Raw genomic sequence first — 115,343 nt, 5'->3', positions numbered from 1 at the left:
ACGCTGCGCGTGCATCAATTGCGTCTGAAGCCGTTCGCGTTCGACTTCTTCCTGCTTGCGCGCAGTGATGTCGAAGAAAATGGTTGCAAACTGATCCGGTCCCAGCGGCGATACCGAAATGAAGAAATGCTTTCGCATCGGCTCGAAAAAGACTTCAAACTGCGCCGGCTGACCGGTGGCGACGACTGCGCTGAACTCTGCGAGATACGGCGGCTCAGGCGTGCCATAGACATCGGTCGCAAGGCGATCGATCACCTCTTCGCGATGAAGACCAATGATCCGTTCGTACTGTTGGTTGACATCGAAGATTTCATAATTGATTGCTCTGCCGCTGTCATCATAGATCAGACGATGAAGCGCGACACCTTCGACCATATTGTTGAACAACGAACGGAAGATCTGTTCACGCTGATGGAGCGTCGCTTCGGTGCGCTGACGATGAATGGCGCTGGCGATCAACTGACCGGTCAGTTGAAACGCCTCAATCACTGCATCGGACGGCTGGTATTCGCGGGTCACCACATCAAAGCCGATCCATCCAATGAGCTGCGCGCCGACGAACAACGGGATGCCAACAGCCGTTTGGATGCCAAGCCGAACCATCTCCCGCCGTATCACCTCATATTCAGAGGACTCCGGCACATCCCGCCGCTGTACTATGACGACCTCGCCACGCCGCATCGGTTCAATCACCGGCGCAAAATCCCGAAGATCAATCCGATTGCGTCTTCTCCCATCCGACACGACATCGGGACGCGCCCACTCGTGGGTTCTAATCGCCTGATCACCGGCGGGCGTTATCAGGAAGATGTAACTGCGCTCGATACCGGTGAGTCGGACGACCTGTTCGAGCACACCGGTGATCTGCGCATCGATCTGCGCTACCTCACAGCGCACAACATCGTTGGCCGCCTGCTGGATCAACTTAATGAAACGGAGCCGGTTGTGGAGCAATGCCTGTTTGCGCTTGCGCTGCGTAATATTGCGCCAGATCAGGAGACGCCCGTTGATCCGGCCTTCCTGGCTGACGAGCGGACTGATCTTAACCTCGAAGAACTGGTGCTGCCACTGACTTTCCAGCACCTGCTCGCCCGGCTCGCGACATGCCTGAACCAGCGCAGGACAGTCCGCCAGCACCGTCTCGATTGGATGCCCAAAGAGCGACCTGCCGTCGGGCGCGAACAGGCGCTGCGCCGCCGGATTCATGTCAATAATCCGATTGCGGTCGTTGAGCACAATTACCGCATCGCTCATCACCTCGACCACATACTCGCGCGCAATTGGCGCCAGCGTAAAGAGCCGGTAGCGAAACATGCTCCAGAGAATTGCCAGACCAGAGAATGCCAGCGCTATTGGGGTCAGGTCGAGCGGCATAAAGGGATGCAACCCGAAGAGTTGCAACAGGTTCGCAAGCCATGGCACAAGTGCACTCAAGGCAATCATTGTTGCACGACTGCGATACAGCGACGACGCCCGGCGCGCGGCGCGCCAGAATATCACCATACCCAGGACAATCAATGCGTAGCTGTACACTACGAACACCCACACCCACGGACCAGGGATGACGTTCAACAGGACGAACGAACCTTGCTGAACCAGCGCAGCGTGTGCATAGTACAGACCGTGCGCACTGTTTGTCCAGTTCAGCGCAACCGTTGCAATCGGGATGACGTACCACGGCGCGCCACGCCAACGCCACAGCCACATCGCGTACCTGGTGTAGGCGATGACAAAGCGCAGATACAGCACCGGAAGGAATGCAATGCCGAGGTGGGCGACGCCAAGCCAGAGCAGTTTGGTCGGAAGCGACGTGCTAACCAACGTCAGCCCGTATGCCAGCGTCCAGACCACGGCTGCCGCCATGAGCATGACCAGTTGCGTGGCGCCGGCCGTCATCCGCTGGCGCCAGGCATACAGCGCGACCGCTGTTTCAATGAGCGCTGCGGTCAGGAGCAACGAGGTAAAGACGGGCAACAACCACATGGTCAGCGACTCCCTGCAACGCATTCGGGGTCAAAATGCGCGTTGCGCAGAGCAACGAACATCCTGACCCCGGGGTCTCTGCGCCAATCGGAAGATCTGGCCGATTGACACTATTGTACCGATTGTACTACCACTTCGTAACGAATTCGTTGTGTTTCTAAACCACCTCCAGCGCCTGCGCCAGATCGGCGATCAAATCTTCGGGATGTTCGACACCAATTGAGAGCCGGATCATCGCCGGGGTAATCCCCAGTTCTATCCGTTCTTCGGGATCGACGTCTGCATGGGTCATGGTTGCGGGGTGTTCGGCAAGCGATTCAGTGCCTCCCAGGCTGACTGCCAGGTGGATCAGTTGCAACGCATTCAGCAGACGAAACGCCTCGGCCTCGCCGCCGACGACCTCGAATGAAATCATGCCCCCTGGCGCGCTGCACTGACGCTGAAACACCTCGTATTGCGGGTCGTCTTCGGTCAGGTTGCCCAGGTAGTGCACGCGCGCCACCTTTGGGTGCGCATCCAGAAATGCGGCAACGTGCCGCGCGGTTTTCATCTGGGCGGTCATGCGCAATTTGAGCGTTTCCAGGCTGCGCAGCAGCAACCAGCCGGTGTGCGGTCCCGCCATCGTGCCGAAGATCGTGCGCAAAATCTTGACCTGATCCAGCAATTCGCGGCTTCCCAGGCAGACCCCCGCGATGACATCGCTGTGCCCGCCGATGTATTTAGTGGCTGAATAGAGCACCAGGTCGGCGCCGTGTCTGAGCGGTTGCTGCCAGAGCGGTCCCAAAAACGTGTTGTCCACCGCCACCAGAATGCGGCGCGTGCCGCTCAACCGTTCTGCCAGCGCAGCATATGCCGCAATGTCAACCAGGTCGTTCGTCGGGTTGGCGGGCGTCTCAATGAACACGAACGCCAGACGTTCGATCAGCCCAAGGCGGGCAAGATGACGTTCCGCCTGTTCCGGCGGCGTCCCGGCGCGAAACCCGACCACGCGGACGCCGAATTGCGGCAGAATGTGCTTAAGCAGGAAATCGGTGCCGCCATATACCGGTTCGCTGTGGAGCAATACATCGCCAGGACGCAGAAATGTCAACAGTGTGGTGGTGATCGCTGCCATGCCGCTCGCAAAGACCGCCGCCGCTTCGGCTTCGTCCCACAGCGTCAACCGGTCTTCGAGGATTTCGAGGTCGGGATTGTTGAGACGGCTGTAGATCAACCCCATCTGCTCACCGTCACGACGCGACCGCAGACCATACGCCAGTTCAAAGAATGCCTTGCCCTCTTCGGCCGATTTGAAAATGAACGTCGAGGTCTGGAAGATCGGGATTTTGGCGGCGCCCTCCGACCATTCGGGGCGGTAGCCGTAACTCATCATCAGGCTTTCCGGATGGAGAGGACGACCGTTGAGGTATCCTTCCGGTTTGCGCTCTGCCATACCTGCCTCCTTGCACGTGAGCGGAACGCCGCTGTTCCGCCGCTGCTAATCACGCGGGCCGAAAAACCACTGCATTACGCGCAGTTCGTCGACCGCCAGCCGTTGTTGCATGACTTCATGATAGACGACGCTGCAATCATATGGAACGCTGCGCAGCGAGATGATCCCGTCTTCGATGACGATGTAGTGCGCCTCTTGATCCGGATCATCCATTCGGCGGTAGGACGCGCTGCCGGGATTGAGCCAGACCTCGCGTTCGCCAAGCGTCATAATCCCCTGGCGATGGGTATGCCCCAGGATCAACCGATCGATCTCGCGATCGGGAAAGCGCGTCTGACAGAATGAACGATAGGCGTGGCGGCTCAAAATGAGTTCGTAATTGCGGTAGAGATGGGTCATGCCATAACGAACGCCGTCGAGATCAAAGGTCACCGCTTCCGGCAACGACATCAAGAAATCGGCGTCTGCCGCCGTCAACCGCCGGGCATTGTGGTGGCGCCACTGGAGTGCGCTGTCGGTGATGTGCCAGAGCGCCGGTTCGTGGAACGTTTCCGCCACCTGCCGGTCGTGGTTGCCCTGCACGCACACGACGTTACGGGCGCGTATCCAGTCGAGCACTTCACGCGGGTATGCGCCATAATCGACCAGATCGCCGGCGCAGTAGACGGCGTCGGCGCCGCGCTCACGCGCCCAGATCGCTTCTAAGGCGATGAAATTGCTGTGGATGTCGGAAAGGATCAATGCTTTCATTACTTTTACAAGATACCAGATGTCAGGGTAGTGCTTGAATAAAGAACTGAGAACCAGGAATCGAGAACCGAGAACCGGAGGTTAGGGGTTGAATAAGCGCACACAAAGGCGCAAAGGCGCAAAGATACCGCATATGAAGCCGTTGGTGATGGCTCGTTTTTTAGAGCAATCATGACTTCACTGCAAAAAGATGTAACCACGAAGGTCACAAAGGGACACAAACGATTCACTTTCGTGCGCTTCGTGTCCTTGGTGGTTAGCCTTTGTGCAGTGGACTCAATCATGATGACCCTATGACCCTGGAGATCAGGACCGCACCTGTGGCGCGGATGGCAATGGTTTCGCCAGGCTCAACTGGCGTTGGCTGAGCCGGCGTTGGCTGAGCCGGCGTTGGCTGCGCCTGTCGAAGCCAACGCCAGTTCCACGACACACACTGCGGGCAACAGGACGCATCATCTGGTTGCTCACTCTACGATAACAGAACTGCCCAGGCGTGGCAATCGCGCCATCGGCGGCGCGCCCCTTGCAGGCGCCCCCAACCGACATCCGCATCGCCATCGGCGCGCCCCTTGCGGGCGCCCCCAACCGACATCCGCATCCAATCAGGTGTATGATAGACACACACTGCATGACAGAAATCGGAGTTCACCATGATCCGCGGACAGGTCACATCGGAAGAGTGGCAGACACTCTGCGCCGCGCCGTGGGCTGTGGGGTTGTACGTTGCCACAGCGGTCGGCGGTAAGGTGCAGGAGGTGCGTGAACGTTTGGCGCTCGGCGCGGCGCTGCACCGGGCATTGGAACGCGACCACGAACACGACCTGATCGGCGCAGTGGCGGCAGACATTCTGCGCGAAGCGCCGCCGGGCGCACGCTGGACCTGGCAGCCCGGCGATCGCCCGGCAATGTTGCGCGCGGTCACCGCTGCCGGGACCATTGCCTCCCGGCTTCCATCCGGTCTCGCCTTCCGCCGCTGGTTGATGGACCTGGCGCTTGAAATGGCGGCTTCTGAGATCGATGGCGGCTGGCTGGGCATCGGCGCCGAGACGATCCACCAGATGGAACAAGCCGTGCTGATCGATCTGGCGAACGCACTGGAACTGCCAAGCCGAGCATAATATCAGCCGCGCTCCCGGTTTCTGAGCGCCGGCTTCCGCCGCGCCCGACGCAACCGCTGCGGGATGATCGTCACCGGCGCCGGCCCGCCACGTTCACGCAGGAGTTCCAGGCGTCCCGGCGGATCGACTCCGAGGCTCAGCGACAGGCTGCCGTCAGGACAGGCATTGATGCACGCCTGGCACAAGATGCACTCGCTGGAGAGCACCCGCACGCCGTGATGCGTGTAATCGGTAATGCGAATATCCATCGGACAGGCGGCAACGCATTCGCCAAGCGCATTGCAGCGCTGCGGGTCGCCGCGCACCTTGAGGAGCGAGAGGCGCGCGGTAGGCAGCGCAAGCACGCCCGCCGGACACAGATACTTGCAGAAGGCGCGATTGTCGCGCAGAACGAACGCCAGAGTCACGCCGAGCACATAGTACAGGGCAACTCCGCCAATAAACCAGATCAGGGCATCGACGCGATCCGGCAGATACCGGAAGCCAAACCAGAGCAGCGCAATAAGCGCCATGCTCACAACCAGGTGCAGATAGCGCAGGTAGCGCCAGACTCCGCCACGACGCCCGTCGCTATGACGAAACGGCAGCAGATCGAGCAGCGCGCCCGTCCAGCACGCCCATCCGCAGTAGACGCGCCCGAAGATCAGCGGACCAAACAGTTTGGCAATGGCGAAGTGGAGCAACGCCGCTCCGAAAACACCGCTGAACAACTCGAAGAAGAACCCCTCGACTGCAACGATCGATTGTTGAGCCAGAACGCGCGCCAGCGCCGCAGCGAGCATCCCGATCCCAATTGCGGCGACCAGCGGACGACGACCGGCGATGCGTTTCGCCGGCGGCAGACTCAGGTAGAACAGAATTCCCGGAGCGATGATCGTTCCCAGATACCCGAAAAAGATCAGGGGCGCGAGTGACTGACTGATGACCCAGGCGCCTGCCCCAATTCCCCACAGCGTAGCAGCAGCGCAGCCTGCGGCTATCAGCCGCGTGCGCAACGTCAGCGCTTGCATCCGGCGCCCCTTTCGCTATGCGGTGTAACAGGGGTAAGACGCTCCCGTTGTCTCCAGAGTTTCATTGTTCAATCTTCATCAGCCGCCGGGCGGATGGGCTGCCAGACGCGCATCGGCGACGGCGCCGCGATGAGCGTTCCGCCACAATGTGCGTGCCGGCGCTCCCAGCCACGGCTGCGGTCAGCAGTTCAGGCGACGTGATGATGACTTCTCGCCCTCCGTGTGCCAGAAATCGCAATGCCGCCTCGATTTTCGGTCCCATATTGCCGGGCGGAAAATGCCCTTCGGCGGCGTATCGCCGCAATGCTGCGGCGCGCACACGCTGCAACGGCATCTCGTCCCGTCGGCGATAATGAAGATAGACACACTCGACATCGGTCGAAATGATGAGCAACCGGGCGTGCAGCAAGCGGGCAAGCAGCGCCGCCGCCAGGTCTTTGTCGATCACCGCCTCGACGCCAACCAGCTCACCGCCGCGGCGCACCACGGGAATGCCGCCGCCGCCCGCAGCGATGACCACATAACCAGATGCCGCCAGGTCGCGGATGGCGTCGATCTCAACGATCTCACGCGGTTCGGGCGAAGGCACAACCCGCCGCCAACCGCGTGCTGCATCCTCGACGACCGTCCACCTCTTGTCGCGGGCGCGCTGCTGTGCCTGTTCAGCCGTGTAGAATGGTCCCACCGGCTTCGTCGGGTGCTGGAAGGCGGGATCAGCGGGATTGACGACCACCTGAGTCAGCACAGTTGCCACCGGCGCCTGCACACCGGCATCGGCGAAGGCATGGATCAGCGCCTGTTCGAGCATATAGCCAATGGCGCCCTGTGTGCTGGCGCCGCATACGTCGAGCGGTTCGGGATACACATGATCGGCGGCGATCTCTGAGCGCAGCAGTTGCGCGCCAACCTGCGGTCCATTGCCGTGGGTGATGATGATCGCGTGCCCACGCTGCACCAGCCCGGCAATCGCGCGCGCGGTTGTGAGCGCATTCGCACGCTGTTCTTCGGTGCTGCCACGCTGACCGGAGCGAATGAGCGAGTTGCCGCCAATGGCAACAACAGTTGGTCTACGCACGGTCTGCTCCTGGCTGACTCATCAGATCGATCATGATCGCCTTCTGAACGTGGAGCCGGTTCTCTGCCTGATCGTACACCACCGACTGCGACGACTCGATCACCTCATCGGTAACTTCCTCGCCCCGGTGACACGGCAGGCAATGCATGAAGATCGCGTCGGGGCGGGCATACGCCATGAGACGCGCATTGACCTGATAGGCGGCAAACGCTTCACGTCGCACAGCCGCTTCCGACTCGCGCCCCATACTGACCCACGTATCGGTATAGACGACATCGGAGCCCATCACCGCTTCACGCGGATCGTCGGTCACTTCGATCACCGCACCAGAGACGCGCGCATCTTCACGCGCCATCTGGACGATCCGTCGATCCGGTTCATACCCGTGCGGCGTGGCGACAACCAGGTGAGCGCCGCATTGGGCAGCGCCAAACATGAGCGAATGCGCAACATTGTTGCCATCCCCCACATAGGCGATGCGGAGACCTGCCAGCCGGCCCTTGCGCTCCAGCATCGTCAGGTAGTCCGCCATCGCCTGGCAAGGGTGCAACAGGTCGGTCAGACCGTTGATGACCGGTACAGTTGCGTGCCTGGCTAACTCCACCACAGTGTTATGCTCGAATGTGCGCGCCATGATCCCATGAACCCAACGCGACAGATTGCGCGCCACATCGATCACGGCTTCGCGCTTCCCCAGTCCAATCTCCTGCGGTCCCAAATAGACGGCGAAGCCGCCGAGTTGCTGGACGCCGATCTCGAACGTGACGCGCGTGCGCAGCGACGGCTTCTCGAAGATCATCGCCAGCGCTCGGCCCTTGAGTGCATGCGCATATGCCATTGGCAACGCCTTGACATGGCGCGATAGGTCGAGCAAGCGCCAGAATGCCCCTTGCGGCAGATCATGGATCGAAAGGAAATGTCGGACGTGCATAGCGCTTCTCCCTTTGTCTCCAGGTAACGCTTTACCGTCTCAGCCGCGACTGCCGCGCTCACGCCGGAAGCGTGCCAGCGCCGTGTCGATCGCCTCAGCCAGACCCGGCATAGTGCGCTCTTCGAGTTCGTAGCGCACCCGCACAACGGGGCGCTCCAGCGCCATCAGGCGTCGCAGGTCCACCGGCGTTCCCAGAATCACCAGATCGCACGGTGTGCGCCGGATGGTCTCCGCCAGATCACGGATCTGATCCGCGCCATAACCGACGGCGGGCAGCACGGCATCGAGATGAGGATAGTCGTGAAACGCCTGAGCAATCAGGCCCACCGCATAGGGACGCGGATCGACAATCTCGGACACTCCGTAGCGCTGCGCAGCGATCATGGCAGCGCCAAAGCGCATCCCGCCGTGGGTGACGGTCGGTCCATCCTCAACCGCCAGAACGCGGCGTCCACGGATCGCAGCCGGATCATCGACGCTGATCGGCAGCGCCGCTTCGACAATGGCGGCGCGCGGATTGATGCGGGCGATGCTTTCGCGCACAGCGGCGACGTTTTCGGCAGGCGCGGTATCCACCTTAGAGATCAGCGCCACATCAGCACAGCGCAGATTCACCGCCCCTGGATAGGCCGTCGCTTCATCACCAGGGCGATGCGGATCAACCAGGGTGATCGTCAGGTCGGGACGGAAGAAGGGCGCATCGTTGTTGCCGCCGTCCCAGACGATCACGTCCGCCTCGTCCTCCGCAGCCTCGAGAATGGCGGCATAGTCGACCCCGGCGAACACTGGCGTTCCGGCGAGGATATGCGGTTCGTACTCTTCCTGTTCCTCAATGGTACAATCGGCATGCCGGAGATCGTCAATGGTTGCAAAACGCTGCACCTGCTGGCGTTCGAGCACACCATACGGCATCGGATGGCGCACAACGACCACCCGCAACCCACTATCACGCAGGAGGCGACAGACAAAGCGCGAGGTCGGACTTTTGCCGCAGCCGGTGCGCACCGCTACGACCGCAATCACCGGCGTGCGCGCCGCCAGCATGGTGTGCGCCGGAGCGATCAGGCGGAAATCGGCGCCTGCCGCCGCAACTCGTGCAGCGCGTTCCATCACATAGTTGAACGACACGTCCGAATAGGCGAAAATGACCTCATCCGCCTCCAACTGACGGATCGCATCCTCGAGGGCGCTTTCCGGCAGGATCGGGATGCCGTCGGGGTAGAACGGACCGGCGAGTTGCGGCGGGTAACGCCGGTCGGCGATGTTCGGGACCTGCGCAGCGGTGAACGCAATGACCCGGCTGGACGGATCATCGCGGAAGAGGACGTTGAACGTGTGAAAATCGCGTCCCGCCGCCCCCATGATGATGACTCGACGGTGAGCCATTGGCTGATCCTTTCTCAACGCTGAGATAGGCGCTCTCAATGCCGCGCGCCCTCCATGATAAGTCATGTAACCAGGAGTGGCGAAAAGATTCGGGGACGTGGAGGGAATGATTGACTACGGGCAAGGGGCGAGAGGGGAGAGGCGAGAGGCGAGAGAGGAGAGGAGGAACATCCTTCGTGCTGCTTCGCGTCCTTCGTGGATGATCCAGCATGCATCCAGGCAGAGGCAAGAGGCGAGAGGGGAGAGGCAAGAGGCGAGAGGCGAGAGGCGAGAGGGGAGAGGCGAGAGGCGAGAGGCGAGAGGCAAGAGGCGAGAGGCGAGAGGCGAGAGGCGAGAGGCGAGAGGCGAGAGGCGAGAGGCGAGAGGCGAGAGGCGAGAGGCGAGAGGCGATCTCGTTCCTCGCGCCCCTTGCCTCATACATGTCGCACCGGCGCTTGCGGCGTGGCTCGCGCCTCGCTCCTCGCGCCCCTTGCCTCATACCTATGCTATAATCCGTACTGTTTCCTGTGAAGCGCAAGGCACGGGTTTGAACGCGCAAAGGAGGGCGGCTCATGGAGATCACGCACAAACGACTCAATCGCGTCGATCTACTGGCGATCAAAGGGCGGCTCGATGCGATGAACGCACCGCAACTCAAACAGAAGTTCGATGAATTATTCGACCAGAACCGCTACCGAATCGTTCTCGATCTGTCTGAACTCGAATACGTGGCCAGCCCTGGGTTGCGTGTCCTGATCGAGGCGCGTAAGCGTGCGCGCGACTGGAAACTGACCGACTTGGAAGGCGGCGATGTGCGTATCGCCAACCTCCCGCCGCGGATCAAAGAAGTGTTCGATTTAACCGGCTTTACATCACTTTTTGAGATCTATTCCGATACGGTCGAGGCAGTCGGTTCCTTCTGATAGAGCGATTAACCAGATGTTGTACCATCATTGTCTATGTTGACCATCTTTGGGCGGACGTTGGCTGAGCCTGTCGAAGCCAACGTCCGCCGCTCCACGTCCTTGATGGTCCAGGTTTGGGTGATCGCTCTATGAGCATATGAGGTGCGTCCGTCGGCGCTGTCGCAAGCCAGGCTGATGGATGTATCGAGTTCGACGGTGAAGCCTCGCTGCAGCGGCATCTGTGCGCATTGCCCGCGCTCATTGCCTGATGACTGGCATCCATGGAATCGTTGACAGTTCCCGCCAAGCTCGAATCACTGGCGTCGATCAGCGCCTTCATTAACGAGGCGACGCGTCGCGCCGGGCTGGACGAGCACGCCGCGTGGCAGGTCGAACTGGCGGCCGATGAAGCGGCGACGAATATCATTCAGCACGGGTACGAGCCTGGCAACCCTGGCACGATTGAACTGACGTGGCGGATTGAGGACGACCGCCTGATCATTACATTGCGGGACTATGGACGACGCTTCAATCCCGATGATGTGCCGCCGCCCGATCTGTTGTCGCCGTTGGAGGAACGTCAACCTGGCGGACTGGGACTCTATCTGATGAATCGGTTGATGGATCAGGTGCGCTTCGATTTCGACGACACCGACGGCAACCTCCTGACGATGGTCAAACACATCCCGCCACGCATCCAGGCGCACGAGTTCCGACTGAGCGGCAGGCTCGACGCGGTCGGAACCGAACCGGCGCTGGCGCCGGTGCATCAGGCGATTGCTGATGGGGCGGAGTATGTCCTGCTCGATTTTGATAACGTGACATTTCTCAGCAGCACGGCGCTGCGTTCGCTGTTGCTGGCGCGCAAAGAACTGTTGGCGCGCAACGGTGAACTGCGCCTCTGCAATCTGCGTCCACAGGTGCGCGAGGTGTTCGAGTTGACCGGCTTTACTCAGCTATTTGCCATTCACTCCTCGCGCCACGAGGCGCTGGCGGCATTCGGTCAGGAACACGCGTGAATCGCGAGCGGCGGCTCATCCTCTATGGTCTGGTTGTGGGGGCAGTCGGCTGGACTGCCCTCATCCTCAGCAGCCCCGGCGCTGCACCCTGGGGCGTGTTGGCGTTGTTCATCGTTCTGGCGCTGCTGGTGGAAGCCGCCGCCTTTCGTGTGCCGCCAGCCGATCCGCACAGTCTCACCGGCATTGTCATTCTGGCAGCAGCGCTGGCGCTCGGTCCCGCCGATGGCGCGCTGGTCGCCGGGGTCTCCGGGTTGATCTTCGGCGTGTTGCTGCCGTTGATCTACCGTCGTCCGCGCACGTTCTATCTGCTGGCAGCCCGTCCGCTTCTGCGCAGTGGCGTGCGCGCCGGGGCGGTGCTGGCAAGCGGCGCGCTGGCGCGTCTGCTGGCTGATGATGCGCCGGGTGAAGCGCTCTCGCTGATGACGTTGATCCTTTGCTACCCACTGCTTATTCAACTGAATCGTGCGATGCGCGAGTACATCCAGGGTGGAATGACCGGCGTGCTGACGTGGTGGCAATCATCCTGGATGCCGGTTGTGACTGCCGAAATTGCGCCCCTGCCGCTTGCGGCGTTGTTCGCCGCCATCTACACGCGCCTGGGAAGCGGGTATTTTGTGTTTGCGGCAGTCGGCTTGCTCGCCGCCAGCCTGGCCGTGCGTCAGGCGGCGATGAACCTGCGCAATCAGGGCGCCTCCATCCGTGAGCTGGGGCTGCTGAACGAAGCCAGCCGCGAAATTATTCGCGCCGAACTCGATGTCGAGGCGTTGAGCGAATTGATCTACCGCGCGGCAAGTAAAGTCGTCGATACCTCATCGTTTCACCTGGGCTTGTTCGACCCGGAGAGTGACCGGTACACCCTGGTGGTGCGCGTTCAGGATCGGGTGCGCCTGCCGCCGTTGACCGTTGAACTGCCAGGCGGCGATGGGCTGGTCGGCTGGATGCGGCAGACGGGACGCTCGCTGCTGGTCGAGGATTTTGTCACCGAGATGGATCGCCTGCCGGCGCGCCCGCGCTATCAGAGCGATCGCCCGCCTCGCTCCGGGATCTATGTGCCGCTTCTCGATGGCGGAAAAGTGATCGGCACGATCTCGATCCAGAGTTATCAACCGTATGCGTTCGACGCCGATGATCTGCGCATGCTCTCGCTCCTGGCGGATCAGGCGGCAGTGGCAATCGCAAAAGCGCGCGCCTTCGCCGCTGCCAATGAGCGTGCCGTACAACTCCAGGCGATCCAGGACGTCAGCGAGCGTATCACAGCGATTCTCGACCTGGATCAACTGCTGCCTTCGGTTGTCCGGTTGATCCGCGAACGATTCGGCTACCATACGGTCCATATCTTTCTGATGGAAGAAGATGGACGACTGCACTTCAGCGCCAGCACCGTCGAAGGCGAGGCGCTCGAACGTTTGCGCGAGATGACTCTGAACCCCGGCGAGGGGATCGTCGGCAATGCAGCGCTGACCGGGCAACCGTTGCTGGTCAATGATGTCCGCGCCGACCCACGCTATATCAGTGACGACTCGAACACGCGCGCCGAACTCGCAGTCCCGCTGCGCTATGCTGAGCATGTCATCGGCGTGCTCGACATTCAGAGCACAGAGGCTGGTCGCTTTCAGCGCAGCGACCTGTTCGTCACCCGCACCCTTGCCGATCAAGTTGCCGTTGCCGTCAAGAGTGCGCGCGCGTTTCAGGCGCAGCGCGAAGAAGCGTGGACGCTCAATGCGCTCCTGCAGGTTGCCGAGAACCTCTCACGGGCGACATCGCTCGATGCGCTCCTGCCTGCCGTGGTGCGCCTGCCGCCGCTCCTGCTGGGGTGCGACCGCTGCTACTGCCTGATCTGGGATCGCGCCGCCGCCGCCTTTACGCCGCTGGCAGCCTATGGGTTGCGCCCGGATGATCGCGCCACGTTCATCGGGCGCCCGATTGCCGAGCAGGACGCGCCGCTGTTGACCGAAGTCGTGCGCACGGTGGCGCCGCTGACGCTCGACTCTGTCGGCGAGTATCGTCATCGCTGCGCTCCGATCATCGAACGTTTCGGCAGCGCTTCGCTCCTGGCGACGCCGCTCTGGACGCGCGGGGCTGCGTTGGGTATGCTGGTGCTCGATTATGGACCATCACCGCATCACTTCACCGTCCGTGACCTGACTCTTGCGAACGGCTTCGCCGCACAGATCGCCGGGGCGCTCGAAAGTGCTCTGCTGGCGCAGGAAGCGGCGCAGGCAGCGCGACTGGAGGAAGAACTGCGGGTGGCACGCGACATTCAGCGGACCCTGTTGCCAGCACACGCGCCGGATCTGCCAGGCTGGGACACGGCTGCCGACTGGCGGTCGGCAAGGATGGTCGGCGGGGATTTTTTTGATTACTGGCGCCTTCCGGGGCAGTCGACGCCTGATCGACGCCCCAGAGGTGATGGGCGGTCGGATGACGGGTCCGCTATGCAGCCGATGGGGTTCGTTATCGCCGATGTGAGTGACAAAGGTGTGCCTGCGGCGTTGTTTATGGCGCTGGCGCGTAGCCTGGTGCGTGCAGCGGCGCTCGACGGGTCGGCGCCGGCAGCGGCGTTGACCCGCGCCAATCGCTGGATTACCCGCGACACGGAAGCCGGCATGTTTGTCACCGTCTTCTACGGGATCATCGAACCGCACACCGGGCGTATGCGCTACTGCTGCGCCGGGCACAACCCGCCGATCCTGTTTCGCGCCAACGGCGCAGTCGAAATGCTGCACACGCCGGGCATTGCGTTGGGCGTGCTGGAAGAGATAACATTAGAAGAACGTGAGGTATGCCTCGCCCACGGTGATGTGGTCGTCTGCTATACCGATGGCGTAACCGAAGCGATCAATGCCGCAGAAGAGCCGTTTGGCGTCGAACGATTGATTGAGATGGTTGCGGCGACGCGCACCGGCAGCGCACAGTCCATTCTCGAATCTATCACCAGGGCGCTCGGTCGTTATGCCGAAGGACCGCTCTATGACGATGTAACACTGGTGATCATCAAACGAGAGGGATGTAACTGACATGGACACCGCGTCCCTGACGCAGTGTGTTATAATAGAAACGTGTGATCCGGAGAGTGCCCATGCAAACCATCAAAAAGTACGCCAACCGCAAACTGTACCACATTGACCGCAAACAGTACATCACGCTCGAAGGCATTGCGGCGCTGGTGCAGGCGGGAGAGCAGGTCCGGGTGATCGACAATGAGACGGGGGAGGATATTACGGCGCAGATTCTGGCGCAGGTCGCGCTGCAAACCCGTGGTGACCAGGGGCGATTGCCGACATCGCTGTTGACCAGCCTGATCCGCGCCGGTGAAGGGACATTGAGCGGGCTGCAACGTTCGCTCCTCGGAGCGTTGGGAGGCACAGGGCTTGTCAATGCTGAAATTGAACGTCGTCTGGCGCATCTCCGTGAAACCGGCAGGCTCAACGACGATGAAGTGCAACGGTTGCGCGCCTTGCTGGTAGATTCATACGATCTGGCGGTGTCGCCCAGTCTGCCAAGCAAAAGCGACGTCGACCGACTGCACGAGCAGGTCGATGCGTTGATGCAACTCGTTGAGCAACTCCTCGCGCAACAGAAGAAATAACGAATCGGTCGAGAACGCTTCAGCAGATGATTTGGTCTGCGAAGGAAGGAAGCGCATTCCTGTATTCTGGAACAGCGCTACAGTGTTCGCGTTGGAATTGATGTCTGCGTATCCGATTATCACGCTGCGGTCGTTGCCGCCGCATGCATAGGAGAGGCTATGAGCGACAGTGGCGTCACGACGCGACGGAGCAAAGCCGCGTTAGTTCTGGCTGGCGGCGGAGTGACCGGCGCCGCCTACGAAATTGGCGCACTCCGTGCGCTCGACGACCTCCTTCACGGCTTCAGCGTGAATGATTTCGATGTGTTCATCGGCACCAGCGCCGGCGCACTGGTGGCCGCCTGCCTGGTTAATGGACTGACGCCGCGCGAGTTGATGCGCCATCTCGAAGTGCCGCTCGACGGCATCGCGCCGCTCAACATGGGCGATCTGTTCACGCTCAACGGGCGTGATATTCTGGCGCAAGGGCTGCATCTGCCGAACGTGGCGCTGCGTGCGATCCAGGCGCTCATCTTTTCGCGGAAGCACCTGTCGCTGCTCGACCTGATCGAGGCGTTTGCCCTGGCGCTGCCCGGCGGGCTGTACGATATCGGCTCGCTTGACCGTTACCTCAGTGCGGTGCTGTCGCGTGATGGCAGAACCAACGACTTCCGCAAGTTATCCCGTGAGCTGGTCATTATTGCAACCGACCTGGATACCGGCGCGCGGGTGGTGTTCGGTGCTCCGCCCTATGATGATGTCCCAATTTCACAGGCAGTCGCGGCGTCGTCGGCTATGCCGATGGTCTATCGCCCGGTGCGAATTGGCGACCGCGATTATGTCGATGGCGGGGTGCGCGGCAATGCCAGCCTCGATCTGGCGATTGAACGCGGCGCGCGCCTGATCGTGTGCGTCAATCCGCTGGTTCCCTATGACCTCGAAGAAGCAAATGACGAATCGATTCACATTCGTGATATGGGGGCGCCGGGCATTGTCAATCAGGTCTTTCGCACGCTGTTCCACTCAGCGCTGCACTACCACCTGAAGCAGATCCATCGTCGCCACCCCGATGTGGACATTATTCTGATCGAGCCGGCGCGCGACGATGTGCGCATGTTCTCGGAGATGCCCATGCGCTACTCCAGCCGCACCGAGGTGGCGCGGCACGGGTTCGAGACGGTGGCTGCCTTCTTGAGCGAGCGGTACGAGAGTTACCGCAATATCTTCGCCCGCCACGGCATCACCCTTCAGCGCCAGCATGTCGCCGAGCGCCTGGCAACCGTCGCCCATAATGTGAATGTCGCTCATGTGCGTCGCGGTCCGCGCGATCTGCGCAATACGCTTGCCTCTCTGGAACAGTTGCTCGAACAACGCGGCGGGACGGCGCCCCGGTAGCGACGCTGGATTGCGATGGGGCGACGTTGCATGTGCAACGTCGCTACCTGGTTTTGTATTGCACTGCAACGTATCCCACCACCAGAATGACGGCGAACGCGAACCACTGGATGGCATACCCCAGGTGTGGACCCTGATCCGGTTCAGGCGGCGGGATCGGCTGCGGCAGGGTGAAGGGTGCATCAGCGACCGGCTGCATCTCGATGAACACCGGCAGCAGCGGATACGGCGTTTGCTCTTGAATGCGCGCTACATCGACGCGAAACCAGGCATCGAGGCGCGGTCGTGCCGACGTCAGCGGCGGGTCCTTGGGTCCGCCAACATAGGTCTCAGGCTGACGGGCAATGCCGGTCACCAGGATTTCGCCAGCAGCGGGAGCGAATCTGCGCCGTGCGTCCGGTGACGCTTCCGTCAGCGGAATCCAGCCGCGATCAACGAGCACCGCTTCGTTTCGTCCACTCAGGCGCAGCGGTGTAATCATATGGTAGCCAGTGACGCCGTTGAACGAACGATTGCGCAGCAACACCTCATGCGTCGGGTCGAAGACGCCGCGCACCGTCACGGGACGATAGTCGAGCAACTGGAGATCACCAACCGCTTCCAGCGGTATCGGAGGCTGAGCCAAACCGGCAGCGATGCGCGCATTCAGCGCTGCGCGTTGGGCGTGGCGGTCGAGTTGCCACATCCCCAATCCGCAGAGTGCAATGGCGCCGACCAGGACGAGCAGAGTTGCAACCACGCGCCTGCCGCTCTGTAGAAGGCGGGTGTGAGACCCGCCCTCCAGGTGGGGTTGAGACCCGCCCTGACGTGGCCCTCCCTTGTCAGTCGGGGTCGCCATGATACTCCTTCGCATTCAGTCGGGGTCGCCATGGCGCTCCTTGGCATCTGGCGTGGTCTGATTGAACGAATAACCAAATGTCGCACAATCATTGCCTGTGGCGACCGTTTTGCGGCTGAGGTTGGCTGAGCCTGTCGAAGCAAACCTCTGCCGCTCCACGTTCTTGATTGTCTCGATTTCGGTCGATCGCTCTATGAGGCCTGCCCTGACGTTGCACTCCCTTGTCAGTCGGGGGCGCCATAGCGCTCCTGTGCATCGTGCGCGGTCTCAGCCCGCCCGCACAGCGCCTTGCCAGTCTGAATCGAATGCGGCAAGACACGAAGAGTATGGAAGTCTCAGACCCGTCTCTACGCTGTACTGCCGTGTCAGACGGTCGTCGCAGCAGCGTCAGCCACTCACCGGCTCAACCGGTTTCTTGACTTCCAGATCGAGCGTCTCGCGGCGGGTGAAGGTCAACTCGCCGGTTTGCGGATCGACATCGACAATGATCGTGTCACCCGCTTTGAACGTTCCATGCAACAGGCTACGCGACAGCGGCGTTTCGACCATGCGTTGCACGGTGCGGCGCAGCGGACGTGCGCCATACGCCGGATTGTACCCCTCGCGCACCAACAGTTTCTTCGCCGCCGGCGTCAGTTCGAGCGTCAACCCCTGCTCACGCAGTCGCTCATCGACCTCGCGCGCCAGCAGATCGACGATCTGCAGCAACTCCTGCTCTGTGAGCGCATGGAAGACGATAATCTCGTCGATGCGGTTGAGAAATTCGGGACGGAACGCCTGGCGCAGCGCTTCGAATACCCGCTCACGCGCGGCTTCCTCGGCATTCCTGTCGTGCGCGCGCACCAGACCCAGGCTCTGCTGCCGCACATGCTCCGTGCCAACGTTCGAAGTCATAATGATCACGGTGTTGCGGAAGTCGACCGTATGCCCCTGTGCATCGGTAAGGCGTCCATCGTCGAGCAGTTGCAGCAGCGTGTTGAACACATCCGGGTGCGCCTTCTCGATTTCATCGAACAGCACCACCTGATACGGACGGCGGCGGATGCTCTCGGTCAATTGTCCCGCTTCCTCATACCCCACGTAGCCAGGCGGCGCGCCGATCAGGCGCGACACGGTATGCCGCTCCTGAAACTCCGACATATCGACGCGGGTCATCGCATCTTCGCTGTCGAAGAGGAACTCAGCGAGCGCCTTGGCGAGTTCCGTCTTACCGACGCCGGTAGGACCAACGAAGATGAAACTGCCGATAGGGCGGCGCGGGTCCTTCAAGCCGCTGCGCGCGCGGCGGATCGCATCGGAGAGCGCCACAATCGCCTCGTGCTGGCCGATCACCCGTTCGTGCAGGCGATCTTCCATATCGACAAGTTTCTCGCGCTCGGTTTCCAGCATGCGATTGATCGGAATGCCCGTCCAATTCGAGACGATGGCGGCAATGTCCTCCTCATCGACGACCTCATCGAGGTCGGAACTCTTGAGCCACTCACTGCGTGCGCGCTCGAAATCGGTCTCGAGTTGCAGATAGCGGGCGCGCAGGGTCGCAGCGCGCTCATAGTCACGGCGCGCACCGGCTTCTTCCTCCTCGCGACGCAGGCGGTTCAATTCGGCTTCCTGATCGCGCAACGCCTTCGGCATCGAATAGATGTCGATGCGCAGTTTGGCGGACGCCTCATCGATCAGATCGATTGCCTTATCGGGAAGGAAGCGATCGGTGATATACCGGCTCGACAGGCGCGCAGCCGCTTGCAATGCCTCATCGCTGATCGTCAACTGATGATGCTCTTCATAGCGCTTACGCAGACCACGCAGCATTTCGACCGTCGTTTCGACATCCGGTTCTTCGACGAACACCGGACTGAAGCGCCGTTCAAGCGCCGCGTCCTTCTCGACATGCTTGCGATACTCATCAATGGTCGTGGCGCCGATCACCTGTATTTCGCCGCGCGAAAGGGCTGGCTTGAGCATATTCGACGCATCAATCGAGCCGACAGCGGCGCCGGCGCCGACAACGGTATGCAGTTCATCGATAAAGAGAATGATCTGCCCCTCACTGCTGCGCACCTCGTCCATCACTGCTTTCAAGCGCTCCTCGAACTCGCCGCGGAACTTCGACCCGGCGACCATGCCGGCCAGATCGAGCGCCAGCAGGCGTCGATTTCTGAGCGGCAGCGGCACATCGCCGCTGGCGATACGTTGCGCCAACCCTTCGGCGATCGCGGTTTTGCCGACGCCGGTTTCGCCGACGAGTACGGGGTTATTCTTTGTGCGGCGGCAGAGAATGCGAATAACACGGGTAATCTCCGCCTCGCGCCCGATGACGGGGTCGAGTTTCCCCTGCGCCGCCAGGTCGGTCAGGTCGATGGAATATTTCGAGAGCGCCTCATAGCGCGCCTCGGCGCTCGGATTATCGGCGTGCTGGTGGCCGCGAATATCCATCAGCGCCTGATAGATACGCTCCTGATCGATGCCGAAGCTATTCAGAATGCGCGACGACGCGCCTTCGCGCTCACCGCTGATCGCAATCAACAGGTGCTCGATGCCGACGTACTGATCATTCAGGCGATTGGCTTCTTCCTCGGCGCGTTTGACCAGACGCTGCGTGCGCGGCGTGATGTAGACCTGATTGCCGTATCCATACTGACCATAGACCTTTGGCGACTTTTCGAGTTCGTGCTCGACGCGCCGCGCCACCATCTCGGCATCGACGCCCAGCCGTGCAATCGCACGCACTGTCAGACCGTCGCGCTGCCGCAGCATCGCCAGGAAAATATGCTCGACGTCCAGCTGCGTGTGGTGCTGGTCGTGCATGATCTCCTGAGCGTCCTGAAACGCTTCCTGGGCTTTCTCGGTAAACCGTTCGAGTCTCATGTGCTCTGTCCTTGAGGCATGCTTCCTCTGGCAAATGCCATCGCGTGTTATAAAGTATAGCACAGAGGCTCACTATCTGCTGATTGGGATGCACACGAATGGGGGACCCTCACAAGGAGATCTTTCTGGCAAGCCCTTCGATGGCATCGCTTGCTTCAGGCATGAGGAAGCCGCCCGATTGTTCATGCCCGGACCCCGGCGCTGTACCTTTGCGCGAGCCCGGATCGGTTCATATCACGCCTGTTGTTGTCGCACACTCTCGCCATTTGACAGGCTCAGGGCGCGGGCAGCGCCTTCATTCTTCGGTCGCCGACCGGAGCGCATTGCGGCAAGACCGCGCTTCCCTGCCGTCTGACACATCATGCCTGTACCCTCTGTGCGCAAAAGACTTGACGGAACAAAGGAGAAACATTTGCCCACATTGTCCTCATGTACCAATTGGTACAATGAATCATTGATGAATAACGGCGATGTGTTGAACGGACTGATTTTGATGATGATTGGCGGCGTGATCACCATAGGACTTATGTCCTACACGATCTGGAAAACGAATCTGATCTACGCTATTCTGATAACCTTGCTTCAGCTTGGCATCTCGCCCCTGCTCATCGTTTTTTTTTAATGGCGGGTCTGAAAGTATTAAGTGCTCTTCTTTCTCCGGTCGCCGAACCTGTCTCCATTGTCGATAGAGACTAAAGCGTTACATTGCTCACAATGCATGATCGGACGTGGGCTTCGGCAGGCTCAGCCTGCGCAGACGATCAGACGGTCAACGGACGCTTCAGGCATGATGGGGATCGCTCCAGATACAAAGGCGACGCCTCTGGCGTCAGAGGCGTCGCTCGATTGCCGCTCTGAGCGCGAGACGCCTACGACGAACTGGTGACAATGTACGGCGCAATCGCCTTCGCCAGGTTCGTCGTTGGCATTGTCTGCAACCAGACGCGCCCCGGTCCGCGCAGCGTCGTCAGGAACAATCCCTCGCCGCCGAGCAGGATGTTCTTGAACCCCTTCACTATCTCGATGTCGAACTCCACCGTCGGCTCATACATCGCCACATGCCCGGTGTCCACCTTCAACACCTGCCCCGGATCGAGCGTGTACTCGACAATTTCGCCGTCCAGACAGACGAACGCTATTCCCGGACCGGTCAACTTCTGCATGATGAACCCTTCGCCGCCGAAGAACCCTGCGCCCATGCGCTTGTGGAAGTGAATGTCGAGCGTCACAGTCTTTTCGGCGCAGAGGAATGCCTGCTTCTGGACGATCATCATCTGCCCTTCGGCAAGCGCTACCGGCACAATTTTGCCGGGGAAGTCGGACGCGAAGGCGATGATCCCTTTGCCGCCAACGGAGGTGAACTCATTGAGGAACAGGCTTTCGCCGGAGATGGCGCGCTTGAACATGCCGCCAAGCCCGCCGCCGCGCGTATTGGTCGCCATCTGGATATTGCCCGACATCCACGACATCGCGCCCGATTCGGAGTAGACCGTCTCGCCGGGATCGAGTTCGAGGATCACTGCCTGCATGGTCGTCCCGATGATCTGGTACTCCATCCCGGTCACGCCGCGCCCGCGCGCAGTCACAACGGGATCGGGCAGGTCCAGGCGATTGCTGCCATAATCGGTCATGAGGGAAGCGCTCCTTTCCTGGTATTGTTCTGTTGCCGCGGCATACGCTTATAGCCCTCGACAAGGTAAGTGTATGCCAGGATGCACAGGTACGTCAAGAGGCGTTTTCAGGTTGATCTGCGCCTCTCTGTCGTTACCGCGTGCGTGGCGGTCCGGTGAAGAAGGTGAAGCGCTGATCGACGCCTTCGACATAGACGCATGCCTGCGGATCGAGACCGCTGAGGATTTCGATCGCCTGGTCGTTGCTCAACCCGACGGTCACGTCCCGTGCCTCAAGTTCGGGGTGCGCTGGACGCTGCTCCGGCGGCGCCGCACATAACCCCGGATCACGCACCACATCGACGATCAGGCGCCCGCGGTCGCTGCGCACGGCGCGGCGCGGTACAAGCAGCGCATTCTCGCGCTCCGCGACCACGATGTCGGCGCCAACCGACATACCGGCGCGCACCCGCGGGTCGGTGTTGGGGATGCCGATCCGCACCTGGTATGATGTGACCGCAGCCTGCGGCAACGCCAGCGGGCTGATTGTCTCGACCGTCGCCGCCAGCGTCACCTCCGGCAGCGCATCGAGCGTCAGCGTCACCGGTTGGCCGATGCTCACCCGTGTGATATCGATCTCATCCACGGTCACATCGACGTAGAAACGCTCCAGATTAGCGAGGACAATTGCCGGACGACCCGGCGTCGGCGCTTCGCCGATTTTCAGGTTGACCTCGGCAACAACGCCGTTGAACGGCGCCTTGAGCACTGCTTCGTCGAGCGTCAGTCGCGCCAGATCGCGTGCAGCGCGCGCGCCATCGACCTGCGCCTGGGTTGCCGCCAGGTCAACAGAGCGCGGATCGGCGCGCAGGCGCTCAAGGTTGGCCTTTGCCGCTTCGTAGGCGGCGCGCGCCGCTTCGAGTTGACCGCCGCGCTGATCGCCGCGCATCCGGTCGAGCGCCGCACGGGCGCTTGCGACCTGCGCGCGCGCCGCTGCCAGTACATCCGGCTCAGGGGTGGCAAAGAGGAGATCGCGGTTGGCGCGCGCGACTGCCAGTTGTCCTTCGGCGAGTTCGACGCCGTTCGCCTCCGCCAAGCGTGCATTGTCGTAATTCACCTGCGCCTGGGCAACCGCGTTTTCCGCGCTGCGCAATGTCGCTTCCGCCTGGACGAACGCATCGTAGTACTGCTGGCGTTGCGAGTCGTTCAGGATGTTCGGGCGCGTCTGCCCTGGACGGTTCGGGTCCGCCACCGTGCGCACAATCGGGTCGGCACCGGTTTCGCGCACATACTCCCAGTTCTGTTTCGCCGTCGAGTAGCGCGATTGCGCCTGTGTCAACTGGTTGACCGCCTGCTCCAGTTGAATCTGGGCGTTGGTCTTGGCGGTGGAGAGTTGAGAGCGCTGGCGTTCCAGGTTCAGTTCCGCCTCGCGGATGCGCGCTTCGGCTGTCTGAACGTCCGATTCGCGCGGGCCATTGAGCAGTTGGTTGAGGCGCGCCTCCGCCTGCCGGAGTTGCTCCTCGGCGGCGCGCATATCCGCTGTTGTCACACTCCCTTCCACCTGCCGCAACTGTCCGGCGGCCTGTGCGAGTTGCGCTTCGGCGGCGGCGATCTCGGCAGGCGATGGACCGGCAAGCAGACGGTCGAGGTTCGCCTGCGCCTGGGCAAGTTGCGCCTCCGCCTGAGCGAGACGCAGTTCCAGTTCGCGCGTGTCGAGCCGCGCCAGCGGCTGACCTTTCTCCACCGTATCGCCGGGGCGCGCCAGCACCTCAGCGACTCGCCCGGTCACGGCAAAACTGAGATTGACCGTCTGAACAGGGGCGATCTGTCCGGTCGCATTGACTGTTGCAATCAGGGTATCAACCCGCGGGTTGACCAGTCCGTAGCTACGCACCGGCGTCTGTTGCCCGCCGCGAAAGAAGAAGACTGCGGCAGCGCACGCTGCCACGATAAGCACAAGTCCAATTGCAGTGATAAGGGCGCGCCGGGTGATTCCGCGACGCGCAGAGGTTGCAGACATGATGTTCCTCGACAATCCTGGCGCAATGCATGATAGGAATCCGATCGGTAGCGCCTTCATCGGCGCTGCCCATGAGCGGGCGGCTATGCGAGAAATCGCCGTGTGACGTGTGTTTGGAGAGGGGAGGGCATTGCCTTCGCCTCCCCGACGATCTTTTCCAAGACAGGCTCTTAAGGATAGGAAGATAAACCGAATATGAGACAATCTCGTGATTGGCGTTGGCTGAGCCTGTCGAAGCCAACGCCAACCGCGTCACAGGTGCAAGCGTGTTTGTCCGGGTTTCGACTGATTTTCCTGCTATTCGTATTGCCGGCATCAGACCTGATCAAAGACCGACGCCGTTTCAGCCACAAGGGTTGCCAGATCGGCAATGAGCGCAGGCGCGGCGTTGGGGATGGCAGCGCGCGCATAGTTCAACCCAAGCGCCGCAGCGCGCTCCGCCATGCGCACATCGAGTTCGTAGCACACTTCGACATTATCGTAGACGCTATTGATCGGCACTGCCAGCACATGCCCGAATCCGGCGCGGGCGATTTCTTCCAGCGCTGTCAACGTATCAGGACCCAGCCACTGTCCCGGGCCTTCCGCGCCGTAGTACGCCAGATACCCGGCAGCACAGCCGAGTGTGGCGACCAATCGTTGCATCATCCGGCGCAGTCGCCATTGATAGTCGGTTTCGGGCTTGCGTGCGCTTTCGGCAACACTGTGGGCAATAGCGAGCAGCGCCACGTGGCCGCGTTCATTCCCGACAAGACGATCCAGCGCAATAACGGCATTTGTCGTCAGCACCGACAAATACCCTGGCAGATCGGGCCATTCCGCAATCAGGCGCAGATGTACCGGGCGCTCCAGGCTCTCCTGAGCGCGGTCGAGCGTGTTCTGGCAACTGTGCAGGCTCATCTGCGAGGCGACCGGGCTGAGCGGCAGCGCCACAACACGCTGCACGCCCGCCCGAACGAGGTGCGCAAGCGCATCTGCAACGGTTGGATGCCAGTGGCGCGCGCCGACGACGACCTGAAAACGCGAAGCATAGCGTTGTGTTAGTTCGTCGGCGAGCGCCGCCGCCAGATGTCTGGCGGCGGAGTCGCCGCTTGTGCCGCTCCACACACGCTGGCAGCGCTCGCGCATAGAAGCGACGTCCTCCGGCGAAGGCGGATAACCGTGGTAGTGGGCCGTCAGGTATGGGACAACATCGGCGAGCGTCGCCGGTTCTCCGTACTCCATCACCAGCACGCCGATCGGCGGCAATCTATCAGGCGTCATGGTTGACCTCGTTGCTTTGGAGGTCATTATAGCAGGTTTGCGACGGCAATCGCTACTCAACCGTCACACTTTTCGCCAGGTTGCGTGGCTGATCCACGTCGCACCCGCGATGGACGGCCATGTGATAGGCGATCAGTTGCATCGGGATGCTGGTGAGCACCGGCGTCAGCAGCGGCAGCGTGTGTGGAACCTCGATGATGTAGTCCGCTTTCGACGCGATCAGTTCGTCGCCCTCGGTTGCAATGGCGATAACATGCCCGCCGCGTGCGCGCACCTGCTCGATGTTCGAGATCATTTTCTCATAGACGCCGTCGCGCATGGCGATGCACACCACCGGCAGATCGCGGTCGATCAATGCAATCGGGCCGTGCTTCATTTCACCTGCCGGATATCCTTCGGCGTGAATGTAACTGATCTCTTTCAGTTTCAGCGCGCCTTCCAATGCGACCGGATAATTCACCTGCCTGCCCAGGTAGAGCGCATCATGGGCGCTATGGTACCGCTCCGCCAGTTCTTCGTAGATGGCCTGGCGTTCCAGAATACGTTCAACCTTGCCGGGCAGTTCGATGAGCGCCTGGATGTACCGGCGCACCTCATCGGCAGAGAGCACGCCGCGTACCGCGCCCAACCGCAGCGCCAGCAAAAACGACGCTATCAGCATTGTGGTGAACGCCTTGGTCGAAGCGACGCCGATTTCAGGACCGGCGTGCAGGTAGATCGCCCCGCCGTCTGCCAGCCGCGCCGCCTGGCTCCCGACGGCGTTGACGATGGCGATGCTCTTTGCCTGCTGCTGTCGCGCCGCTTCCATTGCTGCCAATGTATCGACCGTCTCACCGCTCTGGGTAATCGCCAGCACTGCGGTGCGCTCGCCGATCAGCGGGTTGCGGTAGCGGAACTCAGAGCCGTAATCAACCTCCACGCGCAATCGCGCCAGTGCTTCGATAGCAAATTTCGCAATCAGCGCTGCGTGCCATGCGGTGCCGCAGCCAACGGCATAGATCCGATCAAGCCGACGCAACTGCTGCTCATCGAAGGTCAATTCATCGAGCAGCACGGCGCCGTGGTCGAGATCGATCCGTCCGCGCAGCACATCGGTCAGCGCGCGCGGCTGCTCGAAGATTTCCTTTTGCATGAAATGCTTGTAGTCGCCTTTGGCAGCGGAAACCGGGTCCCATGGGATGCTCATCAGAGTGCGGACAACCGGCGTTCCATCGAGCCGCGAGATCGTTGCGCCGCCAGCGTCGATCACTGCAATCTCGCGGTCGTCGAGGAACACCACGCGGCGAGTGTAATCGAGGATCGCCGGCACATCGGAGGCAACGAACATCTCATCATCGCCCGCACCGATCACAATGCCTCCGGCATGCCCCAGGCGCGCGGCAACGATCCTCCCTGGCTCACGGCGCGTCATCGCCACAATCGCATTGCCGCCGCGCAGTTCGGCAAGGGTGCGGCGCATCGCCTGTTCGAGCGATCCGGTCTCATCGTAGTATTCGCCCAGCAATCGGGCGATGACTTCGGTATCGGTTTGCGAAGCGAACTGATGCCCGTGGGCAATCAGTCGTTCTTTCAACTCGAGATAGTTCTCAACGATTCCGTTCTGAATGACGACGATCTCGCCCGATGCGTCGCGATGCGGATGGGCATTCTCCTCAGTGACGCCGCCGTGCGTCGCCCAGCGGGTATGACCAATGCCGCAACGCCCGTTGACCGGATGCTCGCGCAACTGCGCTGCCAGATTCATGAGTTTGCCAACACTGCGCCGCAATTGCAGACGCTGTCCATCGTCAACTGCAATGCCAGCCGAGTCGTAGCCGCGATATTCGAGCCGTCCCAGACCGTGCAGCAGCACCTCGCTGGCGTCGCGCGGTCCGATATATCCAACGATTCCGCACATGAGTGGTTTCCTTTCACAATAAGAAGTGCAGTCATCTCGCCTGCCGCAGTGCCGTTCCTGCCCTGGGCGCGCAGGCGACCCGCCTGCATCGCAAACCTGGAAGCGCAGGCGTCCCGCCCGCACGGGCGCGCGGTCGTCTGGCTCGCCGCAGCGCCGCCTCCGGGAGCGCAGGCGTCCGGCTCGCTGCAGCGTCGTCCCGGAAGCGCAGCATCTCGCCCGCACGGATCGCAGGCGACCCGCCTGCATGGATTGCGGGCAGCTCGCCGACCACAGCGCTACCCTGGCAGCGCAGGCGTCTCGCCTGCATCGCACGCGCCCCACCTGGACGCGCAGGCGTCTGGCTCGCTGCAGCGCCGCTTTCGGGAGCGCAGGCGTCTCGCCTGCATGGAATCGCAGGCATTGTGCCCGCCGCATTGCTGAGTCTTCGCCGAACCCCGTCCTGAGCAACCGGCGAAGTCACTTAACCCGCGTGTGGACAGTTAGCAAGCCGGGCAGGTTCACGCCTCGCGCCAACCCTCCGCAGACTTGACGGATGTTAACGGCGCCCGCCTGTGTGGGGCGTACACAGGGCAAGGTGCCGCATAGTAGGAAGGTGCTCGCTACGCTCCATTTGCGCCACCCGTCGCCGGATGGGTTTGCTGGAGCGCTCACAGGCGGCTGCACGCCTGGGAGGCATCCGCTGATCTCTCGATGTTCCGCCGATAGCATCGGCGTTAGCCCTGTCGCGCGACAGGGAACCTCCGCCTCGTCAACTGCGGGGTATCCATCCCGCAGCCCATGCGCTGCTCAACGACCGTTGACGTCCTCATCACCTCCTGAAGCCCCTGCACGACTTTCCTGCCGAAAGCATACGCCAGACTGCGCCTTGCGTCAAGATGCGGCAGATTTACAGTTCTTTCAGATACAGATCATCACGGCGTTCATAAAATACCACCCCTGTACGCCGGATTTCTTCGCGCACCTCTGAATCGCTAATCAGATTGAAGAGCGACAGATCAAATGTATACGGCAGCAGCAGATCATCAAGTTCATCCTTGAGTCCACGGCACAAAGGCTTAACCACCAAGGACACGAAGCGCACGAAGGTGAATACACATGAAGTGCATTTCCTTGGCGTCCCTTTGTGACCTTCGTGGTTACCTTCGTGTTTAACAGCTTTTTGCAGTGAAGTCATCCATGATTTTCCCCAAAACAGAAAGATCCAGCTCATCGCCGCCAATCAGCGTCAGGATCGATATCGGCCCCGATTTTGCAGTTCCCACGTGCGCGTGAGCCGTAGAGCACCGCTTTTTGCACCTGTGGATAATGGGCAAGAACACTGCCAGCACATGCCATGCCAGTTCGTGGGTGAACTCGAATGCCTGGATCAGCCCCTGCTCTTCGAGCCTGGAAAGAGGACGCTCGGCGGCGAGATCCACCGCTTCGCGCAGCCGCGATAAGGCTTTCCTGAAACGACTCAGCCGCTGTCTCAGGCGAGCATCCGGCGCACTCATAACCGATCCCCCGAACCGGTAGCAAGAACATGCTGGCGCTCTATAGATATGCTGGCGTAGTACCATACCGGACGATGCGTTTCAATCTGCACGTATCTGGACTCGCACAGATCGACGGCTTTGCCTTACCGCTTCTGACGCCGACTCTCCGCGCGTGTACTGCGATATGGTACGATACGGTGTAAAGGAAACCGTCCAACCCACTCGAACTGAATTCAGGGAGCGAATGCATGTCCGGCAGGCTTGCCCGCCGTGTGGCGGATTTTGGCACGACGATTTTCACCGAAATGAGTGCGCTGGCGCTCGAGCGCAGCGCGATCAATCTGGGCCAGGGCTTCCCCGATTTTCCGGGCCCGGCTTTTGTGAAAGACGCAGCCGCCGCAGCGATCAGCGCCGACATTAACCAATACGCACCGATGCCCGGCCTCCCCCGCCTGCGGCAGGCGGTTGCCGCACAGTGGGAACGCGACTATGGGCGCGCGGTGGACTGGCAGCGCGAAGTGACGATCACCAGCGGCGCGACGGAGGCGCTCTGTGATGCAATGCTGGCGCTTCTTGATCCGGGAGACGGCGTCATCATTTTCGAGCCGGCATACGACGCCTATGTGCCCGACATTACGCTGGCAGGCGGTACGCCGCTGCCGGTGCGCCTCTATCCGCCGGATGCCGATCACATGGCCTGGTGGTTCGATCCGGCGGAACTGCGCGCCGCCTTCGCACGTAAACCGGCGCTCGTTATTCTCAACACGCCGCACAATCCAACCGGCAAAGTCTTTACCCGCGCCGAACTTGAACTCATCGCCGGTCTCTGCCAGGAGCACAACACCATCGCCGTCACCGACGAAGTGTACGACCGGCTGGTGTTCGATGGCGCGACGCATATTCCACTGGCGACGCTTCCCGGCATGTGGGAGCGCACGTTAACGCTGAACAGCGCCGGCAAGACCTTCAGCGTCACCGGCTGGAAGATCGGATATGCGGTAGGACCGGCGCACCTGAACCAGGCCCTGCGCCAGGCGCACCAATGGGTCACTTTCGCCACATCGTCGCCGTTGCAGGAAGCGATTGCGACGGCGCTCGAACAGGCGCCGGTCAATGGCTACTACCGCGATCTCTTGCGCGAATACGGCGAACGGCGAGAGCGGCTGGCACAGGCGCTTGCAATGGCTGGATTGCCAGTGCTGCCAGTTGAGGGCGCCTATTTCATTTCTGCCGACATCAGCGCCATCGGCTGGACCGATGACCGCGCTTTTTGCCGCTGGCTGACGACCGACATCGGCGTGGCCGCGATCCCCACGTCGGCGTTCTACCGTGATCCGGCGGGCGCGCCGTGCCTGGCGCGTTTCTGCTTCGCCAAGCGTCTGGAGACCATCGATGCCGCCGCAGAGCGCCTGGCGCGGCTAGGCGCCCATCTATGACAGGGTGATACACCGGCAACGTATGTGGATGTTGAAACAGTAAAACAATCATGAACGTCTAACCAATGCCAGGAGCAAAATGAGGAGGGACATGCTTATGCGCGTTGTGCGCATCCTGATACTGACAACCGATGCAGGGAGCGGACATCGCAGCGCTGCGCAAGCGATCGAAGCGGCACTGCTCCATACCTATCGTCATAGCGTGCAGGTCGCTATTGCCAACCCGCTGCACGAGCCGTCAAGTCCATCGCTGTTCCGTCATGCAGAAGCATTCTATTTATCGACGATGCACCACGCGCCAGAGCGGTATGATCGAGCGCACACGCTGACCGATGCTGCGGCATATGCTGCATTGCTGCGCCACGCGATGCGTCTGGCGATTGGCGATGCGTTGCACCGCCTGCTGGTGCGTCACGCGCCCGATATTGTCATCAGTGTGTATCCGCTCTTTACGGCACTGGTTGCCGACGCCTATCGGAGCGCACGCGGGTGTCCCGGTCTGGTCACGGTTGTTACCGATCTGGGGCATGTGCATCATGCGTGGTTCTCTCCGGTGGATGATCTGTGTATCGTTCCAAATGCACAGGTACGCACTCGCGCGTTGAGTTGCGGGTTGAACCCGGAGCAGGTGCATATTGTCGGGATTCCGGTGCATCCCCGATTTGCAGCACAGCGCAATCCACCCAATCATGTGCGGCGCGATCTGGGATGGCGCACCGATCTGGTGACGGTGCTGATCTCCGGCGGCGGCGCGGGGGTCGGTCCGCTGGCAGAACTGGCAATCGCCGCCGATGAAGCGTGCCAGAACCTTCAGATTGTGGTGATCGCCGGTCGCAATAGTGATCTTGTCGCCAGGTTGCGCGCGCGCGACTGGAAAAATCCGACGCACATCTACGGTTTTGTGCCGCTGGCGGATATGATGTACGCGGCAGACATCATTGCGACCAAAGCGGGCGGTTTGAGCGTCAGTGAGGCGCTGGCAGTCGGGCGTCCGCTTTTGATCTACGGTGCAGCGCCAGGTCAGGAAGCGGGCAACCTGGAGTATGTCGTGCGACGTGGCGCCGCGCAGTACACGCCGGATGCTCGACACTTCGTCGCTGCCCTTCAGCGCTGGATTGATCGTCCGGAAACGCGGCGGGCGGCAGCAGACGCTGCTCGCGCGGCAGGGCGTCCGCTGGCGGCGTTCGAGATCGCCGATATGGTGTGGGACCTTGCGACATCGCGCACTGCGGCGCCGCGTCTGACGCCACGCCTGTCGTTGAGTGAGTGGTTGAGTTCGTGGCGGTAAGAGTAAAGGCGTTGCATTGCAACGCCTTTACCCGTGGAACCGACTCCTTAGAAGTCCATCCCACCGCCGCCAGGCATTGGCGCTGCTGGCTTCTCCTCTGGAATATCGGCAATCAATGCCTCGGTGGTCAGCAACAGACCGGCGATTGACACTGCGTTCTGCACTGCCGAGCGCGTCACCTTCACCGGGTCGATAATACCCATCTCGATCATGCTGCCAAACTCACCGGTGAGCACATTGTAGCCGATATTCTTATCGTTCTTCTCCTTCTGGAGGCGGCGCACGGTATCGATGATCACCGCGCCATCTTCACCGGCGTTGCGCGCCAGCTGACGCATTGGTTCCTCGAGCGCACGGCGCAGGATCTGCACGCCATACTTCTCATCCTCATACGTCACCTGAACGCGATCGAGCGCCGGGATTGCCGTGAGCAGCGCCACGCCGCCGCCCGGCACGATGCCCTCTTCGACCGCCGAGCGCGCCGTTGAGAGCGCATCCTCGACGCGGTGCTTCTTCTCTTTCAACTCCGGCTCGGTTGCGGCGCCGACCTTCAGCACAGCCACGCCACCCGCCAGCTTCGCCAGACGCTCCTGCAACTTCTCACGATCGAAGTCGCTGGTCGTCGTCTCGATCTGCGCGCGAATCTGCTCGATGCGAGCGCGGATCGCACGCTCATCGCCACGCCCTTCGATGAACGTGGTGTTGTCCTTGTCCGACACGACACGGCGCGCGCGGCCCAGGTCTTCGATCGTGGCGCTGTCGAGCTTGCGACCGATCTCTTCCGAAATGAGCGTACCACCGGTCAGAATGGCGATGTCCTGCAGCATCGCCTTGCGGCGATCGCCAAACCCGGGCGCCTTCACCGCCAGTGCGTTGATCGTGCCGCGCAGTTTGTTGACGACCAGAGTCGCCAGCGCCTCGCCATCGACATCCTCAGCAATGATCACCAGGTTCTTGGTGACCTGCAACGCCTTCTCGAGCACCGGCAGAATGTCCTGGATGCTGCTGATCTTCTTGTCGGTAATCAGGATGTAGGGGTCTTCGAGTTCGGCTTCCATTCGCTCGGGGTTGGTGACGAAGTAGGGCGAGATGTAGCCGCGGTCGATCTGCATGCCTTCGGTATATTCCTTCTCGAAGGCGATGCCCTTGCTCTCCTCGACGGTAATCACGCCATCTTTGCCGACCTTCTCCATCACCTCGGCGATCAGATCGCCAATCTCGCTATCGGCGGCGGAAATAGCCGCAACGTGCGCAATGTCGGCGCGGTCGCGCACCGGAATGGCGGCGCTCTTCAACTCGGCGACGACCGCCTCGACCGCCTTGTCAAGACCGCGCTTGATCAGCATGGGATTGGCGCCGGCAGCAACCATCTTCAAGCCCTCATTGACGATCGACTGCGCCAGCACGGTCGCTGTCGTCGTTCCGTCACCGACGACATCGTTGGTCTTGGTGGCGACTTCGACCAGCAGGCGTGCGCCCATATTCTCGAAGGGGTCCTTCAGTTCGATCTCTTTGGCGACGGTCACCCCGTCATGGGTCACCGTTGGTGCGCCGAACTTCTTATCGATCGATACGTTGCGCCCGCGTGGTCCGAGCGTCGTCTTGACGGCGTCGGCAACAATATCGACGCCACGCTTGAGCGCGCGGCGCGCTTCTTCGTTGAAATACAACTGCTTTGGCATGGGAGTCCTGTCCTCCTGATCAGACGGAATACAGTGTGACGACTATGCGATAGAAACAGCATCACTCCTGGATAATGCCCAGGATATCCTTTTCCGACAGAATGAGATACTCGACGTCGTCAACCTTGAATTCGGTGCCGCTGTACTTGGCGAAAATGACGCGGTCGCCCGGCTTGACGTTCATCGGGATGCGCTTGCCGTTGTCATCAATGCGCCCCTCGCCAACCGCCAGAACCGTGCCTTCCATGGGGCGCTCTTTGCTCGCCGTATCCGGCAAGTAGATGCCGCCCTTGGTCTTCTCCTCACGCTCGACCGGCTTGACAACTACACGATCGGCGAGCGGCCGGATGCGGAAATCCGTACCCATATCCGTGTAACCTCCTTCAACAGTGTGCCGTATGCAGAGAATTGAAGCGGTTAGCACTCTTTTGTTGAGAGTGCTAGCCGCTTTCTATACTAACGAAATCGGTTGTGTTTGTCAAGTCCTATTTTAGCACTCACCGGGCGAGAGTGCCAGTAGACATAACATGCCTCGAATGCGCTGCGTCATACTGTACTATGCAGAAAGACACACTCATGCTACAATCGTAGTGAACCCCGTTTCGACATGTGCGGTTATGCGGGATGTCACTGCAAAGGAGGCTGCGGATGCGTCTCGAACGAAATCTGGGAATGGACCTGGTGCGCTGCACTGAAGCGGCGGCGTTACGCGCCGCCCGCCTCATGGGTCGTGGCGACAAGAATGCCGCCGATCAGGCGGCGGTCGATGCAATGCGCTTTGCGCTCGACGCGGTGCCGATGGATGGCGTGGTGGTGATCGGCGAAGGAGAAAAGGACGAAGCGCCGATGCTCTATATCGGCGAGAAGGTGGGTACCGGCGATCCGCCCGAAGTTGATATCGCCGTCGACCCTGTCGAGGGTACCACGCTGCTCGCCGAGGGCATGCCAGGTGCGATTGCCGTGGTTGCGGTTGCCGAGCGCGGTTCGCTCTATCACTGGTCAGGCATTGCCTATATGGACAAACTGGCGGTCGGACCGCAGGTGCGCGGCGCTATCGACATCAATGCGCCGGTTGCCGAGAACATTCAGAATGTTGCGCGGGCGCTCAAAAAGGAAGTCGAGGATATTACGGTCGTTGTGCTCGACCGGCCGCGCCACAAAGACCTGATCCGTCAGATCCGCGAGACGGGAGCGCGCATTAAGCTCATCCTGCACGGTGATGTATCCGCCGGCATTATGACCGCCATCGAGGACCCGCCTGCGGACATCCTCATGGGGATCGGGGGCGCGCCGGAAGCGGTGATTACCGCGTGCGCAATGAAGTGTATGGGTGGCGAGATCCAGTGCAAACTCTGGCCCCGAAACGACGACGAACGCGCCCTGGCGGTCGCCAACGGGATCGATCTGGAGCGTGTCTACCGCACGTCGGATCTCGTGCGCGGCGAGAATGTCTTCTTTGCCGCCACCGGCATCACCGACGGCGAGTTCCTGCGCGGGGTGCGCTATTTCAGCGGCGGCGCCCGCACCTACTCGGTTATCATGCGCGCCGTTTCGGGCACGGTGCGCTATATGGAGTCGCGCCACGACTGGGCGAAACTCATGCGTATTTCCGGCGTTGATTACGTCCATGCCCGGTAGCCGGCATTGAGCGTTGAATGGCGAACGTTCAACGCTCAACCCTCTCTCACAGTACTCCCACGTTCGAGTGATCTCCCAGCACCAGGCGGTACGCTTTCGGCTTGCGCGGTGAGCGGGTCACCTCGACGTGCCGCCCGATCAGGCTATCCTCCAGGCGATGCGGCAGATCACGGATGGTGCAGTGCTCCAGCACGATTGAATGTTCGATCTCGGCGCTCTCGATGAGGCAATGGTGATAGATCGAGGTGAAGGGCCCGATGTAGGCGTTGATAATGCGCGTATGTTCGCCAATGATCGCCGGTCCGCGAATGGTGCTGTTCACAACTTCCGCGCCTTTTTCGATGATGACCTTGCCGATCAGGTGCGAGTCGCGATCAACGAACCCTTCGACCGACGCTGGCATCTCCTCCAGGATTAAACGATTCGCTTCCAGCATGTCATCTTTTTTGCCGGTGTCGATCCACCAACCGTGGTGAATATAGGGGAAAACGCGCTGTCCGTGCTCCACCAGCCACTGGATCGCGTCGGTGATCTCCAATTCGCCGCGCCATGATGGCCGGATCGCTTCCACGGCATCCCAGATGCTCTCGTCGAACATATAGATGCCGACCAGCGCCAGGTCCGATGGCGGCTGACGCGGTTTTTCGATCAGCCGCACGATCTGCCCTCGTTCGTCGAGGACGGCAACGCCGTACTGTTCGGGTGAGGCGACTTGCTTGAGGACGATCTGCGCGTTAAAGTCGCTTGCGCCGAACTGCTGAAGCAATGGTGCAATCCCTCCCTGGATGCAGTTATCGCCTAGGAACATGACAAATCGATCCGATCCCAGAAATCCGCGCGAGATCTTGACGGCGTGAGCCAGACCGAGCGGTTCGTCCTGTTCGATGTAGGTGATCCGCACCCCCCACCGACTGCCATCGCCGACGGCAGCGCGCACTTCGGGTCCGGTGCTGCCGATGACCACGCCAATTTCTTCGACGCCGGCATCGCGGATCGTCTCGATCACGCGGAAGAGTACCGGTTTGTTGGCGACCGGCACCAGTTGCTTGGCGCTGGTATAGGTGATGGGGCGCAGGCGGGTTCCTTTGCCGCCGCTGAGAACCAGTCCTTTCATACGCCTTTCCTCACGTATCTGAACGTCTTTGACGGTTGGCGTTATGCCGCAGCAACCTGCCGATGGCGTTCTGTTCTTTTCCACTCCTATTGTACCGGCGCCGGATGATCGACTGATGACAGACCACGGCAATCATCCGCCAACACACAGAGACGCCCGTGCCGCAGATGCACGGGCGTTTGCTACACTTATGCGGGCGGAGCGGCGCTTACCGACGCACCCGGATAGCGCCATAGTAGCGCGATGTCCAGTACGATTCCCAAATGCTCGACACCTGTACGCCGTAGCGTGGCGTCATCGCGTGAACCATGCGCCCGCCGCCGATATAGAGGGCCACATGACTGATCCCGCGCCGCCCGCCGGTATTACGGAAGAACACCAGGTCGCCGGGCGCCAGATTTTCCATTGAACCGACCGACGCGCCGTATGCGGTATTGAACTGCGCCGCCGCGCTGCGCGGCAGGCTCACGCTAAACTGACGGTACACATAACTGGTGAACCCGCTGCAATCGAAGCCGGTTGCCGGGCTTGAACCGCCCCAGCGATAGCGCGAGCCGACGAACTGAACCGCAAAACTGGCGACATCGCCGCTGGCTGGAATATTCGCCAGACCGGGGCTTGCGCCGGGACGACCACCGCTCACCGGCAACGCCGGGAAATCGCGGCTGACCGGCACGCGCCGCAGCACATGCGCCGTGGTGCTGATCAGATCACGAAACACCCAGGCTTTCGTGCCATCGGGCAATCGCACCCGCAGCCAGTCCTTGTGCTTGCCAATCAGATCGACCTGCACACCCGCGTCGATCCGGCCAATGCGATCATAACGCGAGTCGGGTCCTTTGCGCAGATTGACGCTGTTTTCCGCGATCACGCCCACCAGCGCCGGGTTCGGATCGGGAATGGTTTCAGCGACCAGCAACCGCTTGACCACAGAGGGATCGACATTCAGAAACTCCGCCTTCACCCATCCATCGAGACCGCCGGGCGCGCCGACGTGGAACCAGTCCTGATAGATTTCGTACAGTTCGATCTGCATACCCTGTTTCAGGGTCGTCATCGGCATATAATTCGTCCCGGGACCGTCGCGCAGTTGCAGGCCGCTTTCGCGCACCAGGGCAATCTTCGGCGGCGGCGGCGGCGGGATGGCGCTCTCCTGCACCTCGAACAATGTGTACGAGGCGGCTTCGGAAATGTCGAGCACTTCACCCGACATCCAGTAGATCGGGCCGCCGGCCTGCTCGCGGATCTGGAACCAGTCGCCATAGCGACCGATGACCTGCACCGGTGTAGCGCCGGAAATGCGCCCGACCGCGTCATACTCTGTGCCGGGTCCATTCCGCAGGTAGGCGCGCTCCACTGCCACCGTTGCAGGGACGATGATCGGCGCCAGCGCTTCGCTCCGCGAAATGAGCGAGAGCGGCACCGGCAGGTCGCCGGTATCGTCGAGCGGTGCATCGCCAATCGTCGCGTCGAGGTCGATTGGCGCCAGCGGCACAGTGAATTCGCTCCCTTCCGTCGATGCGGCTGGCGCTGAGGCGGCTGGCGCCAGCACGCCCGGGCGCAGCTGTGAGAGCAGCATAGCGACAGGGAGAAGCAGAACGACCAGCGCATGGAGAATAATGCGAGCCGGAAGACGTGAGAAAAGCGCAGAGGGAGAGCCAAACCGGGTGGACCGAACCGTTTGCCATTGAGTGACGAGAGCGCCTGTGAGTGATAATCGTTGTTGCCTTCGGGCAAGTGCACGGCGCTGAAGCGACTCGAGGCTGTAAGGGTCCGACGCCATACCTCGATGACTTTGCTCAATCATGGAGCATCTCCTGACGGTATACCCTGCGCCATGTACAACGCCCTGCCCGGTTCTACCAAACCGAACCGCCATACACGGAAACAGGGAATATCGTTAACGGATGACACGATGGCGCGAGTGTACCATAGGGTATTAAAAAACGCAAACGAATAGTGCGACATTGGTTGCTATGGTATTACAGACCCCGCGACCACCAGGCAGATAAACGCCTGCTATTAACCGAATATAAACCATAACCTTCATTACGTCAAGTTTTTATGTGGCAACCGAAACCATCCGTCGTAGTACATCAGGCGTATCGGTTATGATGCCATCCACGCCGAGCCTGAGGAAACGCCGCATCTCATCAGGGTCATTGACTGTCCAGACATGGACGCGATACCCGGCGCGTTGCACAATCGGCGCCACGTGATCAAGCAGTGGAATCTGCCAGGCGGGGTGCCAGGCGACGGCGCCAACCCGTTTGAGATCCAGAAAGGGCCAGCTTTCACGCAGGCGCACATCGGGGCGGAATGTCGGAATGCCCATCAGAAAGGCGCGCGGCATATCGGGTGCAACTGCCGCGATTTCTGCAAGTGCTTCGTCCCAGAATGAGGAGACGAGCACCTGATCGACCACCCGTTCATGGCGCAGCAGGCGTACCACGTCGGCGCCGATGCCGCGCATTTTGAGTTCAACATTCAACCGCATGCCCCGTTCGCGGGCAAAGGCGCACACCTCTGCCAGGGTGGCGATCCGCTCGCCGCCAATGTCGAGTTGGTGCAGATCGGCGAGCGTGCAGTGCTCCACGTGCTGTCCTTGCGCTTCCCATCGCGCCGTTGTCTCGTCGTGAAACACTACCAGCACGCCATTGGCGGTGCGTTGCACATCGAGTTCGCACATATCGGCGCCCTGACGGGCGGCAAGTTCGAATGCGCGCATCGTATTCTCCGGCGCATACGCTGATGCGCCGCGATGAGCGATCACCAGAGTCATAGCATCATTCCTCGTGACAATAAAATCCCCGCTCCTGGCGGAGCGGGGAGCGGTGGCGGCGATCGGGATTCAGCTCAGAACGCTGACGAGATGCTCCTCGACGGAAACCATACCCGGCTCACGGGCAATAGCAGGCAACATCGGCGCCAGAATGCGCTGGAGCGCCATAACGTGTGCGCAGGTGTTCCATATGCGGAAGGTCGAACAATCACACAACCATCCTGCTTCGGTCAGCGCCAGAACATGGTCGTTGTTATCGCCACGGAAGCGCGCCCGTAGTGTCTGGATCTCGATCCGGTCGAGTTCGTGCATATAGCGGCGCGACTTCTCGATCATGCTGATCAGTTCGGAATGGATAATGACGGGGCCCGGCTCACGCGCCTCGGCAGACAGCATCGGCGCCAGCACCTTCTGCAGCGTCATGACGTGCGCGCACACGCCGCGCAGGTGGAATACTTCGCAATCGCACGACCAGCGATTATTCGCAAGCCGAATGATGTGATCATTGTTGCCCCCGTGAAAACGAACCGTGATTTCATCGATAGCGATGCGTTCCGGTTCTTCCGCGTAATGCCGGGCTTTTTCGATCTTTCCGATCAAGTCCGAGTGCATATCCCGCCTCCTCATCTAGTGCTTGCAGGCAAGCTATCACTGCATTGCCTGTCTTCCGCGCGCTTGATAAAACCAAAGCGGCACAGACTGATACACATCTGTGCCGCTTCACGCTGTTCCGTATTCACCTGGCGCTTCGCTTCGCATGGCAGGCGCTCCTTCTTTGACGCTGCGCCATAATTCACAATCTTAATCAGTGGTTAGCATTATAGATGGTTCATCAAGGAGAGTCAAGCATCGCCATTCCACGGGATAAAACGACAATTTCTTCATTCCGATGCCATGAAATGCGCGTGTGCGCGCACAATGCGAGCATCTCGCCCGGACAGGTTGTTGGATCTTAACCGGTGATGGTGGGGACGGAGGGACTCGAACCCTCACGGATTGCTCCACAAGTTCCTAAGACTTGCGCGTCTGCCGATTCCACCACGTCCCCTGAAGCAGAGGCGTCCCGTTCGATTGTACCAATCATTGACGCAGGATGCAACCATGACTTCACTGCAAAAAGCTGTAGTCACGAACCACGAAGGTCACAAGGGGACACAAAGGAAATGCGCTTCATGTGTATTCACCTTCGTGCGCGTCGTGTCCTTGGTGGTGAAGCCTTTGTGCAGTGGACTCAAGCATGAAAAGGGTCGAACGTTGAACGTTCAACGTTGAACGTTCAACGCGCCCGCTTACCCGCGGATGATCGCCAGGACCTCATCGCGGCGGCTTTCCATTTCTGCGCGGGTTGTGGCTTCCAGGTTCAGGCGTATGAGTGGTTCAGTATTCGAGGCGCGCACATTCATGTGCCACGTCGGATACGTGACCGAAATACCGTCGATCCATTCGATCACGCCGTCGGCGTAGGCGTGTGCCAGCGCTTCGAGACGCTCCTTCGGGTTGGCGACCGTCGAATTGATTTCACCAGAGATGAAGTATTTCTCCTCCAGCGGCGCCAGCAACGCCGAGAGCGACTGACCACTGCTTCCCAGCATCTCCATGACGAATAGCGACGGAATGATCCCCGAGTCGGCGAAGTTGAAATCGCGGAGGTAATAGTGCCCCGAGACCTCACCGCCAAAGAGCGCGTTTTCAGTCGCCATACGACGCTTGATGAATGCATGTCCGACGCGCTCAATCAGGGGAATGCCGCCCGCTGCGCTGATCAGATCGCGTACCGCCCACGATGCGCGCACATCGTAAACAATCTTGCTGCCGGGGGCGCGCTGAAGCAGGTAGCGCCCGAGGATCGCCGTGAAGAAATCGCCCGATACAAAGCGTCCACGGTCGTCGATGACGAAAAAGCGGTCGCCATCGCCATCGAAGGCAAACCCTGCATCTGCTCCTTCCTCAACGACGCGCCGCTCGAGTTCGGCGCGGTTCTCCGGCATGAGCGGGTCGAGTCCGTGGTTTGGCAGGTTGCCGTCCGGTTCCAGGTACATGCCAATGAAATCGATCGGCAGGCGCTCGTAAATGCGTTGAAGAATGGGTCCAACCGTGCCGTTGCCGGTGTCGGCGATGATTTTGAGGCGGCGGCGTTGCAGCGGTTTGATGTCGATCAGACCAAGAACAAACTCCACAAACTCGTCCGACAGGTCGAGCGTGCGCATGCTGCCGGTGCGCGTCGCCGGGGCATAGGCATCGTTCTCGACGATGCGCCGCAAATCCTGGATGCCTTCGGCGCCGCTGAGCAGGTACGGCATTTGGCGCACCATCTTGAAGCCATTGTACTGCTTCGGATTGTGCGATGCCGTGACCATCATCCCCGGCAGGCCCAGGCGGGTGCAGGCGAAGTAGTACTGATCGGTGCTCACCAGCCCAATGTTCACCACATCTGCGCCCTGGTCCATGATGCCGCGCGTCACCGCGCTGAAGATTGCCGGTCCCGACAGGCGCATATCGTGCCCGACAATCACCTCGCGCGCTCCCAGGAATGTGACGAATGCGCGTCCGATTGCGTAAGCGCCCTCCTCATTCAGTTCGGTTGGATAGATGCCGCGGATGTCGTATGCCTTGAAAATGCCAGGCGCGATCTGCACACTCCCCCTCCTTTCCCTTGGTGATGACCCGGTATCGTCTGTCGTCGGATCGGGTCGCAGACCTGCCTGCCCAGCCACCGGTTCCTCAACATTCCGTTGGTCTGCGTCCCCGCCCTGACGACTGTCCAGCATCCCTCAAGAAGGTTTCACGCGAAGATGCGCAAAGAATCGCATCGATTACGATTATCTTTGCGTCTGTCGTTCTCAAGAAACCCTCTCCTCCATGATACGGCTCGCATGAGATTATACCAGTGATTGCAGCGCCATTCACGTTCAGGCGGCAACATCGAGTCCAGGCCAGATCGGTCAGACAGGCATCCTGACGCTGCGGACTGATAACGTTACATCCGGTCGAATCCGCAAAGGCGGGCTTCGCTTTCCATAGCCTGTGGCTTATGAACGTTAGGCATTAAGAGCCTATCCGAAAAATCGCTACTGAAGTGCGACCGGGTAGGCGAAGGCATTGCCTTCGCCTACCCAACGAGCTTTCCCTCGATAACGAGGCGGGGTCCACAGAAGTGGACGTGTGGCGAAGGCATTGCCTTCGCCTACCCAACGAGCTTTCCCTCGATAACGAAGCGGGGTCCACAGAAGTGGACGTGTGGAGAAGGCATTGCTTTCGCCTACCCAACGAGCTTTCCCTCGATAACGAGGCGGGGTCCATAGAAGTGGACGTGTGGAGAAGGCATTGCTTTCGCCTACCCAACGAGCTTTCCCGGACAGGCTCTAAATTCGGTATGCAGGCTGGCGAATGAATTCGCGCCTATGGGCCTCCAGCCGGCCACCCGCCTGCACGAGTGGGAAAGCGTCGGCGCAGGCCAAAACACCCGGCGCGCGGACCAGCCCCGGAGGGGCTTTCACTTGCGGTGAGCACGGTCAAACCGCGTGCGGAGTGCACCGTCGAACCGCTTCCTCAGCAAGGGCTTCAGCCCGCAGCGATGCATTACGACGACAGCGCAGCGTTCTGCTCGCGTCGCGCTTCGATGACATCGGGGAGACGGTTGAGTTTGTCGAGAATGGCGGTCAGTTGGGCGATGCTTTGAATACGGAGGGTTACCGCCAGAACCGCGCGACCGGGGCGACGGGTTGGGACCTGTTCGACCACGTCGATGTTGATGCCGGCGTCAGCAATGGCCCCCGACACGTCGCGCCATAGCCCGACGCGATCCCAGGCTTCGATCCGCATCGGGACAGGGTACCCTTGTTTGGGTGCGCCGGCGCCCCATGTCACTTCCACCAGCCGCGCCCGGTCGCGTTCATTCAGGATGGTGCGGCAATCGGCGCGATGCACCGTCACACCCTTCCCACGGGTCACGAAACCGACGATCGGCTCGCCGACCACCGGGTTGCAACAACGCGCCAGGCGTGTTGGCACCTGCGCGTTTTCGATGCCGCGCACCCGGATGATGCTGGTATCGGTAGCGCGTTCGGATGGCGGTGCGACCTGTGGAATATCCGCCAGGTCGTCAGCCCCGGCGGGCATTCGATGGCTCAGGACTTTTTGCGCCACCTGGCGCGCAGTACTATCGCCGCTGCCGATCTGGGCAAACACCTCATCAATCGACTTGAGACCGGTGATGGCAACGATTTCCTCGAATGGCACGGACAGACCAAGGCGTTTCAGTTCTTTTTCGAGCAGTTCACGTCCGGCGGCGATATTTTCCGCCCGGTCGAGGCGCTTGAAATAGCGGCGGATGTGGTTGCGCGCGCCACTCGTCTTGACGAAGTTGAGCCAGTCGCGGCTCGGACCGCGCGGCGTCTTCGAGGTCATAATATGAACGATTTCGCCATTCCGCAGTTGATAATCGAGCGGGACGATACGATTGTTCACTTTTGCGCCGACGCAACTATGCCCCACATCGGAGTGGATGCGGTATGCGAAATCGACCGGTGTCGCCCCGACCGGCAGGTCGATGATTTTGCCCTTGGGGGTGAAGACATACACCTGTTCTTCGAGCACGTCGGTTTTGAACGAATCGACGAACTCGTGGGCGTCGGTCAAGTCGCGCCGCCACTCGATCAAGCCGCGCAGCCATGCCAGTTTGCTCTCGAACGACGCATCGATGCGTCCAAACCCTTCTTTATAGCGCCAGTGCGCCGCAATGCCCCGTTCAGCGACTTCGTGCATCTCGTGGGTGCGGATTTGAATCTCACATGGCTGCCCGCCGGGTATCAGCACAGTGGTGTGAAGCGACTGATACATGCTCTCTTTCGGCATGGCGATATAGTCATCGAACTCGCCGGGAACAGGAGGCCATGTTGCATGCACCAGGCCGAGCACGCGGTAGCAGTCGGCGACGGTATCGACGATCACCCGCACCGCGAGCTGGTCGTAGATCTGATCGAGGCTCACACCTTTGCGTTCCATCTTGCGATAGATGGAATAGATATGCTTGGGGCGCCCGGTAATATCCGCCTTAATCTTCTCTTTCTCGAGGACCTGGCGCAGGCGCTGCATGACGCGATGCACGAGGCGTTCGCGCGCATCGCGGCGCAGCGCCAGTTGCCGACTGATCTCCTGATACTTTTCGGGGTTGAGAACGGCGAATGCGCGGTCTTCGAGTTCCCACTTGATCTGCCAGATGCCGAGGCGATGCGCCAGGGGCGCATAGATTTCGAGCGTCTCGCGCGCCATGCGCTTTTGCCGCTCTTCAGAGAGCGAACTGACCGTGCGCATATTGTGCAGACGGTCCGCCAGTTTCACCAGCACAACGCGCGGGTCGTCCGCCATAGCGATGAACATCTTACGATAGGTGCCGACCTGCGCCTCTTCGCGGGTGCGCGCCTCCAGCGCCGAGAGTTTTGTCACCCCATCGACAAGGTTGGCGATCTCTGCGCCGAACAGCGCGGTCAGTTGTTCTTTGGTGACCAGGGTGTCTTCGAGGACATCGTGAAGCAGGGCGGCGGCGATGGATGCGGCATCGAGTTGCAGGTCGATCAGGATACGGGCGACGGCGACCGGGTGATCGATATACGGCTCGCCCGAGTCGCGCTTCTGTTTCCCATGCGCTTCGCAGGCAATCGCATATGCATTGCGCACGAGCGCCTCGCTACGCGCCATCTGTTCAGCGTTGTTATTCGACTGACGCTGATAGTTCTTGAGCCGTGCAACGAGTTCATCGGCGACCGGGCTGTGGGCAAACTCGGAATTCGGACGTAGCGTGGATTGCGGCGCGGCATTGGTACGGCGCGTTGAACGAACAGAGGAGTCGGTGGCGACTTCGCCACTGCTCACCGCGAGTGTTGCTGGTGAGTCCATAGTGCTGCCTTGCGACGCGGCGGCAGAGGGCCGACAGGATAGTACAGGTCAGAGTAGCACGAAGGGGAGGGGTTGTCAAGAAAAAATTCGTGCTTTCAGTAAATAATATCCACCCGAGTTCCAATGTCCGCCCAGCGATACAGCCATTCCGCGTCGTCGATATTCAGGTTAATACACCCATGTGACATGCGCACTCCTGTCCCCCAGGCGTCGTGCCAGTAGGTCCCGTGGAGCGCCACGCCGCCAACGACATACTGTACCCATGGGATGTCGGGCACATACCACGACTCGCCGCCAGCCGAGCCGGTCATCGTTTGCATCGGCAGTTTGGCGTAAATCGCAAATGTTCCCGCTGGCGTGTTGAAACCATCGCGTCCGGTGGCTACCGGGGCGCGATACACCGGCGTGTCGCCCTCGAATGCCGTCAGCATCTGCGTTGAAAGGTTCACTTCGATGCGTCGCTCGAACAATGCCGACGACCAGACCGGCGCGCCGGGCATCGGACCGACGGACTGCGGCGTGTGCCCCTGGCGCTGCAGCGCCTGCCGTCCCAGATCGGTCAACTGGACTTCGTAGAGTCCTGCAAGCGTGATGCCGTTCGCCCGTTCCATCTGGCGATAGAACGCTGGCAGTTTCTCAGGATGGTACTCGAAGCGTGCGCGCTCGAAGTACTGCGTGATGCGCGCCTGACCGTCAATCGGGCTGATCTCCTCGAACGGTTCGCTGATCGGATAGCCGAAGATGCGCAGCCCGCCCCGTTTCTCCCAGAACTTCAGGAACTTCCCGCCGAGCGTGTGGCGCGTTTCGGGAAAGTAGATTCGTCCCTGCGTCGGTTCACCATCGGGAAAATCGTACCCCTGGGTCAGTTCGCTGCCGAGGAGTGACAGCATCACCTGGTAGTCGGTTCCCAAATGCTCCGGATGGTACTCAAAACGGGCACGCTCGAAATACTGGACGATCCGCCCATCTTCGACCATTTCGCCGCTGATTGGATACCCGAAGACTAGTTCGCCGCCATTCCTGCGCCAGAAGCTCAGGAAGCCGGTGCGATCGCTGATGTGGAAACCAGACGATGCGAAGTACATGTTCTGCACCGCTGGCAGTGGAACCGCCTCCTGCCCACCCGGTTGCTGCTGAATCTGTTCGGTGCGTTCTGCACGTTCGGCGGCGCGCGCGGCAGCGACTACCGCCTGCGCCTCGGCTGGAGTCATGAGCGGCGCAAAATCAGCGACTGCAGGACGCTGCCGCGCGCGCAGTTCGACAGGGGCGACGATAGCCAGCGCTGTCAGCGCCACCACGCCGATCATTGTCAGATGTGCATGCCAGGGTCGAGCGATCATGGTGCGCCTCGCTTCTCGCAGCGCAGGACGTTGTATCACTCTCATTATACCTCTTTTGGGGTGTATCGGAGGTTACGGTATGGTGAAAGACGCGATATCGCTGTGTTGGGCGCTTCCGCACACGGTTCATCAAGGCAATCCGCCTTGTATCTTGCGAAAAGTGGAAGTATCTTGTATATTCATGAAGTATCTGATTTTTTGGAGGATGCTTGTGCAAACGACGGTAACGAAACGAGGTCAGACGGTCATTCCCGCTCCTATCCGCAAACGGTATCATATTCAAGAGGGCGATTATCTGGTCTGGATTGACGATGGCGAAAGCATCCGTGTGATTCCGGTCGCGCATGATCCGATCAGTGTTCTGCGCGGGAGTGGGCGGGGCCAACGCCTGGTGGAACGGCTTCTGGCAGCGCGACAGGCGGATCGGCAACGTGAGTGATCAACAGTATCTTCTGGATACCTCAGCCCTCTTCACTCTCATCGAGGATGAAGCAGGTGCGGCGCGCGTGGAAGAAGTCTTACGCACCTGCTCCGTGATCATCTCGTGGGTGAGTTTGCTTGAAATCGCCTATATTACGCAGCAAGAGCAGAGCATTGCAGAAGCGGAGCGCCGCTATGCGCTCATCAGGGTGCTCCCCGTTACGCTGACGTGGCAGATCGAAGAGGCGACGCTGCTGACGGCTGCACGCTTGAAAGCCGCATATCGCGTATCACTGGCGGACGCAATCATTGCCGCCTATGCGATACGGGCGAACGCAATCCTGCTCCATAAAGATCCTGAGTTCGAGACGTTGTCCGATCAGGTTCAGATGGAGGCGTTGCCCTACAAAACGACATAAGTTCGCGTCGCTTCCATCAGTAGTTGTCGATCTGCGCGCGCTGGAGCGTGCCCGAAAAATCGACGTAGATCGACTTCCACTCGCTGAAGACGTCGAGCACCTGAATGCCGCCTTCGCGGTGACCGTTGCCGGTGCCCTTGGTGCCGCCGAAGGGCAGATGAATCTCCGCGCCGATCGTTGGCGCATTCACGTACACGATGCCGGTGTAGAGGTCACGCATGGCGCGGAATGCGGCATTCACGTCATGGGTGTAGATCGCGGACGACAGGCCGTAGGGTGCGTCATTGGCGACATCGATCGCCTCTTCCAGGCTGTCGACGGTAATAATCGACAGCACCGGACCGAAAATCTCTTCCTGGGCGATGCGCATGGTGCGCTGCACGTTGGCAAAAATTGTCGGCTGGTGGAAGAATCCGTAAGCATAGTCGCCGTCGCGCAGCGTCTGCCCGCCGACGACCAGGCGCGCCCCTTCGCTCGCGCCAATTGCGACATAGCGCTGCACCGTCTCGAGCTGGCTCTGGTTGATCGATGGTCCCATCTCGACGGTTTTATCGAGTCCGTTGCCGATCTTCAGCCGCTCGGCGCGATCCGCCAGGCGCTCGGTCAGCTCGCCAACGACGGCGCGGTGGGCGATCAGCCGCGAGGTGGCCGTGCAGCGCTGACCAGTTGTGCCGAAGGCGCCCCAGATCGCGCCATCGACGACCAGATCGAGGTTGGCGTCGTCCATCACGATCATTGGATTCTTGCCGCCCATCTCCAGTGAGACGTGCTTCATCCCTTCGGCGCCGACGCGCGCAACTTTGCTGCCGATTTCGGTCGAGCCGGTGAAGGAGATGACCTGAACATCGGGATGGCGGATGAGCGGCTCGCCGACGCGACTGCCGCTGCCGGTAACGATATTGACCACGCCATCGGGGATGCCGGCGTCGAGCAGGCATTGCACCAGGTTGTACACCGACAGTGGCGTGTCGGAGGCGGGCTTGATGACCACGGTGTTGCCGACGATCAGCGCCGGCAGGATCTTCCAGGACGGAATCGCCATCGGGAAGTTCCACGGCGTGATCAACCCGCAGACGCCGACCGGCTGGCGCACCGACATCTGGAACTTGTTCGGCATTTCGGAGGGGGTCGTCTGCCCGTAGAGACGCCGCCCTTCGCCCGCCATGAAGAAGCACATGTCGATGGCTTCCTGCACATCGCCGCGTGTTTCCTTGAGCACCTTGCCCATCTCGCGGGTCATGTCGCGTGCGTACTGCTCTTTGCGCTCGACAAGCAACTGCGCGGCTTTGAACAGAATCTCGCCGCGCTTGGGTGCGGGAACCAGTCGCCAGTAGCGGTATGCCCGCTTCGCTGCCTCGACTGCCGCCTGCACATCACGCTCATCGCTATCCTGGAATATGCCGATAATGTCGCGCGTGTCCGCCGGGTTGCGGTTCTCGAACGTCCGTCCGCTTGCGGAATCGACAAACTTGCCGCCGATCAGATTCTGGTATACTGGAGAGGTTGACATATGTGTTCTCCTTTGAACTGCGAGCGCGGCAATGGTGCGGAGTGAGCGCGCTCGATTGCTCTGGCAGATGCTGCTGAACCGGTGCGATTATAGCACGGGTTGCCCGTCCGCGCGGGCGTGGGCTTCGACAGGCGCAGCCCACGCTTCGACAGGCGCAGCCGACGGTGGCGCGGGCGTGGGCTTCGGCAGGCTCAGCCCACGTCAGCCGCTCCACGGGTGCTGATGTGATGTGAAGGAGGCGCTCCAATGCGCAGAGATCTCCACGAAATCAACCGCCGCGCCTGGAATGAGGCGACGAAGGCGCACAACAGTCACAAAGCCGATCAGGCGCAGTTTTTGCGCGACGGCGGCAGCACGTTGTTCCCCGAAGAACTGGAATTGCTGGGAGACGTGCGCGGGAAGCGACTGCTGCATCTCCAGTGCAATGCAGGGCAGGACACGCTCAGCCTGGCGCGGCTCGGCGCGCACGTCACCGGCGTTGATATCAGCGATGAAGCGATCGATTTCGCCCGGCGTCTCTCCGATGAGTCGGGCATTCCGGCGACATTCCACCGCGCCGATGTGTACGACTGGCTCGACGAGGCGGCCCAACGCGGCGAGTCGTTCAACATCGTCTTCAGTTCGTATGGCTTTCTGTGCTGGCTTTCCGACCTGCGCGCCTGGGCGCGCGGGATCGCGGCGGTGCTGGCGCCCGGCGGACGCTTCGTGATGATCGAGTTTCATCCATTCCTGATGATGCTCGATGACCAGGGGCATACCGTTGCTCACAGCTACGGCAATGGCCGGCTCTGGTCGTTCGATGAGGGGATTGGCGATTACGTGGCGTGGGCAGGCGCTGCATTGACGCCGTCTGGCTATCTGGAAGGGGTGCAGAACTTCCGCAATCCGCATCCGTCACACGAGTTCCTCTGGGGTGTGGCAGACCTGATATCGGCGTTGCTGGACGCCGGTCTGCGCCTGGAGACGCTGCGCGAGTACCCCTATGCGAACGGTTTCCCCGCATTCGAGGGAACGGCGACATTGCCCGGCGGCAGGTTTGCACCGCCGCCGGAGCGCCCGGTCATCCCGATGATGCTGGGATTGGCGGCGCGGCGGGATGGTTCATAGGGTGATGGTTGCCTTGAGCGCACGCACCAGTTTGTCGACCGCCTCATCGACTTGAGCACGGGTCAGGATCAACGGCGGCACCAGGCGTAGCACGTCGTCGCCTGCCGTGGCGATCAACAACCCTTCATTGTGCGCCGCTTCGCGCACCGCGCTGGCGGGACCATTGATGACGACGCCGCGCATCAGACCGCGCCCACGCACTTCCAGCACAACACCGGGATGGGCAGCCTGCAGGTCAGCCAGCGCTTCTCCCAGATAGTCGCCGACTTCGCGCACATGCACGAGGAATGCCGGATCGGCGATTTTGCGGAACACGGTGTGCGCAACCGCAGTGACGAACGGACCGCCGCCGAACGTCGTGCCGTGATCGCCGACGTGGATGGTCTGCGCGACTTTCTGGCGCATGAGGATCGCGCCAATCGGCAGACCGCCGCCGAGCGGCTTGGCGATGGTCATGATATCGGGCGCAATGCCGTATGGTTCGTGCGCCCAGAGCGTGCCGGTACGCCCGATGCCGCACTGGATTTCGTCGAAGATCAGGAGCGCATCGACCGCATCGCACCGTTCGCGCAGCGTGCGCAGGAACTCCGGCGTCGCCACGCTGAGACCGCCTTCGCCCTGCACCGGCTCGACGATCACGCCGCACACATCGCCGGTAATGGCGGCGGCAGCGGCGGCGCTATCGTTGAAAGGAACAAAACGCACCCCGGGCATCACTGGCTCGAACGGCTGGCGATACTTCTCGCGCGCAGTGACCGCCACGGCGCCCATTGTGCGCCCGTGGAACGAACCGGTGCACGCAACGATGGTCGTTTTGCCCTCGCCATGGATGTCGCGCGCGTAGCGGCGGCTGAACTTGAGCGCGCCTTCGACGGCTTCTGCGCCGCTGTTGCAGAAGAACGCCCGATCGGCCCATAGTGTATGCTCGACCAGCGCCTGCGCCAGTTCGACGGCGGGGCGGGAATGGTACAGGTTCGACAGGTGAATAACACCATCGGCATGCTCCCTGATCGTGCGCGCCACGTCGGGGTCGCCGTAGCCAAGCGCATTCACGGCGATGCCAGCAACGCAATCCAGGTAGCGGCGGCCCTCACTGTCGTAGAGATAGCACCCCTCGCCCCGCTCGATCACGAAGCCCGGCCGGGCATACGTTTGCAGCAGGTAGCGTTGTTCAGCGGCGATGATGTCAGTAGTGGTCATAATAGCCTCTCGTGTGCAACCGACCTTTATAGGCGCATTGGCATGCGCGTGGGCACGGCGGCGCCGTCCTATGGGCGCGCCACCGGCGCGCCCCTACGTGCCATTGCCTGCGTTCGCCGGGCGATGGGCGCGGTACCGGCGCGGGCACGGCGCCGCCGTGCCCCTACGATTCGACCTCAATGGTCTCACGTTCGCTGGCGGCTGCCACGCGCGCGGCGCGTTCGCGCAGCCGCAGACCGCCGCCAATCGCCCCGGCTGCCGCCAGCGCCAGCAACCATGCCGGCAACGACTCGCCACCGGTACGCGGCAATGCGGCTGGCGTTTCAGCCGGTGCAGGCGCCGGAACCGCCGCGCCCGGCAGCGTGCCGTCCTGCACGATGCGCCCTTCGACCTGCGGGCTGACCGGCGAACGCGCCTGCAGGTATTCCACCAGTACATCGGCGTCGAGGAACCCGGTGTCCACCTTGTTCGTTCCCTGTTGCAGTACGCTGTAGCCGTCGCCGCCGCCAGCGATGAAATTGTTCACCACCACGCGGTACGTGGCGTTGGGGTCGAGCGCCACAAAGCCGCCTTTGCCGTCGGCGACCTGGATGCCGGTGACGCGGCTCCTGGCTGGCGCCGAGGCGTTCCAGCTATAGCGCATGCCGCCAACCTGCGGGAAGCGCCCGGCAACCTGTTCCACCTGGCTGACGCCATTTTCGAGCGCCTCCTTGACCTGCGCGCCGGTGAGGGTCAGGAGCACGAGCGTATTGCCGAACGGCATGACTTCCAGCACCTGACCAAGCGTGACGCGCCCTTCGGGAATGCTGGTGCGGATGCCGCCGCCATTCGCAATTGCCAGTTGTGCACCGGCTGGCGCCGTTTTTGCCAGCATCGCGTCGGCAATCAGGTTGCCCAGGTTTGTTTCCCTGGCGCGTACATCAGCGCGGGCGCCGTTCAGCGCAACGCGCGTCTCGCCAACCGGCGTGGCGCGCAGTTGATCCAGGGGACCCTTAAAGGTTCGGATGCGGTTCTCGAAACCGCCATCTGGAGTGATGGATGGCAGCACTTCGGTAGGACGCCCAGCAACCACGCGCGTAATGTCGCCATTGGCGTCGAAGCCGATCGTCAGGTCGCCGAGCCAGCGCCCCCATTCCCAGTCGTGTGCCAGGATCACCGGTTTGCCGGAAGGTGAGGCGATGACTTCGGGATAGGGGCGATCAGGCGTCTGGGGATTGACCATCGGACCCATGGGCGTATGGCTGTGCCCGCCGATGATGACCGAGATGCCGTCCACGCGACGCGCCAATTCACGGTCCGCCTGGACGCCGACGTGGGTGAGCGCGATGATCTTGTTAACCCCGTCGCGGCGCAGCGACTCAACCCCCAGACGCACGGCATCGATATAGTTGGTGAACCTTACGCCAGGACCGGGGTTGCTGAGCACCGGCGTGTCTTCGGTCGTGACGCCAATGATCCCGATCGGCTGACCGCCGACCCAGATGACGACCCACGGCTTGATCAGCCCGAACAACGGTGATGAGCGTTCAGTCTGAATGTTGGCGCTGAGCAACGGGAAGGTCGCACCACGCGCAAAATCCGCCAGAGGCGCCTGCCCGATGTCGAATTCGTGATTGCCGATTGCTACTGCGTCGTACTTGAGTGCGTTGTAGAATTCCAGGTCTGCCAGTCCGCGATACTGATTGAAGTAGAGCGTGCCCTGAAACACATCGCCGGCGTCGAGCAACAACTGGTTGCCGCCTTCGTTCCGAATCGCATCGATCAGCGTCTTGCGCCGCGAGACGCCGCCGTGAACGGGATTGTTGCCGCTGAACACCGGCTCGATACGCGCATGGTGGTCGTTGGTATGCACAATGCGCAGGGTGTAGACTTCCGGGCCGGCGCCGTGCACCGTCAGCGCTGTCGCCAGATAGGCGATCGTTCCCGATCCAACCGCCATCGTCTTCACGAACGTGCGTCGCGAGATCGTGGGCATCGACATGTCCTTTCTCCTCTGGCTCTTCTCGACTTAAACCGCTTGCAGCGGACAAGAAAATGGGGCGCGAGTACTATACCATATTTCGTGCTCATTCTTTGCACGCTGGACTGCTGATATGGCATATATGTCGGCTGCTGGTTTGCTGAAGGCACTATGCATACGCAAGCCGGCGCCGGATCACCGGTTGTGTCAACGGCGCGGGTTATGCGGTTGCCTCATAGACGAGCCGCGTAACGGACTTTTTGCCTTGGGCGGATCGGCGTTTGTCTTCTTTTGTGGGGGTGGTGATTCGAGCGTGACGAATCACGCTGCACATGCGGCAACTTTTTCGAACCAGCCTGCCGTGGCGGGTAGAGTTCCAGAATCAAAAAGGCTCACTTCGGTGAGCCTTTTTGCCGCCGCAATTGGCGGGCCCGACGGGATTCGAACCCGCGCTCTGAGCCTTGACAGGGCTCCATGTTAACCGCTACACCACGGGCCCGTATGTTTTGGTGACCCCAGCGGGATTCGAACCCGCGATCTCCACCTTGAGAGGGTGGCGTCCTAGGCCGCTAGACGATGGGGCCTGTTCTTTCCGCTGGCCCGAACTCCCTGCGGCCCCAGCATTCGCTATTATACCAGCATCTACCGAACAATGCAAGTTGACATGGTTCTGCCAGGGGCATATACTGCTCGCTGGCGTCGAACCTGTTGGAAGCGAGCGGAGCGGATATGCCGATGCGCATTGCGGAAGTGATCGAAGCAACGAGCACGGAATTCACGGCAGGCGCTTACGAGTTGCTGAAGGCGCCGCCGTTTGGCGCCCTGGTGCGCGCCCAGGCGCGCGATGAATCAACGGCGATCTACGGTCTGGTGTACGACATCCGCACCGGTAGCCACGACATCGGCGCGCGCGCGGTGGTGCGCGGGCGGACGTATGCCGGGCGCGAGGTGTATGATGCCGCGATCTATCACGAGCATCCCGATTTGGCGGAAGTATTGCAGACCGAGTTTTCCGCCGTAATTGTCGGCTTCGTGGAACGCGGCGAGATCCGTCAATTTCTGCCGCCGCAACCGCCGCCGGTGCACTACAGCGTCTACGAGTGTGATGCCGATGAGGTGGCGCGCTTCAATCAGGCGACCGATTATTTCCGCACGGTGCTGTTTATGCCGCAGATCCCCGGTGACGAGGCGCTGGCGGCGGCGCTGCGCCTGGCAGCCCGCACGTTTCCCGATGAGCGTGCATTTCTGGTGCGAGCCGGGCGCGAGATCGCTGCGCTCCTCAACGATGACTACGACCGCCTGACGGCGATCCTGCGTCGGCTCCGTCCCTGACGACGCTTTATACCTGTGGAACCTGGATGCAGACGGATCAAGACGGATTCGCGCTGAGCCGGGTAGTGAAGGCATTGCCTTCGCCTGCCCAACGATCTTTTCCGGGCAGGCTCTTGTAGAACGATCACGTGGAGCGGCGGAGGTTGGCTGAGCCAGTCGAAGCCAACCTCCGAAGTCGCTCCACACCGTCGAACGTGCGTCAGCGATGCGCGGCGGAGGTTGGCTGAGCCGGTCGAAGCCAGCGTCCGCCGCACGACGGTCAACACGGACCATTATTGTGCAACATCTGGCTGATCGCTCTATTATAAGGTAATGATCCCCTGGCGCGCGCCGCGATTGACCGCTTCGGTGCGGCTCGAAACGCCGAGTTTGGCGAAGAGCGACGACAGGTGGAACTTGACGGTGTGTTCGCTGATCTGCAATTTCTGGGCGATCTGTTTGTTCGATAGCCCCTGGCTCACCAGTTCGAGCACATCGCGTTCACGTGCTGTGAGAGGTTCGCCAACAGGCTCCTCAACCGGCTCTGGACGATGGTGGACCAGGCGTGATGCCAGTTCCGGCGCCAGGACGATCAGCCCCTGTTCGACGGCGTGAAGCGCCGCTGCCAGTTCTGCGGCGCTGACATCGTGTGTCAGCATGCCCCACGCAGTCAACGGCAGGCGACGCACAACGTCCGCCTGCCGTGCGTCGTCGGTCAGGAGCAGCGCTGCGTAGCGCGGCTCTTCCCCCAATACCTGATCGGCATTGGTCAGCACGCTCTCATCCGCCGCCATGATGACATCGGTCGCAGCAGGAATGCCTGCCGAATCGGCGATCGACCCGATAGCGCCGACGATCTCGACATTCGCTTCAGCAAGCAGTACGCGCAACCCGGCGCGCAGCGCTGGCGTGGGAGCGACAATCAGGACGTGTATCATTGTTCCTGCACTGCCCTGTTCAGGGGCGCGTCGATCACGCGAATATCGCCGGCGCGCAGTAATTGGAGGCGAACTGTCGCGCTCACTGCGCGCTGGAGTGCGACACGCAGGTCTTCCGGTCGTTCCAGGGATACCGCGTCAGCATGGAGCAGCAGGTCGCCAACCATCACTCCTGCCTGTTCCGCCGGACTGCCAGGCTCAATGTTGACCACGAGCAGTCCGTGAATGCGCCCGTTCAACAATCCTGCCGGCACAGGCGCCGGCTGCACCCCGACGCCGAGGCGGACACGCCGCCCCTGCGCGCGGTTCAGCCACTGTTCGACGATGTGACTGGCAATCGCCACCGAGAGATCGCCGCCAAGGACCATGGCGTTAATCCCGATGACCTTGCCGCGTGCGTCGAGCAGCGGTCCCCCTGAGTTGCCCGGCGCCAGCCGCACATCGGACCGGATGAAGTCGATCCGTTGGCCGCTGCGCGTCTCTGCTGCGCCCAGCCCACTGACAATGCCGGCGGTCACAACCCACGGCTGCCCCCACGGATGCCCGATCGCGAAGACGAGTTCGCCCACACGCAGTTTTGTCGAGTCGCCGACGCCGACGTGCGGCAGATCGTCGGCGGGAACGCGCAACACCGCCAGATCGAGGTCCTGATTGCGCGCCGTCACCGTCACCGGCAGGTCGCGCCCGTCGAGCGTCTGCGCGCGCAACACGCCGCCCGCTCCGGCGATCACGTGATCGTTAGTGAGCACAACGCCGCCAGGCTGCCAGACCACTCCTGTTCCGCTGCCGCTGTTTGCGCCGTGCAGATGCACGACGCTCCGCCGGGTGCGTTCGGCGAGATCGGCGAACCCGGCAGTGACAGGTGAATGATAAAACACCTGGGTCATCATCTATGCACTCTTACGTTGTCCAATCGTCACCGATAGGGTGACCAGCGTATCGCCGCGAATGACTTCCGCCGGAACCGTTGCGCCGACGCGGTCGCCGCTCAACATCGCCTGGAGGTCGTCAGTGTCGTTCAGCGCCACGCCATCGAGACTGACGAGAATATCACCGATCAGGAGACCAGCGTGAGCCGCCGGGCTATCCGGCTCGACGCGCACGATCAGCAAGCCGCGTTCCTGGTTGCGTCCGGCGCGTTGCCCCTGCGGAATCGTGACCGGCTGGCTGCTGATGCCGAGGAAGCCGCGTCGGATGTGCCCCTGGTGCGCCAGGGTGTGTGCAATGCGCCACGCAAGCGGCGCCGGAACTGCCAGCGCGACGCCGCCGATCAGTCCGGTGGTGAATAGCCCCAACACTGCGCCTGTGACGTCAATCAGAGCGCCGCCGGAGAAGCCAGGGTAGGGAGTGGCATCGGTCTGAATGACTTGCTCGACCATGCCGCGGCGGGTGCGCAACGGTCCGCCGACGGCGCTGACGACTCCCAGGCTTGCCATTGGTCCGCCTGGAGAGGGACGACCAACCGCGAGCACGAACTGTCCGACGCGCGCAGGCGCATCAGCCTGGGCAGCGGTGTCGCCGCCAAGTCCATCGATGCGCAGGAGCGCCAGGTCGCTCGTGCGGTCCCGTCCAACCAGACGCGCCGCCAGGGTGCGGCCATCGTCGGTCTGGATCGTCAGATCGTCATCGCGTTCGAGCACGTGGTCTGCCGTCAATACTTCGTCGGTTGCGACGATGATGCCGCTTGCCGACTGGCGTTGTCTGCCGTTGACCGTGACCAGTGAACGGCGAATGCGTTCAACGGCGTCTGCCATCTGGTTCGAGAGGGCGCTGATCAGGTCGGCGCCGGAAGATGAGGTCATGGGTTTCTCCTTGTTGGAATTGTGTCTTGAGCACAAACTGGAGCCAGCGCAGGGATTCCTGCGCTACCAGGCGGCGTTTGCCAGCGTATCGTGGTTCCGCCATGGTGTTGCCCGGGTGAATCATACAGGCGGATACGCAACCTGGCATCACCAGAATGCGTGGGATGACTCCTGGAAGAATGGGCAGGCGCCGGACTGCCCTATAATGCAGCGACGTTGTTGCAGAGACAGACAAAGGAGACCGGTATGGCGTTCTTCGACCTCTCGTTCGATGAGTTGCAGCAGTATCGTCCGCCGCGCGAGGAGCCGCCCGATTTCGATGCATTCTGGCGGGCGACGCTCGATGAAGCGCGCACCTATCCGCTTGATGCGCGTTTTGAGCCATACGACGCCGGGCTGGCGACGGTCGAAACCTTCGATGTCACCTTTCGCGGTTACGGCGGCCAGCCAATCAAGGGATGGCTGTTGCTGCCGCGCCACCGTTCCGGCCCGCTGCCCTGCGTCGTGGAGTACATCGGCTATGGCGGCGGGCGCGGTTTTCCGACGGACTGGCTCCTCTGGAGCGCTGCCGGGTATGCGCATCTGGTGATGGATACGCGCGGGCAGGGGAGCGCATGGCTCAAGGGCGACACGCCCGATCCTGAGCCGGAAGGGTCGAATCCGCACCACCCTGGCTTTATGACTCGTGGGATTGCCAGCCCGCACACCTACTACTATCGCCGGGTCTTTACCGACGCCGTGCGCGCAGTCGAAGCAGCGCGCGCGCATCCTGCCGTCGATGCTGCGCGCGTTGCGGTGACCGGCGGCAGCCAGGGGGGCGGGATCGCAATCGCGGTCGCCGGTCTGGTGCACGACGTCCACGCGGCTATGCCGGACGTGCCATTTCTCTGTCACTACCGCCGCGCTACCGAGATCAGCGACGCCAACCCCTACTTCGAGATTGCGCGCTACTGCAAAGTGCACCGCGACCGGGTCGAATCGGTGTTCCAGACGTTAAGCTACTTCGATGGAGTCAATTTCGCCGCACGCGCCCAGGCGACAGCCCTCTTCTCAGCAGGTCTGATGGACGATGTCTGTCCGCCATCAACGGTCTACGCCGCCTACAATCATTACGCCGGTCCGAAGGAGATCCGCGTCTACCGCTACAACCAGCACGAAGGCGGCGGCACGTTCCAGAATCAGGAGAAGATCCGGTTTTTGCGAGAGGTGATGGTCGCATGTTGAACGCAGGCATATTATAGGGGCGGGTCGGCGCCCCGCCCGCGCGCCAACGTCGGGGCGGGTCTGTGACCCGTCCACGGGCGCCCCGCCCGCGCGCCGGTGTGCTGAGCGGAAAGGTTGAAGGCGGATGGTGAAGACAGGCGATCTAACCCTTAATTAATCCCTAACCGCTGGTTCTCAGTTCTCGGTTCTCAGTTCTCAGTTCTCGGTTCTCAGTTCTCGGTTCTCAGTTCTCAGTTCTCGGTTCTCAGTTCTCAGTTCTCGGTTCTCAGTTCTCAGTTCTCAGTTCTCGGCACGTGGAAACGCCACCGCCTCGCCCTGCACCCGGACAGTGACCCGCGCGCCAGGAGCGATATCGACTCGCGGACCGGTGCGCGCCTGAATGAGCGTTCCATCGCACATGCGAATGCCGATCAACTGGTCGTGCCCGAAGAAGACAATCTCTTCGATCAGCCCGCAACCGGCGGCGTCCGGGCAAAGATCGAGCGCTTCGGGGCGCACCATCACCTCCACTGCTCCATCGCGCGGAGTGACAAGCGGCACCCTGCCGAGCACACATTCGGCGCAGCGGCCGGAGGCGCGCGCCGGAACGAAGTTCGCATCGCCGACAAACGTGGCGACAGCGCGGGTTGCTGGACGCAGGTAGATCTCGTGCGGTGCGCCAATCTGCTCAATGACGCCCTCGCGCATGACCGCAACAATGTCGGCGATGCTGAACGCCTCTTCCTGATCGTGCGTCACGAAGACCGCAGTGGCGCCCGATTGCCGCAGAATGCGCCGCATTTCTTCGCGCGTCGCCTTGCGCAGCACGGCGTCGAGGTTCGAGAACGGCTCGTCGAGCAGAATGACCTGCGGATCGGGCGCAAGCGCGCGCGCCAGCGCCACGCGCTGCTGCTGCCCGCCCGATAGTTGATGCGGATACCGATCGGCCAGATCGGCGAGACCCGTCAGCCCCAGCAGTTCGTTCACACGCGCCACGCGCTCCCGCGTGGAACGTCCATTGAGACCAAATGCCACATTCTCGCGCACCGTCAGGTGGGGAAACAGCGCATAATCCTGAAAGACCATCCCTACGCGCCGCCGCTCTGGCGGAATCCACGCACCGCCGCCTGCGACTCGCTCGCCTGCCAGCACGATCTCGCCGGTGTCTGGCGTTTCGAGACCAGCGATCAGGCGGAGGGTGGTGGTCTTGCCGCACCCGCTTGGTCCGAGCAGCGCCAGCAACGCGCCGCGCGGCGCCTGCAACGATACATGGTCAACGGCAGGCGTGTCGCGCTGAAACCACTTACTGACGGCGCGCAATTCGATGGCGTGTTCTAATGCACTCATACTGAATGGTAGCGTACCCTTATTTTCGCACTTTGTCAAGGAGAAATTGTTTAAAATGCAGACGAGACACGAAAGCCGAGTTCCGCCAGTGCGCGCCGCGCCTCTGCCGCTTCATCCCAGGGCATCGGCGTTGTGCCGTAGATAATGCTCCCTTCGTGCCCTTTGCCCAGGAGCAGCACGATGTCGCCAGGGCGAGCGCGCGCAAAGGCAGCGCGAATGGCAAGGGCGCGATCCGGGATGCAGAGGCAGGTCTCGCCGATGCGTTTACCGGCGGCTGCCGCGCCAGCCGCGATATCGGCGATGATCGCCTCACGGTCCTCCAGCCGTGGGTCCTCGTCGGTCAGCACCACGAGGTCGCAGAAACGCCCGGCAATTTCGCCCTGCAACGGGCGTTTGGCGCGGTCGCGTTCTCCGGCGCTGCCGAAGACGGCAATAAGTTGCCCGGCGGTCAGGGGACGCACAATGCGCATCAATTTCTCGAATGCTCCGGGGGTGTGGGCATAGTCGACCAGCACAGTGAACGGTTGCCCCGCCTCGATCCGTTCCATGCGTCCACGCACGCCGGGTACACGTTCGAGCGCTGAAAGGCTCGCATCGAGCGGCACGCCTTCGGCGCACGCAACAGTCAGCGCCGCCAGCGCATTCCAGACGTTAAAATCGCCGGTGAGTCGCAGACGTGCGTCGGCAGCGCCCCACGGCGTCGTCACCCGAAAACGCAGCCCGTCACGCGTTGAGCAGACCGCTTCCGCCCGCACGTCAGCATCGGCGTGCACCGCATAGGTCAATCGTTCGGCATATGCTGGAGCGGCGTCGAGGAACATGCGGTGATGGGGATCGTCGGCGTTCGCCACGGCGATCTTGCGCTGCTTATGGGGCGCATCGGCGTCGCGGAACTCCGCCAGCATCTCGAACAGGCGCGCCTTGTCGCGGCGGTACTGCTCGACTGTGCCGTGAAAATCCAGGTGCTCCTGGGTGACATTCGTCAGCACGGCAATGTCGAAGGCGCAGCCGGCGAGTCGGTTCCAGCGCGCCGAGAGCGCATGCGATGTCGCCTCGATCACCGCATACGAGCAGCCAGCATCGACCATGGTGCGCAGCAGCGCCTGCACCTCCGGCGCTTCTGGCGTGCTCTGGCGCGAATCGTTCGCCCACATGCGCCCGGCGATTTTGAAATCCACTGTGCCCATCAGCCCGGTGAGCGCGCCGCCTGCCTCGAGCGCCACGCTGGTCAGAAACGTGGTCGTCGTCTTTCCGTCGGTGCCGGTCACGCCGACAACGCGCATCCGGCGTCCCGGGCAACCGTAGAACGCTGCTGCGAGCGGTGCGAGGGCAACGCGCGCATTCGGCGTGCGCAACGATGGAACCGGGATGCGGTCGTCCCACGCCGGGTCTTCGTAGACAACGGCTGCCGCACCGCGTTCGATTGCCTGCGGAATGTAGGTGTGACCATCGGTGTGGAAGCCGCGGTAGGCGACGAACAGCGCACCAGGCGTAACCGCGCGCGAGTCGTAGACGATGGCGGTGATATGCGGGTTCGCGCGCGGCAGATGCTCAGAAGCGCCGATGGTTCGCAGAAGGTCGTGTAGCTGCATAGTGCCGCTCTAGGTGCAATACCTTTCAAATAACAGAAGTGACGCGGTCACCTCACGGATGAGCCGTATGACGGCTCTTTTTGCCTTCGGCAGAGCGGTCCTTATCTTCTTTTGTGGTGCGGTGCGGCGGCAAAGCCGCCACACCGCAACCTTGCTTGATCGGGAGCGTCACGCTGTCGCAGGCTCTGCAGGGCTAAAAAACGCGCCACCGTGTAAGTCCTGCTAAATAAGGAAGACGGGCCATCATCGACGGAGTTCAGGTGCGGCATCTTTGTGCCTTTGCGCCTTTGTGCGAGCTTATTTGAAAGGTATTGGCTCTAAGCATTTTCGCTTCACCGATGCGATGGAACGCACCGCACAATCCGCACCAATCCGTCGTCATCCGTGCGCATCCGTGTCTCATCGCCATAACGGCTGCGCACGGCAGTATAGAGGGGATGGGCGCGCCTGTCAATCCGGCGATGGAACTTTTTCGTGCGCTTAATACAATGTTTACACAAGTATCACTGAACCTTGATGTTTTCCGCCTATACTCTGCTGGTGTGCTGGATGCCATCATTGCATTCTGGTGCGTTATCGCGGGTAGCCCTCGTCTGATGACGCGCCATTGCTCCGCCATGCAGCGCACGTTGCAGATGTTCCCTGAATGACAAGGAGAGAAGAGAGTGAGTACGGAAACCAGAGACTGGCGCCGATCGCGCCGGGCTTTTCTGCGTGCAGCGGTTGGCGCGGGCGCAGGCGCCATTCTTGCCGCCTGCGGTCAGGCAGCCCCATCAGCCCCATCAGCCCCAACCGCGCCGGCGGCAACCACTGCACCCGCCGCCGAAGCAACTGCTCCTGCCCAACTCCCGTCGCCACCCGCCGCCGGTCCACTGACCGCTGCGGACGCCGGCGGCATGGAGAAGTTGATCGAACTGGCGCGCGCAGAAGGGAATCTGTCCACCATCGCCCTGCCGGACGATTGGGCGAACTATGGCGAGATGAAGCAGAAGTTCCTCGAGAAATATCCCTTCATCAAGCACGAAGACCTCAATCCCGACGCCAGTTCGGCGCAGGAGATCGAGGCAATCAAAGCCAACGCCGGCAGCAAAGGTCCGCAGGCCCCCGATGTAATCGACGTCGGGTTCACCTGGGGCGACATTGCGAAGAAAGATGGCCTCCTTCAGCCCTACAAGGTCGAGAAGTGGGACGAGATTCCTGCTTCGCTGAAAGACCCGGAAGGGTTCTGGTACGCCGATTACTACGGCGTCATGGCGTTCGAGGTGAATACCCAGGTGGTCAGCAACATCCCGCAGGACTGGTCGGATCTGCTGAAGCCGGAGTACAAGGGGCAGGTGGCGCTGGCAGGCGACCCGACCGGTTCCGGGCAGGCGATCAATGCCGTGTGGGCTGCGGCGCTTGGCAATGGCGGCTCGCTCGATAATCCGATGCCGGGGCTGGAGTTCTTCAAGCAGTTGAACGAGGCAGGCAATCTGCTGCCGGTGGTCGCCAAACCCGCGACAATTGCCAAAGGCGAAACGCCAATTGCGCTGCGCTGGGATTATAATGCTCTGGGAAACCGCGACCAGAACGCAGGCAACATTGACATCGCAGTGGTTGTGCCAAAGAGCGGCTCGCTGGCCGGCGTCTACGTTCAGGCAATCAGCGCCTACTCGCCGCGCCCGCATGCCGCCCGTCTCTGGATGGAGTTTCTCTACTCCGATGAGGGTCAGTTGATCTGGCTGAAAGGATACGCAACGCCGGCGCGGTTCGAGGCGATGCGTAAAGCAGGGCTGATCCCACAGGATCTGCTCGATAAACTGCCGAAGACCGATGCCCCGGTCGGCTTCCCGACCGGAAGCCAGATCAATGCCGCCTTCGACATGATCAAGAGCCAGTGGCCCACTGTCGTCGGCGCGACGGTGCAATAGCAGGCATCCATCCTCAGGATGTTTGAACCCTTGGTAGCATCATGAGGTGATCTGTGGCGCCATTGACCCAAACGCAAGCGAGTCAACCGGTTGTTCGACGCCGCGCCATCTCGTGGACGTGGCTGGGGGTGGCGCCATTCTTCCTGTTTGTGGCGGCGTTTCTGATCTGGCCTACGCTATCGATCATTGCGCAGAGTTTCCTCGATCAGGAGCGCCGCCCGACGCTGCGCAACATTCTGGAGTTGGGGCGCCCGTTTATTGTTTCGTCGTATGTGTACAGCCTGCAACTCAGCGCAGTGACTGCGATTGGCGGCGGGCTGCTCGGCGGGTTGCTGGCGTATGCGATCACAACCGGCGGATTGCCGCGACCGCTGCGTAATGCGGTGCTCAGTTTCTCCGGCGTGGCGTCGAACTTCGCCGGCGTGCCGCTGGCATTCGCCTTCATCGCAACGCTTGGTCAACTCGGGGTTGTCACCCAGTGGTTGCGTTCGGTCGGGATCAATCTGTACCCTGCCTTCAGCCTCTATAGTTTTTGGGGGTTGAGCGTCGTCTATATTTACTTTCAGATTCCGCTGATGGTGCTGATTATGGCGCCGGCGTTCGAGGGCATGCGGCGCGAATGGCGTGAAGCCGCCGAGAGCCTGGGAGCAACCTCCTGGCACTACTGGCGCTTCATCGGGCTGCCGATCCTGCTGCCCTCGCTCCTCGGCACAATGGTGCTGCTCTTCGGGAATGCGTTTGGTGCGCATGCGACTGCGTTTCAGTTGACCGGCGGCGGCAGTCAGGGCAATGTGGTTACTATTCTGATCGGCGCACAGATCAGCAGTGATGCGTTCGCCAACCCCGGTCTCGGCAATGCGCTCGCATTGGGCATGATCGTCATCATGGGCTTCTGTATCGGTCTGTACACCTGGCTCCAGCGCCTCTCGGCGCGCTGGCTGCGCTCGTAATGCTATGCTGAAGCGGTTCTGGCCCTGGTTCTGGTTTCTGGTCGGCGCGGTATACTTCCTCGTGCCGCTCTATGCAACGTTCGACTTCTCGTTGCGCGCCCGACGCGGCGAATTGAGTTTCGCGGCGTATGCGAATGTGCTCAACGACATCAGGTTCGTCGAGAGTTTCTGGTTCTCGCTCCAGACGGCGCTGGCAACCATTGCGATCAGTGCGCTGGTGATCGTGCCGACAGCGTACTGGGTGCAACTGCGCCTGCCACGCCTGCGCCCGGTCATCGAGTTCTTCACACTGCTGCCGTTCGTCGTTCCGGCGGTCGTGCTGGTCTTCAGCCTGGCGCGCACCTACAGCCGCACGCCGCTCACCGACAGCCGCGAAGGGTTGTGGGTGTTGCTGGTCGGCTCGTATGTCATCCTGTCGTTCCCGTACATGTACCGGGCGGTGGACACCGGGTTGCGCTCGATCAACATTCACGACCTGACTGAAGCGGCGCAGAGCCTGGGGGCGGGATGGTTCACGATTCTGACGCGAGTCATCTTTCCGAATGTGTACGTTGCGCTGTTGAGCGGCGCGTTCATCACCTTCGCCATCGTGATGGGCGAGTTTACGATTGCCGCGTTGCTCGCGCAACCGGCGTTCGGTCCGTACATGAACCTGCTTGCCAGCAGCAGGGTGTATGAACCGTCGGCGCTGGCGATCATCAGTTTTGTGCTGACGTGGGCGGCGATTGCTGCCATTCAGTGGATTGGCCAGGGTTCGCAGGCGCGCGTGGCAGGACCGCGCTGATCAGGGGGGCGTATGGCGTTTCTCGAAATTGCCGGTGTGCGCAAGAGTTTTGGCACTGCTGTCGCGGTCGAGAACTTCGATCTGGCGGTTGAGCGCGGCGAATTCGTCTCGTTCCTGGGACCGTCGGGGTGCGGAAAAACCACGACGCTGCGCGTGGTCGCCGGGTTTGAGAAACCAACTGCCGGGCGGATCGTCATCGATGGCGTCGATGTGACTGACACGCCCCCCAACCGGCGCAATATCGGCATGGTGTTCCAGTCGTATGCGCTCTTCCCGAACATGACCGTCGCTGAGAATATCGGGTTCGGATTGAAGATCGCGCGCCGTCCGGCGGACGAGATCCGCGCGCGTGTCGAGGAACTCCTGCGGATCATTCACATGCCGGAGTTTGGGCGGCGCTACCCGTACCAGCTGTCTGGCGGCCAGCAGCAACGTGTCGCGCTGGCGCGCGCACTCGCTATTCAACCGAAACTGCTGCTGCTCGATGAACCGCTCTCGGCGCTCGACGCCAAGATCCGCGCGTCGCTGCGCCAGGAAATCCGCGAAATCCAGCGACAGCTCGGCATCACGACGATTTACGTCACCCACGACCAGGAAGAGGCGATGGCGCTCTCCGACCGGATTGTGGTGATGAGTCGCGGGCGAGTCGAACAGATCGGCACGCCCTTTGAGGTTTACAACTTCCCGACGACCCGCTTCGTCGCCTCATTCGTCGGGACGCTCAATCTGCTCCAGGCGACGGTTGTCGACTCCGCCATTGGACTCCTGACCATCGAAGGGCAGCCGATCCGCGTCGCGTCCTCGCTCCTGTCGCATCGTTCCGGCGATGCCGTCAGTCTTGCCATTCGCCCAGAACTGATCACGCTCGATGGACAGATGAACACCGAGGTCAACCGTCTGAGCGGCACGGTCGAAGACGTGACCTTTCTCGGCTCGATCGTGCGCGTCCGCGTGCATCTCTCTGCGAACAAACTGCACTTCGATCTCTTCAACAACCCACAGTTGCGCCCGCCGCAGCCGGGGTCGTCGATTACCGTCCAATTCGCCCCCGAAGCCTGCCTGGTCCTGGGAGAAGAAGCTGCATCCGCTCACCCCATATCGGCAAGCGCGGCGCAGGCGGCGTGATAGCCGCACATGCCGTGCACCCCCGGTCCTGGCGGCGTCGAAGCCGAGCAGAGATAGATGCCGCGCGCCGGGGTGCGGTAGGGTGTGAGACTGAGGGTTGGTCTGGTAATCAGTTGCCGCCAGTCGGGCAACCCGCCGCTGATGTCGCCGCCGATCAGATTAGGATTCCAGGCTTCCATATCGGCACAGTTCATGGCGCGCCGCGCCAGGATGCGATTGCGGAAACCCGGCGCGAAACGCTCGATCTGCGCTTCAACGGCAGCCGTCATATCGACCGTCGAACCGTGCGGCGCGTGGCAGTACGCCCAGGCAATATGTTTCCCCGGCGGCGCGCGGGTCGGATCAAACAGCGTCGGCTGCGCCAGAAGGACGTAGGGGCGCGCAGCGTGTTCGCCGCGATGCGGCGCCCGCTCCGAATCGGCAATCTCCTCCAGCGTCCCGCCGAGGTGCACCGTCGCTGCGCGCGCACATGCCGGGTTCGTCCATGGAACCGGTTCTTCGAGCGCATAATCGAGTTTGAACACCCCCGGTCCGGGACGGAAGCGCGCCAGTCGCCGGCGGTATCCGGCAGGCAGGCGATCACCGGCAATCTGGATCAACTGGCGGGGCGATGTGTCGAACAGGTACGCGCCGGCGTTCGGCAACTCGTCGATATGTCGCACCGTCCATCCGGTGCGTATCTCACCTCCTTCGGCGCGCAAGCAGGCTTCCAGCGCATTCGCAATCGCCTGTGCGCCGCCCTGTGGAATGGGCCAGCCGACGGCATGCCCGAGCGCGCCGAGCACAAGCGCCGGCGCCGATGTCAACGGCGCCTCCAGTGGCAGCAGCGAGTGCGCGCCAAGCCCGGCGAACAATGCCGGCGCCGCATCGTCGCGGAAGAATGCGCGTGCCAGTCGCGCGACCGGCAGCAGCGCCAGCGCGCCAAAATATGCTCCGGCGAGCGGATGCTGTGGCAAGCGCAGCGGATTCAGCACCAGCGGTTGAATGCGGTCCCACAGGCGCACCAGTGGCGCCATCAATCGCTCGTAGGCAATCCCATCACGACCAAGCCCGGATGCGGTCGTGCGGACCGACCGTTCCAGCAGCGCGACGCGGTTGCCATCGAGCGGATGCGCCACCGGTGCAGGCGGCTGAATCCAGCGCAGACCGAAACGTTCCAGTTTCAGCGCGCGGAACACCGGCGATGCGACCCCGAACGGATGCACTGCCGAACCGAGATCGTGAATAAAGCCGGGCAGCGTCATCTCACCTGACGAGACGCCGCCGCCGACCGTGTCGCGCGCCTCGATGAGCAACACCCGCCATCCGGCGCGCGCCAGCACACATGCCGCCGTCAGCCCGTTGGGACCGGCGCCAATGATGATTGCATCGTAAGCGGGCATACAGTCTCCTGGCAGGATGTCGATGTTCCAACGATGAGCGAAGTCGCTCGATTGCTATTTTGAAACAACTTCGTGTCAATATGGCAATGTTATTCGCACATGCGCATGGTACCATTGTGAAGGATATGATGTGCTCTCATTTCGGCAATTTCTGAAACAGGAGCAACGATCTATGACGATCACACAGCGACAGGTTGTTATCTGGGGACTGGGAATACTCATTATCGGCAATATCATCTTTTTCCTCGTGTTTGCCCTCAGCGGGGGCTGGTTCACTGCTGCAACTTCGGGCATTTCAGCGCTGATCAGCCTTGCCCTGTTGAAAGCATACCGTCGCGGGTGGCGGCACGCTCCCAATGTGCTGATTGTTATTGCCTCAGTCACTGCGGGATCCGCCACCAGTCTCTTGCTCAGAGGGGACGTGGTTGGCTTTCCCATGGCGCTGTTGTTCCCTGCAGTACTGGCGTCGGCGATGACCGGCCCGCTATGGGTGATAGCCAGCGCTCTCCTGACCGCTGCCATCTATGCTGGTCGGGTGATCGCCGCCGGCATATCGCTCAACATCACCGATCCCATTGTTTACCTGATGCTCGTCGGCGTTCTGCTATTGGCGCGCGCGGTGCTTGACACGACGGCGCGGCAGGCGGACGAGGCGCGCCGTCGTGCAGAAGCGGCGCAGGCGCAGGCGGAAGAGCAGGCGCGTGCGCTGGAAGCCGCCAATGCCAACCAGCAAGCGCAACTCGACGAACAGCGCCGCCTGCTCGATCTGGTTGCCACCCTCGAAATCCCGGCAATCACCCTTGCCAACGGCGTCCTGTTCGCGCCGATTGTCGGCAATCTCGACAGCCGCCGTTCGGCGCTCCTCACCTCGCGCTTGCTCAATGCAGCGCACCATCAACGCGCACACCACGTGATTATCGACATTTCCGGCGTCTCGATGGTGGATACTGCCGTTGCGCAGGCGCTGATCAACGCAGCACAGGCGCTCCGGCTGATCGGCTGCCGCGTGACGTTGAGCAGCGTTTCACCGGATGTGGCGCTGACCCTGACGCAGCAGAACATTCAACTGAGCGACATTATCACCGTGCGCAGCCTGCAGGAAGCCCTGACGATGGGTTATGGGGGGCAGTTATCGGATAACCAGCGGCAGGTGGACAGGGTAGACAACAGGCGGCGGCGGGATGTTTACGCCGGCGACAAATGATGAAGTGTTGCCATCGGCATCGATGTTGGTTGCAGTAATCTGAAGCAAAGCAAGGGCGCCGCCGGCAATCGCAAATGAGAATGTTCCGTCTTCTGCCGATGCGCGCACAGCGCCCAGAAACTCACGCCCCTGTTCATCGGGATCGGCAAAAATCTCGACCTGGCAATCCCGGCAGGCTGTGCCAACCACCTTTGTTTGATCGACCATCTGGATCGTCGGCGGTGAAATGCCGCGGTTGGCGCCATTGATCAGGAGAATGCCGCTGCCGGTATTGGCAGTGATGCTATTGCTCGACACACGGTTTCGCGCTCCGCCGGAGATAGTCACGCCAGGCGCTGCATTCTCGCTAATCGTGTTGCTGCGGATCAGGGTCTGTGACGTTCCTGTAAGAACGATGCCGCTGAGCAACTCGCAGTCGTCGCGCTGGGCGTCGAAACCGTCCCATGGCGCCTCCAATGCCTGATTGAACCGTATGGTATTGCTGATAATCGTCGTGCCATCCCCTATCACGCACATACCAGAGCGGGCATTGCGGCGGATGGCATTTTCCTGGACAACCGTATTATCACCTTCGATGAGCAGACCGGACAGTTGATTGGATGCGAAGGTATTGGATGGTCCGACGATATTGCCGTCGCCGGCGATCAGCGCCCCGTGCCGCTGATTCCCCAGTGGTGTCGTGGCGTCCGCGCCGATGCCGATCAGGTTATAGGCAATGCGGTTATGAGCGCCGGCAACTGTGATGCCGTTGCCGCCGTTGTAGGCGATGATGTTGCCTGCGCCCGGAGTATCGCCGCCGATCAGAGCAGCCTCGACCGTCTCATAAAGCAGGATGCCTTCGCGGGTATTCCCGCGCGGCAGGATGCCGCTGGCGTCGACGCCGATGTAATTGCCCAAAATGTGGTTCAGACGCGCCTTGGGAGGCGTCGTCTCGTAGTACTGACCGATGAAGATGCCGTATCCGTTGCCGGAAATAATATTCCGCTCAGCAGCCGTCTCACCGCCGACAATGTTCTTGTGAGCGCCATCGACCAGGAACACGCCGCCCTCACGATTGCCCATCGGTGTGGATCGGTCGGGCGCAAGACCGATGACATTTCCGATGATACGGTTCTCGCTCGCGTTCCAGATCATGACCCCATAGTCATTTCCCGAAATCACATTGCCGTTGCCTGGTTTGCCGATGACATTGTGATGCGCACCGCCGCTGACGAGGACGCCGTAGTACCCATTGCGCTTCGCCTGCATTCCGCTCACATCGATGCCGATCCAGTTTCCGGCGACCGTATTGCTGATCGTGGCGCTTCCATCGATGCGGATGCCTGTATACTCATTCCCGCTGATGGTATTGCGATCCTCCTCGCCGCTGCCGCCGATAAGATTGTTGTGCGCGCCGTCACGAATGTCAATACCGTAATAACTTGGAGTTCCATCCGGATCGACGCCATCCGGCAGCACGCCGATGAAACACCCGGCGATCACATTATCGTGGGCGAACTCCCCCTCGATGGCAATACCGGCATCCCAGAACGAGACCAGCGCCAGCCCGCGAATGACATTGCTGGCAGAGGTGATGGTCAGTCCGTTCAATCCGCCCGGACCATCGTACACGTCCGTGCCGTCGAGCACGATCACCGGATAGGACAGCAAACCGGCGCCCGGTTGCGTTCTCCCATCAATCACCACGTTGCCGCGCGTCAGAGCGGGCAATGCCAGGTAATTCGGACGAATGCGCCAGATCGTGGCGCGGGGCTCGTAGCCGGCGTCGCTGTCGGGGATAGCGAAATGAATGCGGAGGAGCGGACCGGCAGGCTCGACATTGGCGGCAGTCAACGCCTCGCGCAGCGAGATGCCTGCACCGCCTGGATCTTCGATCAGGTCCTCAAAAGAAGACGTATCTCCATCAAGTTCATCAAGCGTTGTTGTTATCGTGATGATCCTGGTATCGGATGCGCTGGAAAGGGCAGATCGGCGCCGGTTGCTGTCAGGCGTCTTGTGTGAGGGTGTGCTCATTATCGTGGCGATTGCTGCACGGGCGATGCGCGGCGCCTTGCCGCCGAAGGGCGCAACACTCCACACTCCTATCACGATGCCGGTGATCATCGTGAGAAGCGTCAGGAACACGCTGGCTGCACGACGCGCTGGAGATCGGCGCGCCATTCCTCCTCCTCTGGCACACGAGCGACGCCGGTAATCGCAGGACCCGCGCTCTGCGTTTCATATGCGCGGGAACGGTCATCATTGGGAGTGAAACGTCTCTCCTGCACAAATATTATTATATGGAAGGGCCTGACGGAGTTCAAGTCAAAATACCGTTATGACAAGGGCGATCATCGATCACCAAGAAGCCTGCTATAATGGGGCAAAACCGCTGTAATACACCTGGAGGTCCAGAGGCTATGATTATGACGCGCAACCGTGCGCCCGAGGGAGATCCGATTTCGATCCAGAACGGGCGCCTTCATGTGCCAGATATGCCCATTATTCCCTATGTCGAAGGCGATGGCACCGGTCCCGATATCTGGCGAGCGAGTGTGCGCGTCTTCGATGCCGCCGTCGAACGGGCGTATGGCGGCCGGCGAAAACTGATGTGGTGCGAGGTGCTGGCCGGCGAGAAAGCATTCAACCTCACCGGCAGCTGGTTGCCGGATGAGACAGTTGAGGCGTTCAAGAAATACCTGGTCGGCATCAAAGGTCCGCTGACGACGCCGGTTGGCAAGGGTATTCGGAGCCTGAACGTTGCGTTGCGCCAGTTGCTCGATCTGTATGTCTGTTTGCGCCCGGTACGCTACTTCCAGGGTGTCCCGTCGCCGGTCAAGCGTCCCGAACTGGTCGATATGGTCATCTTCCGCGAGAATACGGAAGACATCTACGCCGGCATCGAGTACGCCGCCGGCACTCCTGAGGCGCAGCGCGTGCTCGACTTCATTCGCACGACCTTCCCGCAGGATTTCGAGAAGATTCGCTTTGGCACGGCGGATAAAGTGCGCGAGTTTCTCGCCATGCTGGGGGATGGCGGGGAAGAAGGCGCAATCGAAGTCGGTATCGGCATCAAACCCGTCAGCCGGTTGGGAACAGAGCGCCTGGTGGCCGCCGCCATTCAGTACGCCATTACGCATCGGCGCCGAAGCGTGACCTTTGTGCACAAAGGCAACATTATGAAATTCACCGAAGGGGCATTCCGCGATTGGGGATACGCACTGGCGGAGCGCGCCTTCGGCGAACACGTCTACACATGGGCGCAGTGGGAGCGCACCAAAGCCGAAAAGGGCGAGGCGGCAGCGAATGCTGAGCAGCGCGAGGCGCTGGCTGCCGGAGCCATCCTTATTAAGGATGCGATTGCCGACATCACCCTCCAGCAGGTGCTCACACGACCGGAGGAGTTCGATGTGATTGCGACTCTCAACCTCAACGGCGACTACCTGAGCGACGCGCTGGCGGCGCAGGTCGGCGGCATCGGGATTGCGCCTGGCGGGAATATCAACTACATCACCGGTCACGCCATCTTCGAAGCGACCCACGGTACGGCGCCGAAGTATGCCAATCTGGATCGGGTCAATCCGGGCAGCGTCATCCTGAGCGGCGACATGATGCTGCGCTATATGGGTTGGACCGAAGCGGCCGATCTCATCATTCGCGCTCTCGAGAAAACCATCTCGCAAAAGATCGTCACCTACGACTTCGCCCGCCTGATGAGCGGCGCAAAGGAAGTCAAGACCTCACAGTTCGCCGACGCGATGATCGCCAATATGGACGGTGAATAAAACCAGACCTGATCATGTGGAGACGTTGCATTGCAACGTCTCCACATGATCAGGTCTCCGCCTCTCCTGCCTGTTATTCATCGGCGGCCGGCATTGGTCCCCAACCGCGCTCCTCGACAACCTGGAAAATGTCGGTGTCGCTGATGATTCCGACAATCTGATCGCGTTCACGCACGGCAGCCCGACGAATATTCTTGTCGATCATCAATTTGCTACAGTCGCGCAGCGACATATCGGGCGAGACATACACCAACGGGCGTGACGCCAGTGCATTGACGACGACTTCCTCTGGTGAGCGATCTGCTGCGACGATCTTTTGCAGCACATCGCGCATGGTCATAATCCCCCACTCGCCGCTCGCATCGGGTTCGACCAGCACACTGGTGATGCCATGCCGGTTCATGATATGGATCGCCTCAGCAGCTACGGCATCAGATGCGACGCTAATGACTTTGCGCGTCATCACCTCGCCGACGGTAAACGGACGTGGCGCCTCAGCGGATGACTGGCTGGCGCGCAGGCGTTGTTTGAGCGGCGCGGCATAGCGATCAAGCGAAAACATCGCCACACTGACTTTACGACGACTTGCACGCGCGGCTGCGGTCTCCAGCGGTCCTTCGAGGAAGGTGACCAGGACAAATGTTTCTTCATCGACGGGCGGCGTTTCAAGAAGTTCGATAGTCCTGCCATCGAATCGTCCACGCACGGTAAACATAGCATCGTCTCCTTTCGCTGCGCCATTGCGTGCTGATTGTACCACAGACCGGGGCGGAGTGACGCGCTGCAGCAGAGACAATTGCACCTCAACCGCGCAGGTCGAGGCGCTCAGCATCGGCGTTGACCATGAACGTTGCGGTTCGCTCAAAATACTGGATCAGCGCGGGCCGCACATCTTCTGGAAAGCCAGCCTCATCAATAGCAGCGCGCATATGATTGACCCACGCATCACGTTCCGCCTGCCCGATCACGAAGGGCAAATGCCGCGCCCGCAGCCGCGGATGCCCTCGCATCGCCGTGTAGCGTGGCGGTCCGCCAAAGTACTGGGTGATGAACAGGAACTGATGAAGTTTACCCGGTTCGAGATCCGCCGGGAACATGGGGCGCAGGAGGGGATCGCGCTCAATGCGCGCATAGAATGCATCGACCAGGCGACGGAATGGCTCATCGCCGCCTGCGCGTTCGTAGATTGATCGTTCAGCGTTCATTGCTCGATAAAGATTTCTTCGATGATCCGGCCTTCCCATGCAGCGTGGGGCGCAATGCCAAGTGCGCGCGCCAGCGTCGGCGCCGTGTCGAGCAGGCTGACCGGCGCCGTGATCCGGTGATTGCGCCGGATCGCGCGACCGGCAGCGATCCAGGGAATCGTCATATCTTCAGGCATATCCGTACCATGCGTCCGCTCGTGCCCGCCGTGGTCCGCCTGAACGACAATCGTAGCATCCGCTGGCATTGCATCGAGCACTCTGCCGAGCAACCCATCGACCCGCTGCAGTTGGCCGAGATACTCCGGCGACATCCAGCCAAATGCGTGCCCTGCAGCGTCAACCGAACCAAAGTAGAGAAAGACGACATCGAAAGACGTGCCTTCTTCGCGCAGCAGTCGCACCGCTTCTGCGCCGACCGCATCATCATATGCGTGATTGAGCGGCGGCTCGCGATAGTAACTGTATGCCACCTGTTCCGGGCGACTCACGTCGCGCAACGGCTCCCAATTGTGGATAGAGGCGGCGCGTTTTCCAGCGGCGCGCGCCTGTTCGATCAATCCAGGCAACGGGCGCGCCATTGGTGTGAAGACGTTGGTCGTAATGCCGTGGCGTGCCGGAAGAACGCTGTGGAAAATCGACATATGGCAGGGCAGCGTGACCGAAGGCATCACGCTCTGCGCTTGCATCGTCGCCGATCCTGCGGCACGCAGCGCATCGAGGTTCGGGCATGACGCCATGTCGAGCGCATCGGGTCGCGCGCCATCGATCATGATGAGGATAACCATAGATGTCCTGGCAGTTTTGTAAATCCCTGCTCGCACGCATTATACCAGAGTCCTGCCGGATCGGGAGGCTGTGGAGAGGTTGACGAAACATCGGAACTGCCGCCGCGGGCTGAGCATGTCGAAACCAGCGGCGAACAGGCGATGGGTATGGTGTGGCGTGCGAATACGAACGTGCGGTCAGTCAGACAAGATGTTCGAGCGTTCGTTGCGCCAGGCGCAACGGTCAACGCACATCGGCAAACATGTCGTGGACGCAGACTGCGCATTGGCATCAGCAGCCCCAGCGGGGCTTTCATGTTCTCAGCGAGGGCTTTAGCCCGTAGCAATCCGGTGTCCCGCCGCGCGCCCCGGCAGTATTGTACGAACAATCGCGTATAAGTATGGCGCTGGCGGGGCTGAGGTTAAGAGCCTGAGGGGTTCGGATAGGCTCTACGCTGCCGCTTGCACACTCAATTCGGCGAACTGGCGCAGCAGCACCAGCGAGTCGGTTGCGGCTTCGTGAACCTGCACATCGTCGTCTTGCGTGGCTTGTTCAAGCGCGTTGATAACCTCGGGCAGGGCAGCCGGAGATCCAATGCGTCCCAGCGCGCGCGCTGCCGCTTCACGCGCGTAAGCGTCGCGGTCGCTGAGCAACCGGCACAGACCATAGACAACAGCCGGCTTTCCCGCGTATTCGCCCAACTGCCCCAGCACAAGCGCTGCTGAGGAGCGATAGAAACTGTCATCATGGACGAGATGACTCTCGATGTATGTCAGTGCATCACTGGTGATGGCGCGTTCGCGCAGCAAACCAATTGCACGCGCTGCTGCAAAGCGCGTCTCAGCATCGGAGTCGCGCAATGCAACCTCGAGCAAACGATAGGTCAGCCCAGGCGACGGTGCATCGACCATCACCCCCAGCAGGCGCGCAGCATAGGCGCGCGTTTGGGCTACCACGTCCGACAGCGCCGACTCGATCAGCGCCAGATCAGTGCCGGTATATCGACCATTGCGCGACCGCAGGCGGCGCAGGGCATCGATGCGATCCTGGCCGTTCAGTTCGCGCAGCAGATCGCGTATCCACACGAACGACCAGGGGTAGACGTCTAATTCGCGTTCGATCGTGCTGCGCAGCCAGAAACTGTGCCGTGCATTGAGGCATTGGATGGCTAGCGGAATGGTTTGCAACTCGATCATCAGGCGCTCGACCGTGATACAGAGGTCGGTGCTGGTGCGCAAGTTGCGTTCGATATCGAGCGCCGTCGGATAGCGGGTGCGTATGATCCGGCTGACGAGAAGATTGGCGCCGGTATCGTGCGCGATCGTCGCCAGCGTCACGACAGCATCGACCGGATAATCGGACAGCGCATTCAGGAATGGCGTCAGGGTGCGCAACGCCAGGTAGGGAACGACGCCGGGGCTGCCCGCCAGCTGGACTTCCTGACGCGGATGGCGCGCAAAGACCTTGAGGTAGTCGGCTATCTGTTGCCGCCATATATGCCGGTCGAACATAAGTCACCTGCTGGATGCGGCGAGGAAGAAGCGGCGCGTACTACAGGCGCGCATAGGACCTTCCACCAGTATAGCATGCGATGGCAAGACCGTATCACCTCATTCTTACGGATTGGTTACAGAAATCACATCATTTTGATGCTCTTGTCTGTTTCCATAAGAAGACTTCGCTGCAAAAAGCGAACCACGACGGTCACAAAGGGACACAAAGGAAATGAGCTTCATGTTTCTTCACCTTCGTGCGCTTCGTATCCTTGGTGGTTAAGCCTTTGTGCAGTGGACTCATAAGAAGGTACGCACAGCGGCGAAACCATGTTTCATGAGAATCGGCATCGAGGCTTAGGTAAGCGAAGCGGCACGGAATACTCCGCGCCGCTTCAGGTTCAATCGCAGGGGTGGTGCCAGGGACCGGGAACGATCCGGTGACCTCGTGTTTTTCAGACACGCGCTCTACCAACTGAGCTACCCTGGCAGGTGCAAGGGGATTGACGATTGACCGGCCAGTGCACTGCCGTGGTGGGCGATGACGGACTCGAACCGCCGACATCCTCGGTGTAAGCGAGGTGCTCTACCAACTGAGCTAATCGCCCGTGGTGCCGAGGAAGGGACTTGAACCCTTACGAACATTTCTGTTCACTAGGCCCTCAACCTAGCGCGTCTGCCAATTCCGCCACCTCGGCTTGCGCATGGCATTATAGCCCTGTTCATGGCGATTGTCAACCATGTTTCGGTGCGAGGCCACACGCACGCACTGCCGCGCCTCATCGGTTGCTCCACTCGATGCCGCCGGTTCCGACCGACGACTTTCGCGCAGGCGTGAACGCCTGCCGCTAAACGCGCGACGCTTTATGTATTTTTCTCCGCGCACCCGTCTCTGTTGATGTGACCAGGGAATGCAATCGTCGTTCAATGTTCAACATCGAGAGGAGACTCATTATGAATCGGATCGATCTTCGTCAGGTCAGACGCACGTACACCACGCATATTGTGCCAGACGAAGCATGTGTCGGGTATGTCGCCCCTTCCGGGCATCCGCAGATCGGCGATCTTCTGGTTGCCGAGGTTGCCAGCGTCGGCAAACATACCTCAGTTGAGACGATCAGCGGGCTGACCATGAATATTTTCCCCGGCGATCTGATGATTGGTGCGTTTGGGAACAGGTATGCGACCGATCAGTACGAAGGGTATGTGCCTGCCGTCTGGCGCGATCAGTGCGACCTGCTCTCGATTGGCGGCGTGTGTGGCGAGGTCTGTTCAGCCCATACGTCGATGGGATCGCCGACACGTTTGCGGGTGTTGGGGGCGCTTTGTGATGCGCATGGTCGCTCACTCAATCTGCGCGATTTTGCGCGTCCCTCGCGTGCTCAACTGCCTGCCGGGCAGGTCATTCTTGTCGTTGGAACGTCGATGAACTCCGGTAAGACGACAACCGTCGGCGCCCTGGCGCGTGCATTGCGTCGGGCTGGCATGCGCGTTGCAGCCGCCAAGATCACCGGCACCGCTGCCGGCAAGGATGGACGTTTCTTCCAGAGTTGCGGCGCCGATCCGGTGTTCGATTTCACGCACTGCGGCTTTCCTTCGACGTATATGCTCGATCAGCACGATCTCCTTGCCATCTTCGCCGATCTCTCGAATCGCCTGGCTGCCGTGGCGCCTGATTTCAGCATCATCGAGATTGCCGATGGCATCTTCCAGCGCGAGACGCGCCTGCTGCTCGAAAGCGACGAATTGCGCGCACGGGTGGATCACGTATTCTTCTCGGCTGGTGATAGCCTGGGAGCAGAGTGCGGCGTGCGGCGTTTGCGCTCAGAGGGATGGCCCGTGCGCGCAGTGACCGGTCTGGTGACTGCCAGCCCGCTGGCGATGCGCGAAGTGGAAGAGTTCGTCGGCATCCCCTGTCTCAGCATTGATCGGCTGATGACCGGCGATACGCTGCTGGATCTCCTTGGCGCATCGCACGTCCTGGCGGTCGGTGAGTCGCGCGAGATGCGATATGCTGCGTGATATTCGTCAGACGCTCATAACGCTGAGGGCGCCGGATCTGATCCGGCGCGCAGGAGAAAGGGCAAGAACCAATCGTTTTGTCTGCGTTCTTGCCTGGCTCTTGCCCTTTCTCTGCCCGGATCGGTTGCGCTTGCTGGGCGCGGCAATCGTCACGCTGTTGCTGACCCTCATCGAAACAGCGACGCCGGTGATCATTGGGGCGTTTGTAGACGCGATGCTCGATACAACCGGTGACGCTCATTCCGCCCCTCTGCGCGGCGGATGGTTGTTGATCGCCCTGCTGGTTGCCGCTGCCCTGGCGCGCGGTGTTCTTGTCGCACGCCAGCAGGCGCAGGTCGGCGAGCTCGGTGAGCGCGTGGCAGCGCGCATCTGCGCACACCTGTGGGCGCACTTGCAACACGTGCCGATCGACTATGTGCGCCGCCGCGGTCCGGGACGGCTGTCGCTGCGCTTTATCAGCGACACGCGGATGCTCCAGCGGTTGATTGCGCAGGGCATCGTGCAACTGGCGCAGGACCTGCTCTTTCTCGGTGCGATCCTGCTGGTGTTGACGACGATCAACTGGCGCATGACGCTGGGGGTGGCGCTGGTGATGCCGGTGTATGTCGTTCTGTTTCATCGGTTGAACCCATCGCTGCGCAACGCCAGTCGTGCGGCGCGGCGCAGCCGGAGTCGTCTGGCGGCATATCTGCATGATCGTCTCGAGGGTATGGCAATCATCAAAGCATATGTGCGTCAGGCGGTCGAGGATCGCCGGTTGCGCCGTCTGGCGCGCCGCCTTGCGCGCCACGGCGCGCGTCGCGCCGCGCAGAGCGGGCTGCTTCAAGGAGTCGCCGCCGGTGCAGTTGCGCTGAGCAGCGTGATCGTTCTGGCATTGGCTGCTGTTGAAATGTCGTCTGGACGGATCACGGCCAGCGGACTGGTATTGTTCTACACTATGCTGGGGTTGATCGTGCCGATCTTCCAGCGTATCGCGGTTGCCAATCGCGTCTTTCAGGAGTCGTACATCTCGCTTGATCGACTCTGGCACACGCTGAATGTCGCTTCGGAGCGTCCTGTGCGCGATACACGTCCATTATTGCAGGTAAGCAGCGGGTTGATTACGGTCGAAGACGTGACTTGTCGGCGTGCGGATCGCGGTGTTGTGCTGCGACGGGTGACGTTCCACGCCGGACGCGGCGAACTAGTCGCTATCACCGGACCCAACGGCGCCGGGAAGAGCACATTGCTGGAGTTGCTCCTGGGACTGCGTGAGCCGGCGTCGGGGAGGGTTTGCATCGATGGGCAATCGATCACCGATGTTGCCCTCGACTCACTGCGCACTGCGATCGGTTTCGTGCCACAGGACGCGCCGCTCCTTGATGGGTCGATTGTTGAAAACATTCTGTACGGCGTGCGGGCGGGCGTGCCTGAGGAGCAGATCGAACGCGCCGCGCGCCTGACGGGGGTTGATCGTCTGGTCGCCGGGTTGCCCGACGGATGGCGCACGCAGGTCGGTCCTGGCGGCAACAACCTCTCTGGCGGGCAGCGTCAACTGGTGGCGCTTGCGCGCGCGCTTGCCGGCGATCCGCCGATTCTGCTGCTCGATGAAGCTGGTTCCGCCCTTGATGCCGAAACTGAGGAGCGGCTCGCCAGAACGCTACGGAACATTGCGCAGGAGCGCACCGTTATTGTGTCGGCGCATCGCCCGGCAACGCTGCGTCTTGCTGATCGCATCTACGTACTGGAACGCGGATGTGTGGTCGAAACCGGAACCCACGACGACCTGCTGGCGGCAGGCGGCGTCTATGCCCGCCTCTTCCGCACCAGCACGGCGACCGAGGACCGACAATTCGTTGAGACTGACCCCGACGCAGAGACTGACGTGACGTGCGGCTGGTGAGGCCAAGACAATGCCTTCGTCTCCCCAACGAAATGGTCCAGATAGGCTCGAACTCTGATGATATGATCGTCACTTGCCGCATCCCTTGTTTGACGCTAGAGCCTGTTATGTACTTTCGAGCATAACGGTAATGAACCGCGCTTCGACCCGCTCAGCGCATCGCGCTTCGGCAGGCTCAGCGCATCGCTTCAGCATGAGCATCGCAAAGGCCAGAACATGCAATCCCGCCAAGGTCTCCGGCAACCACTCATCATCGCGCGCCAGCCGGCGAAAGCGCGCCATCGCTTCGACCGGCTCAGCGCTTCGCCAGGCGAAGCCTCGCTCAACGACCCGGCGGCGCGGCAGCGGCACGAAGCCGCGTTTGGCTTCCGACAGCTTAACGACCTCCAGCCGGATGCCGTGGGCGTGGGCGTCGGCCGCCGGTTGTTCCCCTGTATCGCCCTGGTCGACGAACGCCACTTCGACGCTTCGGCTGGCTCAGCGCAAGCAGGCTCAGGCGCCGCTTCGACCGACTCGCCCGTGACGGCGCAGTGCGCTGAGCGCGTCGAAGCGTGGACCTGTTCCGCCAACGCTTCGACAAGCTCAGCGCAGGCGCTTCGGCAGGCTCAGCGCAGCGCGCGGCGACCTGCGCTTCGACGCTTCGGCAGGCTCAGCGCACGCAGGCTCAGCGCATCGCGCGCGTTCCTGTTCGTTGGTGGGCGTGACGACCACGCTTCGGCAGGCTCAGCGCAGGCGCTTCGGCAGGCTCAGCGCAGGCGCTTCGGCAGGCTCAGCGCATCGCGGCCAGCAACTGGCCCAGCGTATCAACCGCCACGTGGACCTTGCCGCCCCCCCTTTCTCCCCCCACATGCGGGGGGGGAAAGGGGGGGACGTTGATGCCCGTCATCGCCGGCGCGCGCTGCGCCCCCCCTGCGGGGGGGGGCAGGGGGGGCGATTGCATCGTGCGCGCGTCAACGATCACCGCACGCGGCGGTGCGCTGAGCCGGTCGAAGCGCGCAGGCGCGCGCCCTTCGATTTCACGCAACAGCGCGCGCAGATCATGGACGAGCGTCGCAAAGACCCCGGCCTTCAGCCAGCGCTGGGTTTGCTGATAGACGGCGCCCCACGGCGCACGGCGGCGGAGCGCTGGGCATCATGCGCCAGGGCGCTCCCGTGCGATGCGCTGAGCCTGCCGAAGCGCGGACGATCCAGCGCAATCCGTTCAAGACCTCGCGCAGCGAGTGGTCGCGCTGCGGGGCGTCTTCGGTCATGAAGGTCAGGGAGGGAGCGCGGAGCGCTGAGCCGGTCGAAGCGACGAAGGCCCGCTCCTCGCTTCGACCGGCTCAGCGCTCCGCGTCGCTCACATCGCTTGGATAGGGTTGACGTGTCATGCTGAAAGCATACCACGTTTATCTCTGAAGTGCATAACAGGCTCTAAGCGGCCAGGGGAGCAGCTCTAGTGGTCAGACCGCAAGAGCGGGCGACTATCATCCCAAAGCTCCAGAGCGCCAAGATGACTGCTTGAGGGTGACTCAGATGCCCCATGTGCTGAGAAACAGTTTCTCTCCATTGCTGGAGCGCTTCGTGGGGCGCCTTGCATCCTCCCTGTTCCAATCACTCGTGAGGAGGGATGATACCCACTAAGCGGCCTGCTCAGCAACAAATGACTCTAAAAAAAACCTACATTTGTAAGCCTCCCCCCTGAAGGGGGAGGGATATGGGGAGGGGGTGCCGCCTGGCCGGGCGCTTCTATCAAATGTATCGCTTCTCCGTCTTCACCACCATCCCGGCGTTGACCAATGCAGGCGGCGCCGACGCCGATCCGTGCGTCTTTGGCGGCATGGATGTGCGCGAGGCGCTCTCCGCCGGGGGCAACGTATTGTCCTGATCACAACGATAAGATTCCTGCTATACTTACCGAACCGCGTCGCGGGATGACATCCGGCGGCGCTTGTACTCTTTAAGGGAGTGCGTCCATGGATCAATTCCGTCGCATCTGGCCCTTTGTGCGGCGCTACCGGCGCCGGTTGCTGATCGGCGCCCTGTGCGCCCTGGCAGCAACCGCCGTTGCCGCAATGATTCCGCAAATTGTGCGCTTTGCCGTTGATGACCTGAATACACGCGGTGTTGTTCTCGATCGCCTGCTCCAATACGGCGGATTGCTGCTGCTCGCTGCCCTGATCGAAGGCGTGCTGCGATACGGACAGCGCACTCAGATCATTGGCACGTCGCATCTAATCGACTTCGACATGCGCGAGGCGTTGTTCGCCAAACTATTGACGCTCGATCAGGGGTTTTTCACGACGATGCACACCGGCGATCTGATGACGCGGGTGACGAACGACCTCTCGGCAGTGCGCATGTTCCTCGGTCCCGGCGTCAGCAACCTGTTTAGTTCGACATTGCTGCTGCTGACAGCCGCAACATTCATGTTTCTCACGAAGCCGTTGCTTGCCGCGATCGTCGTCCTGCTCCTGCCCATGGTCGCGGTGTTGTTCGTTGTCATTGGCGGACGTATGCGCGCGATCTTCCGCAAGGTGCAGGATCAGTTCGGCGAGATTTCAACCCGCGCTCAGGAGAACTTCAGCGGCATTCGCACGATCAAGGCGTATGCCCAGGAAGATGCCGAGATCCGCGTGTTTCGCGAAGCCAATGAACGCTACCGCGCGCTCAATTTGCGCTATGTGCTGCTGAGCGGCATGCTCTGGCCGATTATCGGCTTGATGTTGGGAACGATTGGTGCGTTTGTGCTGCTCATTGGCGGACGGATGGTCGCAGCCGGGGAGATGACCGTTGGTGAACTGGTGTTGTTCAACGCCTACCTGGCGCAACTCGCGTGGCCCGTTATCGCGCTCGGCTGGACGGTGGACCTCTATCAGCAAGGAGCGGCGTCGCTGGTGCGCATTGGCGAGGTGTTGCAGCGCCGCCCTGCGATTGCCTCGCCGCCCGATGCGCCGCGCGACTTCGTGGTTCAGGGAGAGGTCGAGTTTCGCAACGTCGGGTTGCGCTTTGCATACAACCAGCATACGAATGGCAATGCTTCCGCACAGCATGCATCTGCGCTCGCGCCTCATGCCCATCCACCCGTCGCAGGCGCGCCAGAATGGGTGCTGCGCCATATTTCGTTTCGCATCCCGCAGGGCAGTTCACTGGGGATTGTCGGCGCAACCGGCGCCGGCAAAACGACCCTCGTCAACCTGCTGGCGCGGGTGCGCGACCCGGACGAAGGGCAGGTGCTGGTCGATGGGTATGATGTGCGCACCCTGCCGCTCGACGCACTGCGGCGCAGCATCGGTTATGTGCCGCAGGATACGTTTCTGTTCAGTACGCCTATCCGCGAGAATGTGACCTTTGGCAGACCAGACGCGACCGGGGAGCAGATCGCCCATGCCCTCGCCGTCTCGCGGCTAGCCAACGATGTCGAGCAGTTCCCGGAAGGGATCGACACCCTGATCGGCGAGCGCGGCGTCACGCTGTCTGGTGGGCAGAAGCAGCGCACTGCCATCGCTCGCGCCATCCTGCGCGACCCGGCGATCCTGATTCTCGACGATGCGTTATCGAGTGTCGATACACACACCGCTGCCGAGATCCTCGCCGGTCTACGCACGATGATGAAAGGACGCACCGGCATTATTATCGCGCAGCGCATCGCAACGGTGAAAGATGCCGATCAGATCACCGTGCTGCACAACGGCGAGATCGTTGAACGCGGCACCCACCGTGAATTGATCGAACGCGGCGGACGGTACGCCGAGATGTACCGCCGTGAATTGCTGCGCGCCGAATTGGAAGATGAGTAGCGCCGTTGCACCGCAACGGTGCACCATGCAGCGACGCAGCGTCACGAGGTAATACCAATGCGCGGTCATTTGGACCATGTTGCCGGGGCGCTGCGGGCTAAAGCTCTCGCTGAGGCAAGTGAAAGCCCCGCTGGGGCTGCTGATGCCGATGCGCGGTCGTGCGTCCACGACACGATTGCCGGTGCATATTGACCGTTGCGCTTTGCATAATGAACGCTCGAACATTTTGTCTGACTGATTGTGATGTGGTATAAGGTATTGCAACGACGCACGGACGCTTCGTACCAGGATTGCCAACGCATATCTCCTTCGTGTTCCTTCGCGCCCTTCGCGGATTGTTGCAGGAGAGCAGGGTTGTCTCATCTCCCGTTCGACCGCGCCGTTACGCAGCGAAGCGATGGCAATGGCGGATTACCTGTCACCTTCGTGTTCCTTCGCGCCCTTCGCGGATTATGTTCAGGAGACCAGGCATGTCTCACTCCCAATTCGATGACGATGAGATTTTGGGGAAAGCCTACGACGCAACGCTAGTGCGTCGCCTGGGGGTGTTCGTTGCACCGTACTGGCGGCGACTTGCGCTGGCGACGGCGCTGATGTTCGGCGGCGCAGCCGTGGAACTTGCGCCGCCGTTCCTTGTCAAGCAGGCCATTGACGGTCCGATCGCTGCGCGCGATCCGGCTGGCGTTCTGCCGCTTTTCGGGTTGTACGCCGCCGCGCTGCTGGCTGCCTTTGGCTTTCGCTACGGTCAGACCTATATTGTGCAGTCGGTCGGGCAACAGGTAATGGTCGATATCCGCACCCGCATCTTCAGCCACATTCAGCGCATGAGCCTGGCGTTCTTCGACCGCAATCCTGTCGGACGGCTGATCACCCGTCTGACGAACGATGTCGATGCGCTCAATGAGTTCATTACTCAGGGGACGGTGGCGCTGCTGGGGGACCTGGTGCGCCTGTTGTTCATCGTTATCACGATGCTGCTATTGAACTGGCGTCTGGCGTTGATCAGTTTCATTATGTTTCCGGCAGTTATGCTGGCATCGAGTGTGTTTCAGCACATCATGCGCGGCGTTTACCGGCGTGTCCGGCAGCGGATTGCGCGCATCAACGCTTTCCTGAACGAACAGATTAGCGGCGTGCTGGTGACGCAATTGTTCAACCGCGAAGAGCAGAGCCGCCTTCGCTTTGCGAAATTGAGCCGCGATTATCTGGCGGCGCAACTGGAGTCGAACCGGACCTTTGCGGTTTTTTTCCCGCTCATCAACTTCCTTTCGGTGACGGCGATGGCGCTGCTCCTCTACCTTGGCGGTCAGGCGGTGCTGGCGGACATTGCAACCCTTGGCATGTTGGTGGCGTTCATTCAGTATACCGACCAGGCATTTCAGCCAATCCGCCAGATCGCCGAACGCTACAACACCTTCCAGTCGGCGATGGCATCGGCGGAACGGATTTTCCGTGTGCTCGACACGCCTGCCACGGTCGTCGATCCAGAGCAGCCGCGCTCGCTGCCGTCACCGGTGCGCGGCACGATCGTTTTCGAGAACGTATGGTTCACCTACGATGCCGAAGTCGCCGGTCCTGACGGCTCAGGGCTGGCGGACTCGGACGACCGCTGGGTGCTGCGCGGCATTTCGTTCACCATCCCGGCCGGTCAGGCGGTGGCGGTGGTGGGAGCGACCGGCGCCGGCAAGACATCACTGGTCAGCCTGATGGTGCGCTTTTACGATATTCAGCGTGGTTCGATCAAACTCGATGGCATCGACATTCGGCAACTGCGCCAGGCGGAGTTGCGGCGCCATGTGAGCGCCGTGCCGCAGGACCCGGTGTGCTTCAGCGGTTCTATTGCCTCGAATATTCGCCTGCACGACGACAGCATCAGCGATGAGCAGGTGCGCCGCGCTGCCGAGATTGCGCGCGCGGCGCCGTTTATCGAGCAGCTGCCCGGCGGCTACGAGTACGAAGTGCGCGAACGCGGCAGCAACCTGTCGGTTGGACAGCGACAGTTGCTGGCATTTGCCCGCGCGATCGCCTTCAACCCTGAAGTGCTCCTCATCCTCGATGAAGCGACATCGAGCGTGGATACCGAAACCGAGGCGCTGATGCAGGAAGCGCTCGAACGCCTGATCCACGGGCGCACCAGTATTGTGATTGCGCATCGGCTTTCGACCATTCGCCATGTAGACCGCATCCTCGTGCTGCACAAAGGACGCCTCGTCGAAGATGGCTCGCACGACCAACTCCTGGCGAAACGCGGCTATTACTATCGCCTGTATCAACTCCAGTTTGCGGAGGAGGTTAAGGGTTAGGGGTGAGGTCAGGTTCTCGATTCTCATACTGATGCGCGGTCATTTGTACAAGAATGGTTTTTGAGAACATAATCCGGTATCGCCCGCCCCTGCCCGCGCCAGCGAGGGGCGCTGCGGGCTGAAGCCCTCGCTGAGGACACCCAAGCCCCTGCGGGGCTGCGCCAGGGCAGGCGCGGCGGGTGCTGGTGCAGGAATGCGTCCAGACCGCGCCGGCGGGCTTGTCGCCCGTCGCCTGCGGCTTCCGCCGCGGGCGAGCACCAGCCGGCGCCAGCGAGCGGCGCGGCGGACGGCGGGGGCGGGCTGAGGCCCGCCCTACGCTTGCGGGTCGCATACCCGCTCTCACCCGCACCGGCGGGCGTCGCGCCCCTCTCCCGTCCCTTCCGCCGCCAGGCGACACGGCGCCCGGCATACCGACCCGCCACCAGCGTGAGGGCTTCAGCGCCCTTCGTTTCTTCAGCCCGACGCTTGAGCGTCGGGCGTGCGGGCGTGACGCCCGTCGCCTGCGGCTTCCGTCGGGCGCAAGGCGCATGGCGGATGATCGGGTGCATGGTAATCAACGCAAAGACGCGAAGGCGCGAAGGAGGGGCGGTTGGATTGATGCCCATGATCAATCCGCTCTAGCCGGTGCCGGCGGGTGGCGCGGCGGACGGCGGGGGCGGGCTACGCTTGCGGGTCGCATACCCGCTCTCACCCGCACCGGCGGGCGTCGCGCCCCTCCCCCGTCCCTTCCGCTGCCGGGCGACACGGCTCCCCGGCATACCGACCCGCCACCAGCGTGAGGGCGCTTCAGCGCCCTTCGTTCCCTTAGCCCGACGTTTGAGCGTCGGGCGTGCGGGCTTATAGAGCGATCAACCCGATGTTGCACAATACTTGTCCGTGGTGACCGTCTTGCGGCGGACGTTGGCTGAGCCTGTCGCAGCCAGCGTCCGCCGCTCCACTCTTTCACACGCGCTTTTTTGTTTCTCGACCGGCATAAACCGCACTATAATAGGGGGAAGAATCCTCTTGCCTGCCACGCACAACGCGACTGCCGCGCAGAATTGCGCTGTGCGCCGTTGTGGTATCGTACAGTATGCTCTCCAGAGAATCGGCGTTGTGGTATCAACCTTCCGCCTGGGAGCGCAGCGAAGGTTCGCCTGCGCCCTTTGGTCCTACCTGGGTTTCGGCGGGTGAAGGGTACAATTTCGCCCTCTTCTCGCGGCACGCGACCAGTGTGACGCTGCTGATCTACAGCGCCGACGATTTCGTGACGCCGATCTACCGTCATCACCTCGATCCGCGCCGCAATAAGACTCATCATGTCTGGCATTGCTGGGTTCCCGCTGCCGCTATTCCTGGCGGTCGCTACTACGCCTATCGAGTGGACGGTCCCCGCGCGCCGGAGGAGGGGCATCGCTTCGATCCAACGAAGATTGTTCTCGACCCCTACGCACCAGAAGTTTTTTTTCCGCCGAACTACAGCCGGGAAGCGGCGGCGCGCCCGGGACCGAACGATGGCCGCGCACCGCTTGGCGTTCTGCCGCGCCGCGATCCATCGTATGATTGGGAAAACGATGTGCGCCCGTATCACACGCACGATTTGATCGTCTATGAATTGCATGTGCGCGGCTTTACCGCGCGCGCCAATTCGGGCGTTGCACCAGAGGAGCGGGGGACATTCCTTGGTCTGATTCGCAAAATTCCGTATTTGCTGGAGCTAGGGGTAACAGCAATCGAACTCCTGCCGGTGCATCAATTCGATCCCCAGGAAGGCAGTTACTGGGGCTATATGACGCTCAACTTCTTTGCACCCCATCACGGCTATGCGGTCCACGATCCGCACCGCGAATTCCGCGACATGGTCAAAGCCATGCACGCCGCCGGCATCGAGGTCTGGCTCGATGTGGTGTACAACCATACCAGCGAGGGGGACGAGCGCGGTCCGACGTACTGCTACCGCGCTATTGATAATCGAAGTTACTATCTGCTTACGTCCGACCGACGCCAGTATATCAACGCGAGCGGCTGCGGCAATACGTTGCGCTGCGCCGATCCGGCCGTTCGCACCCTGATCATCGACAGCCTCACGACCTGGATTCAGTCGATGCACGTCGATGGGTTTCGTTTCGACCTGGCATCGATCCTGGCGCGCAACGAGGATGGAACGATCAATCACGAGGATCCGGCGCTTATCCACGAGATCAGCATGCTCGCTCAACGTCACGGGGTGCGGTTGATCGCCGAAGCATGGGATATCAGCGCCTATCTGCTGGGACGCGCTTTCCCCGGTATGACCTGGCGCCAGTGGAATGGGAAGTTTCGCGATGATGTGCGCGCATTTGTTAAGGGGGATCCCGGTAAGGTTGGTGATCTGATGTGTCGCTTGTATGGCAGCGACGATCTGTTCCCGGATACGCTGGCCGACTCATATCGCCCGACGCAGAGCGTCAATTTTGTGACCTCGCACGACGGGTTCTGTCTCTATGACCTGGTTTCCTATAATCGGAAGCATAACCTGGCAAACGGTCATCACAACACCGATGGCGCCGATCAGAACTTTAGCTGGAACTGTGGCTGGGAAGGGGACGAGCACGTGCCGCCGGAGGTGCTGGCGCTGCGTCGTCGGCAGGCGCGGAATTTCTTTACGCTGCTCATGCTGGCGAACGGTACGCCGATGTTCGCTGCTGGCGACGAGTTCCTGAATACGCAGCGCGGTAACAACAACCCATATAATCAGGACAATGAAATTACCTGGCTCGATTGGGATCTGCTAGAGCGCAATTACGACATGTTTCGTTTTGTCAAGACGCTGATTGCGTTCCGCAAAGCCCATCCTTCCATCCACCGCAGCCGCTTCTGGCGCGATGATGTCCACTGGTACGGCGTCAACGGTCCGCCCGACACGTCGTACACTTCACACGCCGTCGCCTACTGCCTGCGTGGCGTGTCGGTCGGCGACTGCGACCTGTATGTGATGATCAATGGCTACTGGCGGGAGCTGGTTTTTGTAATCCAGGAGCAGGCGCCGGGAGGGTGGTGGCGTGTCATCGACACGGCGCGCCCCGCTCCCGACGATATTCGTGAACCAGGGCAGGAAGTGCAGGTGTGCCAGCCCTACTATGTGGTCAGCGCCCGATCGGTCGTTGTGCTGCGATCACGAACGACGCAGGAAATGTTGCTGACCCTCAGCGAACCTCGAATGTGACCGTCTTATCGAGTTTGTCGTTCAGGTAAATATCGACTTTGTACTGTCCGTTGGGCCAGAAGCCGTCATTGGTCAACTTGAAGTGCAACAATCCGCTCCCCATCGTGCCCGATGTCTCATTGATCACCTGATTTGCCGACGCTCCCTCGACATTGACCGCTATCCAGACCGCTTTGAGATTGGTGGTGTCCGGCGCGTTGCGCAGGTCCACGATTGCATAGAACGTGTCAGACGGTCCGTAGGAGGTCACCCGCGTGCTCCCGCTCTCGTCGGTCGCCATCCATGCATCGGCAATGTTGGCGGTGCTGACATTGAACCCACAGGCGAGAATGAACAGGGTGAGTGCGAAGGCGGCGGCAAGGACGAATGGCTTCGAGATTCTGGTCGTCATTGTGATGGCTCCTTCTTTATTGGTCGAATGAACAACGACGCGCCGTGTGCCAATGATGCGCATCTTCGGAATCATGAACGATAGCATGAGCAAAAATGACACACGTACTCACCATGCATTCGCCATGATCTGTCGCAGGGTCCATTCTTGCAGCACGGCGCGGCATTGCAGACACTCCAGTTCGTTGATCAGGTCTGCAACGTGCTGAAACGTGGTGGGGACCGAACGATAGATCTGCGGCGTCTGAACGTCGGTTGCATCATTGACCGTTGCGATGACGCCGAAGAGTGTCTGGTTCGAGAAGGAACTGTTGATGATCCATCCCTGTTCATTAAGCAATTCGAGTGTTGTTATCGCCGCCGGCGGGATGCCGAGTTCACGCTGCACGATTGGCGCCGCGGCGTCGAGTGGCGTTGCGCCAGGCAGAACGCGCCCGCCCGGCAGGTCGAGAGTCATGCGCCCTGCGCCGGGGCGAAACTGCGGATGCGGCAGCAGAATATGGGCGCGCCAGATCGGGATGATGATAACCGACGGCACACGCTCAACGCGCCAGTAGTCCAGTTCCCTGCCGTGATCATCAATCCAGCGTTCGGCGATCATCCGTACCCACGGCGATGTGATTGCGACAATCTCTGCGGTGCGCTGCCAGGGGCGCGGCGTTGATGGTTCAGTCATAGAAATCCTCGCTTGCAGACGCTCGTCCATCCGTTGCGATCTGCGGGATCGCTTCCTCGACGACGGACACCATGCGCGGGGGAAGCAGATTGATGGACGGTAAGTGGTAGGCGATGCTCAAGCGGTGTGTGCGACCGCCTGCGTAACGCTGGATAACTTCGAGGTGGGGCAACGGTTGGCGTTTTACGGCAATCTTGTCAAGGGGATGAATGCTTGTGTCCAGATATACGCGATCGTAAAAGAGTTCGTTTCTTCCCAATGCGACGCACGCTGGCGGGGTTGGATGTCGCATATTCTCGATGGTAGATCGGTTGGTCAGAAAAGTCGGAAGTATCAGAATGCCGCCCACTGCGGCGCCTGTGAGTGTTCCAAGAAGGACGCTTATTATCGCCTCGTCCAGACTCTTGCTGTCGGTCATTCCCACCAGCACGCCGACAAGCAGTCCGGTTCCGCTGAACAGGATAGGCAGACAGCCGTAGGGTGGCGAGTCGCTACGCATGCGTTCATAGAAATACTGACGCACTTGTTGCCATTCCTCTGGTGTGTACACCCACGCCACGAGCGGACGACCGCTTTGCAGAAACTCTTTCCCCCGACGCCTGTTGCTCCAGCCCAACAACCAGAAGTAAAGGAAGGTTACAAGAAAGGTTGCCCCAATCAGCCCAGAAGCGTAAAGATAAGAGGATACGCCACTCACGGCAGCAGCAATCGCCCCGCCGAGAAAGAACAAGGCAGCCAGCGCCCCTAAAGCCGGCAGAGGTTCAGTCGCAGGCTTCCTGTACGAGCGTGCATACGCAAGGACTTCTGGTGGCGCCAGAGAAGATGGCGCAGTCGGCGCAGGCGTTGGAGCATAGACCTGAGCAGGACTGTCCTGTGGCAGCGGTTTGCCGCATGATTGGCAAAAGCGCGCTTCCGGCGACTGAAGTGCATCGCAGTACGGGCAAGTGCGAACATACGAGGGCATGCGTCATCTCCGGGTTCGTTCGATTACCGGCGAGCGCCGGCGGTACGGCATGCTGAGCCACAATAGCCCTGTCATAATGACCGACGATGTCAGGCACCATAGACACGTGGCGCCGATCACGAACGGTTCGAGGAAGGTCAGGTAGATCGAGAACAAGGCGCCGATCAACGTCAGCACTGGCAACAGCAGGGCAGCGCGCTCAGCGGGAGCGCCACGCAGACCATGCGCCGCAATCCATGCAATCAGGATCGCGCCATACCCTGCCATACCCGCCATGCCCACCGGAATGACGCCGAAAATGCGGGCAAACTCACTCTGCTGCACCACGTTGCAGTTGCCCACAGGCCCACACACTGCCTCGGCGCCGGTTGTTTCGATAAACGTCAGGTATGCCGCCACCCCCATTCCGGCAAGCGCCAGCAGCGGAATTGATCGGTCTCGCCAGGATGCCAGCGCCTGTGCCGGACGCGACCAGGCAATGGCAGACCAGGCGATGGTAAGCGCCATCCCCGCCAGCACAACCACGGCGAGCAGATTGGCGGGCATGTCGCGCAGGAAGGGAGGCGTCTCAGCAGACGCAGGTGAGGGAGACGGCGCCGCCGGCGGCGCCGTCGGTTCTGCGGGCAACAGATCGGTGAGTCCCGGCAGCGGGGGCCAGTCGCTGCCGCCGCGCTCCAGGAGCGTTTCGACCAGACCCGGCAGGCGTTGCGGGATTTCGACCGAACCGACCAGCACCGTATCGCCGACGATCATGGTTGGAACGCCGCGCCGCGCTTCGGGGATCGCATATGTGGAAATCGCCTCGCGGTAGAGCGCCGCCCCCTGCGGTTGATCGACGTTGATCATCACAATCTGCAACCGATCACCGAATCGTTGCTGCACGGGGGGGAGGTGCTCGGTCAAGACCACGTGGCAGTGTCCGCAACGAGGGGAGTAGAAGAGAACGGCTCGCACAGTGGAGACGGCGAACACAGAAGACAGGTTCAGTGCCAACGTACAGGCGATTGCGAAGATGAACACAAAATGACGCATGGCTACCTCCTTTCGCCTGAAGATATTGTACGTCGGTTGCAGGGGAATGGGGTAGAGAAGCGAGAACTGAGAAACGAGAAGCGAGAACCGAGAACCGAGAACTGATACTAACTTGCGGTCAGTCAGACGAGATGAGAGGGCGTGAAGCCCGCACGCCCGACGCTCAAGCGTCGGGCTGAAGAAACGAAGGGCGCTGAAGCGCCCTCACACCGGTGGCGGGTCGGTATGCCAGGAAGCCGTGTCACCTGGCAGCGGAAGGGGCGGGCGACGGGCGCGAAGCCCGCCGGCGCGGGTGAGAGCGGGTATGCGACCCGCAAGCGTAGCCCGCCCCCGCCGTCCGCCGCGCCACTCGCCGGCATTGGCTAGAGCGGATTGATCATGGGCATCAACCCAACCGCCCCTCCTTCGCGCCTTTGCGTCTTTGCGTTGATCACCATGCACCCGATCATCCGGCATGCGTCGTGTCGCCCGACGGCGGAAGGGGCGGGCTACAGGAAGCAAAGCCCGCTTGCGCGGGCTGGACGCATTCCTGCTCTAGTACCCGCCGCGTCTACCTCGGCGCAGCCCCGCAGGGGCTTGGGTGTCCTCAGCAAGGGCTTCAGCCCGTAGCGTCCCCCGACGGCGCGGGCTGGAGCGGGTATGCGCTGCGCTGGCGGGGAGTGGGCTTCAGCTCGCTACTTCTGTCCCCCGCGCCGTCTGCCTACGCGGTCTGGCGCGGACGATGCCAGATGATCGTCTCAAAAACCGTCACGGTTGGGCGGGAGCGTGTTGGATCAGGCCTTTTTTCATCAGGAAGCCGCTCTCATAGAGCGATCAATCAGATGTGGCCCAATCATTGCCCGTGGTGACTGTCTAGCGGCTGACGTCGGCTGAGCTGGTCGAAGCGAATGTCAGCCGCTCCACATCCTTGATTGTGCGGGTTTTGGTTGATTGCTCTATCAGACGTGTGGGTCATGTGTTGTGGAAAAAAGATGAGGGAAAAATGTGCATCAGGACGCCGTGCATTTTCCGGCCAGATATGCAAACGTTTCTGGAGGATGCACAACGTGTCGTATAGATCTAAGCGACCGGAAGATCACGCATTGTCACGCAGTGGGTCTTCAGCCCCGCACTTAAAGCGAAGGTTGCCCACACGCATGCTTGATCCGCATGGTGAGGCGTATCCTGCTGCGAAGATTGCATTTATCGCTGCATATGTGCGCCGACCCGCCAGCCTCCTAATCCACACGCGGGAAACTGTCTCTGCTGAGGTTGTCGGTAGCGGCGGTTCCTCCTGCGACCGGATGGAGGGTTATTCGCCACGTCGTGTACGTGATCGTATCACCGCTCACCCTGGTCTCGAATCGGAGCGTGTCTCTGAATTTGCGAAAACTGGCATTGACTGTGAATTCTCTGCCATTCCATTCAGATCCCGTGCTGAAGTAGATAGTGTACACGCCATCGGTAACACCGCTCAGAGTCAGCGAGTCGCGTGATCGGATATAAGCGGAGGCTTGAGGAACGCCATTTATTGTCAGAATGATGATGCCATCGCGTTCAGTCCCATTCTCGACGGTCAGTTCCCCCATGCCATCGCGTCGTGCTCCAGGTTGAAGCACGCCAGTCGTGGGGCGAAATGTACCCGGAGGGATGGCGCTACACGGCTTCCCGAGCGTTACTTGTTGCGCATCAGCCAGAACCCAACCGGTCAGAGATTGTGCGCGATCACGCACTTTAAGCCAGGTGCAGTTGTTGAATTGACCGATGACATCGAGTGTTGCAGACTGACCAATCTGACCCGTCTCAGCATACTCTGTCCCCGGACCTTCACGAACAGTGAGCGCGTTGCCGGTTACCACTGCATCCGGCGCCGGCGGTGATACCGGTTGGGCCGATGGCTGATCGAACGTCGCTCCCCAGCAACCCGAGCAGAACTTGATACGGTGGGGGATTTTCAGGATGCCGCTCAAAGCGTGCACGCTCGAACCATTGAACCTGGTATGTTTTGCCGTCACTGAGGGTTTCCTCAACCACGTCGCTCAATGGCAATCCAAACAGAGCCAGGCTTTCGGCAGGCGTTTTTCCAGGTCTTCCATCGAGCTCAAGTCCGTTCGTGCGCCAATATGATAAAAAAGCGCCACAGACGTTGTGCCCTGTTTCGGGGAAGAAACGACAACCTGGTTGCGGCGCACTTCTGGGAAAGGCAAACCAGTCGCGTCCCTGTGAATTCAGACGGTCTACTCCCAGACGACCAAGTAAAACATCATAAGGACGCTGATTCTCGGGATGGAGTTCAAGACGGTTTCGCTCAAACCATTGGACCTGAAATGGTCTGCCTTCGATCAGTTCCTCCTGGAGGGGACTGATGGGGAAGCCAAACACCGGTAGACCGCCATTTTGCTCCCAAAACTCACGGATACGACCAGAGATGCAGAAACCTGTTTCTGGGAAGCAACGCTCATCTGTTCGCGCCTCAACGCGGGGAACGAGCGCCAGCATTACGGTAAGACCTGCCAGCAGCACTATCAGAAAAGTGCGTGGTCGCTCAGAATCAGGGAGAACAGGCTTCATTGCCGATACCTCCTTGAGCGGGTAGGGTAAGGTTCAGCCCCCCTGCCAGGTCAAGGAACGCAGGCTGTAATGCCGACCTGTGGAGAGATCAGGGCTGGAATATGGACACCACGCTATTATGCTATCACTTTCAACGTATCGGGTCAAGAGGCTGAAGACTACAATTCCCCCGCTTTTTCAAGCAGCGGCACGACCTCGCCGGGATTCTTGATGATCGCCTCGGGATGGATGTCGGGCGGCAGGGGAAACTCCGGGCTGCGCACCCAGATGGCGCGCATGCCTGCTTGCTGTGCGCCGCGGATGTCTTCCTTCGGGCTGTCGCCGACGAAGATGGCATCTGCCGGGTTCACGCCAAGGCGCTCGAGGACATGCAGAAAAATGTGCGGGTTCGGTTTCCAGATGCCGAAATCACCTGAAAAGACGGCATACTCGATAAACTGCCATAACCCCAGTGTTGCCAGGTCTTCGCGATGCAGGTCGCCGGGCCAGACGGTGTTGGAAATCAGACCAACCCGAACGTCGCGCGCCCGCAGTTCCGCCAGCGCCGCCGCTGCGCCCGGCATGGCGCTGACGCCGTCGCGCAACGGACGGGCATAGTGATGGACAGCTTCGATCAGCGCGCCATCAGAGAGCGCCAGCTCGTGGTCGGCAGCGGCAGCGGCGATCCAGTCGATGGCCCGCAGGTTGATGCGCCCGCCGGTCGCCTGTTCCCATCCCTGCTCCAGCCGCTCGAACATGTGCGCAACGAAGGACTCTTCCTCGGCGGCAATCGGATGCCCCTGCGCCACCAGATAGCGGTACAAACCTCGAATACCGCTCTCCTCGAACGCGCGCCAGGTTCCGTTGCCGGGGCGCGGATATGCGAGCAGCGTTCCGCCCATATCAAACACAACCGCCCTGATCATGGCTTTCTCCCCGCAGCCTCAACAATCTGGCGCAACCAGTCCTGCCAGATACGTCGATTTTCGATCACAATCTGCCGCACCCGCTCCAGATCGCCGTCCTGCGCCGCCTGGTGCGACAGCGCCAGCGACTCCTGGAATGCGCGCGCCATATCGGCGACGGCGCGACGCATTTCAGCATTCAGCGCGCGCTGGCGTTCGAGTTCGGATTGCAGGTAGGCGATCAGACGCCGTGCCTCCTCGATCGTCAGGTTATCTTCCAATTCCATTGTCCATTCTCTGCTGCACTGCTTGAATATGTCGCCGCAAAGATGCAAATGAGCGACGTCGCTATCGCGCTTCTTTGCGTCTTCGTGCTTTTGCTCCAGCCTGCATATGTGAGAAATCCCTATGCTATGCGCCGTTGCCAGAGCGCGTACAACAGCGGAATGCGCACGCAATCATATGCTGGCAGGTAGCGGACTGTGCGCCCGCCGAAGCCTTTTTTGAACCGATAGACGCCATAGAGCGGATCGTGCTCCGCTTCTGCTTCGAGGCGCGCGCGCGCGGCGGAATCGGCAACCGCGGCGGCCTGTCCGAGCACGTCGGGAATGCCCCAAAAATCGTAGCGGGCAGCGCCGCGCGCGCGCGCCCACTGGATCGCGCGCCACTGAATGGCATGCTGTGCGCCGCACCGCAATCCTTCGCTTGTCGAGCCGCTGTACAGGTAGATCGCCGTTGCGCCCCACGCCGCCGTCATCGCGGTTGCAACGGTCGCGCCGTTGCGTTCCGCCAGCCACAGCCGCACGGCGTCGCCAAACAGTTCCAGGACGTTGGCATAGTATGCGCGTGTGTGAATGGCGAATCTGGCGCGCGCGCCGGTTTCCTGCATAATGGCGTAGAAGACGTCGAGATCGGCGGGCGCGTCGCCTTCCCGCACTGTCACCCCTTCCCGCGCGGCGCGTTTGATGTCGGCGCGATGCCCTTTGCTCATGCCCGCAAGCAGACGTTCGGGTTCCGGCGTCAGATCGAGATGAATGGTGCTGCGCGGCTGAATGGGCGCCATCGGCTGCATGGCGCGCCCGGTCAGCATGGCATCGAGGGCTGCGACGCAAGGAGCATCTTCCGCCAGATTCGGTTCGATACGCACGAACACTGCGCGGCGACGGCGTCCCAGGCGCAGCAGATCATCGAGCAATAGCGTATCGATGTGCGTGTCGCCGCTGAAGAGCGGACCGCGCGGCACGTACAGCACACTCAGACCAAACCGCCGTTTCTCAAGCGCCAGCGCGCCGGCGCGCACGACGCCCCCGGCGCTGATCGCCCGCAGGTGCGGCGTCCAGCCGAAGCGTCCTTTCAGATCGCCCCAACCCGACGATTGCAGCAGATGACCGTCGGGGTGCGCCAGAACGAACGCATCCCACGATGCTCGATCCGGCGTGACGGCCGTTGGCTCGGAGGCGAAGGCTGCGCGTTCTGGATGCTGCTCGATCACATAATCCGCCATATGCGTTCAGCATACCCGTTGCGGCTTCGCGCCAGCGTTGCGTGGTATGCAGTAATGGCCGCTTCCATCGCCGTTGTCCCGCCAAACAGGGCCGCCATCTGACTGCGGTAAGCCGCGATTGCCGCAATTTTCGTCTGTAGCGCCGCTGCATCGAACGACACGAGTTCAGCGACCAGCGGCGTTCCGATCTCCGCCAGGCGTCGCTCAATGGCGCCGGAGGTCAGAGCATAGTTAATGTCGTCATAGAACGCGATGCGGTCTGGCGGGCAGGCAAGCGCCGCTTCGAAGACCGCCAGGTGATCGACGTGATTGCCGACGCCGAGCGGGGCGTAGATCGTCGCGCGCGGCGCGCGTTCGATCAGCAGGGTCAACAGATCACGCGCCTGTAGCGACAAGGGATCATCAGGCTCGGGCGAGCGATAGAGCGAAGCGCGACTGCAATACGCCTCCGGCATGCGATAGATGGCATCGAGCCAGCCGATACGGACAGAATCGACGTCCAGGATCGCCATTGCAGCCGCGTCTTCAGCCAATCGCACCTGCAGCACCTCGTCCGGCGCGAGTCCCCACTCGGCGTGGAACTCAACCGCGACCGCATTGAAGACCGTCTCGGGCGGCGGCGCAGTGCAGAGCGTGATCACCAGCGTCCGTTCGGGAGCGACGGCAATCGCCCCGCCACACGACAGCGCGGCATCATCGAGGTGCGGCGAGAGGTACACGCGATCATAGCGCGCCAGGTCGAGATCGGTCACGTGATCAGCCATCTACAGCATGTCTCGAAACGATCGACGCGAAGACGCAAAGGCGCAACGTTTCACCATCGTGTCTTCCACCTTTGTGTCTTCGCGTCCTTGCGTTCGCTATCTGATACTAATGTGCGGTCATTGTGACAACATTGACTTCACGGCACAAAGCGGTAACCACGAAGGTCACCAGGGGACGCACAGGACATGCGCTTCATGGTTCTTCCCCTTCGTGCGCTTCGGGTCCTTGGTAACCACGAAGGTCACCAAGGGACACGAAGGACATGCGCTTCATGTTTATTCACCTTTTTATTCCTCTTCGTGCGCTTCGTGCCCTTGGTGGTTACTTCACCGCAAAAAGCAACCACGAAGGTCACCAGGGGACACACAGGACATGCGCTTCATTATCTATCGGCAGACGGGCGGAATACATTCCGCGTTACGCAGTCACCAAGGGACACGAAGGACATGCGCTTCATGGTTCTTCCCCTTCGTGCGTTTCGTGTCCTTGGCGGTTAAGCCTTTTTGCATTGGACTCCAAGAATGGTTTTTGAGAAAAGAATCCGGTATCGCCCGGTGAAGCCCGCGCAGGCGAGCCTGGCAACCGTAGCCTGCGGCTTCAGCCGCCGGGCGGACGAGCGGATGCTGACGCCGGGGCGCAATCTGCATCCACGACACGCCTGCCGCTGCGCGTTGATCGTTGCGCCTTGCCCGACGAACGCGCGAACATCTTGTCTGACTGACCGCAAGTTAGTATGAGCAACCCGCCAGTACGCTACCGCGTAAGCCCGCCTATGGCAGGCGCCGTATTGGAAAAGCCTCGAGTCCGACGGAAACCCGGCGCGAACGTCCGCCGACGTATCTAATTATTGCGCCAGTCGCCGCCGGAGAACCCCTCTTCGAGAGTCAATTCGTCGAGCGCTTCGGCGGCTGCCTGACTGCGCGCCTCGTCATTGCTGCCGCTGATGCGTTGCAGGGTGCGACGCGCCGTTTCGCCGCCGATCTGACCAAGCGCCCAGATCGCGGCCAGTGCCACCTCGGTATCAGCGTCGCTGCACAGGCGAACGATGCGCGCTACCAGTGAGCGCGCCAGGTCCGCCATTTCGCCGGCGGCGCGCGCGGCTTCATAACGGAGCGCCGGAGAAGGGCTTTCGAGTTCGCGGCTGACAATCGGGAGCCAGCGGGGCAGCATCGAACGCCCCATCGCCGTTAGAGCGCTTTCGCGCATTAACTGGTCCGAACTGGCATACGCCAGTTCGATCTGTTGTTGCACCTCATCGCTCGCGGCAAAATACCCTGCGCTCTCGATAGCGCGGCGGCGCACCTCGGTCGGCTGCGACGGGTCACGGATCAGCGCCAGCAACGCATCGTGCACCTGCTGACCGTATGCAGCGTCGATCTCTTCAATTTCCGCCATATAGGCAAAGCGCCCAAGCGCCAGCGCCGACGCGGCGCGCACCTGATCGGCGGGATCGTTGAGCAACGTCAGCATGCGCCGCAGAATCGGCAAACCATCGCACTCCCACAGCCCCTCGATTGCGCTGGTGCGAACGGCTGCGTCGGCATCATCGAGCAACCACTGGAACATCACCGTGAAATCGAGGTCGATATTATCCTCGGCGAGTTCGACCATCGCGTGGGCGATTTCGATGCGCCGTTCGACAGGAATGCGCTCCCATTCGGGCCACACCATCGCGCGATCACGCGGATCAAGCCCGGAAAGGGAGCGCAGGTCACGCATCGACAGATGCTCGCGCGCCGCCAGGGTGCGCAGGAGAGCCGCAAGATCCATGGTCGTTCGTCACCCCTCGTCGTCGAAATCCTCGTCGTCCGGCTCTTCGTCCTCGTCCTCTTCCGGCGACGGCGGCGGCGTATAGAACCACCATCCTGGACGACTCGCGTCGGGCGCGAAATCGTCGCCTTCGGCAAGAAGATGGGTCAGGTATTCGCGCGACGCCGGGCGCAACACATTTAGGGCGACGAACAGCGTCTCGAACGAAGCCGCATATTTCGGCTCCGCGCGCGTCCCGACCGGCGCACCAATGATCTCGAAGACATGCTCGATCATCAGGTCGGCTTTGCGCCGCTCGTTCATTGGGAACGCCTTGAGATTGCGCAAGCGCCCGTACTGCTGCTGACTCAGCAGCATATCGGTATCGACGACGCAGGCATAAGAGATGTTGGCAAAGGTGAATTTCGGCGTTTTCTTGGTTTCATCGAGCACCAGCAGGCGATCCTGCGTCTCCTCCTGTTCCTCATAGGTGATAGCGAAGGTGCGCGGATCATCGGTGCGCATGAGCGTAATCAGGGCGCCGGGGACTAGGTAATCGTGAAACAGCGTCTCGAAGCCCTGCACCCAACCGCCGCGATTGCCGGTCGGGTAGCGCAGTTCCACGAGCGTGCTCAGATAGTGCTGCGGCAACTCGCAGCGCAGCACCGCGCTGCGCTGATCGGCGAGCAGCGGTTGCGGCAGCAGCGCCGCCAGGGCGCGCGTGAGCGGCAGGATGCCATATTCCCACTCGAAGAACGTCAGCACATGGCTGACCTGCCCGCTCTTGCGGATGGAGTCGATACTCTGTTCTGCCAGGCTATCGTCGAACCCTTCTTCGATGTAGCCGGCAAGTTGCCCCATTTCGCTTGCCTTGACCCGCTTGGTGCCGATTGCCGGCAGGTTGCGCACCGACCAGAGGCGCGCCCCCTCGATGCCGACGAACTCGAAGTCTTTTTCGCGGCTCAGGCGATAGTTGAGCGCGAAACGAAAGACCTCATAATCGCTCTGGCGTGGATTGTGGTAGAAGATGTCGGCAATGATCTGCGTATCGAGCAACGGCTCGCCGACTTCCTTGATGTACTCGCTGATGCGACGCAGATCGTTCTTGCCGAAACTGACGAGCGCCGCTTCGGGGAACGCCTGATTGCCGAATATCACCAGACGACGGAGCGGGTCGTTTTCGATTGCTGTGCGCAATTGCGACATAAGGGTATTGCCGTGTTGCGCCATCAACTCCTCAACCGGACGGCGCAGGTCGATCTGCAACCCGTTGGGCAGCACAATCACCGTGTTCGCCTGTGCCGGTTCGACCGGCGGAGCAACCCTGGATTCCTTTTCGAGAGGTGCGCTCACGCCAGCCGGTTCCGCCGCTTCCGGCGCTGCGACAACCGCTCCGACCGGCGTTTCGACCGTTGATTCGACGACCACCGGGATCAATCCTGCCTGCTGCTGCCAGTATTCGGAGATGAACACCGGTTCGACCGTGGTCAGCGCCGGGCGAGTGGTGGTCACCACCACGCTGATGTCATCGATGGGAAGCGGATTTTCCGGTTCGTACAGGCGTTGCTTGAATGTGTGGACGGTATCGACCTGCGGGGGAATATACCGGCCGCGCCGCGACGTGATGAACACGACGTCGCCGTTGGTCTCCTGCCGCGCAAAGACGTGATCATTGACGCGCAGCGCTTCGTCGATCAGTCGCGCCGCTTCAGCCGGATCCATCTGACGCTGCCGGGCGTAAAAGTCCGCCAGGTTCTGAAGCGTCTGACGGATGGGCGCATCGAAGGCGAAAAGGCGTCCTTGCCCTGCCATCAATTGATAGATTTCTTCCGCCAGCGCCTGCTGCTCTTCGGTGCCGGCAAATGTTGGACGCTCCCTAGTGACTGCTGTCATGCCTGCTGTTCTCCTGCGAGCACCAGCTCGCGCAGAATTTCCAGATACCGCTCCGTCAGGCTCTGGATGTCTTGCGGTTGGCCTGTGGCTCGCACCTGCTGCGCCAATTTGTCTATCGCCGTCTCCCCGTAGATGATGTTCTTGCCATCCATCATACCGCCACCCTGACTCCACTGAAATTGAAACAGACAAGGCGCAGCCCGACATTTGCGCCGCTGCTGCGCTAGATGCCTATTATACCACAATCACGAGCGATGCTTCGGATGGTTTGGAGCGTTTGACTTTTGCTCTCCTTTGTGCGACAATGACCGCGTCCGGTACATGACACAGAATCATTACCGCTGGTCGTGCAATAATCCGTCAAGACAAAACCCAAACGCAGCGCTTCGGTCTGTCATGACCGGAAGCGCGTTGTGTTGCGTAAGCGTCAGAGAGCGAATGCCATCAGAGCGACCAATCTACCCATTCAGCGCGCTGGTCGGGCAGGAACGCCTCAAGCGCGCCCTGATCCTGAATGCGATCAATCCACGCATCGGCGGCGTGTTGATCCGCGGCGAGAAGGGGACTGCCAAATCAACCGCAGTACGCGGGCTTGCCCGGCTCCTGCCGCATATCACGGTTGTCGCCGATTGCCCTTATAGCTGCCCCCCTGATCGCCTGGCAATGATGTGCGCGACGTGTGTAGCGCGGCTGCGTCGCGGTGAGGAATTGCCGGTCGAAGAACGATCGACTCGCCTGGTCGAACTGCCGGTTGCTGCATCGGAAGATCGGGTCGTCGGCTCGCTCGATCTCGAACACGCGCTGACCGAGGGGCAGCGCCGCTTCGAGCCGGGGTTGCTGGCGCAGGCGAATCGTGGGTTGCTCTATGTCGATGAGGTGAACCTGCTCGATGATCACCTGGTCGATGTGCTGCTCGACGCGGCGGCGATGGGGGTCAATACGGTCGAGCGCGAGGGGATCAGCGTTTCGCATCCGGCGCGGTTCATTCTGGTCGGCACCATGAACCCGGAAGAGGGCGAATTGCGCCCGCAACTGCTGGATCGTTTCGGGCTGGTGGTCGAGATCAGCGGGTTGACCGATGTCGCCGGACGGGTGGAGGTCATTGAGCGGCGCCTGGCGTACGAGAGCGATCCTGATGCGTTCGTGGCGCAGTGGCAGCAGGAAGAAGAGGCGCTGGCGCAACGCATTATCGCGGCGCGCGCATTGCTGCCGGCCGTGACGATTTCGCGCGGCGATATGGCTGCAGTGGCAGGGCTGGCGCTCGAATTGGGGGTCGATGGGCATCGCGCCGATCTCGCCATCCTCGAAACGGCGCGCACCCATGCCGCCTGGTCGGGGCGCGCACGCCTGACGGTGGAAGATATTCGCTTGGCGGCGGAATTGGCGTTGCCCCATCGGATGCGCCGCCAGCCGTTCACCGAGGTCAGACTCGACGAAGCGCGCGTCGGGCAGATTCTGGAGCGCGTCAAGGGTGAGATTGGCGATGATGCGGCGCCATCTGCCGAGCACGTAAAAAAAAAGTTGACGGCGTGACCGCTGGGCAGCCGGACGGCGAACGGCGCAGCAGCGAGGAAGGTGATGCGCCGCCGCCATCGGCGCACGCGGCAACCGAAGCGGACGCGGCATCCAGCGGCGGCGATAAAACGCAGAGCGGCACAACGTTCATGAGCGACCCCGCCTTCCGCCCGCAGAAGATCGAAGGCGCGCGCGATCGCTTGCAGCGTCGGGCGCCAGGCAGGCGCAGTCGCACCCGTACAACGCGGAAACAGGGGCGTTACATCACCAGCCGCCCGGCGGAGCGAATCACCGATCTGGCGCTGGACGCCACCCTGCGCCAGGCGGCGCCACAGCAGATCCGTCGTCGCGCAGAGCATGGCGATGGCGATAGGAAGCGGCGGGTTATTGTGCGCCGCAGCGATCTGCGCCAGAAAGTGCGGGTGCGCAAAACGCGCAACGCAGTCTGCTTCGTGGTCGATGCCAGCTGGAGCATGGCTGCCGAAGAGCGCATGCGCGCCACCAAAGCGGCGGTGCTCTCGCTCTTGCGCGATGCGTATCAGCGCCGCGACCGGGTGGGGTTGGTGTCGTTCCAGCGTGATTATGCGACGCTGCTGTTGCCGTTGACTAACAGCGTCGAACTGGCGCAACGGCAGTTGCAACAGATGCCGACCGGCGGCAAAACGCCGCTCTCGCGCGGGTTGTTGCTGGGGTATGAAGTGCTGGAACGCGCGCGCCGCCAAGATCCGGAAGTGATGCCGCTGCTGGTGTTGCTCACCGACGGGCAGGCGAATGTCTCGATGAGCGATCTGCCGCCGCAAGCGGAAAGTTATGCACTGGCCGATTTTATTACAGCGCAATCGATACCGGCAGTGGTGATTGATACTGAGCACCCGATCTTCGAACGCGGTCTGGCGCGGCAACTGGCGCATCATTTGAAGGGAAGCTACTACCGCATCGAAGATGTTCAGGAGCGTGGGCTCGCCGATCTGGTACGCGCAGAGTTACGCGACCGCACACGCTAGTATGCGGTTATGATAGGCAAAAGTACAGGTAACTAAACCAGGAGGACGGTTGGTCATGACCGATCAGGAGCGTCCCGTCGAAGAGCGGAATGAACTGCTGAGCGACTCGCCAGCTGCAGAAGGTGTGGCAGCGGCGGAAGCGGAAACTCAGCAGCCGTCGATAGAATCTCCCCCGGCGGCGGAAGCGCCGGATGGCGCTGGGGCGGGAGAGACGGCAGATGTGAGTATGGTTGCGTCGTCTGAGGGCGGCGATAACGCCGAACCGGTCCCTGCCGCCGATGGAGCGATAGAGGCAGTGGCTACCGCCTCAACAGACGATGCGGCGCCTGCTGCTGAAACGCTGACGACCACGAGCGCTGATAGTGCGGCGGGTGTCGCAGCGGCAGACGACGCGGCGCCTGCCGCTGAAACGCCGGCAACCGAAAGCGCCGAAGACACGGCGGAAACGCTGGCGCCCGCCGCTGTAACGCCGGCGACAGAAAGCGCCGACAGCGCGCCTGCCGAGGCTGCGAGTTATCAGGCGCCCGCCGATGAACCCGCCGGACGCCCGCGCCGGGTGAAAGACCTGGCGCCCGGTATGGAACTCGAAGGGCGAGTCACCTCAATTGCGCTGTACGGCATCTTCGTCGATATTGGCGTCGGGCGCGACGGTCTGGTGCACATTTCGGAGATGAGCAATACCCGGATCGAATCGCCAAGCGATCTGGTGAAGATCGGTGATACGGTAAAGGTGCGGGTGAAAAGCGTCGAACCCGATGGCCGGCGGATTAGCCTGACAATGCGCACAAGGGAGCGCAGCACAGAACCGCGCGGCGGTCGTGGTAAGAAGAAGCCTGACGTGGATTACGAAAAACTGGCGGCGCTGCGTGTCGGCGATAATGTTGAAGGAACAGTGACCGGGCTGGCGCCCTTTGGCGTGTTCGTCGATATTGGCGTCGGCAAAGATGGGCTGGTGCATGTGTCGGAACTGGCGGAAGGGCGCGTCGAAAAGGCGGAAGATGTCGTGCAGGTCGGTCAGACCTACACCTTCAAGGTTCTGGAAGTTGATGCGGAAGGGGCGCGCATCAGTCTGAGCCTGCGGCGGGCGCAGCGCGGGCAAAAATGGCAGCAACTGGAGAAGGGGCAGATTCTTGAAGGCACGATCAGCGGCCTAGCGCCGTTTGGCGCGTTCGTTGATATCGGCGTCGGGCGCGATGGATTGGTGCACATTTCTGAGTTGTCGAACACGCGCGTGGCGCGGGTCGAAGATGCCGTCAAGGTCGGCGATAAGGTGCAGGTGCGGGTGATCGATGTCGATCCGCAGAGCAAACGGATCAGTCTGAGCCTGCGGTTGGGAGACACGCCGCGCGAACCGCCGCCGCGCGAGGAGCGTCCGCGCGAAGAACGGGCGCGGGAAGAACGCCCGCGGGTCGAGCGAGCGCGGAGCGAGGGGCGCCCGCCGCGCGAGGAACGCCCGCCGCGCCGTGAGCGGGCGAGTGACGTGTACACCCCGGCAGACGACGATTTCGGCGGGAATGCCACCATCGAAGATCTGGTGTCGAAATTCGGCGGATCCCGGCGCAACGAGCGCCGCCGCCGCCAGGACGATGACGACGACGCGGAAGACCGGAACCTCCGCCGTCAGCGCGATGCTATCCGTCGCACCCTTCAGCAACTGGACGACGATTAAGATTCTTGACACATCGCTTTCAGAGCGGGTATAATTGCTTGAATCGGCGCGGCATTGCCGCGCCGGTCGAACGTTGCGCCGCATTCCAGCGTTTGCGGTGTTGTAAAGGAAATCGAAACGCTGGCTCCTCGTATGGCGGTAAGCAGTGGAACCGCTGGTCCGCACAGATGGGCGTTGCATCCCATAGCTGCGGCTTCGGTCGCAAGGCGGAATGCGGATGGCGGGACGGTGCGCGACCTCCACGAGAGTCCAGCTTGTATGATGTTGTGAGGTTGGCGCCAATGCCCAAGCGAACATGGCAACCCAAACGTATTCCGCGTCGCCGTAAGCACGGATTTCTGGCGCGTATGGCAACCAAAGATGGTCGCGCAGTCTTGCGCCGCCGGCGTCTCCAGGGGCGCTACCGCTTGACCGTTAGCGATGAGCGTCGTCAGGTCCGTCGCGGGCATCGGTAATCTTGCCGATCTGTGGGCGTCGGGCATGAACTCGACTCTCCGAATACTTCGCCCACAGCCTGCGATGAAACGCGCTTACCGCCTTCGCACGCCTGAACAGTATCAGCGGGTACGCCGTGATGGTCGAACCTGGGATGTGGGGATGCTGATGCTCAACGCCGCCCCCAACCGACGCCGGGTTTCACGGTGTGGATTCATCGTCGCCAAACGGTTGGGCGGCGCAGTTGTGCGCAATCGCATCCGCCGCCGTGTGCGCGAAGCGGTGCGTCTGCTGTATCCACAGATCGAACCCGGCTGGGACCTGGTCTTCATTGCGCGCTCACCGGCGCTGGCAGCGATCGCGTTTCCACAACTCCAGGCGCTGGTGCTACAATTGGTGCAGCGCGCCGGCGTGGTGCACGAGTCGGTGAACAAACCGTCCGACAACACGGAGCATCAGTGATCAGCACCTGACAGATGAGCAAAAATGCGCTAGAATACACACGCTGTGTGTTGTGAGTAACAAGGATATGCTGTTATGCCAGTCTGGCTTGCTTTCGTGGAGTTCCTCCAGCAAGTGTTGCTGACCTTCTATGCGTGGACGGGCAGCGGCGGCCTTGCCATTATTCTGTTCACAATCGTTGCACGCCTGTTTATTCTGCCGCTGACGATCAAATCCCTCCAGTCGTCGCGCAAGATGCAGGAACTTCAGCCGCATATGAAGGAACTGCAGCGCAAATACGGCAAGGACCCGCAGAAACTTCAGGAAGAGACGATGCGTCTCTACCGCGAATACAAGGTCAACCCGGTCGGCGGATGTCTGCCGATGCTGCTGCAACTCCCGATCTTCTTCGGCATCTACCAGGCGGTGATCAATCTGACGCGCGTGTCACCCGCGGAACACGCTGGCAGTGCGATGCTGCGCGTGCTCAGTGAGCAGGGCATTCCGTTCAGCGCCGCAACGGCGACATTGGGGCAGCCGCAGTTGGCGGGCAGTTTCCTCTGGCTGCCGGATTTGGGGAAGACCGACCCGTACTATATCCTGCCTATCCTGTCGGTGATCTTTCAGTTGATCGTGCAACTGATGGCGACGCCGCGCATACAGGACCCGCAGCAGAAGGCGATGATGCAGTCGATGCTGATTCTGCCGATTGTGTTCGGCTACATCGGGTTTATCTTCCCAAGCGGTGCCGTGCTCTACTGGGTGGTTGGCAGCATTCTGTCGATTATTCAGCAGTATGTGATCTCCGGCTGGGGGTCGCTGGCAAATTACCTTAAGTTCCTGCCGACCGATGGCGGTCTCCTTCCGCCGATCACGCCGCTTGCGCAAACAGCGGCGTCGGCGGTCAGCAGTGGAAGCGCCGCTTCGCCTGAGGAGCCATCGCACAAGATTGATTTTTGGGAGGCGCTCCGGCCACTGACCGAGTCACGCAGCGAGCCGGTCGAGTCACAGTCGCAATCGGCAGAAAGCGCTGCGCCTGTTGAAAGCGCCACGCCAGCGCAAATGCGGCGAGTGGCGTCGCAGATGAATCCGCGACGCAGAAAGGCGCGCAGGTAGGAGCGGGAGTCGCAGGTTCCGGCTCTCAATCTCCGCCAGGGCGCATCGGCGCGGATGCCGTACTCAACTGGGGGCTCCATGAAAAGTATTGAGATCAGTGCACGCACAGTAGCGGAAGCAATTCGTCTTGCCCTTGCACAACTTGGCAAAGATCGCGATGAGGTGGCGATCGAAGTGCTCGAGCCGGGCACTAATGGCGATGAAGCGCTCGTGCGCGTCACCGTCGTGGATGATGAGGCCGACGAGATCCCGGCGCCGCGCGCGGCGGCAACCGGTCCCGTCGAGCAGATTGCACGCCAGATTCTGGAAGATATCCTCGAACGCATGGATATCCATGCCTATGTTACCGCTGTGATCAGTTCGGTTCCCGATCAGCGCGGCGAACCCGAAGAAACCATCACGCTCCACATCGAAGGCGCCGATGAAGAGGCGATGAGCCTGCTCATCGGACGGCGCGGCGAAACGCTGCGCTCGCTCCAGTTCATGGTCAATCTCCTGGTCAGTCGCCGGGTGCAAAAATGGCCGCAGATCGTCGTCGATGTCGGGAATTATCGCCAGCGCCGCCAGGAGTCGCTCGAAGGGCTGGCGCGCCGCATGGCGGAGCGAGTGCGCCAGAGCGGGCGTCCGTTGATGCTCGAGCCGATGGGCGCCTATGAACGGCGCATTGTGCACCTGGCGCTGCGCTCCGATCCGACGGTGTATACCGAGAGCAGCGGCGAAGGTGAGAACCGCAAGGTTGTGATCTATCCGGCAAAACGATCATGATGCCGGTATACCGGTAAACCAGGGGGAGCGACAATCGGCGCTGCGCCGGTTGCGCCGCTCCCTCTTCTTTTAATCCATGACGACGATGCCTGACTATCTCCTGATCGGTCATATGACCCGCGACCTGCTGCCCGATGGCTCATATGCGTCGGGAGGGACGGCGCTCTACGCCGCGCTGACGGCTCACCGGCTGGGACGCTGCGTGGGGGTGGTGTCGGCGCGCGCCGCCATTCCGCCCGACTGGTCTGCCGGGATTGCAGTGGCATTCGCTCCAACGATGGATGCGCCGATCTTCGAGAATCGCTACACGCCCCAGGGACGGGTGCAGATCCTCCACGCCGGCTCTGGGGTGTTGACGCTTGATGATGTTCCCCTGGCGTGGCGGTCGGCGCGCATTGTGCATCTGGCGCCAATTCTGGCGGAAACGCCTGAACGCCTGGTCGATGCCTTCCCCAACGCGCTCCTCGGTATGACGCCGCAGGGCATGATGCGCGCCTGGCATACGCCGCTCCCTGCGCAGATCGCCTACCGCCCATGGGATCCGCCGCCACGTGTACTGGAGCGGATCGATGTGCTGGTGATGAGCATCGAAGATGTACGATTCGACGAAGCGCGCGCTCGCGCCTATGCGCGCTACTGCCCGCTCGTTGCGCTGACCCGCGGCGCTGCCGGGGCGACCCTCTTCATCAACGGTCATCCGCATTCCATCGACGCCTGCCCGGCAGTCGAACGCGACCCGACCGGCGCCGGTGACGTGTTTGCCGCTGCCTTCCTCGTGCGCCTCGACGAAACCGGCGATCCGCTCGAAGCCGCGCATTTCGCCGCCTGCATCGCCGCACGCAGCGTCGAAGGCGTGGGACCGGGAGCGATTCCGTATCGGGCGGACGTGGGACGTTGACGGTGGGCAGGTTGCACGGGGAACAGTGGCGGGTAGGGGCGCGCCGCTGGCGCCTCCCCCCCCCGCGCACGGGGTGTGGAAGAGGTGAGAGGCAAGGGGCAAGAGGTAAGAGGTGAGAGGCAAGAGGTGAGAGGCAGGGGGCAAGAGGTGAGAGGCAAGGGCAAGAGGTGAGAGGCAAGGGGCAAGAGGTGAGAGGCAGGGGGCAAGAGGTGAGAGGCAAGGGGCAAGAGGTGAGAGGCAAGGGGCAAGAGGTGAGAGGCAGGGGGCAAGAGGCGTGAGGCAAGGGGCAAGAGGTGAGAGGCAGGGGGCAAGAGGTGAGAGGCAAGGGGCAAGAGGTGAGAGGCAAGGGGCAAGAGGTGAGAGGCAAGGGGCAGGAGGTGAGAGGCAAGGGGCAAGAGGTGAGAGGCAAGGGGCAAGAGGTGAGAGGCAAGGGGCAAGAGGTGAGAGGCAAGGGGCAAGAGGTGAGAGGCAAGGGGCAAGAGGTGAGAGGCGGCGCCCCTCCGTGCGCAGGGTGCGGACGTATTGCAGATGCGACTGCGGCTGCTGAAGCCGCGGGCTACTGCTGCCCGGCCCGCCTGCGCGGGCTGCACCGGGTGAGACCGGATTCTTTGCTCATACCAGGCGGCGTTCAGTCAGACAAGAGGTTCGCGCGTTCGTTGGGCAAGACGCAACGGTCAACGCGCAGCGGCAGTAGCGTCTAAATGATCGCGCATTAGTGCTAGTTCTCAGTTCTCAGTTCTCAGTTCTCGGTTCTCAGTTCTCAGTTCTCAGTTCTCAGTTCTCGCTGTCTCAACCCCAGCCAGTAGAGCGCACCCGACAGCAGCAACGCTACAACCAGCGGCGCAATGCCAAAACCGCCGCCTGGAATGAGCATGAACGGCAGTCCGCCGAGCGCGACCCCTGCTCCCAGCGGCAGTGACGCAGCCAGCGCCGGAGAACGGGGGAGCAGCCGTCCCATCGCTGCCATTGAAAGGGCCGTGGATGATTGCAAAACCGCTGCACCAATCAGCAGATTGTCGCCGAGCAGCAGCGCCAGCGCCAGTGCTGCGCTCGCCAGTGCAAAGAGACGCCATCCCGCCACATCGGTAACAAAGCCGCCGATCAGTTTTCCGCTCCCGGCTGCCAGCGCCAGCGCCAGCGCCGCCTGCCCGCCAGAAGTGATGGCCGCGCTGATCCCCGTCCAGACGAATGAGCGCAATCCGACCGCAACGAGCAGTGCGCCAACGACGAGGATGTTGAACATGTGATTGGATGCCGGTGCGCGAAAGATATTCCAGTGCTGAATTGCGGCACAAACCAGGTGATGAGCGCCAGGACGACCAGCGCCGCTCCTGCCAGTCCTGTCGTCGCCACCGGCGGCATCAGCCCATGTGTCCCTTGGTGACCTTCGTGGTTACCGCTTTGTGCCGTGAAGTAACCACCAAGGACCCGAAGCGCACGAAGGGGAAGAACCATGAAGCGCATGTCCTTCGTGTCCCTTGGTGACCTTCGTGGTTCAGCTTTTTGCAGTGAAGTCATATGTGCAACCCCGCTGCCCGAATGCATGCTGATCACGCTATCAGAATTGAGATATGCCATAGGGAAGCAGGATGGGCGGCAGAATCAGCGAGCCAATTAAGCCACAACTGACCGTGTTGACGATCAGCGCGGCGACGAAATTTTGCCGGAGCGCGTCTTTGCGGAAGAGAGTCAGCACACCGAATTTGACCGGTATGCTCAGAAGGTAGAAGCCAACGAAGAGTATCACCAACGCCGTAACGCCATCAAGGTCAACCAGGTCGGACATAAGGCGCAGAAATGCAAAACCCAGTGCGCCGGACGCCAGACTCATCAGCAGGGCGACGCCTAACGAACGGAAAAATCGGTTCCACTTGAGAATCGCAAGCAAGGTCGCCTCGACTGCAACAGCAATCGAGAGCAACAGGAGCGTCGCAGCCAATCCGATCACAAACAGGAGACTTGCTTCCATCGGCGACATGATGCCCGGAGGCGGCGGAGGCGGTGGAGCATACATAGCGTGCGCCCTCTTGTATAATAGTTGACGCAAAGCAAACAAATGCGAGCCTCTGACGATTATAGCATGGTCACGAACGTTCCTCTATTCAGAGAATATCCAGGGAACGGCAGGATGCGTTGAGAGAGATAGGACATAATCGCATCAGTCGTGTATAATGCGAATATATGTTCTAATAACAGACGCCTGATAAGAGATTATAATGGACCTGTCACGACAAAAAGAGCAATTCAGCATCGCCTGGGCGCCGCCGTTGCGAGCGTCGCCAGGTATGCTGTCTGCCAGCGCGAAGTCGATGACGACAGCGTCGATCTGGGGATTGCGATGCGCGGCAGCAGGGGAACAGTGCGCTTGCAGCGGCTGGAGGTGCAACTCAAGTGCACCGCCGAGCCGATCTGGCAATCCGATCCGATGCGTTTCACGCTCAAAAAGAAGAACTATGACGACCTGCGCGGCGATGATGTGCTGGCGCCATGAATGCTCATCGTCGTCTGCGTGCCCGATACGGTGAGCCAGTGGCTGGATCAGAACGAAGAGCGGATGGTGTTGCAGCGATGCGGATACCTCACGCCTCACGCCTCACGCCTCGCGCCTCACAACGCAGACCGGATGGTGTTGCGGCAATGCGGATACTACCTGTCGCTCTGTGGTTTTCCAGAGCTGCTGGCATCACAGGCGTCGGTGACAGTCCACATTCCCCGCCAGCAACAGTTTACCGTTGAAGAACTCAGGCGTCTTATGGAGATGATTGGGAAAGGTCTGCGACCATGAAAGCAACCATTCGCGACAGCGCCATCCTCCGCGCTGTTCGTCCACTCGATGTGGTTGCCTATCTGCGCGCACAGCACTGGCGCGAGCGTGAGCATCATCAGGGGCAGTACGCGATCTGGCAGCGCAAAAGCGACAATGAGCCGGTCGAGATTCTGCTTCCGCTGAACACGGCGTACCGTGACTACGCCACGCGCATTGCTGAGGCGCTGCAAACGCTTGAGGCGGTCGAGCAGCGGTCGCAACACGACATCCTGGCAGATATTCAGAACGTTGCGTGTGATGTGACCCGCATTTCCGCCGAAGGGGAGGCGCTGTCCGGCGGGACGATTGCGTTGCAGGGCGGGGCGCAGTTTGTTGCGAGCGTGCAGCGCCTGTTGCTCACGGCGGCGTGCAGCGCCGTGCAGCCGCGCCCGGTGTATGGCGATCGTGTGCCGGAAGCGGCAGCGGCGTATGTCCAGCAGGCGCGCATTGGTATTGGACACGGCAGTTTCACCGTCGCGGTGTACACGCCGGTTGCATCCGATGTGCAGCCGCAGGTGCGCACCGGATCGCGGAAGACGCCATTCGCCCGCCGCATGACGCTGTTGCTCATCCAGGCGCTGCACACCCTGCGCGACGCCGTCGAGCATGCTGCGTCCGATGGAACGATCGAGCCGCTGCTCGAAGTGGCGCCCGGCGGCATCAGCGCCGATCTGTGCGATGCGTTGATCGGGCTGTACGAAGGGAGCCAGGCGGAGCGGATCGGTTTCAACGTCGCCTGGTCGCCGTTGCGCCCGGCGCCCGCCGATACCGTGTCGGCGGTCGATATGCCCGCTGGCGCGCTTCCGTTTCTGCGGGAAACAGGGCGCGCACTCCGCGAAGCTACGCCGCGCGAAGACGTCGTGGTGCAGGGGTTTGTCACCCGCTTGGATCGCACCAGTGATACGAGTGGGCAGGCAACGATCAGCGGGTTGATCGACGGGGCGCTCCGTCCTGTGGTGTGCGATCTCGCAGGAGAGAACTACCGGCGCACGCTCGACGCATACGAGCGACGCCAGACAATCCGCTGCACCGGCGACCTGATACGCGCAGGGGAGGAGTACGTCCTGCGCAACCCTCGCAACGTGACGATCCTCGAATAGGCGGCCGGTCAGCGTCACATTGCATGCGTGAATCGCTGCTGCACATCGTCGCGCTGCAGCGGTCCCCCGTGCCCCACGTAAAACGTCTGCACGCCAGCGTTGAGCAGGGTGCGAATGCTCTGCTCGACGGCGGGCAGGTCATCGGCGAAGTAGTGATAGTTGGGGCGTGGACCAGAAAGGGCGCCGCCAATATATCCCCCCATCATCACATCGCCAACAATCGCCGCGCCGCCTGGAAGCAGCACGGAAATCGAACCAGCCGTATGTCCGGGCGTGTGCAGAATGGCGCCTTCGACGCCAAAGGCGGTCAGGTCGAACATCTCATCCAGAAATAGATCAGGCGTAACTGCCGGGAATGGCTTTTCCACCAGCGGCTTGATGAGTCGCGCCTCCAGCCGCAGCGGCAAGAGCGGATTCATGCGTCCGGCACGCAGCATCGACTCATCAGCGCGATGCACTGCGGTCGGGATGCCGTGCGTCCCTGCCAGCGCGGCGCTGCTTCCCGCATGATCGACGTGCGCGTGGGTGTGCACGATCAACGTGATGCTGGAAGGATCAATGCCCGCCTGCGCCGCAGCGCGCAAAATGGCGCGCTCCTCGCCGGGCATGCCCGTATCTACGAGAATGGTCTTGCGTCCCGTCACCAGGTAGGCATTGGAGAAACTGAGCCTGAGATGGGTGATGTGCATGCGGATCTCCTGACGTTTGCCGGGATGGGGATGTTCCGGTAGAAATAAACAGCGTATATTTACGCCATAAATATACGCTGTTTGGTTATTTTTGTCAAGATGCCAACCAGCGGTTTCCGGCGCATGTGATACCAATGATGCGGCCATTCTTGCCATACTGCCGATGCACATCGCTCGTTTCTCCAAGCGAATTGGGCGCCTGAGCATCCTGGATGACTGCCCGCACGTTCGTATGAGGAGCATCGTTCGGTGGGGTGCGATTTTTGACAATACGATCACTGCGCCTTTGCGCCTTTGTGCGAATTCATCCGACGCGCAGCGTCGCTGCCGCCGCCTCCACCTTTGCGCGATACGCGGCGCACAACGCCTCACCGGGGGGAAGCGGTCGGTCGAGGATGAACGGGAACACCTGCACCGGCGCGCTGAAGACGCTCTGGATGGCGCCGATGGTCTGCGCCTGCCGACGCTGGACCTTCACCGGGTCGGCGTAGAAGTCGAGCAGGTTCTCATGCGCGCCAAAGTCATCGACAACCAGCGCCTCTTGCGGTTGCACGTCAAGCCCTGCCTGCACACGACGCCAGAAGAGATCGCTGTCTTTGTGCGCGCCGAGATCGGCTGAATTGGCGATCAGGACCGGGCGTGATGGCGGCGGGTCGTCGTCCGGCGTCGAAACGGTCTGCGGCGACGTTCTGCCGGTTGCGTCGATGCGCAACGCTGCTGCGCGCCATCCCAGCGCCGCGATCTGTTGGGCGATATGGTCGGTGGCTTCGGCGTAATGGTCGGTGGCGACGAGGGGCGTCACCTGGGCTGCGGGTCGCAGTGCGTCGAAGAGCGGACGCCACGCCGGGTCGATGACCGATGCCTGGAGGTATGCCTGCACAAACCGTTCGGCGCAGCGCAGCGCATGATCGGCGAGGTCGTGCGATACCGATATGCGCTGCGCGATCAGGCGCGCAAATGGCGCGCGCGTCGTGCTGCCGATTTCCCATGTCGGCCTGACGATGTCGTTCCAGTAGTGTTCGACGTTCACCCCCAGGTCCCACAGACCGCTCTGCCGCAGCGCTTGCTCCAGACGATCCGGCGTGCCGAAACGCACTGCTTCCAGGCTCAACATTCCCGAGAAGTCCAGGACGAGTAATCGTTGGGTCATCACGGCATCCACTGTTCGAGCCGGTAGGCGCTATCCCAGAACATCCACTCCAGCCGGGAAGAGAATATGAAGGCATCGCGCATACGAGATTTCTGCGCTTCGGCAGCGCGATCAGCAATGGCATCGGTCAACGCAATGGCGCGATCGACCCATTCGCCGAACTCCTGTCCGGCGTAGGTGTCGATCCACTTCTGGTACGGATTATTCGGCGCTGCGCGGCGGTAGATGTCGTGCCCGACCTCGCGGTAGATCCAGAAACAGGGGAGCAGGGCGGCCATGCCCTCTTCGTAACTGCGACCGGCAGTAGTTGCCAGTAGAAAGTTGGTGTAAGCGAAGCAGGAAGGCGACTGCTGGCGCGTCGGCGCATCGATGCCGAATTCACGGAAGTAGGTGAAATGCAGCGCGCGTTCGACCACCGCCACTCCCTCGGCGAAGCGCGCAAACTGGATGATCGCCTCCTCATCGGGGGCGCGCCCGGCCATCGTCGCCAGCGCGCGCGCAAAATCCACCAGATACAGGGCATCCTGCTGCATGTAGAAAGCGAACTTCTCGCGCGGCAGCGTTCCCTGCGCCAGCTCCTCATTAAATGGGTGCTGAATGATAGCCCGGTAGATGTCGGTGATCGACGACCAGAGCGTTTCGGTGAAGCGCATAACGATCCCTCCTCGACAGTACGTGATTGTGTGCGCTTGAATGGGTCCTGCACCCAGACGCACATCGAACCGCTTCCGTCGGGGGACGCAAACGCGATCTCAGAGAGGCATTGCACCACAAAGAGGAAAAGGGTTGGCAGCAGCGGAAGTCAGCGCCCGTTCCGATTTCCTACGCCGGCATTACCCGGATCAGGTGCAAAGGGTGTCTTCTCAGCCTCGCTACGTGCGCGAAGCGCCCCTACGGAACAATGTACAGTATACGTTGTCCTATGGCGGCTGTCAAGGCGACAGCGCCTACGCGCCTACGCCCGCAGCCCTTTGGCGCGCAGGTGGGCATCGAGCCACGCCGCATCCTCCGGCGACAGGTCGGGCGGCGGCGGCGGCTGCCGGTAGTCGATGCGCAAATCGTAGCGCGCGTTGCGATACACCTGCTGCACAAT

At 61.3% G+C, this 115,343-nt stretch carries 94 protein-coding genes, 6 tRNA genes, 2 pseudogenes and 1 riboswitch (1 of these 103 running past the window's edge); of the genes and pseudogenes, 38 read left to right on the top strand and 64 right to left on the bottom strand.

Annotated features, from left to right (window positions below):
* From AC3EA7_RS17855 to AC3EA7_RS17845, 3 genes are all read right to left on the bottom strand, one after another.
* Nucleotides 1–1,983: the 5' portion of a histidine kinase N-terminal 7TM domain-containing protein gene (locus AC3EA7_RS17855; RefSeq protein ID WP_488615422.1), read on the bottom strand. The gene continues 1,119 nt to the left of window position 1, outside the view; 1,983 of the gene's 3,102 nt are visible here — the first part of the coding sequence; its start codon is at nt 1,981–1,983; its stop codon lies beyond the left edge, outside the window.
* Between the two features lie 157 nt (nt 1,984–2,140).
* Nucleotides 2,141–3,415 (bottom strand): cystathionine gamma-synthase family protein, encoded by a 1,275-nt coding sequence (locus AC3EA7_RS17850; protein WP_488615421.1) that lies wholly within the window; start codon nt 3,413–3,415, stop codon nt 2,141–2,143.
* A gap of 45 nt (nt 3,416–3,460) precedes the next feature.
* Complete coding sequence (locus AC3EA7_RS17845; protein WP_488615420.1) at nt 3,461–4,165, bottom strand: metallophosphoesterase family protein; 705 nt, start codon at nt 4,163–4,165, stop codon at nt 3,461–3,463.
* A 650-nt stretch (nt 4,166–4,815) separates the two neighbouring features.
* Here AC3EA7_RS17845 and AC3EA7_RS17840 point away from each other — a divergent pair.
* A complete protein-coding gene (locus AC3EA7_RS17840; RefSeq protein ID WP_488615419.1) occupies nt 4,816–5,283 on the top strand; it encodes a hypothetical protein in 468 nt (155 codons plus the stop codon).
* Nucleotides 5,284–5,285: 2 nt separating this feature from the next.
* Here AC3EA7_RS17840 and AC3EA7_RS17835 read toward each other — a convergent pair whose 3' ends face one another.
* The 4 genes from AC3EA7_RS17835 to AC3EA7_RS17820 form a co-directional block, all read right to left on the bottom strand.
* Nucleotides 5,286–6,293: a 4Fe-4S binding protein gene (locus AC3EA7_RS17835; protein WP_488615418.1), complete on the bottom strand. Its 1,008-nt coding sequence runs from the start codon at nt 6,291–6,293 to the stop codon at nt 5,286–5,288.
* A 61-nt stretch (nt 6,294–6,354) separates the two neighbouring features.
* Nucleotides 6,355–7,368: a carbamate kinase gene (gene arcC / locus AC3EA7_RS17830; RefSeq protein ID WP_488615417.1), complete on the bottom strand. Its 1,014-nt coding sequence runs from the start codon at nt 7,366–7,368 to the stop codon at nt 6,355–6,357.
* Entirely contained in the window at nt 7,361–8,299 is a 939-nt protein-coding gene (argF, locus tag AC3EA7_RS17825; protein ID WP_488615416.1) for an ornithine carbamoyltransferase, read from the bottom strand. The genes arcC and argF overlap by 8 nt, the downstream gene beginning before the upstream one ends.
* Nucleotides 8,300–8,338: 39 nt before the next feature.
* Nucleotides 8,339–9,685 (bottom strand): cyclic 2,3-diphosphoglycerate synthase, encoded by a 1,347-nt coding sequence (locus tag AC3EA7_RS17820; protein WP_488615415.1) that lies wholly within the window; start codon nt 9,683–9,685, stop codon nt 8,339–8,341.
* 551 nt (nt 9,686–10,236) lie between these two features.
* On the opposite strand from AC3EA7_RS17820, the gene AC3EA7_RS17815 reads away from it, so the two are divergent.
* The 5 genes from AC3EA7_RS17815 (at nt 10,237) to AC3EA7_RS17795 (ending at nt 16,551) form a co-directional block, all read left to right on the top strand.
* Nucleotides 10,237–10,587, top strand: coding sequence for an STAS domain-containing protein (locus AC3EA7_RS17815; RefSeq protein WP_488615414.1), 351 nt, complete (start codon nt 10,237–10,239; stop codon nt 10,585–10,587).
* Between the two features lie 263 nt (nt 10,588–10,850).
* Entirely contained in the window at nt 10,851–11,588 is a 738-nt protein-coding gene (locus tag AC3EA7_RS17810; protein WP_488615413.1) for an anti-sigma factor antagonist, read from the top strand.
* A complete protein-coding gene (locus AC3EA7_RS17805) occupies nt 11,585–14,605 on the top strand; it encodes a SpoIIE family protein phosphatase (RefSeq protein ID WP_488615412.1) in 3,021 nt (1,006 codons plus the stop codon). The genes AC3EA7_RS17810 and AC3EA7_RS17805 overlap by 4 nt, the downstream gene beginning before the upstream one ends.
* Nucleotides 14,606–14,667: 62 nt before the next feature.
* Entirely contained in the window at nt 14,668–15,177 is a 510-nt protein-coding gene (locus tag AC3EA7_RS17800; RefSeq protein ID WP_488615411.1) for a polyhydroxyalkanoate synthesis regulator DNA-binding domain-containing protein, read from the top strand.
* Nucleotides 15,178–15,336: 159 nt separating this feature from the next.
* The gene (locus AC3EA7_RS17795; RefSeq protein ID WP_488615410.1) at nt 15,337–16,551 is read left to right on the top strand and encodes a patatin-like phospholipase family protein; all 1,215 of its coding nucleotides are present in this window, start codon (nt 15,337–15,339) and stop codon (nt 16,549–16,551) included.
* A gap of 43 nt (nt 16,552–16,594) precedes the next feature.
* On the opposite strand, the gene AC3EA7_RS17790 is transcribed toward AC3EA7_RS17795, so the two are convergent.
* Both AC3EA7_RS17790 and AC3EA7_RS17785 read right to left on the bottom strand, forming a co-directional pair.
* Nucleotides 16,595–17,290, bottom strand: a complete 696-nt coding sequence (locus tag AC3EA7_RS17790; protein ID WP_488615409.1) for an SURF1 family protein — start codon at nt 17,288–17,290, stop codon at nt 16,595–16,597.
* A 486-nt stretch (nt 17,291–17,776) separates the two neighbouring features.
* Nucleotides 17,777–20,254, bottom strand: coding sequence for an ATP-dependent Clp protease ATP-binding subunit (locus AC3EA7_RS17785; RefSeq protein ID WP_488615408.1), 2,478 nt, complete (start codon nt 20,252–20,254; stop codon nt 17,777–17,779).
* A 457-nt stretch (nt 20,255–20,711) separates the two neighbouring features.
* Here AC3EA7_RS17785 and AC3EA7_RS17780 point away from each other — a divergent pair, with 457 nt between their 5' ends.
* On the top strand, nt 20,712–20,876 hold the full coding sequence (locus AC3EA7_RS17780; RefSeq protein ID WP_488615407.1) for a hypothetical protein: 165 nt from the start codon (nt 20,712–20,714) through the stop codon (nt 20,874–20,876).
* A 247-nt stretch (nt 20,877–21,123) separates the two neighbouring features.
* On the opposite strand, the gene AC3EA7_RS17775 is transcribed toward AC3EA7_RS17780, so the two are convergent.
* The 6 genes from AC3EA7_RS17775 to AC3EA7_RS17750 all read right to left on the bottom strand — a co-directional run bounded on the left by AC3EA7_RS17775 (nt 21,124) and on the right by AC3EA7_RS17750 (nt 28,537).
* Nucleotides 21,124–21,885 carry a TIGR00266 family protein gene (locus tag AC3EA7_RS17775; protein ID WP_488615406.1) on the bottom strand — a complete coding sequence of 254 codons (762 nt, stop codon included), beginning with the start codon at nt 21,883–21,885 and terminating at the stop codon, nt 21,124–21,126.
* A gap of 133 nt (nt 21,886–22,018) precedes the next feature.
* Nucleotides 22,019–23,884, bottom strand: coding sequence for an efflux RND transporter periplasmic adaptor subunit (locus AC3EA7_RS17770; protein WP_488615405.1), 1,866 nt, complete (start codon nt 23,882–23,884; stop codon nt 22,019–22,021).
* Nucleotides 23,885–24,199: 315 nt separating this feature from the next.
* Entirely contained in the window at nt 24,200–25,147 is a 948-nt protein-coding gene (hemH, locus tag AC3EA7_RS17765; RefSeq protein WP_488615404.1) for a ferrochelatase, read from the bottom strand.
* A gap of 52 nt (nt 25,148–25,199) precedes the next feature.
* Nucleotides 25,200–27,044 carry a glutamine--fructose-6-phosphate transaminase (isomerizing) gene (gene glmS, locus AC3EA7_RS17760; protein WP_488615403.1) on the bottom strand — a complete coding sequence of 615 codons (1,845 nt, stop codon included), beginning with the start codon at nt 27,042–27,044 and terminating at the stop codon, nt 25,200–25,202.
* 886 nt (nt 27,045–27,930) lie between these two features.
* Nucleotides 27,931–28,095: a hypothetical protein gene (locus AC3EA7_RS17755; protein ID WP_488615402.1), complete on the bottom strand. Its 165-nt coding sequence runs from the start codon at nt 28,093–28,095 to the stop codon at nt 27,931–27,933.
* Between the two features lie 97 nt (nt 28,096–28,192).
* Nucleotides 28,193–28,537, bottom strand: coding sequence for a nucleotidyltransferase substrate binding protein (locus AC3EA7_RS17750; RefSeq protein ID WP_488615401.1), 345 nt, complete (start codon nt 28,535–28,537; stop codon nt 28,193–28,195).
* A gap of 230 nt (nt 28,538–28,767) precedes the next feature.
* Between AC3EA7_RS17750 and AC3EA7_RS17745 the strand changes: the two genes are divergently transcribed.
* Nucleotides 28,768–29,955 (top strand): methionine aminotransferase, encoded by a 1,188-nt coding sequence (locus tag AC3EA7_RS17745; RefSeq protein ID WP_488615400.1) that lies wholly within the window; start codon nt 28,768–28,770, stop codon nt 29,953–29,955.
* Between the two features lie 91 nt (nt 29,956–30,046).
* Nucleotides 30,047–31,243, top strand: coding sequence for an MGDG synthase family glycosyltransferase (locus AC3EA7_RS17740; RefSeq protein ID WP_488615399.1), 1,197 nt, complete (start codon nt 30,047–30,049; stop codon nt 31,241–31,243).
* Between the two features lie 47 nt (nt 31,244–31,290).
* Here AC3EA7_RS17740 and groL read toward each other — a convergent pair whose 3' ends face one another.
* Both groL and groES read right to left on the bottom strand, forming a co-directional pair.
* Nucleotides 31,291–32,925, bottom strand: coding sequence for a chaperonin GroEL (gene groL, locus AC3EA7_RS17735; RefSeq protein ID WP_488615398.1), 1,635 nt, complete (start codon nt 32,923–32,925; stop codon nt 31,291–31,293).
* Nucleotides 32,926–32,986: 61 nt separating this feature from the next.
* Nucleotides 32,987–33,292 (bottom strand): co-chaperone GroES, encoded by a 306-nt coding sequence (groES, locus tag AC3EA7_RS17730; protein ID WP_011958811.1) that lies wholly within the window; start codon nt 33,290–33,292, stop codon nt 32,987–32,989.
* Nucleotides 33,293–33,573: 281 nt separating this feature from the next.
* Here groES and glpX point away from each other — a divergent pair, with 281 nt between their 5' ends.
* A complete protein-coding gene (gene glpX, locus AC3EA7_RS17725) occupies nt 33,574–34,563 on the top strand; it encodes a class II fructose-bisphosphatase (protein ID WP_488615397.1) in 990 nt (329 codons plus the stop codon).
* 46 nt (nt 34,564–34,609) lie between these two features.
* Here the strand turns inward: glpX and AC3EA7_RS17720 are convergent, their stop codons facing one another.
* The 8 genes from AC3EA7_RS17720 to AC3EA7_RS17685 all read right to left on the bottom strand — a co-directional run bounded on the left by AC3EA7_RS17720 (nt 34,610) and on the right by AC3EA7_RS17685 (nt 45,694).
* The gene (locus tag AC3EA7_RS17720; protein ID WP_488615396.1) at nt 34,610–35,677 is read right to left on the bottom strand and encodes a glucose-1-phosphate thymidylyltransferase; all 1,068 of its coding nucleotides are present in this window, start codon (nt 35,675–35,677) and stop codon (nt 34,610–34,612) included.
* Between the two features lie 208 nt (nt 35,678–35,885).
* Nucleotides 35,886–37,256, bottom strand: a complete 1,371-nt coding sequence (locus AC3EA7_RS17715) for a C40 family peptidase (protein ID WP_488615395.1) — start codon at nt 37,254–37,256, stop codon at nt 35,886–35,888.
* Nucleotides 37,257–37,739: 483 nt separating this feature from the next.
* Nucleotides 37,740–38,459 carry a glycerophosphodiester phosphodiesterase gene (locus AC3EA7_RS17710; RefSeq protein WP_488615394.1) on the bottom strand — a complete coding sequence of 240 codons (720 nt, stop codon included), beginning with the start codon at nt 38,457–38,459 and terminating at the stop codon, nt 37,740–37,742.
* 69 nt (nt 38,460–38,528) lie between these two features.
* Nucleotides 38,529–39,071, bottom strand: a complete 543-nt coding sequence (locus AC3EA7_RS17705; protein WP_488615393.1) for a hypothetical protein — start codon at nt 39,069–39,071, stop codon at nt 38,529–38,531.
* A gap of 351 nt (nt 39,072–39,422) precedes the next feature.
* Nucleotides 39,423–39,507: transfer RNA gene (locus tag AC3EA7_RS17700), tRNA-Leu, on the bottom strand.
* Nucleotides 39,508–39,748: 241 nt separating this feature from the next.
* Nucleotides 39,749–41,095: a phosphomannomutase/phosphoglucomutase gene (locus tag AC3EA7_RS17695; protein WP_488615392.1), complete on the bottom strand. Its 1,347-nt coding sequence runs from the start codon at nt 41,093–41,095 to the stop codon at nt 39,749–39,751.
* A 943-nt stretch (nt 41,096–42,038) separates the two neighbouring features.
* Nucleotides 42,039–44,354 (bottom strand): RelA/SpoT family protein, encoded by a 2,316-nt coding sequence (locus AC3EA7_RS17690; protein ID WP_488615391.1) that lies wholly within the window; start codon nt 44,352–44,354, stop codon nt 42,039–42,041.
* 95 nt (nt 44,355–44,449) lie between these two features.
* Nucleotides 44,450–45,694 carry a L,D-transpeptidase gene (locus AC3EA7_RS17685; RefSeq protein ID WP_488615390.1) on the bottom strand — a complete coding sequence of 415 codons (1,245 nt, stop codon included), beginning with the start codon at nt 45,692–45,694 and terminating at the stop codon, nt 44,450–44,452.
* 211 nt (nt 45,695–45,905) lie between these two features.
* On the opposite strand from AC3EA7_RS17685, the gene AC3EA7_RS17680 reads away from it, so the two are divergent.
* Both AC3EA7_RS17680 and AC3EA7_RS17675 read left to right on the top strand, forming a co-directional pair.
* The gene (locus AC3EA7_RS17680; protein ID WP_488615389.1) at nt 45,906–46,133 is read left to right on the top strand and encodes an AbrB/MazE/SpoVT family DNA-binding domain-containing protein; all 228 of its coding nucleotides are present in this window, start codon (nt 45,906–45,908) and stop codon (nt 46,131–46,133) included.
* Nucleotides 46,126–46,533, top strand: coding sequence for a PIN domain-containing protein (locus tag AC3EA7_RS17675; protein WP_488615388.1), 408 nt, complete (start codon nt 46,126–46,128; stop codon nt 46,531–46,533). Before AC3EA7_RS17680 ends, AC3EA7_RS17675 begins: the two co-directional genes overlap by 8 nt.
* A 16-nt stretch (nt 46,534–46,549) precedes the next feature.
* On the opposite strand, the gene AC3EA7_RS17670 is transcribed toward AC3EA7_RS17675, so the two are convergent.
* Complete coding sequence (locus AC3EA7_RS17670) at nt 46,550–48,043, bottom strand: aldehyde dehydrogenase family protein (RefSeq protein WP_488615387.1); 1,494 nt, start codon at nt 48,041–48,043, stop codon at nt 46,550–46,552.
* A 246-nt stretch (nt 48,044–48,289) separates the two neighbouring features.
* On the opposite strand from AC3EA7_RS17670, the gene AC3EA7_RS17665 reads away from it, so the two are divergent.
* The gene (locus AC3EA7_RS17665) at nt 48,290–49,150 is read left to right on the top strand and encodes a class I SAM-dependent methyltransferase (protein WP_488615386.1); all 861 of its coding nucleotides are present in this window, start codon (nt 48,290–48,292) and stop codon (nt 49,148–49,150) included.
* On the opposite strand, the gene AC3EA7_RS17660 is transcribed toward AC3EA7_RS17665, so the two are convergent.
* From AC3EA7_RS17660 to AC3EA7_RS17645, 4 genes are all read right to left on the bottom strand, one after another.
* The gene (locus tag AC3EA7_RS17660; protein WP_488615385.1) at nt 49,145–50,350 is read right to left on the bottom strand and encodes an aspartate aminotransferase family protein; all 1,206 of its coding nucleotides are present in this window, start codon (nt 50,348–50,350) and stop codon (nt 49,145–49,147) included. The two genes, AC3EA7_RS17665 and AC3EA7_RS17660, sit on opposite strands and share 6 nt — an antisense overlap.
* Nucleotides 50,351–50,513: 163 nt before the next feature.
* On the bottom strand, nt 50,514–52,325 hold the full coding sequence (locus AC3EA7_RS17655) for a bifunctional metallophosphatase/5'-nucleotidase (protein ID WP_488615384.1): 1,812 nt from the start codon (nt 52,323–52,325) through the stop codon (nt 50,514–50,516).
* Between the two features lie 408 nt (nt 52,326–52,733).
* Nucleotides 52,734–52,809: transfer RNA gene (locus AC3EA7_RS17650), tRNA-Asp, on the bottom strand.
* Between the two features lie 8 nt (nt 52,810–52,817).
* Nucleotides 52,818–52,894 (bottom strand) — tRNA-Glu (locus AC3EA7_RS17645).
* 145 nt (nt 52,895–53,039) lie between these two features.
* Here AC3EA7_RS17645 and AC3EA7_RS17640 point away from each other — a divergent pair.
* The gene (locus AC3EA7_RS17640; protein WP_488615383.1) at nt 53,040–53,642 is read left to right on the top strand and encodes an HAS-barrel domain-containing protein; all 603 of its coding nucleotides are present in this window, start codon (nt 53,040–53,042) and stop codon (nt 53,640–53,642) included.
* A gap of 302 nt (nt 53,643–53,944) precedes the next feature.
* Here the strand turns inward: AC3EA7_RS17640 and AC3EA7_RS17635 are convergent, their stop codons facing one another.
* From AC3EA7_RS17635 to AC3EA7_RS17625, 3 genes are read right to left on the bottom strand one after another with little or no spacing between them, the layout of a single operon-like run.
* Nucleotides 53,945–54,559: a helix-turn-helix transcriptional regulator gene (locus AC3EA7_RS17635; RefSeq protein WP_488615382.1), complete on the bottom strand. Its 615-nt coding sequence runs from the start codon at nt 54,557–54,559 to the stop codon at nt 53,945–53,947.
* Nucleotides 54,556–55,449: a S1C family serine protease gene (locus AC3EA7_RS17630; protein WP_488615381.1), complete on the bottom strand. Its 894-nt coding sequence runs from the start codon at nt 55,447–55,449 to the stop codon at nt 54,556–54,558. Before AC3EA7_RS17630 ends, AC3EA7_RS17635 begins: the two co-directional genes overlap by 4 nt.
* The gene (locus tag AC3EA7_RS17625; protein WP_488615380.1) at nt 55,450–56,361 is read right to left on the bottom strand and encodes a S1C family serine protease; all 912 of its coding nucleotides are present in this window, start codon (nt 56,359–56,361) and stop codon (nt 55,450–55,452) included.
* A 246-nt stretch (nt 56,362–56,607) separates the two neighbouring features.
* Between AC3EA7_RS17625 and AC3EA7_RS17620 the strand changes: the two genes are divergently transcribed.
* Nucleotides 56,608–57,585: an acetylxylan esterase gene (locus AC3EA7_RS17620; RefSeq protein ID WP_488615379.1), complete on the top strand. Its 978-nt coding sequence runs from the start codon at nt 56,608–56,610 to the stop codon at nt 57,583–57,585.
* Between the two features lie 279 nt (nt 57,586–57,864).
* Here the strand turns inward: AC3EA7_RS17620 and AC3EA7_RS17615 are convergent, their stop codons facing one another.
* Together AC3EA7_RS17615 and AC3EA7_RS17610 are read right to left on the bottom strand one after the other, a co-directional pair.
* Complete coding sequence (locus tag AC3EA7_RS17615) at nt 57,865–58,911, bottom strand: ABC transporter ATP-binding protein (RefSeq protein ID WP_488615378.1); 1,047 nt, start codon at nt 58,909–58,911, stop codon at nt 57,865–57,867.
* Nucleotides 58,912–58,961: 50 nt separating this feature from the next.
* Nucleotides 58,962–60,503, bottom strand: coding sequence for a UDP-N-acetylmuramoyl-L-alanyl-D-glutamate--2,6-diaminopimelate ligase (locus AC3EA7_RS17610; protein ID WP_488615377.1), 1,542 nt, complete (start codon nt 60,501–60,503; stop codon nt 58,962–58,964).
* 665 nt (nt 60,504–61,168) lie between these two features.
* Here AC3EA7_RS17610 and AC3EA7_RS17605 point away from each other — a divergent pair.
* The 4 genes from AC3EA7_RS17605 to AC3EA7_RS17590 are packed head-to-tail and all read left to right on the top strand — an operon-like array spanning nt 61,169 to nt 65,272.
* Nucleotides 61,169–62,413 (top strand): ABC transporter substrate-binding protein, encoded by a 1,245-nt coding sequence (locus tag AC3EA7_RS17605; RefSeq protein ID WP_488615376.1) that lies wholly within the window; start codon nt 61,169–61,171, stop codon nt 62,411–62,413.
* A 53-nt stretch (nt 62,414–62,466) separates the two neighbouring features.
* Nucleotides 62,467–63,363 (top strand): ABC transporter permease, encoded by an 897-nt coding sequence (locus tag AC3EA7_RS17600; RefSeq protein WP_488615375.1) that lies wholly within the window; start codon nt 62,467–62,469, stop codon nt 63,361–63,363.
* A 4-nt stretch (nt 63,364–63,367) separates the two neighbouring features.
* Entirely contained in the window at nt 63,368–64,147 is a 780-nt protein-coding gene (locus AC3EA7_RS17595) for an ABC transporter permease (protein ID WP_488615374.1), read from the top strand.
* 12 nt (nt 64,148–64,159) lie between these two features.
* Nucleotides 64,160–65,272 carry an ABC transporter ATP-binding protein gene (locus AC3EA7_RS17590; protein WP_488615373.1) on the top strand — a complete coding sequence of 371 codons (1,113 nt, stop codon included), beginning with the start codon at nt 64,160–64,162 and terminating at the stop codon, nt 65,270–65,272.
* Here the strand turns inward: AC3EA7_RS17590 and AC3EA7_RS17585 are convergent.
* The gene (locus AC3EA7_RS17585) at nt 65,236–66,654 is read right to left on the bottom strand and encodes a phytoene desaturase family protein (protein ID WP_488615372.1); all 1,419 of its coding nucleotides are present in this window, start codon (nt 66,652–66,654) and stop codon (nt 65,236–65,238) included. The genes AC3EA7_RS17590 and AC3EA7_RS17585 overlap by 37 nt on opposite strands.
* A gap of 172 nt (nt 66,655–66,826) precedes the next feature.
* Here AC3EA7_RS17585 and AC3EA7_RS17580 point away from each other — a divergent pair, with 172 nt between their 5' ends.
* A complete protein-coding gene (locus tag AC3EA7_RS17580; RefSeq protein ID WP_488615371.1) occupies nt 66,827–67,858 on the top strand; it encodes an STAS domain-containing protein in 1,032 nt (343 codons plus the stop codon).
* On the opposite strand, the gene AC3EA7_RS17575 is transcribed toward AC3EA7_RS17580, so the two are convergent.
* Nucleotides 67,784–70,018, bottom strand: a complete 2,235-nt coding sequence (locus AC3EA7_RS17575; protein ID WP_488615370.1) for a right-handed parallel beta-helix repeat-containing protein — start codon at nt 70,016–70,018, stop codon at nt 67,784–67,786. The two genes, AC3EA7_RS17580 and AC3EA7_RS17575, sit on opposite strands and share 75 nt — an antisense overlap.
* 245 nt (nt 70,019–70,263) lie before the next feature.
* Between AC3EA7_RS17575 and icd the strand changes: the two genes are divergently transcribed.
* Nucleotides 70,264–71,622, top strand: coding sequence for an NADP-dependent isocitrate dehydrogenase (gene icd / locus AC3EA7_RS17570; protein WP_488615369.1), 1,359 nt, complete (start codon nt 70,264–70,266; stop codon nt 71,620–71,622).
* Between the two features lie 73 nt (nt 71,623–71,695).
* Here icd and AC3EA7_RS17565 read toward each other — a convergent pair whose 3' ends face one another.
* The 7 genes from AC3EA7_RS17565 to AC3EA7_RS17535 form a co-directional block, all read right to left on the bottom strand.
* Nucleotides 71,696–72,337 (bottom strand): CBS domain-containing protein, encoded by a 642-nt coding sequence (locus tag AC3EA7_RS17565; RefSeq protein WP_488615368.1) that lies wholly within the window; start codon nt 72,335–72,337, stop codon nt 71,696–71,698.
* An 88-nt stretch (nt 72,338–72,425) separates the two neighbouring features.
* Entirely contained in the window at nt 72,426–72,827 is a 402-nt protein-coding gene (locus tag AC3EA7_RS17560) for a globin domain-containing protein (protein WP_488615367.1), read from the bottom strand.
* Complete coding sequence (locus AC3EA7_RS17555) at nt 72,824–73,612, bottom strand: alkaline phosphatase family protein (protein WP_488615366.1); 789 nt, start codon at nt 73,610–73,612, stop codon at nt 72,824–72,826. The genes AC3EA7_RS17560 and AC3EA7_RS17555 overlap by 4 nt, the downstream gene beginning before the upstream one ends.
* 429 nt (nt 73,613–74,041) lie before the next feature.
* Nucleotides 74,042–75,103, bottom strand: a complete 1,062-nt coding sequence (locus AC3EA7_RS17550; RefSeq protein ID WP_488615365.1) for a HEAT repeat domain-containing protein — start codon at nt 75,101–75,103, stop codon at nt 74,042–74,044.
* 396 nt (nt 75,104–75,499) lie between these two features.
* A tRNA-Phe gene (locus AC3EA7_RS17545) sits at nt 75,500–75,575 on the bottom strand.
* A gap of 42 nt (nt 75,576–75,617) precedes the next feature.
* Nucleotides 75,618–75,693, bottom strand: a tRNA-Val gene (locus AC3EA7_RS17540).
* 1 nt (nt 75,694) lies between these two features.
* Nucleotides 75,695–75,783: transfer RNA gene (locus AC3EA7_RS17535), tRNA-Leu, on the bottom strand.
* Between the two features lie 256 nt (nt 75,784–76,039).
* Here AC3EA7_RS17535 and AC3EA7_RS17530 point away from each other — a divergent pair.
* Nucleotides 76,040–77,107, top strand: coding sequence for a DUF1611 domain-containing protein (locus AC3EA7_RS17530; RefSeq protein WP_488615364.1), 1,068 nt, complete (start codon nt 76,040–76,042; stop codon nt 77,105–77,107).
* Nucleotides 77,097–78,989: an ABC transporter ATP-binding protein gene (locus AC3EA7_RS17525; protein WP_488615363.1), complete on the top strand. Its 1,893-nt coding sequence runs from the start codon at nt 77,097–77,099 to the stop codon at nt 78,987–78,989. The genes AC3EA7_RS17530 and AC3EA7_RS17525 overlap by 11 nt, the downstream gene beginning before the upstream one ends.
* Nucleotides 78,990–79,094: 105 nt before the next feature.
* Here the strand turns inward: AC3EA7_RS17525 and AC3EA7_RS17520 are convergent.
* Nucleotides 79,095–79,463: pseudogene (locus AC3EA7_RS17520) on the bottom strand (hypothetical protein); the annotation flags it as partial.
* 1,222 nt (nt 79,464–80,685) lie between these two features.
* Between AC3EA7_RS17520 and AC3EA7_RS17515 the strand changes: the two are divergent.
* From AC3EA7_RS17515 to AC3EA7_RS17500, 4 genes are all read left to right on the top strand, one after another.
* Entirely contained in the window at nt 80,686–80,856 is a 171-nt protein-coding gene (locus tag AC3EA7_RS17515) for a hypothetical protein (RefSeq protein WP_488615362.1), read from the top strand.
* 88 nt (nt 80,857–80,944) lie between these two features.
* Nucleotides 80,945–82,768 carry an ABC transporter ATP-binding protein gene (locus tag AC3EA7_RS17510; RefSeq protein WP_488615361.1) on the top strand — a complete coding sequence of 608 codons (1,824 nt, stop codon included), beginning with the start codon at nt 80,945–80,947 and terminating at the stop codon, nt 82,766–82,768.
* 470 nt (nt 82,769–83,238) lie between these two features.
* Entirely contained in the window at nt 83,239–85,071 is a 1,833-nt protein-coding gene (locus AC3EA7_RS17505; protein WP_488615360.1) for an ABC transporter ATP-binding protein, read from the top strand.
* Nucleotides 85,072–86,143: 1,072 nt separating this feature from the next.
* Nucleotides 86,144–88,255 (top strand): glycogen debranching protein, encoded by a 2,112-nt coding sequence (locus AC3EA7_RS17500; protein WP_488615359.1) that lies wholly within the window; start codon nt 86,144–86,146, stop codon nt 88,253–88,255.
* Here AC3EA7_RS17500 and AC3EA7_RS17495 read toward each other — a convergent pair.
* From AC3EA7_RS17495 to AC3EA7_RS17480, 4 genes are all read right to left on the bottom strand, one after another.
* A complete protein-coding gene (locus AC3EA7_RS17495; RefSeq protein ID WP_488615358.1) occupies nt 88,236–88,646 on the bottom strand; it encodes a hypothetical protein in 411 nt (136 codons plus the stop codon). The two genes, AC3EA7_RS17500 and AC3EA7_RS17495, sit on opposite strands and share 20 nt — an antisense overlap.
* Nucleotides 88,647–88,754: 108 nt before the next feature.
* Nucleotides 88,755–89,321 (bottom strand): NUDIX domain-containing protein, encoded by a 567-nt coding sequence (locus tag AC3EA7_RS17490; RefSeq protein WP_488615357.1) that lies wholly within the window; start codon nt 89,319–89,321, stop codon nt 88,755–88,757.
* Nucleotides 89,314–90,285 (bottom strand): zinc ribbon domain-containing protein, encoded by a 972-nt coding sequence (locus tag AC3EA7_RS17485; protein ID WP_488615356.1) that lies wholly within the window; start codon nt 90,283–90,285, stop codon nt 89,314–89,316. Before AC3EA7_RS17485 ends, AC3EA7_RS17490 begins: the two co-directional genes overlap by 8 nt.
* A 3-nt stretch (nt 90,286–90,288) precedes the next feature.
* The gene (locus tag AC3EA7_RS17480) at nt 90,289–91,167 is read right to left on the bottom strand and encodes a vitamin K epoxide reductase family protein (protein WP_488615355.1); all 879 of its coding nucleotides are present in this window, start codon (nt 91,165–91,167) and stop codon (nt 90,289–90,291) included.
* Between the two features lie 291 nt (nt 91,168–91,458).
* Between AC3EA7_RS17480 and AC3EA7_RS17475 the strand changes: the two genes are divergently transcribed.
* Complete coding sequence (locus AC3EA7_RS17475) at nt 91,459–91,683, top strand: hypothetical protein (RefSeq protein ID WP_488615354.1); 225 nt, start codon at nt 91,459–91,461, stop codon at nt 91,681–91,683.
* Between the two features lie 851 nt (nt 91,684–92,534).
* Here AC3EA7_RS17475 and AC3EA7_RS17470 read toward each other — a convergent pair.
* From AC3EA7_RS17470 to AC3EA7_RS17430, 9 genes are all read right to left on the bottom strand, one after another.
* The gene (locus AC3EA7_RS17470; RefSeq protein WP_488615353.1) at nt 92,535–93,155 is read right to left on the bottom strand and encodes an SH3 domain-containing protein; all 621 of its coding nucleotides are present in this window, start codon (nt 93,153–93,155) and stop codon (nt 92,535–92,537) included.
* Nucleotides 93,124–93,867, bottom strand: a complete 744-nt coding sequence (locus AC3EA7_RS17465) for a hypothetical protein (RefSeq protein ID WP_488615352.1) — start codon at nt 93,865–93,867, stop codon at nt 93,124–93,126. The genes AC3EA7_RS17470 and AC3EA7_RS17465 overlap by 32 nt, the downstream gene beginning before the upstream one ends.
* A gap of 158 nt (nt 93,868–94,025) precedes the next feature.
* Nucleotides 94,026–94,772 (bottom strand): HAD family hydrolase, encoded by a 747-nt coding sequence (locus AC3EA7_RS17460; protein ID WP_488615351.1) that lies wholly within the window; start codon nt 94,770–94,772, stop codon nt 94,026–94,028.
* Nucleotides 94,769–95,038, bottom strand: coding sequence for a DUF2203 domain-containing protein (locus AC3EA7_RS17455; RefSeq protein WP_488615350.1), 270 nt, complete (start codon nt 95,036–95,038; stop codon nt 94,769–94,771). The genes AC3EA7_RS17460 and AC3EA7_RS17455 overlap by 4 nt, the downstream gene beginning before the upstream one ends.
* Before the next feature lie 119 nt (nt 95,039–95,157).
* On the bottom strand, nt 95,158–96,255 hold the full coding sequence (locus AC3EA7_RS17450; protein ID WP_488615349.1) for a lipid II:glycine glycyltransferase FemX: 1,098 nt from the start codon (nt 96,253–96,255) through the stop codon (nt 95,158–95,160).
* Nucleotides 96,240–97,019, bottom strand: a complete 780-nt coding sequence (locus tag AC3EA7_RS17445; protein WP_488615348.1) for a PIG-L deacetylase family protein — start codon at nt 97,017–97,019, stop codon at nt 96,240–96,242. The genes AC3EA7_RS17450 and AC3EA7_RS17445 overlap by 16 nt, the downstream gene beginning before the upstream one ends.
* 841 nt (nt 97,020–97,860) lie before the next feature.
* Nucleotides 97,861–98,790 (bottom strand): HEAT repeat domain-containing protein, encoded by a 930-nt coding sequence (locus AC3EA7_RS17440; RefSeq protein WP_488615347.1) that lies wholly within the window; start codon nt 98,788–98,790, stop codon nt 97,861–97,863.
* 9 nt (nt 98,791–98,799) lie between these two features.
* Nucleotides 98,800–100,662 carry a hypothetical protein gene (locus AC3EA7_RS17435; RefSeq protein WP_488615346.1) on the bottom strand — a complete coding sequence of 621 codons (1,863 nt, stop codon included), beginning with the start codon at nt 100,660–100,662 and terminating at the stop codon, nt 98,800–98,802.
* On the bottom strand, nt 100,659–100,817 hold the full coding sequence (locus AC3EA7_RS17430; RefSeq protein ID WP_488615345.1) for a hypothetical protein: 159 nt from the start codon (nt 100,815–100,817) through the stop codon (nt 100,659–100,661). Before AC3EA7_RS17430 ends, AC3EA7_RS17435 begins: the two co-directional genes overlap by 4 nt.
* A 283-nt stretch (nt 100,818–101,100) precedes the next feature.
* Between AC3EA7_RS17430 and AC3EA7_RS17425 the strand changes: the two genes are divergently transcribed.
* The 8 genes from AC3EA7_RS17425 to AC3EA7_RS17390 all read left to right on the top strand — a co-directional run bounded on the left by AC3EA7_RS17425 (nt 101,101) and on the right by AC3EA7_RS17390 (nt 108,505).
* Nucleotides 101,101–102,195 (top strand): magnesium chelatase ATPase subunit I, encoded by a 1,095-nt coding sequence (locus AC3EA7_RS17425; protein WP_488615344.1) that lies wholly within the window; start codon nt 101,101–101,103, stop codon nt 102,193–102,195.
* The gene (locus AC3EA7_RS17420; RefSeq protein ID WP_488615343.1) at nt 102,192–103,181 is read left to right on the top strand and encodes a vWA domain-containing protein; all 990 of its coding nucleotides are present in this window, start codon (nt 102,192–102,194) and stop codon (nt 103,179–103,181) included. Before AC3EA7_RS17425 ends, AC3EA7_RS17420 begins: the two co-directional genes overlap by 4 nt.
* Nucleotides 103,182–103,236: 55 nt before the next feature.
* A complete protein-coding gene (locus tag AC3EA7_RS17415) occupies nt 103,237–104,850 on the top strand; it encodes a S1 RNA-binding domain-containing protein (RefSeq protein ID WP_488615342.1) in 1,614 nt (537 codons plus the stop codon).
* 281 nt (nt 104,851–105,131) lie between these two features.
* Entirely contained in the window at nt 105,132–105,305 is a 174-nt protein-coding gene (rpmH, locus tag AC3EA7_RS17410) for a 50S ribosomal protein L34 (protein ID WP_488615341.1), read from the top strand.
* A gap of 64 nt (nt 105,306–105,369) precedes the next feature.
* Nucleotides 105,370–105,747 carry a ribonuclease P protein component gene (rnpA, locus tag AC3EA7_RS17405; RefSeq protein WP_488615458.1) on the top strand — a complete coding sequence of 126 codons (378 nt, stop codon included), beginning with the start codon at nt 105,370–105,372 and terminating at the stop codon, nt 105,745–105,747.
* A gap of 75 nt (nt 105,748–105,822) precedes the next feature.
* Nucleotides 105,823–106,842: a YidC/Oxa1 family membrane protein insertase gene (locus AC3EA7_RS17400; RefSeq protein WP_488615340.1), complete on the top strand. Its 1,020-nt coding sequence runs from the start codon at nt 105,823–105,825 to the stop codon at nt 106,840–106,842.
* 78 nt (nt 106,843–106,920) lie between these two features.
* Nucleotides 106,921–107,607, top strand: coding sequence for an RNA-binding cell elongation regulator Jag/EloR (gene jag / locus AC3EA7_RS17395; RefSeq protein WP_488615339.1), 687 nt, complete (start codon nt 106,921–106,923; stop codon nt 107,605–107,607).
* 85 nt (nt 107,608–107,692) lie between these two features.
* Nucleotides 107,693–108,505, top strand: a complete 813-nt coding sequence (locus AC3EA7_RS17390; RefSeq protein ID WP_488615338.1) for a PfkB family carbohydrate kinase — start codon at nt 107,693–107,695, stop codon at nt 108,503–108,505.
* 760 nt (nt 108,506–109,265) lie between these two features.
* Here the strand turns inward: AC3EA7_RS17390 and AC3EA7_RS17385 are convergent.
* A complete protein-coding gene (locus AC3EA7_RS17385; protein ID WP_488615337.1) occupies nt 109,266–109,748 on the bottom strand; it encodes a hypothetical protein in 483 nt (160 codons plus the stop codon).
* A gap of 315 nt (nt 109,749–110,063) precedes the next feature.
* A complete protein-coding gene (locus tag AC3EA7_RS17380) occupies nt 110,064–110,519 on the bottom strand; it encodes a hypothetical protein (protein WP_488615336.1) in 456 nt (151 codons plus the stop codon).
* 150 nt (nt 110,520–110,669) lie between these two features.
* Between AC3EA7_RS17380 and AC3EA7_RS17375 the strand changes: the two are divergent.
* A pseudogene (locus AC3EA7_RS17375) lies at nt 110,670–111,290 on the top strand (DUF4365 domain-containing protein).
* The gene (locus AC3EA7_RS17370) at nt 111,287–112,411 is read left to right on the top strand and encodes a hypothetical protein (protein WP_488615335.1); all 1,125 of its coding nucleotides are present in this window, start codon (nt 111,287–111,289) and stop codon (nt 112,409–112,411) included. Before AC3EA7_RS17375 ends, AC3EA7_RS17370 begins: the two are co-directional and overlap by 4 nt.
* A gap of 14 nt (nt 112,412–112,425) precedes the next feature.
* Here the strand turns inward: AC3EA7_RS17370 and AC3EA7_RS17365 are convergent, their stop codons facing one another.
* The 4 genes from AC3EA7_RS17365 to AC3EA7_RS17350 all read right to left on the bottom strand — a co-directional run.
* A complete protein-coding gene (locus AC3EA7_RS17365; RefSeq protein WP_488615334.1) occupies nt 112,426–113,100 on the bottom strand; it encodes an MBL fold metallo-hydrolase in 675 nt (224 codons plus the stop codon).
* A gap of 304 nt (nt 113,101–113,404) precedes the next feature.
* Entirely contained in the window at nt 113,405–114,250 is an 846-nt protein-coding gene (locus AC3EA7_RS17360; RefSeq protein WP_488615333.1) for a hypothetical protein, read from the bottom strand.
* Nucleotides 114,250–114,903, bottom strand: a complete 654-nt coding sequence (tenA, locus tag AC3EA7_RS17355; RefSeq protein WP_488615332.1) for a thiaminase II — start codon at nt 114,901–114,903, stop codon at nt 114,250–114,252. Before tenA ends, AC3EA7_RS17360 begins: the two co-directional genes overlap by 1 nt.
* Before the next feature lie 148 nt (nt 114,904–115,051).
* Nucleotides 115,052–115,153: riboswitch (TPP riboswitch) on the bottom strand.
* A gap of 52 nt (nt 115,154–115,205) precedes the next feature.
* On the bottom strand, nt 115,206–115,343 hold a 138-nt coding region (locus AC3EA7_RS17350; RefSeq protein ID WP_488615457.1), incomplete at its 5' end, for a DUF4058 family protein.

The sequence above is a fragment of the Roseiflexus sp. genome (assembly GCF_057785375.1).
The sequence above is the reverse complement of the archived record's forward strand: the minus strand, read 5'-3'. Positions and strand labels throughout refer to the sequence as shown.

Bases quoted from the DNA above. Each gene is read 5' to 3' on its own strand.
- AC3EA7_RS17850 (WP_488615421.1), bottom strand. From the start codon at position 3,415: ATGGCAGAGCGCAAACCGGAAGGATACCTCAACGGTCGTCCTCTCCAT.
- AC3EA7_RS17845 (WP_488615420.1), bottom strand. From the start codon at position 4,165: ATGAAAGCATTGATCCTTTCCGACATCCACAGCAATTTCATCGCCTTA.
- AC3EA7_RS17840 (WP_488615419.1), top strand. From the start codon at position 4,816: ATGATCCGCGGACAGGTCACATCGGAAGAGTGGCAGACACTCTGCGCC.
- AC3EA7_RS17835 (WP_488615418.1), bottom strand. From the start codon at position 6,293: ATGCAAGCGCTGACGTTGCGCACGCGGCTGATAGCCGCAGGCTGCGCT.
- argF (WP_488615416.1), bottom strand. From the start codon at position 8,299: ATGCACGTCCGACATTTCCTTTCGATCCATGATCTGCCGCAAGGGGCA.
- AC3EA7_RS17820 (WP_488615415.1), bottom strand. From the start codon at position 9,685: ATGGCTCACCGTCGAGTCATCATCATGGGGGCGGCGGGACGCGATTTT.
- AC3EA7_RS17815 (WP_488615414.1), top strand. From the start codon at position 10,237: ATGGAGATCACGCACAAACGACTCAATCGCGTCGATCTACTGGCGATC.
- AC3EA7_RS17810 (WP_488615413.1), top strand. From the start codon at position 10,851: ATGGAATCGTTGACAGTTCCCGCCAAGCTCGAATCACTGGCGTCGATC.
- AC3EA7_RS17800 (WP_488615411.1), top strand. From the start codon at position 14,668: ATGCAAACCATCAAAAAGTACGCCAACCGCAAACTGTACCACATTGAC.
- AC3EA7_RS17795 (WP_488615410.1), top strand. From the start codon at position 15,337: ATGAGCGACAGTGGCGTCACGACGCGACGGAGCAAAGCCGCGTTAGTT.
- AC3EA7_RS17785 (WP_488615408.1), bottom strand. From the start codon at position 20,254: ATGAGACTCGAACGGTTTACCGAGAAAGCCCAGGAAGCGTTTCAGGAC.
- AC3EA7_RS17780 (WP_488615407.1), top strand. From the start codon at position 20,712: ATGAATAACGGCGATGTGTTGAACGGACTGATTTTGATGATGATTGGC.
- AC3EA7_RS17775 (WP_488615406.1), bottom strand. From the start codon at position 21,885: ATGACCGATTATGGCAGCAATCGCCTGGACCTGCCCGATCCCGTTGTG.
- AC3EA7_RS17770 (WP_488615405.1), bottom strand. From the start codon at position 23,884: ATGTCTGCAACCTCTGCGCGTCGCGGAATCACCCGGCGCGCCCTTATC.
- hemH (WP_488615404.1), bottom strand. From the start codon at position 25,147: ATGACGCCTGATAGATTGCCGCCGATCGGCGTGCTGGTGATGGAGTAC.
- glmS (WP_488615403.1), bottom strand. From the start codon at position 27,044: ATGTGCGGAATCGTTGGATATATCGGACCGCGCGACGCCAGCGAGGTG.
- AC3EA7_RS17750 (WP_488615401.1), bottom strand. From the start codon at position 28,537: ATGAGTGCGCCGGATGCTCGCCTGAGACAGCGGCTGAGTCGTTTCAGG.
- AC3EA7_RS17745 (WP_488615400.1), top strand. From the start codon at position 28,768: ATGTCCGGCAGGCTTGCCCGCCGTGTGGCGGATTTTGGCACGACGATT.
- AC3EA7_RS17740 (WP_488615399.1), top strand. From the start codon at position 30,047: ATGCTTATGCGCGTTGTGCGCATCCTGATACTGACAACCGATGCAGGG.
- groL (WP_488615398.1), bottom strand. From the start codon at position 32,925: ATGCCAAAGCAGTTGTATTTCAACGAAGAAGCGCGCCGCGCGCTCAAG.
- groES (WP_011958811.1), bottom strand. From the start codon at position 33,292: ATGGGTACGGATTTCCGCATCCGGCCGCTCGCCGATCGTGTAGTTGTC.
- glpX (WP_488615397.1), top strand. From the start codon at position 33,574: ATGCGTCTCGAACGAAATCTGGGAATGGACCTGGTGCGCTGCACTGAA.
- AC3EA7_RS17720 (WP_488615396.1), bottom strand. From the start codon at position 35,677: ATGAAAGGACTGGTTCTCAGCGGCGGCAAAGGAACCCGCCTGCGCCCC.
- AC3EA7_RS17715 (WP_488615395.1), bottom strand. From the start codon at position 37,256: ATGCTGCTCTCACAGCTGCGCCCGGGCGTGCTGGCGCCAGCCGCCTCA.
- AC3EA7_RS17710 (WP_488615394.1), bottom strand. From the start codon at position 38,459: ATGACTCTGGTGATCGCTCATCGCGGCGCATCAGCGTATGCGCCGGAG.
- AC3EA7_RS17705 (WP_488615393.1), bottom strand. From the start codon at position 39,071: ATGCACTCGGACTTGATCGGAAAGATCGAAAAAGCCCGGCATTACGCG.
- AC3EA7_RS17690 (WP_488615391.1), bottom strand. From the start codon at position 44,354: ATGGACTCACCAGCAACACTCGCGGTGAGCAGTGGCGAAGTCGCCACC.
- AC3EA7_RS17685 (WP_488615390.1), bottom strand. From the start codon at position 45,694: ATGATCGCTCGACCCTGGCATGCACATCTGACAATGATCGGCGTGGTG.
- AC3EA7_RS17670 (WP_488615387.1), bottom strand. From the start codon at position 48,043: ATGTCAACCTCTCCAGTATACCAGAATCTGATCGGCGGCAAGTTTGTC.
- AC3EA7_RS17665 (WP_488615386.1), top strand. From the start codon at position 48,290: ATGCGCAGAGATCTCCACGAAATCAACCGCCGCGCCTGGAATGAGGCG.
- AC3EA7_RS17660 (WP_488615385.1), bottom strand. From the start codon at position 50,350: ATGACCACTACTGACATCATCGCCGCTGAACAACGCTACCTGCTGCAA.
- AC3EA7_RS17655 (WP_488615384.1), bottom strand. From the start codon at position 52,325: ATGCCCACGATCTCGCGACGCACGTTCGTGAAGACGATGGCGGTTGGA.
- AC3EA7_RS17640 (WP_488615383.1), top strand. From the start codon at position 53,040: ATGCCGATGCGCATTGCGGAAGTGATCGAAGCAACGAGCACGGAATTC.
- AC3EA7_RS17635 (WP_488615382.1), bottom strand. From the start codon at position 54,559: ATGATACACGTCCTGATTGTCGCTCCCACGCCAGCGCTGCGCGCCGGG.
- AC3EA7_RS17630 (WP_488615381.1), bottom strand. From the start codon at position 55,449: ATGATGACCCAGGTGTTTTATCATTCACCTGTCACTGCCGGGTTCGCC.
- AC3EA7_RS17625 (WP_488615380.1), bottom strand. From the start codon at position 56,361: ATGACCTCATCTTCCGGCGCCGACCTGATCAGCGCCCTCTCGAACCAG.
- AC3EA7_RS17620 (WP_488615379.1), top strand. From the start codon at position 56,608: ATGGCGTTCTTCGACCTCTCGTTCGATGAGTTGCAGCAGTATCGTCCG.
- AC3EA7_RS17615 (WP_488615378.1), bottom strand. From the start codon at position 58,911: ATGAGTGCATTAGAACACGCCATCGAATTGCGCGCCGTCAGTAAGTGG.
- AC3EA7_RS17610 (WP_488615377.1), bottom strand. From the start codon at position 60,503: ATGCAGCTACACGACCTTCTGCGAACCATCGGCGCTTCTGAGCATCTG.
- AC3EA7_RS17595 (WP_488615374.1), top strand. From the start codon at position 63,368: ATGCTGAAGCGGTTCTGGCCCTGGTTCTGGTTTCTGGTCGGCGCGGTA.
- AC3EA7_RS17590 (WP_488615373.1), top strand. From the start codon at position 64,160: ATGGCGTTTCTCGAAATTGCCGGTGTGCGCAAGAGTTTTGGCACTGCT.
- AC3EA7_RS17585 (WP_488615372.1), bottom strand. From the start codon at position 66,654: ATGCCCGCTTACGATGCAATCATCATTGGCGCCGGTCCCAACGGGCTG.
- AC3EA7_RS17580 (WP_488615371.1), top strand. From the start codon at position 66,827: ATGACGATCACACAGCGACAGGTTGTTATCTGGGGACTGGGAATACTC.
- AC3EA7_RS17575 (WP_488615370.1), bottom strand. From the start codon at position 70,018: ATGGCGCGCCGATCTCCAGCGCGTCGTGCAGCCAGCGTGTTCCTGACG.
- icd (WP_488615369.1), top strand. From the start codon at position 70,264: ATGACGCGCAACCGTGCGCCCGAGGGAGATCCGATTTCGATCCAGAAC.
- AC3EA7_RS17565 (WP_488615368.1), bottom strand. From the start codon at position 72,337: ATGTTTACCGTGCGTGGACGATTCGATGGCAGGACTATCGAACTTCTT.
- AC3EA7_RS17560 (WP_488615367.1), bottom strand. From the start codon at position 72,827: ATGAACGCTGAACGATCAATCTACGAACGCGCAGGCGGCGATGAGCCA.
- AC3EA7_RS17555 (WP_488615366.1), bottom strand. From the start codon at position 73,612: ATGGTTATCCTCATCATGATCGATGGCGCGCGACCCGATGCGCTCGAC.
- AC3EA7_RS17550 (WP_488615365.1), bottom strand. From the start codon at position 75,103: ATGTTCGACCGGCATATATGGCGGCAACAGATAGCCGACTACCTCAAG.
- AC3EA7_RS17530 (WP_488615364.1), top strand. From the start codon at position 76,040: ATGAATCGGATCGATCTTCGTCAGGTCAGACGCACGTACACCACGCAT.
- AC3EA7_RS17525 (WP_488615363.1), top strand. From the start codon at position 77,097: ATGCTGCGTGATATTCGTCAGACGCTCATAACGCTGAGGGCGCCGGAT.
- AC3EA7_RS17515 (WP_488615362.1), top strand. From the start codon at position 80,686: ATGGGGAGGGGGTGCCGCCTGGCCGGGCGCTTCTATCAAATGTATCGC.
- AC3EA7_RS17510 (WP_488615361.1), top strand. From the start codon at position 80,945: ATGGATCAATTCCGTCGCATCTGGCCCTTTGTGCGGCGCTACCGGCGC.
- AC3EA7_RS17505 (WP_488615360.1), top strand. From the start codon at position 83,239: ATGTCTCACTCCCAATTCGATGACGATGAGATTTTGGGGAAAGCCTAC.
- AC3EA7_RS17500 (WP_488615359.1), top strand. From the start codon at position 86,144: ATGCTCTCCAGAGAATCGGCGTTGTGGTATCAACCTTCCGCCTGGGAG.
- AC3EA7_RS17495 (WP_488615358.1), bottom strand. From the start codon at position 88,646: ATGACGACCAGAATCTCGAAGCCATTCGTCCTTGCCGCCGCCTTCGCA.
- AC3EA7_RS17490 (WP_488615357.1), bottom strand. From the start codon at position 89,321: ATGACTGAACCATCAACGCCGCGCCCCTGGCAGCGCACCGCAGAGATT.
- AC3EA7_RS17485 (WP_488615356.1), bottom strand. From the start codon at position 90,285: ATGCCCTCGTATGTTCGCACTTGCCCGTACTGCGATGCACTTCAGTCG.
- AC3EA7_RS17465 (WP_488615352.1), bottom strand. From the start codon at position 93,867: ATGAAGCCTGTTCTCCCTGATTCTGAGCGACCACGCACTTTTCTGATA.
- AC3EA7_RS17460 (WP_488615351.1), bottom strand. From the start codon at position 94,772: ATGATCAGGGCGGTTGTGTTTGATATGGGCGGAACGCTGCTCGCATAT.
- AC3EA7_RS17455 (WP_488615350.1), bottom strand. From the start codon at position 95,038: ATGGAATTGGAAGATAACCTGACGATCGAGGAGGCACGGCGTCTGATC.
- AC3EA7_RS17450 (WP_488615349.1), bottom strand. From the start codon at position 96,255: ATGGCGGATTATGTGATCGAGCAGCATCCAGAACGCGCAGCCTTCGCC.
- AC3EA7_RS17445 (WP_488615348.1), bottom strand. From the start codon at position 97,019: ATGGCTGATCACGTGACCGATCTCGACCTGGCGCGCTATGATCGCGTG.
- AC3EA7_RS17440 (WP_488615347.1), bottom strand. From the start codon at position 98,790: ATGGATCTTGCGGCTCTCCTGCGCACCCTGGCGGCGCGCGAGCATCTG.
- AC3EA7_RS17435 (WP_488615346.1), bottom strand. From the start codon at position 100,662: ATGACAGCAGTCACTAGGGAGCGTCCAACATTTGCCGGCACCGAAGAG.
- AC3EA7_RS17430 (WP_488615345.1), bottom strand. From the start codon at position 100,817: ATGATGGATGGCAAGAACATCATCTACGGGGAGACGGCGATAGACAAA.
- AC3EA7_RS17425 (WP_488615344.1), top strand. From the start codon at position 101,101: ATGCCATCAGAGCGACCAATCTACCCATTCAGCGCGCTGGTCGGGCAG.
- AC3EA7_RS17415 (WP_488615342.1), top strand. From the start codon at position 103,237: ATGACCGATCAGGAGCGTCCCGTCGAAGAGCGGAATGAACTGCTGAGC.
- rpmH (WP_488615341.1), top strand. From the start codon at position 105,132: ATGCCCAAGCGAACATGGCAACCCAAACGTATTCCGCGTCGCCGTAAG.
- rnpA (WP_488615458.1), top strand. From the start codon at position 105,370: ATGAAACGCGCTTACCGCCTTCGCACGCCTGAACAGTATCAGCGGGTA.
- AC3EA7_RS17400 (WP_488615340.1), top strand. From the start codon at position 105,823: ATGCCAGTCTGGCTTGCTTTCGTGGAGTTCCTCCAGCAAGTGTTGCTG.
- jag (WP_488615339.1), top strand. From the start codon at position 106,921: ATGAAAAGTATTGAGATCAGTGCACGCACAGTAGCGGAAGCAATTCGT.
- AC3EA7_RS17390 (WP_488615338.1), top strand. From the start codon at position 107,693: ATGCCTGACTATCTCCTGATCGGTCATATGACCCGCGACCTGCTGCCC.
- AC3EA7_RS17385 (WP_488615337.1), bottom strand. From the start codon at position 109,748: ATGTTCAACATCCTCGTCGTTGGCGCACTGCTCGTTGCGGTCGGATTG.
- AC3EA7_RS17380 (WP_488615336.1), bottom strand. From the start codon at position 110,519: ATGTATGCTCCACCGCCTCCGCCGCCTCCGGGCATCATGTCGCCGATG.
- AC3EA7_RS17370 (WP_488615335.1), top strand. From the start codon at position 111,287: ATGAAAGCAACCATTCGCGACAGCGCCATCCTCCGCGCTGTTCGTCCA.
- AC3EA7_RS17365 (WP_488615334.1), bottom strand. From the start codon at position 113,100: ATGCACATCACCCATCTCAGGCTCAGTTTCTCCAATGCCTACCTGGTG.
- AC3EA7_RS17360 (WP_488615333.1), bottom strand. From the start codon at position 114,250: ATGACCCAACGATTACTCGTCCTGGACTTCTCGGGAATGTTGAGCCTG.
- tenA (WP_488615332.1), bottom strand. From the start codon at position 114,903: ATGCGCTTCACCGAAACGCTCTGGTCGTCGATCACCGACATCTACCGG.